Origin of the sequence: Burkholderia sp. Bp8963 (assembly GCF_003854275.1) — a bacterium.
Lineage (GTDB): Bacteria > Pseudomonadota > Gammaproteobacteria > Burkholderiales > Burkholderiaceae > Burkholderia.
This window is the reverse complement of record NZ_QTQP01000014.1, coordinates 1-113098: the sequence shown is the minus strand read 5'-3', so window position 1 is coordinate 113098 and position 113098 is coordinate 1. Positions and strand designations below refer to the sequence as shown.

Sequence of the window (113098 nt, the reverse complement as noted above, 5' to 3'; positions counted from 1 at the left end):
GTTCACCGTGCCCGTCTTCTTGTACGCGATGCCCTTCTCGAGCATCTTCAGGAACAGCCACTGGTTCCACTTGTAGTAATCGGGCTTGCAGGTCGCGATCTCGCGCGACCAGTCGATCGCGAGCCCCATCGACTGCATCTGGCCCTTCATGTAGTCGATGTTGTCGTAGGTCCACTTCGCGGGCGGCACGCCGTTCGCCATCGCGGCGTTCTCGGCCGGCATCCCGAACGCATCCCAGCCCATCGGCATCAGCGTGTTGTAGCCGTTCATCCGCAGATAGCGGTACATCACGTCGTTGATCGTGTAGTTGCGCACGTGACCCATGTGCAGCTTGCCGGACGGGTAAGGCAGCATCGACACGCAGTAGAACTTCGGCTTCTGCGAGTCTTCCTTCGTCTTGTAAGCATCGGCTGCGCGCCAGTCACGCTGGGCGGCGGCTTCGACGTCGGCGGGTACGTATCTCTCGTGCATGGTGTGTTCGGACTAGGCTTTAAGCGGCGCGCCGCGACGGCTCGCGCGGGAGTGGATCGAAAATCGTGCTGGCCCGGCGGAGGACAGGCTCGCTGCTGCCAGGCCTGCCCGGGGCTTCCGGATGCATTCCGGGCGCCCCCGCAACGTGCCGGGCTGCCGGAAAGACATCTGCCGACCGGGAAAAACGTCGATTATACCGTCCGCGCCGGCCCGCACGGCCGGTGTCGCCGGCCGGCGCCCGCGTTCCCGCCGCATTCCCGCCGCGTTCCCGTATTCCCGCGACCGGCGCGAACGCGCGCCGCTGCGCTCAGTGCTGCGCGAGCGCAGAAGCTCAGTGCCGCACGGGCGCGGCGGAAGGCGCCGCGGGGCCGCCTTGCGGCGCCGGCAGCTCGGTCACGAAACCGATCCGCGTGAGGCCCGCGGCCTGCGCGGCGCCCATCACCTGCGCGATCACGTCGTAGCGGGTCGCGCGCGACGCGCGCAGGCGCAGCTCGGGCGGCGGGCTGCCGCCGGCGGCAGCCCGGAAGCGCGCGGGCAGCGCGTCGAGCGCGACCGGCGTGTCGTCCCAGTAGAGCTTGCCCGCATCGTCGATCGACAGCGTGATGCTCTGCGGCGTGTCGCGCGCGGCGCCGGCCGCGACCTTCGGCAGGTCGAGCCGGATCGCGTGCGTCATCAGCGGCGCGGTCACGATGAAGATGACGAGCAGCACGAGCATCACGTCGATCAGCGGAGTCATGTTGATCTCCGCCATCGGCGCGGACGTCTTGTGGTGCTCGAGTCCGCCGAATGCCATGGTCGTCCCTCCGGAAGGCGCGCGTCAGGCGTCGCTCGCGCACACGAACACGTGCAGGTCGCGCGCGAAGCCGTCGAGCTCCTCGGCGAGCTGGCGCACGAGGCGCCCGAGGATGTTGTACGCGAGCACGGCGGGAATCGCGACCACGAGCCCGAACGCGGTCATGATCAGCGCCTCGCCGACCGGGCCTGCGACGCTTTCGATCTGCGCCTGCCCGCTCGCGGCGATGCTGCCGAGCGCGTGATAGATACCCCAGACGGTGCCGAGCAGCCCGACGAACGGCGCGGTACTGCCGATCGACGCGAGCAGCACCTGGCCGAACTCGAGCCGCCGCTGCGAATGCAGCATCGCGTGGCGCAGCGCGCGCAGCACGCGTTCGCTGCGCTCGACGCGCGCGGCCAGCGCGGCGGGATCGTGATCGCGGGCCGCATCGCGCGCGGCTTCGGCGAGCGGCACGAACACGCGCTCGCGGTCGGCGCCGGCGAGCGCCGCAATGCCCGCGTCGAGCGTCGGCGCGCGCCAGAACGCGGCAACCGCGCCGGGCCCCTGCCACTTCGCGCGGACCAGCAGCCAGGCCTTCACGACGAGGAAACACCAGCTGGCGACGGACATCGCCAGCAGCACATAGGCGACGGCGTGCGTGACGGCATCGCCGCTTTCGAGGTAGTGGACAACGCCGGTGGGAATCGCCATCGGAGTTTCCGGCGCGCGTCAGCGCAGGCCGAGCACGTCCTGCATCTCGAACAGGCCGGCGCCGTGCGCGGACAGGAAGCGCACCGCGCGCAACGCACCCTGCGCGTACGACACGCGGCTCGACGACTTGTGCGTGATCTCGATCCGCTCGCCGATCCCGGCGAACAGCACGGTGTGGTCGCCGACGATGTCGCCGCCGCGGATCGCGGAGAAGCCGATCGTCGACGGATCGCGCTCGCCCGTCACGCCGTGGCGGCCATACACCGCGCAGTCGTCGAGCGATCGCCCGAGCGCGCCGGCGACGGCTTCGCCCATCATCAGCGCGGTGCCCGACGGCGCATCGACCTTGTGGCGGTGATGGGCTTCGATGATCTCGATGTCGTAGCCGTGCGAGAAATGTTTCGCGGCGAATTCGAGCAGCTTCAGCGTGACGTTCACGCCGACGCTCATGTTCGCCGAGAACACGATGCCGATCTTCTCCGCGGCCGCGCGCAGCGTGGCCTTTTGCTCTTCGGTGAAGCCGGTCGTGCCGATCACGAGCTTCACGTCGTGGCGCAGCGCGGCCTCGACGTGCGCGATCGTGCCTTCCGGACGCGTGAAATCGATCAGGTAGTCGGCCTGCGCGAACACGGCGTCGAGATCGTCGGTCAGCTTGACGCCGGTTTCCTTGCCGAGGAACGCGCCTGCGTCCTGGCCGAGGTACGGCGAGCCGGCGCGGTCGAGCGCGCCGACGAGCTGCGCGTCGGAATCGTTGAGAACGGCTTCGATCAGCATCCGGCCCATACGGCCCGACGCACCGGCAATCGCAATCTTCATGGCTTTATGTACGACAGGTTGACAGGGGGCGGCGCATGCCGCCCCGTTTCCACGCGCTTACTGGGACTGGCCCGGCGCGGTGAGCGGCTGGTTCTGCAGCGTGTCCGAGCCCTGCGGGCCGACGGGCGGCGCCGCCTCGGTCGACACGTTCGGCTGCGGCGGGCGATGGAACTGGAACTGCGGCTGAATGGCCGGATTCGCGCCCGGCGGCTGCCCGCCCGGCACCGGCGCGCCGCCGGCGGCTGCCTGCGCGGACGGCGAGAAGCGGCGCGCGGTGCCGCCCTGGCCGGCCACCTGGCCGGTCGCGCGGTTCGCCGCGCGCGCGGCTTGCGCGTTCGCGTCCTGGTCGACGGTGGCGCCGGCGCTTGCTGCTTCCGGCACCACGGCCGCTGTCGCAGCCGGCTCGCTCGTCGCCTGCACGGCGCTCGCGCCGCTCGCGGCGGCTGCAGCCGCGGCTTCGGCCGCCTTCTTCGCCTTCCGGCCGCGCTTGTCGCCGTCGATGTCGGCCAGCAGGTCGAGCTCGGACGGCAGGTTGTCGGCCCCCGTCCAGCTCACGAGGCGGTCGCCCGAGAACGTCAGCACGAGATCGCGCTGCTGGACGACGGACGTCGAGCCGCGCTTGAAGTAGAAGAGGTAATCCCAGCGATCGGCGTGGAACATGTCCGTCAGCAGCGGCGTGCCGATCAGCGCGCGAACCTGGTCGCGCGTCATGCCGGCCTGCAGCTGCGACGCTTTCTCCTGCGACACGAAGTTACCTTGCACGACCGTGATCCGGTAGGGCGTGATGCTCTGCGCGATGCGCTGCGTCACGCTGTCGTACGACGAACAACCAGCCAGCGCGGCAACGGCGACGGCAGCGATGATGGCACTCCGCATGCGGCTCCTCTGAAAGTGCAAAAGAGATTCTGGAATCATTTCCTTCACCGTGCCGGCCCGCGTCGCAGGCCGCGCGTGTTTCTGGAACGGCCAAAAGCCGGTAACATTGAAGCCCTGCATTGTACTCTAGGGATGCCTAGCCATGACCAATCCGACGGATCTCAAGAATATCGGGCTAAAGGCCACCCTACCGCGCCTCAAGATTCTCGAGATCTTCCAGCAGAGTCCCGTCCGCCACCTGACGGCCGAAGACGTCTATCGCAACCTGCTCAACGAACAGCTCGACATCGGGCTGGCGACCGTCTATCGCGTGCTGACGCAATTCGAGCAGGCCGGGCTGCTGACCCGCAGCAACTTCGAATCCGGCAAAGCCGTGTTCGAGCTGAACGAAGGGACGCACCACGACCACCTCGTCTGCCTCGACTGCGGCCGGGTCGAGGAATTCTTCGACGCTGAGATCGAAAGCCGTCAGCAGTCGATCGCAAAGGAACGCGGCTTCAAGCTCCAGGAACACTCGCTCGCGTTGTACGGCAACTGCACGACCGAAAACTGCCCGCACCGCAAGCACTGATCCGCGCGCAACGCGCATGCAAAACGGCCCGGCCGGCATCTCGCCGACCGGGCCGTCTTCTTTTGGGGCATACCGGCGCGGGTGTGCCGGGCGCGCGTCGCCGGAGGCCCGTCAGGCCGCGCTCGTGCAGGCCGCCTCGAGATCGAGCTGCCACGCGCCGTCGAGCGGAATCTCGTCGCAGTTCGGCTGCGGGCCGCCGCGATCGACGACGACGAAATCGCTGAGCGCGTCGAGCGCGAGCAGCGGATGGTGCCAGACGCCCTTCGCATAGTTCACGCCCTGCCATCCAACGGCCAGGAACGCGCGCATCGCGTCAGGCCGGAACTCGCCCGCCGGCGCGACGACGATCGCGTAGCGCGACACGGCCGCGAGCGGCACGAACGCCTGGCTGCCGTGCGGATGGCGCTCCATCAGCGTGATCGCGACCGGCAGCGCGCGCGGCTGCGCGCGGAACACGCTGACGAGCGGGCGCCCGCCGTCCGCGCACACGTCGATCGTCGCGAGATCGTGGAACCGCTCGGTCGTGCCGCCGTTGATCGGAAAATGCCGCGCGCCTTCGAGCGCGATCACGTCGCCGAACGGCGCGAACGCTTCACGGGTCAGGCGCTCGACGCGCAGGGTCTGAAGCCGGGTCATGTTCGCCTCCGCCGTCAGGCCGGTTCGCCCCACAGACGCAGGCGCGACACGCCGCCGTCCGGGAAGATGTTGAAACGCACGTGCGTGACCGGACCGAGCGCCGCGAGCGCGTCGAACGTGTGGACGTGGTCCATCGACAGCTTCTGCTCACCGAGCAGTTCGGGCCAGAACATCGCCTGCGTGACCAGCGAATCGTCGGTGCCGCCCGTGACATGCGCGGCCTGCAGCGAACAGCGGTCCGGGAAATTGCCCTTGAAGAACGCGGTGTCGACCTCGACGCGCCGGATCACGCCCGGCCGCGCGAGCGCGACGATCGCCCAGTCGTTGCCGGGCTCGCGGCGGCGGCGGGTTTCCCAGCCGTCGCCCATGTTCACGCCGCGCCCCGGCATCAGCATCTGCGACGCCGCGCCGAAGTGCTGATTGTTCGCGGCCACCAGATAGCCGCCGTTCTCGATCGCGGCCAGGTCGACCAGCTCGCCCTGCGGCACCTGGCGCCAGTCGCGCTGCGGCTGGCCGTATACGCGCAGCCGCGCGAGCCCACCGTCCGGATACAGGTTCACGCGCAGGTGCGTGTACGGCTGCGGATCGGTCACGTCGACGTAGTGGTGGCTGTTGCCCTGCAGTGTCGTCGCGGGGACGATCGTGCGCCATTCGACGTCGTCCGGCGGCGTGTCGCCGTCGGCGACGCACGCGTCGATCGACGCGGCCGGCGGGAAGTTGCCGGTGAAGTGGCTCGTGTCGAGGTCGACGCCGTGGATCACGCCCGGCCGCGCGAGCCGCACCACGCAGAAATCGTGGCCGGTCGTGCGCTTGCGGCGCGTCTCCCAGCCGTCCATCCACTTGCCGTGATCGTCGTACTTGCCGGGAATGAACACGGCCGGCTCGGGGTTCAGCATGCGCTCCTTCGGCGCGAAGAACTCGTCGCTCGCGTGGAGCGCCTTTGCACCAACGCGCGGATCGGCGAGGTTCATGTAGCGCCGCGTGAAGGCCGGCGCGTTCGGGTCGAGGATGGGGGCTGCCATGTCGTCTCCTGTGTTCTGCGCCGGGCGCGTCGAGGCGCCCGGCGGCATGATGGGGATGCGGATCGAGCCGCGGACTCAGACCGCGTGCGCGCCGTCGCCGGCGAGCGACGCCGCGGCGCCCTCCTCTTCGGCCGGCACGTAGCGCAGTTCGCGATTCAGCACGCGCTTCGCACGGGCCCGGTCGATGTCGTTCTCCCACACCGCGACGACGACCGTCGCGACGCAGTTGCCGATCAGGTTGGTCAGCGCACGGGCGATGCCGACGAACCAGTCGACCGGCAGGATCAGCACGAGGCCGAGGACGGGAATCGCGGGAATCGCCGACAGCGTCGCCGCGAGGATCACGATCGCCGAACCCGGAATCCCGTGCGCGCCCTTCGACGTGACGAGCGACACGAGCAGCACGACGATCAGGTCATGCGTCGACAGCGGCGTGTTGGTCGCCTGCGCGATGAACAGCACCGCGAGCGTCAGGTAGATCGAGAAGCCATCGAGGTTGAACGAGTAACCGGTCGGGATCACGAGGCCGACCGTCGAATCCTTGACGCCCATGTATTCGAGCTTGCGCATCACCTGCGGCAGCACCGCGTCCGACGACGCCGTGCCGAGCACGATCGACAGCTCCTCGCGCAGGTAGCGGATCAGCTTGAACACCGAGAAGCCGGCGAGCCGCATCACGATGCCGAGCACCACGGTGACGAACACGAAGCAGCTCAGGTAGAACACCGCGACGAGGTAGCCGAGCTGCTTCAGCGACGCGACGCCGTATTTGCCGGTCGTGAACGCGACCGCGCCGAGCACGCCGAGCGGCGCGAGCTTGATGATGAAGCCGATCACGCGGAAGAACACGTGCGACAGCTCCTCGATCAGCGAATTGACGCGCTGCGCCTTGTCGCCGAGCAGCGACAGCGCCGAGCCGAACAGCACCGCGAACACGAGGATCTGCAGGATGTCGCCCTTCGCGAATGCGTCGATCGCGGTGTCGGGGATGATCTTCATCAGGTAGCCGGCCGTGTCCTTCAGGCTCTCGGCGTTCTTCGCGTACGACGAGAGCGACGCCGCGTCGAGCGAGTGCAGGTCGATGTTCATCCCGACGCCCGGGCGCGTCAGCCACGCGAGCACGAGGCCGATGCCGAGCGCGAGCGTGGTCATCACCTCGAAGTAGACGACGGCCTTCAGGCCGACCCGGCCGACCTTCTTCAGGTCGCCCGCATTGGCCATCCCGCTGACCACGACGCAGAACACGATCGGGCCGATGACCATCTTGATGAGCTTCAGAAAACCGTCGCCGAGCGGCCTCAGCGACTCGGCGAAATGCGGGAAGAACGCGCCTAGCGCGACCCCGAGGATCAATGCGACGACTACTCGGCCAAACAGCGAATTAAGGAATTTCGACACGGCGCTCTCCTGAACCAACGGTTGCAGTTTCGTCTGTTCATACTGGTAAGACCAGTGATGTTATGGACGATAGTAGGAAGCCGATATAGTCCAGTCAAGGAAGAACAAAATAGGGATTTCCCGCCCCCTTCCGCCCCCTTTCAACCACTTGGCGGCCTGTCCGGCGGGGCCGGAACGCGGTGCGGATCGTGACTTTCCCGTAGGCCGGCGATGCACCGCGCGTGTGCGGATTACAATGCCGGTCAGACCGGCCATCATTCGCATCATGAAAAACGTTCCGCACACCGTGACCGACGCCGCCATCGCGACGATCCGCGACCGGATCGAGGCAGGCGTGTATCCGGTCGGCAGCCTGCTGCCGGCACAGCGCCAGCTCTCCGAGGAGCTGGAGATCAGCCGCGCGTCGCTGCGCGAGGCGCTGTCGACGCTCGAGGCGCTCGGGATGCTGCGCATCCGCGCCGGCAAGGGCGTGTATGTCGAAAGCGCGCAGGCCACGACCGGCCATGCGTGGCGGTTCGCCGAGCAGTCGTCGCTGCCCGACACCTACCAGATGCGCTACGCGCTCGAGGGCTTCGCCGCGCGGATGGCCGCGCGCGTCGTCACCGACGACGACATCGCGTGGTTCGAGGACAACCTCGCCGAGCTGCACGTGACGCTGACCGAAAACGAACTCGACGACGCGTCGCAGCTCGACTTCGAATTCCACATGCGGATCATCAATCTTGCCGGCAACGCGGCGATCGAATCGATCCTGCGCAGCAGCGCCGACATCATGAAGGAGAGCCAGCGGATGCCGTTCTACCGGCGCGAGCTGCTGCTTTCGACGTGGCACGAGCATCGCGCGATCGTCGACGCGCTGATCGCGCGCGACCCGGCCGCTGCCGGCGCGGCGATCGAGGCGCACATCGCGAACGCCGCGCAGCGCGCGGGCGTGTTCTTCCCGACGCCGGGGGCGTGAGCGCCTGAGCGCCCCCGGCCGGGCGACCGGCCGACACGCTGCCTGTCCGGCGGCCAAGCTCCCTATCCTTCCGTCCTGTTGCGGCGCCGTCCGGCCGCGGCAGGCTCGCGCCCGCGCGCCTGCGCATCGCGCAGCTCGAGCGTGCGCTCGACGAACGCGCGCGCGGCGACGCTGCGGTACGCGCCCCTGCGCGTCAGCAACGCGGCCATGCGCATCGGCAGCGGCGGATCGAGTTCCAGCGCGCACAGATCGCCGCTCGCGCGCGCGATCGCGTCGGGCAGCACCGTCGCGAGGCGGCCGCGCCGCACGAGCTCGAGAATCGCGTTGATCGCGTTCACCTCGATCGCGATGCGCGGCCGCGCGCCGTGATCGACGAAGTACTGGTCGATGCTCGCGCGCGTCGCGAACGCGCGGCTCAGCAGGATCAGCGGCTCGTCGCCGAGCTCGGCCGGCGTCAGCGCGCGGCGGCGGCGCGCGAGACGGTGCGTGCGGCCCGTCACGAGCGCGAGCGACTCGTTCCACAGCGGCGTCACGTCGATGTCCGGCAGGCGCGCGGGCGTGAACGCGAAGCCGGCGTCGAGCCGGTCGTCGGCGAGCAGCGCCTCGATCCGCTCCTGCGGCATCGCGTCGATCGTCAGCGTGACGTTCGGATACGCGGTGTTGAACGCATCGACGAGCGAGCCGATCAGGTACGCGGTGAAGGTCGGCGTCATCGCGAGCCGCAGCGAACCGATGCTCAGGTCCGCGACGTCGTGGACTGCGCGCTGCCCCGCGTCGAGCTCGTGCAGCGCCGCGCGCGCGTGCCGCGCATAGGCCTCGCCGAATTCGGTGAGCCGCACCGCGCGGCCCGAGCGGTCGAACAGCTGCACGCCGAGCTGATCCTCGAGCTGGCGGATCTGCTGCGACAGCGTCGGCTGCGACACGTGCAGCACCTCGGCCGCGCGCGTGAAATTGCGCTGCTCGGCGACGGCCAGGAAATAGCGGATGTGGCGGAGAAGCATCGCGGATCTGGTATTGGTTCTACCAATGGAAATCATAGCAATCCAGTCTTGGACGCTATGGCCGGCTGTCCGCATCATACGCGCTTCGATGCCGGCAGCCGCCGGTCCGCCCCACGCTTTCCGGATCCATGAACCCGCACCACGACACCCACCCCACCCTGACACGCGGCATGACGCTGCTGTTCGCCTGCGCGTGCGGCATCGTCATCGGCAACATCTACTACGCGCAGCCGCTCCTCGCCGCGATCGCGCACAGCTTCGGCCGCGCGCCGGCCGAGCTCGGCTTTCTCGTCACGCTCACGCAGCTCGGCTATGCGGCGAGCCTGCTGCTGATCGTGCCGCTCGGCGACGCGCTCAACCGCCACACGCTGATCGCGCGGCTGCTCGTGCTGAACGTCGTCGCACTCGTGGCGGTCGCATGCACCACGAACTTCGACGCGTTCATCGCCGCGAACATCGCGCTCGGCTTCGTGACCTGCTCGACGCAGCTCCTTGTGCCGTTCGCCGCATCGCTCGCCGACGCGCGCTCGCGCGGCCGCGCGGTCGGCACCGTGATGAGCGGCCTGCTGCTCGGCATCCTGCTTGCGCGCGTCGCGGCGGGCGCGATCGCCGACTGGCTCGGCTGGCGCGCGGTGTACGGGATCGCCGCGCTGATGGTGCTGGGGCTGACCGGCGTGCTCGCGATGAAGCTGCCGAAGGATCGCCGCGATCTGCGCGTCGATTATGCGGCGCTGATGAAATCGCTCGTCGCGCTCGTGCGCGTGCAGCCGCTGATCGCGCTGCGCTCCGTCTACGGTGCGCTCGTGTTCGCGTGCTTCAGCCTGCTGTGGACAGGCCTCACGTTCCTGCTGAGCCAGCCGCCCTATGGCTATACGGAAGGCCAGATCGGCCTGTTCGGCGTGGTTGGCGCAGTGGGCGCGCTCGCCGCGACGTCCGCGGGACGGCTCGTCGACCGCGGGCACGTCAACGCGGCAACCGGCCTGTTCGCGGCCGCGGTGCTCGCGTCATTCGCGCTGATCGCGGCCGGCGCGCATTCGCTCGCCGCGCTGACCGCCGGGATCCTGCTGCTCGACGTCGGCGTGCAGGGGATGCACATCTCGAACCAGAGCGTGATCTATGCGCTCGCCGGAGACGCGCGCAGCCGCGTGACGACGATCTACCTGACGAGCTACTTCATCGGCGGCGCGCTCGGGTCGTTCGCGGCGAGCGTCGCATTCGGCGTCGACGGCTGGCGCGGCGTGTGTGTCGCGGGCGCGGTGCTCGCGGGGCTGCTCATTGCACTGTGGGTCGCGTCGCAGCGCGTCGGCGCGCCGCAGGCGACGCAATGATCTGGCGTGCGAAGAAACGGGCGGTTGCCGCCCATCGCGACGTCCACCCGCACCTGGCCCGGGCCGATCTCGCCCGGGTTCTGCTCTTCGATCCACAGGTCGTTCGGCCCGTGGATCACGACACACATGCAACACATACGCATGATGATTTTCGTCAGACGACCGGCGTCAACAGCGGCGCACCGGCAAAGTGCGCGTGCAGGTTGTCACGCACGAGCCAGCCCATCGCCTGACGCGTCTCGACGGTGCCGCTCGCATGATGCGGCTGCAGCAGCACGTTCGGCAATGCGAGAAGGCGCGGGTCGATGCGCGGCTCGTTGCGGAACACGTCGAGCGCGGCACCCGCAATCGCCCGGCGCTCGAGCGCGTCGATCAGCGCGGGCTCGTCGACGGTCGTGCCGCGCGACACGTTCACGAGATAGCCGCGCGGCCCGAGCGCATCGAGCACGCGCGCATCGACGAGATCGCGCGTCGACGGCCCGCCCGCGAGCGTCACGATCAGCAGGTCGCACCAGCCGGCCAGCTCGGCGAGATCGCCGAAGAAGCGATGCGGCGTGTCGTCGCGCGATGCAGTGTCGAAGTAGCCGATTTCGACGTCGAAGCCGGACAGCCGTCGCGCAAGCGTCGAACCGATGCGGCCGAAGCCGACGATCCCGACCCGCTTGCCGTACAGGCGCGTGACGAGCGGCATGTCGCCGTCGCGCCACGCGCCCGAGCGCACATACGCGTCGGCGCCGGGAATCCTGCGCAGCAGCGCGAGCGCGAGCCCGACGCCGAGATCGGCGACATCGCCCGTCAGCACGTCGGGCGTGTTCGTCACGCGGATGCCACGCTCGCGCGCGGCGGAGAGATCGATCGCATCGGTACCGACGCCGTAGCACGCGATGATCTCGAGCTTCGGCAGCGCGGCGATCAGCGCGGCGTCCGCGCCGAGATCGCCGCGCGTCGCGATCGCGCGCACGCCGGCGCCATGCCCGGCCAGATACGCGGCGCGGTCGTGCGCCTCCCACAGCCGGTGAACGTCGTAACCGGCGTCGAGCCATTCGGTGTCCCACGGCTGGTAAGGGCCGGTCATCAGCAAGCCGGGCCGGGGGTTCGATTCATGCGCCATTTGCGCTGCTCCTGTCGAGGTGAGATTGTTGAACGTGACGGGACCGGTATCGCGATCGTGGCTGAGGCCCGCGGCTCACGCGTGCCGCGCGACGGCGTCGCCCGCGGACGCGGCGGATGCATCGGCCGCATCGAGCGGATCGTCCAGATCGCGGTTCAGCGTTTCCGGCATCCGCGACGTGGTGAACAGCGTGATCAGCGTCAGCACGGACAGATACGCGGCGATCGGCACCCACGCGCGCACGCCGGCCGCATGGTCGCCGCCGTGCAGCGCGATCACCGTCGCGATGATCGTCGCACCCACGAGCGGCGCGATGCCGCCCGCGAGCACGGCTGACGCCTCACGCGAAAACGACACGCCCATGTAACGATGGCGGGCGCCGAACAGCTCCGGCAGCAGCGCCGACTGCGCGCCGAGCATTCCCCAGTTCGCGAAGCCCTGCGCCACCGAGATCGCGATCACGCTCGCGACCACGTTGCCCTGGCTGAAGATCCACCACACCGGAAACGCAAGCGCGAGCTGCAGCCACGCGAACGCGCGATACACGCGCACCCGGCCGAAACGGTCGCTCAGGCGCCCCGCGAGCGGCACCGTCACCGCGCCGACAGTCGCCGCGCACACCAGCGCGAGCGCGCCGATCGGCCCCTTCATGCCGATCACGCCGGCCAGATAGCTGATCGCGAGCGCCTGGTAGATCGACGAGCCGCCGTTCTCCGCCATCCGCAGCCCGATGCCGATCAGCAGCGAGCGCCTCGAATGCGTGACGACGCTCGTCAGCGGGTTCGCCGCAACCTGTGCGCGCTTCTCGAGCCGCACGAAAGTCGGCGACTCGTGCAGCCGCACGCGCATGTAGAGGCCGACGGCGACGATCACCGCGCTCAGCAGGAACGGCACGCGCCAGCCCCAGTTGTCGGTCACGCGGCCGATGTTCGCAAGCAGCACGAAATACACGGCGGCCGCGAGCACGGTGCCCAGCTGGATGCCGAGAAACGGCAGCGACGCGTACCAGCCGCGCCTGCCGGCCGGCGCGTATTCGGTCATCAGCACCGCCGCGCCGGCCTGCTCCGCGCCGGCGCCGAGCCCCTGCAGGATGCGCAGCAGCACGAGCAGCCCGGGCGCCCAGTAGCCGGCCGTCGCGAACGTCGGCAGCACGCCGATCAGCGTGCTCGCGATCCCCATCAGCAGCACGGTCGCCGTCAGCACGAACTTGCGGCCGATGCGATCGCCGAGCACGCCGAATACGACGCCGCCGAGCGGCCGCACCGCAAAGCCGACGAAATACGTGCCGAAGCTCGCGATCATGCGCATCTCGGCGGTTTGCGCGGGGAAGAACAGCGGCCCGAAGATCAGCGCGGCCGCGAGCGTGTACAGCGCGAAGTCGTAGTACTCGAGTGCGCTGCCGAGCGAGCAGGTCCACGCGGCGCGATTCAGCTGTTTCGCGTCGACGCGGCGCCGCGCGTCGGTATCGGCAGGCGTGCCGGAAGCGATTGCGGGACGTGCGTCGCGTTCGGCGAGCGGCGGGAAGGGGCGGGCCATCGTTGTCTCCTGTCGGCCAGAGCCGGTGCTTTGGCACTGGCTCCGGCCCCATGCTTTGCGATCGACCAGATGTCGGCCCGACCGGGCGCGTCAGCGCCTGGCCAGGTCCGGTGCAAAGCCGTCTCCATTGCAGATCCCGGCAGCGCGGACGCGGCCGGGGCGTCGGCCCGCTCGTACGGCGGGTTCCGGGATTCGGGCGCGTTACATCGATGCGTGTTGCAGCCGCCTGCCCGCGGCGCCCGTGCGCGCAGGCGGAAAATGCAGAGGGCCGCTCGGACGGCCCGTCAGACGGCGCTTGTCAGCCCGCCGTCGACGAACAGCGTCTGGCCGTTCACGAAATCGCCGGCCGCCGACGCGAGGAAGATCGCCGTGCCGCACAGCTCGTCGACGCGCCCCCAGCGGCCGGCCGGCGTGCGCTTGCACAGCCAGTCGGAAAACGCGGGATCGTCGACCAGCGCACGATTGAGCTCGGTTTCGAAATAGCCGGGCGCGAGGCCGTTGGCCTGGATACCGTGGCGCGCCCAGTCCGCGCACATGCCCTTCGTCAGCATCCGCACCGCACCCTTGGTGGCCGCATACGGCGCGATCGACGGCCGCGCGAGCTCGCTCTGTACCGAGCAGATATTGATGATCTTGCCGCGCCCGCGCGCGATCATGTGGCGCGCGACCGCCTGCGCGACGTTGAACACGCCGTCGAGGTTCACGCGCATCAGCGCGTGCCAGTCGTCCGGGTCGAACGCGTCGAGCGGCGCGCGGCGCTGGATGCCGGCGTTGTTCACGAGGATGTCGATCGCGCCGACGCGCGCCTCGAACGCGTCGATCGCCGCGCGTACCTGGCCGTGCTCGGTCACGTCGAACACCGCGTAGTCGGCCGCGAAGCCCTGCTCGCGGAAATGCCGTGTGAGCGACGCCGCCTTGTCCTCATTGCGATCGTTGATGACGATCGCCGCGCCCGCCTCCGCCAGGCCGCGGGCGAGCGCCAGCCCGATCCCGCGTCCCGATCCGGTGATCAGCGCGCGGCGGCCGTCCAGGCGGAACCGTTCAAGCGCATTCGTCATAAGTGTCTCCTCGTACCAGTCGAACCGGCCGCCCGTTGCGGCCGGCCTTGTGTTGAACGTATCTTCGGCGCTCGACGGGGAGCCGCGCCAATGGTCTTTTTTGATGTGGTTATCATGGAAGCTGATCACCGAAATTCGCCGCCTGTCGGCCAGCCCTCCATGGAACTCAAGCAACTGCGCGCGTTCGTCACCCTCGCGGAAGAGCTGCATTTCGGGCGCGCCGCGCAGCGCCTGTTCATCGTGCAGCCCGCACTGAGCATGCAGATCAAGGCGCTCGAGGAAGAACTCGGCGCGCGGCTGTTCGAGCGCGACCGGCACAAGGTCGAACTGAGCGACACCGGGCGCGTGTTCCTGCCGGAAGCGCGGGCGACGCTGCAGCAGGCCGCGCGCGCCGAGCAGCTTGCGCGGCTGTCGAGCCGCGGCGAGATCGGCACGCTGCGCATCGCGTTCGTGTCGTCGGTGCTGCCGGTGCTGCTGCCCGCGGTGCTGCGCGTGATGCGCGCGCGCTATCCGCTGATCACGCTCGAGCTGAAGGACATGCCGACGCCCGACCAGGTCGCGGCGCTGCGCGACCGCCGGATCGATTTCGGGATGGTCCGCCTGCCGGCCACGTATGCGGGCATCGACACGCGCGTGGTGCTCGAGGAAGGGTTCGTCGTCGCGCTGCCGCTCGAGCATCCGCTCGCTGCGCGCGACGCGGTCGCGCCGGCCGACCTGCGCGGCCATCCGGCGTTCGTGCTCGCGCGCCGCTATGCGCCCGGCTTTCACGACGACATGCTGCTCGCGCTGAGCCGCGCAGGCACGACGCTCGAGATCGCACAGGAGTTCGGCGAGTTCACGACGATGCTTGCGCTCGTCTCGGCGGGAATGGGGATCGGGCTGATCCCGGCGGAAGCGGCGAGCGCGCTGCCGCCGAACGTGCTCGCGCGGCCGCTCGATCTCGCTGGCCACCGCACCGGCATCGGCCTTGCGTGGACCGACCTCGACAGCCCGGTGAAGCGCGCGTTCGTTGCCGCGCTCGAGCAGGTCGCGGCGGATGCGCAGCACGCGGATCGCTGACGGCGACGTGAATACGGCCGCCGCGCGCCGGGTATCGATGCGCCGCCGGCCCGAATGAACAAAAGCCCGGCCGGCCAGAAGCCGAACCGGGCCCGAGCGCGACGCCAGCCGCCTCGCGGCGGCCGTGCGTCGTGCGGGATTACTTCGCGTTCGCGAATGCGACAGCCGTATCCAGCATGCGGTTCGAGAAGCCCCACTCGTTGTCGTACCAGCTCGACACCTTGACGAGACGGCCCGACACCTTGGTCAGCGTTGCGTCGAACGTCGACGAAGCCGGATTGTGGTTGAAGTCGATCGACACCAGCGGCGCGTCGTTGTAGCCGAGGATGCCCTTCAGCGCGCCTTCCGACGCTTCCTTCATGATCGCGTTGACTTCCTCGACCGTCGTGTCGCGCTTCGCGATGAACGACAGGTCGACGATCGACACGTTGATGGTCGGGACGCGGATCGCGTAGCCGTCCAGCTTGCCGTTCAGTTCCGGCAGCACGAGGCCGACCGCCGAAGCCGCGCCCGTCTTGGTCGGGATCTGGCTGTGCGTGGCCGAACGCGCGCGGCGCAGGTCTTCGTGATAGACGTCCGTCAGCACCTGGTCGTTGGTGTAAGCGTGGATCGTCGTCATCAGGCCGGTTTCGAGGCCGATCTTGTCGTTCAGCGGCTTGACGAGCGGCGCGAGGCAGTTCGTCGTGCACGATGCGTTCGAGATCACGGTGTGCTCGGCCTTCAGCACGTCGTGGTTCACACCGTAGACGATCGTTGCGTCGACGTCCTTGCCGCCCGGCGCCGAGATGATCACCTTCTTCGCGCCGCCCTTCAGGTGCGCGCTTGCCTTTTCCTTGGTCGTGAAGAAGCCCGTGCACTCCATCACGACGTCGACGCCCAGCTCGCCCCACGGCAGTTCTGCCGGGTTGCGGTTCGCGAGCACGCGGATCTTGTCGCCGTTCACGACCAGGTAGTCGCCGTCGACCGACACTTCGCCCGGGAACTTGCCGTGCGCGGTGTCGTACTGGGTCAGGTGCGCGTTGGTCTTCGCATCGCCCAGATCGTTGATCGCGACGATCTCGATGTCGTGCTTCTTGCCGTTCTCGTAGAACGCGCGCAGCGTGTTGCGGCCGATGCGGCCGTAGCCGTTGATTGCGACGCGAATCGTCATGGTCTATCTCCTGATGGCTGAAAAAAATTCGTTTCGTGCAGCTTCACGGTGCGACGCGCGCCTGGGGCCGGCGCGCGTCGCGAATGCTTTTAGGCCAGCACGGCCTTCGCGGTCTCGACGACCTTGTCGACGGTGAAGCCGAAGTGCTTGAACAGCACGCCGGCCGGCGCCGATTCGCCGAACGTGTCGATCCCGACGACGCCGCCTTCGAGGCCGACATACTTGTGCCAGAAGCTCGTCACGCCCGCTTCGATCGCGACGCGGCGCACGCCGTGCGGCAGCACGCGTTCACGGTATTCGGCGTCCTGGCGGTCGAACACGTTGGTCGACGGCATCGACACGACGCGCGCCGCAATGCCCTGCTGCGCGAGCGTCTCGACGGCCTTCATCGCGAGCTCGACTTCCGAGCCGGTCGCGATCAGGATGATCTTGCGCGCGACGATTTCCTCGTCCCAGTCGCGCAGCACGTAGCCGCCCTTCTCGATGTTCGCGATCTGCGCGTCGGTGCGCGGGTTGAACGCGAGGTTCTGACGGCTGAAGATCAGGCTCGACGGACGATCCGCGGCGATTGCGTGGGTCCACGCGACGGCCGTCTCGACCGTGTCGGCCGGACGCCACACGTCGTGGTTCGGAATCAGGCGCAGGCTCGACACGTGCTCGATCGACTGGTGCGTCGGGCCGTCCTCGCCGAGGCCGATCGAATCGTGCGTGAACACGAAGATCGACGGCACCTTCATCAGCGCGGCGACGCGCAGCGCGTTGCGGCTGTAGTCGGAGAACGTCAGGAACGTGCCGCCGAACGGCTTGTGGCCGCCGTGCAGCGCGAGGCCGTTGATCGCGGCGCTCATGCCGAACTCGCGCACGCCGTAGTTGATGTGGTTGCCGTACTTGACGCCCGGGCCGTCCGTGTTCGCGCGGACCGCCTTCGACGCCTTCCAGTTGGTCAGGTTCGAGCCGGTCAGGTCGGCCGAACCACCGAGCAGTTCGGGCAATGCGGCCGCGAGGCCTTCGATCGCCTGCTGCGACGCCTTGCGGGTCGCGACCGTTTCAGCGCGCTCGTTCGCGCCGGCGACGATCGCCGCGGCCTTCGCGGCCCAGTCGGCGGGCAGCTTGCCGGCCATCCGGCGCTCGAACTCGGCCGCTTCCGCCGGATACTGCGCGCTGTATTGCGCGAACGCCGCGTCCCAGTCGGATTCGCTGCGCTTGCCGGCTTCCTTCGCATCCCATGCCGCATAGACTTCCTGCGGGATCACGAACGGCTCCCACTTCCAGCCGAGCGCGTCGCGCGTCTTCGCGATTTCTTCCGCGCCCAGCGCCGCGCCGTGCACGTCGTGGCCGCCCGCCTTCGTCGCCGCGCCCTGGCCGATCACCGTCTTGCAGCAGATGATCGTCGGCTTGTCCGACAGCTTCGCCTTCGCGATCGCCGCGTCGACCGCGTCGACGTCATGGCCGTTCACGTTCGGGATCACGTTCCAGCCGTACGCCTCGAAGCGCTTCGGCGTGTCGTCGTGGAACCAGTTGACGACGTCGCCGTCGATCGAGATGCCGTTGTCGTCGTACAGCGCGATCAGCTTGTTCAGCTTCAGCGTGCCCGCGAGCGAGCAGGCCTCGTGCGAGATGCCTTCCATCAGGCAGCCGTCGCCGAGGAACACGTACGTGTGGTGATCGACGATCTTCGCGCCGTCACGGTTGAACTCGGCGGCCATCAGCGCTTCGCCGAGCGCCATGCCGACCGCGTTCGCGAGACCCTGGCCGAGCGGGCCCGTCGTCGTCTCGACGCCCGGCGTGATCCCGTATTCGGGGTGGCCCGGCGTCTTCGAGTGCAGCTGGCGGAAGTTCTTCAGCTCTTCCATCGGCAGGTCGTAGCCGGTCAGGTGCAGCAGCGCGTACAGCAGCATCGAGCCGTGGCCGTTCGACAGCACGAAGCGGTCGCGGTCCGCCCAGTGCGGGTTCGCCGGATTGTGCTTGAGGTGGCGCGACCAGAGCGCGACGCCGATTTCGGCCATGCCCATCGGCATGCCGGGGTGGCCGGAGTTCGCTTGCTGGACGGCGTCCATCGCGAGCGCGCGGATCGCGTTGGCCATCAGGGTGGTGGAGGCGGGAGACGAAGTCGTCATGTCGAGTCCGGAGAACGAGTCGAGAAAACGGGGCACGTGCGGTATCCGGAAGCTCGCGGGCCGGCCGCTCCCGGCGCGAAGTGCGGCGCCAGACGGACGCGAAGCGGGCGGAGCCAACGGACGAGGCTGCAAAGCTCATCATTTTAACAGATGGGCTGACATTTCCCTTCCTGACGGTCGGTGTTCCGGCACGGTTTTCCGTCAAACTTCGCGTCCGCAATGTCCGGCCTTCTATAATTCAGAAATTGGAACCGCCCGCCCCGCGCGGCCCGCCCGTGAGCACGACGCTTCTCTTTCACCCGACACCCGACTCCGCCTACGGCTTTCCGCATGCGCGGCGGCTCGCGCACGTCGCGTCCCCGCACCAGCAGATCGAGGTGTGGGAAACACCGCAGCTCGGCCGCCTGTTCACGCTCGACGGCCGGCCGATGACGTCCGTCGGCGACGAGTACATCTACCACGAGTGCATGACCCACCCGGCCGCGCTCGCGCATCCGGCGCCAAGAAAGGCGCTCGTGCTCGGCGGCGGCGACGGCGGTGCCGCGCGCCAGTTGCTCAAGCACGCGTGCATCGAGCGCATCGTCGTCGCGGAGCTCGACGACGAGGTCGTCGGGATGGCGCGCCGCTACCTCGACGACGTGCACCAGGGCGCGCTCGACGATCCGCGTGTCGAAGTCGTGATCGGCGATGCCGCGCACTTCGTCGAGTCGACCGTCGAGCACTTCGACCTCGTCGTGTTCGACCTCACGCCGCCGGAGTCGCCTGCGGCCGGCCTCTATACGCGCGACTTCTACAAGCATCTCAAGCGGATCCTGACGCCATGCGGCGCGATCACGATGCATCTTGGCTCGCCGGTGTTCCACGCGCCGCGCATTGCCGCGCTGCTTGCCGACCTGCGCGCGAGCTTCGCGGTCGTCGATCCGCTGTCCGCGCACGTCCCGCTGTACGGCTCGGTGTGGCTGATGGCGATCGCGAGCGACACGCTCGACGCGGCGTCGCTGTTCATGCACGACATCGAGGAACGCCTCGTCAATCGCGGCATCGACGGGTTGCGTTACTACGACGCGCGGCTGCACGCGGCGCTGTTCGCGCTGCCGTGTGCGCTGCGCGATACACTGGGCGTTCGCCGCTGAGCTTCATGACCGATCCACGTCCGGCCAACGTGCCTTGGTTGACACCTTATCTGGCCGTGCGCAACCCGCGCGCCACGATCGATTTCTTCAAGGCCGCGTTCGGCTTCGAACTGCGCGACGCGCTCGACGATGCCGGCGCGAAGTCGCTGACCGCGCCGCAGGACCCGTTCCGGGGCGATCGCTTCGCGCAGATCGAGGATCTCGACGGTTACCGCTGGGCGCTCGCGCGCCATCTCGAACAATGAACGAAGCCACTACCACCGCGGCCGTGCCGCGCTTTTTCGTCGACGCGGCCTTGCGCGCCGACGCCATGCTCACGCTGCCCGCCGACGTCGCGCGCCATGCGCAGGTGCTGCGGCTGCAGCCGGGCGACACGCTCGCGCTGTTCGACGGCACGGGCGGCCAGTACCGCGCGCAGCTCGTCGAGATCGACAAGCGCAATGCGATCGCGCGGCTCGATACATTCGAGTCGACCGAAGCGGAGCCGCCTTACCGCGTGACCCTCGCGCAGGGCATCGCCGGCGGCGACAAGATGGATTGGGTGATCGAGAAGGCAGTCGAGCTCGGCGCCGTGGCGATCGCGCCGCTGTCGACGTCGCGCGGCGTCGTGCGGCTGTCGGGCGAGCGTGCGGAGAAACGCGTCGCGCACTGGCGCGGCATCGTGCGGGCAGCGTGCGAACAGTGCGGACGCAACCGTGTGCCCGAGGTCGCGCCGGTACGCGGCGTCGACGCGTGGCTCGACGCGCTGCCGGCCGCGCCAGCCGACGGCGAACTGCGGCTGCTGCTGTCGCCGCGCGCCAGCATTCCGTTTGCGTCGCTACCCGCCGCACCGCCCTCCGCGACCGTCACGTTGCTGATCGGACCGGAAGGCGGGCTGTCGCCCGACGAGGAACAGGCGGCGCGTGCGCGCGGTTTCATCGCGCTGTCGCTCGGGCCACGCGTGCTGCGGACCGAAACCGCCGGCGCGGCGGTGCTCGCCGCGCTCGCTGCGCGCTGGGGCGGCTGGTGATCTGACGTGTTCCGGGCCGCCGATGCCGAATCGGCGAGATCCGGTGCACGCGCAAAAAAGCCCGCTCGGCGGCGGGCTTCGATTCGGCCGTAAAGGCGCTCAGGCAAACGAGTAGAACACGCGGAACGCGACCTTGCGCTCGGACCAGAACTCCGCGGCCTCGCGGAACACATCGAGCAGCGTCTCGCGGCCTTCCTTGTCGAACTTCTGTGCGATCGGCAGCCCTTCGAGCACGATCACGAAACCGGGCTGCGCCCCCGCCTTCGCGACGAGATCGGTCAGGCAGTCATACAGCGCGTCGTAGTTCTTGCCGAAGTGTTTCGGAAACAGAAACGACGTCGCGATCGTCTCCATCACTTCCTGCTTCGACTGCGCGGCGCCGCAATACGCATACAGGAAATGCTGGCCGAGCCGGCCGGCTTCGTCCGCGAGATCCTGCACGCGGAACGCACGGATCGACTGGACGAGATTGGGTCGCACGGTCGTGAAAAGGCTCATAGGCTCCTCGGTCGATGAAAGCCCGGCGCTGGCGTCCTGCTGCGCCGGCGCGGCGCCAGCCTGTGCCGTCGCGTGCAGTTGCATCACGCGCTGAAACAGATTGCCGTCGCCGGCCGCGATCAGATCCGCCGACGACGCCGTGTCGTGCGTGTAGATGGAGTCGCTCATGCCGTTCTTCCCGAAGTCATTCAACAATGCGTTTGAAACTGTTGTAGTGGTCGCCCGTGTAATAACAGTTGTCGACCCGGCGCGGCGGCCCGCCGCAGACGATCCGGCGCGCACCGCGATTGCGTGCGCGCGGGGTCGGTACCGTGTACTCATGGTAGTAGCCGCGCTTCGCCTTCGGCAGGATCCGCTCGCGGTTGCCGAACACGACGCCGTCTTTCTCATACGGATAGGGACCACCGGCGGCGATCAGGCCGAGCGTGGTCACGGCCTCGCGCGGCAGACGGGCGGTCGGGACCGTGTCAAACCCGCCGGCGGCCACGTCGGCCTGGACGGCCTCCCGTGCTTGGGCGGCGGAAACCAGACTGCCCGTCGGCGTGCCGACGATACCCATCGCGATCATCGCGAAGACGGACGCGAGCGCGCCGTTGCGGAGCCACTTGCGTGCCATAAACCGGGGTTCCCGCTGTTAAATCAAGTAGTTGACGACCAACGAAGGCGTTAGCGTAGCGCTATTGTTCGCGCGAATCAATGTCCGTTGGGGGATTGAAAACGCCATGGCGTCGCGACTCGGGAAATTTTTACCTAAATTGCGACATTTTTATCCTTCATAGGATAAAATGCGCGTGGCATCTCTCGTGCGGCAAGACTCTGCCTCCTTGCCAGGCTCACTACCCGGAGCGGAGAGATGCGCTGTTGCTTATGGGAGGCGCGGTTTTCGCGGTACCCAAGGCGTGCCCGTTGCGGGCACGCCCTTTTTTTTATTTTTTACAGATTCGCTTAACGCGCCGCGTTCACGTCGGCCACCAGCAGCGCCGCCATGTTGACGATCCGGCGCACGGTCGCCGACTCGGTCAGCACGTGCACGGGCTGCGCGGCGCCGAGCAGGATCGGCCCGATCGCGATGTTGTTGCCCGCGGCCGTCTTCAGCAGGTTGTACGCAATGTTCGCGGCGTCGATGTTCGGCAGGACCAGCAGGTTCGCTTCGCCTTCGAGCGTCGACGCCGGCAGGATTTCCTTGCGCAGCGCCGCGTCGAGCGCGACGTCGCCGTGCATCTCGCCGTCGACCTTCAGTTCCGGTGCGCGTTCCTGCAGGATCGCGAGCGTATCGCGCATCTTCTGCGCGGACGGTGCGTTGCTCGTGCCGAAATTCGAGTGCGACAGCAGCGCGACCTTCGGCTCGATGCCGAAGCGGCGCACTTCTTCCGCAGCCATGATCGTGATCTCGGCGAGTTGCTCCGGGGTCGGATCGACGTTCACGTGCGTGTCGACGAGGAAAATCTGCCGGCCCGGCAGCACGAGGCCGTTCATCGCCGCGTATACGCTGCAGCCCGGGCGCTTGCCGATCACCTGATCGATGAAGTGCAGGTGGCGGTGCGTCGTGCTGATCGTGCCGCAGATCATCCCGTCCGCTTCGCCCTTCTTCACGAGCATCGAGCCGATCAGCGTCGTGCGGCGGCGCATCTCGACGCGCGCGAGCTGCTCGCTGATGCCCTTGCGCGCCATCATCTTCGCGTAGTCCTGCCAGAATTCGCGGTAGCGCTCGTCGTGCTCGGTGTTGACGACGGTGAAATCGACGCCCGGCGTCAGGCGCAGGCCATAGCGCTGGATACGGTGCTCGATCACGGCCGGACGGCCGATCAGGATCGGCTTCGCGAGCTTTTCGTCGACGACGATCTGAACGGCGCGCAACACGCGCTCTTCCTCGCCCTCCGCGAACACGACGCGCTTCTTCTCGGCCGGCACGCTGCGCGCGAGCTGGAAGATCGGCTTCATCGTCGTGCCGCTGTGGTACACGAACTGCTGCAGGTGCTGCTTGTACGCGTCCATGTCCTCGATCGCGCGCGTCGCGACGCCGCCGTCCATCGCGGCCTGCGCGACGGCCGGCGCGATCTTCACGATCAGGCGCGGGTCGAACGGCTTCGGAATCAGGTATTCGGGGCCGAATGACAGGTCCTGGATCCCGTACGCGGTCGCGACGATGTCGCTCTGCTCGTGCTGCGCAAGCTCGGCGATCGCGTTGACGGCCGCGATCTCCATTTCACGCGTGATCGTCGTCGCGCCGACATCGAGCGCGCCGCGGAAGATGAACGGGAAGCACAGGACGTTGTTGACCTGGTTCGGATAGTCGGTGCGGCCGGTCGCGAGCACGGCGTCCGGGCGCACTTCGAGCGCGAGTTCCGGCAGGATTTCCGGCGTCGGGTTCGCGAGCGCGAGGATCAGCGGGCGCTCGGCCATGCCCTTGACCATCTCCTGCTTCAGCACGCCGGCGGCCGACAGGCCGAGGAAGATGTCCGCGCCGCCGATCACCTCGGCGAGCGTGCGCGCGTCGGTTTCGCGCGCGAAGCGTTCCTTGTCCGGGTCCATCAGCTCGGCGCGGCCCTTGTAGACGACGCCGGCCAGGTCGGTCACCGTGATGTTCTCGAGCGGCAGGCCGATGTCGACGAGCAGGTCGAGACACGCGAGCGCGGCCGCGCCCGCGCCGGACGCGACGAGCTTGACCTCCTTGATGTTCTTGCCGACCACCTTCAGGCCGTTCGTGACGGCCGCGGCCACGACGATCGCCGTGCCGTGCTGGTCGTCGTGGAACACCGGAATCTTCATCCGCTTGCGGGCTTCGCGCTCGACGATGAAGCAGTCCGGCGCCTTGATGTCTTCGAGGTTGATGCCGCCGAACGTCGGCTCGAGCGCGGCGATCACGTCGACCAGCTTGTGCGGATCGGACTCGTTCAGCTCGATGTCGAACACGTCGATGCCCGCGAACTTCTTGAACAGCACGGCCTTGCCTTCCATCACCGGCTTCGACGCGAGCGGCCCGATGTTGCCGAGGCCGAGCACCGCGGTGCCGTTCGTGACGACGCCGACCAGGTTGCTGCGCGCGGTGAAGCGGGCCGCATTGAGCGGATTCTCGACGATCTCCTCGCACGCGAACGCCACGCCCGGCGAATACGCGAGCGCCAGGTCGCGCTGGTTGATCATCTGCTTGGTCGGCGCGATCGCGACCTTGCCGGGAGTCGGAAATTCGTGATAGTCGAGGGCCGCTTCGCGGAGCTTGGCTTTGGAGGAGGCTTGCGTGGACATGTGTCTCGTGACGTGCAGATTAGAATGACTCTTCGACGGCATTGTAGCGCCATTCGAAGTCACCAAAATTTCGATCCAGGTGCAACTGCTGCGACAAAATTGTACTGAACGGTGCAGGAACGCCGCCGTTCGGCTCGTACAATGCCGTTCACTCAATCGCTTCGGGTCCGTCCGCCGTGTCAGCCTCCCCCCTCTCCGAGTTTTCGTTGATCGACCGCTTCTTCGCGCGCCGTGCGGCGCAGGGCACGCGCGCCGCGACGCTCGGGATCGGCGATGATTGCGCGCTGTTCGCGCCACGATCCGGGAAGTTGCTTGCGATTTCGACGGACATGCTGGTCGAAGGCCGTCATTTCTTTCCCGACGTCGCGCCCGACGCGCTCGGTCACAAGACGCTTGCGGTCAACCTGTCCGATCTCGCGGCGATGGGCGCCGAGCCGCGCGCGTTCACGCTCGCGTGCGCGCTGCCGCGCGCCGACGCCGCGTGGCTCGCCGCATTCAGCGACGGGCTGTTCGCGCTCGCCGAGCGGTTCGGCTGCGAGCTGATCGGCGGCGACACGACGAGCGGGCCGCTGAACCTGTGCGTGACCGTATTCGGCGAAGTCGCGCCCGACGCCGCGCTGCGGCGCGATGCCGCGCGCGACGGCGACGACGTCTGGGTGTCCGGCACGCTCGGCGACGCGCGGGCCGGGCTCGGCGTCGCGCGCGGCGAATGGACGGCCGGCAGTCGCGAACAGGCCGTATTCAAGGCGGCGCTCGAACGCCCCGAGCCGCGCATCGCGCTCGGGCTCGCGCTCGCCGGCGTCGCGCATGCGGCGCTCGACATCTCGGACGGCCTCGCCGGCGATCTGCAGCACATCCTCGAGCGCTCGCGCGTGCACGCGGACATCGACGCCGACGCGGTGCCCCGCTCGGCCGCGCTCGCGACGCTGCCGAGCGACGTGCAGCGCCGCTGCACGCTCGCGGGCGGCGACGACTACGAGCTGTGCTTCACCGCGCCCGCGGCAGCCCGCGCGGCCATCGAGGCGGCGGGCGCGAGCGCCGGCGTCGCGGTCACGCGAATCGGTACAATACGCGCGTTGTCCGCGCCGTCGGAGCGGCCCGCGATCGCGTGGCGCGACGCAGCCGGCGCGCCCCTCGCCCTCACGTTGCACGGTTTCGACCACTTCCATGCAGACTGACCCGACGCCCCCGCGCGCCGCGGCCGGCGCCGGCGCCACGCAGAACGCGCCGCAGCGCGCGACCGCGCGCTTCATGCTGTCGCATCCGGCACACATCCTGTCGCTCGGGTTCGGCAGCGGGCTCGCGCCGCTGTTGCCCGGCACGATCGGCTCGCTGTTCGGCTGGCTGTCGTTCGTCGCGCTGAACAATTACCTGACGGTGCCCGAATGGTGGGGGCTGATCGCTGCCGGTTTCGTCGCCGGCGTCTGGTCCACCGGCTTCACCGCGAAGCGGCTCGGCAACGCCGACCCGGGCCCGGTCGTCTGGGACGAGATCGTCGCGATCTGGATCGTGATGCTGTTCGTCACGCCGGCGACGTTCGTCGGCCAGCTGTGGGCGTTCGTCGCATTCCGCTGCTTCGACATGCTCAAGCCGCCCCCGATCCGCCATGTCGAGCGCCGCCTGGCAGGCGGCCTCGGCATCATGGCCGACGACCTGATCGCCGCGTTCATGACGCTGCTCGTGATCGCACTGTGGCGATCGTTCGCCGGCTGACGCCTTTCCGACTCCTGTTCTCCCTTTCGCATGGCAACCGATTCCGTCGTCCACCAGCTTGCGATCCGCGCAGGCAACCAGTTGCGTGACGGGCACCTGATGCTCGCCACCGCCGAATCCTGCACCGGCGGGATGATCGCAGCCGCGATCACCGACATCTCCGGCAGCAGCCAGTGGTTCGAGCGCGGCTTCGTCACGTATTCGAACCAGGCCAAGAGCGAGATGATCGGCGTGCCGGCCGAACTGATCGACAAGCACGGCGCCGTCAGCGAGCCGGTCGCGCGCGCGATGGCCGAAGGTGCATTGCGCAACAGCCGCGCGCAGGTGTCGCTCGCGGTAACCGGCATTGCCGGGCCGGCCGGCGGCAGCGAGAAAAAGCCGGTCGGCACCGTGTCGTTCGCGTGGAGCAACCGGCTGCATACCGACGTCGAGACGCTCGTGTTCAAGGGCGATCGCGAGCAGATCCGCACGCAGGCCGCCGTGCATGCGCTGCGCGGGCTGCTGAAGCTGCTCGAAGAACGCGAGGGCTGACGCGCGCCTGCTCAGGCCGCCCGGGCGGGCCGACCAAAACCAGGCCGCCCTGGCGGGCGACCGGCCCCGCTCAACGATGCGCGTTGATCGCGTCGCGGGTCTTCTGCGCGGCGAGCGCCGCGGCGTCCGCGAAATCCTCGCCCTTGCTTGCGTACAGGATCGCGCGCGACGAGTTGATCATCATCCCGGTGCCGTCGGCCGTGCGGCCGGCGCGGACGGTCGCCTGCACGTCGCCGCCCTGCGCGCCAATGCCCGGAATCAGCAGCGGCATGTCGCCGACGATCCCGCGCACGACTTCGATCTCGTGCGGGAACGTCGCGCCGACGACGAGGCCGAGCTGACCGCTCTTCGCGTTCCACTTGTTCGCCGCGAGATCCGCGACCACCTGGTACAGCGGCCGGCCCGGTTGGCCGGACCCATTCGTCTCGAGGAACTGCAGGTCCGAGCCGCCCGGGTTCGACGTGCGGCATAGCACGATCACGCCCTTGCCTTCGTGCTCGAAATACGGCTCGACCGAATCGAAACCCATGTACGGGTTCACGGTCACCGCGTCCGCGCGGTAGCGCTCGAATGCTTCGCGCGCGTACTGCTCGGCGGTGCTGCCGATGTCGCCGCGCTTCGCGTCGAGGATCACCGGCAGGCCCGGATGCTGCAGGTGGATGTGCGCGATCAGCCGCTCGAGCTGGTCCTCCGCGCGATGCGCGGCGAAGTACGCGATCTGCGGCTTGAACGCACTCGCGAACTCGGCGGTTGCGTCGACGATCTGCCGGCAGAATTCGAAGATCGCATCGGGCTGGCCGTCGAACTGCACGGGAAAGCGCGACGGCTCGGGATCGAGGCCGACGCACAGCAGCGAATTCGTGCGCTGCCACGCGGCGCGCAGCGATTCAATGAAAGTAAGCGGGGTAGACATGGCAGGTACTCGCGGCAAACCGTTGTTAGACCGCGTATTTTACCCGCGTCGCAGGCGGCTTTCGCGCGCGGGCACGTCGCCGCCGCATGTCACCTCATGTCACCGCCGCATCTCGCCCCGCATCTCGCTGCAAACGACGCTGCGCTCGACGGTAAACGCGAAGCGCCGCGCGAGGCGCTCGCCCGGCGCGAGCAGTGTCATCCCGTGCGCGGCCCCGCCGCCCGGCAGGTTCACCGCATTGATCGGATGATCGACCGGCTCGAAGCAGAAGAAATCCGCGCCCGGCGGCGTGTACAGCACGTACGCATCGGCATCGGCCGCGACGGTCAGCGTGATCCCGCGGCGCGGCCAGCTGACCGTCGCATGGCCGCCCCAGCCCGTGAACGCATGGTTCACGAGCCCGGCCGGCAGCGGATAAGCGACGCCGAACTGCCATGCAGGCGGCACGCTCACGTGCCGCACCGGCAGGAAGTCGGCGCCCGACAGCCACAGCCCGCCGGCCGCGGCCGCGAGCTCGGTGGCATCGTCGCGCACGAGGAACGGATGCACGCCGAGCCCGAACGGCAGCCGTACACGGCCGGCATTCTCGACCGTCAGCGCAATCGACAGCGTCGCGTCGTCGAGCAGGTAGGTCTGCGTCGCGCGAAACGCGTACGGCGTGCCGTGACCGTGGTCGAGCGACAGCTGCAACGACGTGGCTGTCGCGTCGTCGACCCGCCAGTGCGCGAGCCAGCCGTCGCCGTGGATCGGCAGCGGCTCGTCGCGGCGGTTGCGCGGCACCGCGACGCTGCGGCCGTCGCATTCGAAACGCGCGCCGCCGATCCGGTTCGAATACGGCAGCAGCGGATAGCACGCGAGCTCGTTCGGATCGGTCGCCGTCTCCGGGTGCTCGCAGCGGCGGAACACCGGCGTCAGCGCGCCGCCGTCGCCACGCCAGTCGAAACGCGCGATACCGCCGCCGAGGTGCGGCAGCACTTCGAGCCGCAGCGCCGCATTCGACAGCGTAATCGCCGCCGCATGCGACGCGCCGACGCCCTGCGCGAACGCGGCGGTCTGCGGGCCGGCGCTGACCGGCTGCGCGGCGGCGGCGAGGCGCGCGCGGCGCGATCGGGTCGTCGAAGTCGGTTCGCGCAGGGAGGTGGCGGTCATAACGGGTTCCTTCGTCAAAGAATCGGTTCGGGTCGCGGGCGGGTCGCTCGGCCGGTCACGCCCAGCCGCCATCGACGATCACGTCCTGCGCGGTGATCATCCGGCTGTCGTCGGCCGCAAGGAACAACGCCATCCGCGCGAGATCGGCGGGCAGCAGTTCGGCATCGAGGCACTGGCCGGCCTTGATCGCCGCGCGCCCCGCGTCGTCGAGCCACAGCCGGCGCTGCTTGTCGGTCATGACCCAGCCCGGCACGAGCGAATTGACGCGGATCCCGAACGGGCCGAGATCGCGCGCGAGGCCGCGCGTGAGGCCCTGCACGGCCGCTTTCGCGGTCACGTACACGGGATAGCCGCCGTTCTTCAGCATCCAGCTGATCGAGCCGAGGTTGATGATCGCGCCGCCGCCGAGCTGCTTCATGTCGTCGATCACGGCCTGCGCGGCGAAGAACTGGTGACGCAGGTTCACCGCGATGCCCGCGTCGAACGATTCGGGCGTCACGTCGCCGATCGCGTGGCGCGCGTCGTTCGCCGCATTGTTGACGAGCACCGCGATCGCGCCGATCCGCGCGCGGATCGCGTCGATCGCGCGACGCAGCGCGGCAATGTCGGACAGGTCGCATTCGATGAAGAGCGGCGCATGACGCGCATGCGCGAGACGTTCGGCGAGTGCGCGGCCCGCCGCGGCGTCGAGATCGACGAATGCCACGCGCGCGTCCTGCGCGACGAAATGCTCGACGAATGCGGCGCCGATGCCGGTCGCGCCGCCCGTGATCAGCACCGCGCGGTCGGCGAGGCTCGGATAGCGCGCATAGTGTGCATCGGGTGTGGTCGTATCAGTGGTCAAATCGGTGCTCAAGTCGGTGGTCATGCCGGTCGCCTCCATGGGATCAGTCGCGCGCGCCGCGGTTCTTCAGCTGGTCGAGCAGCACGGCCGCGAGCAGGATCGCGCCGCGCACGAGGTACTGGTAGAACGCGTCGATGTTCAGCAGGTTCATCACGTTCTCGACGGTGCCCATGATCAGCACGCCGATCACGACGCCCGAGATCGTCGCGCGGCCGCCCAGCAGCGACACGCCGCCGAGCACGCACGCGGAGATCACGTTCAGCTCGAAGCCCTGCGCGGCATTCGGCTGGCCCGACGTGATGCGCGATGCGAGGATCACGCCCGCGAGCGCGGTCACCGCGCCCTGGATCAGGAAGATGTAGACGCGCGTGCGCTCGACGTTGATCCCCGCGAGCCGCGACGCCTCGGGGTTGCCGCCGATCGCGAGCGTGTTGCGGCCGTAGACGGTCTGGTTCAGCAGCACGCCGAACACGATGAAGCACAGCAGCGTGACCCAGATCGGCAGCGAGATGCCGAACATCGTCAGCCCGCCCAACGCGATGAAGGTATCGGACGACACGCCGACGGCCTGCCCCTTCGACACGATGAAGCCGAGCCCGCGCACGATCTCCATCGTCGCGAGCGTCGTGATCAGCGCGTTGATGCGCAGGTACGCGATCACCGCGCCGTTGACGAAGCCGATCGCCGCGCCGGCCGCGACCGCCGCGACGATCGCGACGAACGTGTTGCCGGTCGCGTTGAGCACCATCGCGCACAGCACGCCCGAGAACGCGATGGTCGAGCCGATCGACAGATCGAAGTCGCGCGACGCGAGACAGAACATCATCGTGCACGCGACCATCCCGATCTGCGAGATCGACAGCGCGAGGCCGAGCATGTTGTCGATCGAGAAGAAGTGATCGACGGTCAGCGACATCGTGACGAACATCACCGCGAAGATCGCGATCAGGCTGTACTCGGCGAGCTGCTGCCACCATTTCTGGCGGTCGTTCTGCGGTGCCAGCGCGTCGGCGGCCGGCTTCACGGCGGCGCTGGCGAGGTTTTCTCTCACTTGCATGGTCATGTCTCCTGCTCCTGCATCGCGCGGCGCAACGGCCGCGCGGGATCGAAACGAATGTCGTGGTGGATGGCGGTGGATTCAGGCTGCCTGTGCGGCGCTCGACTGCGGCAGCGCAAGGCTCAGCACCGCATGCTCGTTCGCCTGCGCGCGCGGCAACTCGCCCGCGATGCGCCCTTCGCGCATCACGACGATGCGATCGGACACGCCGAGCACTTCCGGCAGTTCCGACGACACCATCACGATCGCGCAGCCGCGCTCCGCGAGCCGGTAGATCACGTCGTAGATCTCGTGCTTCGCGCCGACGTCGATGCCGCGGGTCGGCTCGTCGAGGATCACGACCTTCAGGTCGGGCTCCGCGAGCCAGCGCGACAGGATCGCCTTCTGCTGGTTGCCGCCCGACAGGAAGCGGATCTTCTGCCGACGGCTCGGCGTCTTGATCTTCAGCCGCTGGATGAAGCGGTCGGCCGTTTCGTTCTCGGTCCTGCGGTCGATGAACAGGCCCGCGCGCAGCGAATGCCGGCGGCAGCTGATGTTGATGTTCTCCGCGACCGATGCCATCGCGATGATCCCTTCCTCCTTGCGGTCCTCCGGGCACAGCACGATGCCGTGGCGGATCGCGTCGCCGGTGCGCTTCACGTCGATGCGCGCGCCGTCGAGCGCGAGCGTGCCCGCGCGCTTGCGATCGGCGCCATAGACGAGCCGCATCAGCTCGCTGCGCCCCGCGCCGACGAGCCCGAAGAAGCCGACGATCTCGCCTGCGCGCACCGCGAAGCTCGCCGGCGCGCGCAGCGCGTCGCCCTCGATTCCGTCGACCGACAGGCGCACGTCGCCGAGCTCGCGCGGCGCGTAGTGATAGATGTCGGCGATCTCGCGCCCGACCATCTCCGCGACGAGGCGCTCGCGCGGCACGTCGGCGAGCGATGCGTGCGACGCGATCCGGCGGCCGTCGCGAAAGATCGTGCACGCGTCGCACAGCCGGTAGATCTCGTCCATCCGGTGCGAGATGTAGATCAGCGCGCGGCCGTCGGCGCGCAGGTCGTCGACGAGCTTGAACAGCACCTCGGTCTCGCGGTGCGACAGCGAGCTCGTCGGCTCGTCGAGCGCGATCACGCGCGCGTTGCGCATCAGCGCCTTGCAGATCTCGACCATCTGCCGCTGCGCGATCGACAGCCGGCCGAGCTTCGCATCGGGATCCAGATCCACGCCCATCGCCGCGAGCCGCTCGCGCACGTAGCGCTTCGCGTCGCCCTTCCTCACCCAGCCGAACGCATTCGGCAGGCGGCCTAGCAGCAGGTTCTCCGCGACCGTCAGGTCGGGCACGTACTGCAGCTCCTGGTGGATCACCGCGATGCCGGCCGCGATCGACGCCGCCGCATTCGCAAAATGCACGGGCCGGCCGTCGACCAGCACGCCGCCCGCATCGGGCTGATATTCGCCGCCGAGAATCTTCAGCAGCGTCGACTTGCCCGCGCCGTTCTCGCCCATCAGGCCGTGCACCTCGCCCGCCTGCACGTCGAACGAAATGCCGTCGAGTGCGCGCACGCCGGGAAACACCTTGCCGATATTGTCAAAACGCAGTGCCGCTGACACTTCGCCTCTCCAGTTACGATCGATCGACCGTCGGCCGCCGCAGCGCGCGGCAGCCGAGCGGGACGGTTACTTCGACGCGAGCCCCATCTCGTCGCGCACCTTGCCGACGTTCTCGCGCGTCGCGAGCATGCCGGTCGTCAGCGTGAGCGGCGGCGGCGCCTTGCCCTGCGTGATCCATGCGTACATCAGGTCCGAGGTTTCTTCGCCGTGGCGTTTCGGGCTGATGATCACGGTGCCGAAGAAGCCGGTCGGCTGCGGCTTCTTGAACTCGCTCAGCGCCGAGTCGGAGCCGCCGATGCCGATGCCGATCATGTCGGCGGCCTTGAAGCCGCGCCCTTCGGCCGCGCGCACCGCGCCGAGCACCGCTTCGTCGTTGAGGCCGTATGCGACCCAGTGCTTGAACTGCGGGTTCTTCGTGAGCGCGATGTTCGCGGCGTTGAACGCGTTCTCGGTGTCGGTCTTCGCCTGCGGCGCGGCGATCACGTTGGCCTTCGGGAAGCCCGCGGCGACGAGCGCGTCGGTCGCGCCACTCGTGCGGTCATGCGCGGTCGGCAGCTGCTCGTAGGTGATGTCGATCGCACCGACCTCCTTCATGTTCCAGCCGCGCTTCTTGATCTCGGCCGCGATGCCGTCGCCGACCTGCTTGCCGATGTTGTACGCGGAAATGCCCATGTGCGGCACCGCGTCGAGCGGCTTGCCGGCGCCATCGACGAGGCGGTCGTCGACCGTCATCATCTTCAGGTTGTGCGACTTCGCCTTCGCGACGATGCCCGGTCCGAGCTTCACGTCAGGCGTGCAGATGATGAAGCCCTGCACCTTCTGCGCGGCGAGGTTGTCGATCGCGCTCATCACCTTCTCGCCGGACGGCGCACCGATCTTCACGAGCGTGAAGCCCTTGTCTTTCGCGGCGATCTCCGCGAACTTCCACTCGTCCTGGAACCACGGCTCCTCCGGCTGCTTCACGAGAAAGCCGATCTTGACCGGGTCGGCCGCGTGCGCGAGCGGGCTGCCGATCAGCACCGCGGTCGCGGCAGCGAGCGTGACGAATGTTCTGCGTTTCATCTCCAGTGTCTCCTTGTCTTCATCGATCGGAATACGGCCGCCTGTTTGTGTCGACGCAGCGCGCACGCGGCCATCTCGCGCTGCGGTCTTTCGATTCGGTCCTTCAGGTCCTGCAAGCCTTTCGGGTCCTTCGAGTGCCTCGCGTCCTTCGCGTCCTTCAGTCGTGGTACAGCGCCGCGCGCCCGCCATCGATGGTGATGCAGGTCGCGTTGATGAACGGCGCCTCGTCCGACGCGAGGAATACGGCCGTCATCGCCACTTCTTCCGGCTTGCCGATCCGTTTCATCGGCTGCAGCGCAAGCGTGCCGGCCCGCGAGGCAGCCGGGTCCGGCTGCGCATCCCACCAGTCGCGCGTGAGCTGCGTGTCGATGTAGCCCGGCGCAATCGCGTTCACGCGCACGTTGCGCGCCGCGTATTCGATCCCGAGTGCGCGCGTGAGCCCGAGCACGCCATGCTTCGCGACCGGGTACGGAAAGCAGCCGGGGATGATCCGGAATGCATGGGTCGACGCGATGTTCACGATGCTGCCGCGCCCGCGTTCCACCATTCCCGGCAACGCCGCGCGGCAGCCGTGCCACACGCCGTCGAGATCGACCGCGAAGCAGCGCCGCCAGTCGTCGTCGGTCATCGTCAGCGGATCGCAGAACACATTGATGCCCGCGTTATTGACGAGCACGTCGAGCGGCCCGAGCGCTGCTTCGGTCTGCACGAGCGCGTCGCGCACCGAGTCCTGGTGCGTGACATCCGCGTGCAGCGGCAGAACGTGTGCGCCGTCGACTTCGCACGCGATTACGTCCGCACTCGCGCGTGCCTGCGGGAGATCGAGATCGACGAGTGCGACCGCTGCGCCCTCGCGCGCAAACGCGTGCGCGATCGACGCGCCGATCCCGCGGCCCGCGCCCGTCACCATCGCGACCTTGCCCGCGAGGCGCTTCATTACGCGGCTCCGCCGCGCGCCGCGCGCAGGCCGGCCTGGAACGCACGCGCGTTCGCCGCGGTCGCGTCGGCGGCCTGGCCGGGCCGGTACAGCGCCGAGCCGAGCCCGAAGCCGCTCGCGCCGGCCGCAAGAAACGGCTGCATGTTGTCGGGCGTCACGCCACCGACCGGAACCAGCGGCACCTCACGATCGATCACTGCGCGCCATGCATTCACGACCGCCACGCCCAGCTGCTCGGCGGGGAACATCTTCAGCACGTCCGCACCGTTCGCCAGCGCGGCGAACGCTTCGGTCGGCGTTGCGACGCCCGGCGCGCTCGCGAGGCCCAGTTCGCGCGCGCGGCGGATCACCGCGCCGTCGCTGTGCGGCATCACGATCAACGCGCCGCCCGCGTCCTGCACGCGGTCGACGTATTCGGGCCGCAGCACGGTGCCGGCGCCTACGATCGCGTCGTCAGGCAGCGCGCGGCGCAGTGCAGCAATGCTGTCGAACGGATCCGGCGAATTGAGCGGCACCTCGACGATGCGAAAGCCCGCTTCGTAGAGCGCGTGGCCGTGCGCGGCCGCTTCGGCAGGCGTGATGCCGCGCAGGATCGCGATCAGCGGGCACGCATCGAACGCGCGCATCAGCGCGGGATGCGGCGTGTACGGCGCGGGCAGCGTGAGTTCGGACGACATGAAGGGCTTTCCTCCGCAAACGGTCAGGTTCATTGATTGGCGCAAACCGGCGCGTTGTCCGCGCGGACGAGCCCCGCGCGCGACGCGATCTGCCACAGGCCGCGCTCGGTCGCATGCGCGGCAACCCGCACCTGCACGCAGCCAAATGCGTGCAGCGCGTCGACGTAGCGGGCGCACAGGCCGTCGTCGCCGATCAGCAGCATCGGTTCGTGCGCGAGCGTCGTGCCGCGCTCCGCGAGCATCGCGTCGAGCGCGCCCAGCTCATGACCGATCAGCAAGCCGGACAGGTAATCGCCCTGCGCGTCGGGCGCGAGGCGCCCGGTCAGGCCGAGCGTGCGCGTGCTGAAAATCGTCGCCAGCACGCCGGCGCGCTGCGCGCCGCGCGCGACCGCCACGCCGCGCAGGAACGCGTCGCGATCCGGCGCTTCGGGCGCACGCATCGTGCGGCCGAGTATCGTGTGATCGCGCAGCACCGCGAACAGCTCGCCCGTCATGAAGGTCTGGAAGCGTTCGATCAGGCCGTCCTTCACCCACGCCCATTTTGCGTGCGTACCCGGCAAGCCGATCAGTACCCCTGAACGATCGACATCAAACGTAGCCACGTCGGCGAGTGCGCCTAATATCTGCGTTTCTTCGCCGCGCATCACGTCGGGCAGCTCGCCCGTCGCGATCACGCCCGGCACGATCGACACGGTCGTGCCGCGCGCGGTGTCGACCGCGACGATGCCTGCGACGAGCGCATCGGCGTCCGCGGGCAACGCGACATACGGCGCGGCGCGCCAGCCCTGCGCGCTGCCGACCATGCCGGCGGCCAGCACCGGCACGCCGGGCGCACGATCGAGCCAGTCGCCGCACACGTCCTCGAACACGGCGTCGAACGCGCGCGCGCCGCCGGCCGGCACGTGCATCACGCCCGCCGCGCGACTCTTCGTCGCGAGCAACGCGCCGTGCGCGTCGTACAGATACGCGCGCAGCGACGTCGTCCCCCAGTCGAGCGCGATCAGCGACGGGACGGCGGTGAAGGTTTCCGGAGCGGTCCGGGTCGGATTCGTCATCGTTTGATCCTGCGTGTACCCTGCGGCGGGCTCCAGCCCAGTTCCGCGGAAATGGCTCGCGCTTCGCGCTGCACGAGCGGAATCAGTTCGTCCATCCGGTCGTGCGGCATATACGGAATCGTGCTCGCGACCGACACCGCTGCGACGATCGCGCCGGACGCATCGCGGATCGGCGCGGCAACGCAGCGGATCGACGCTTCGTTCTCCTCGAGATCGAACGTGTAGCCGCCGGCTGCGTAATGCGCCATGCGCTGCAGGAACGCGCTCGCATCCGGCCGGCGATCAGGCTTGAAGTTCACGCCGGCGAGTGCGCGCCGCGCGGCGTCGAACAGCGCGTGCCATCCGTCGGGATCGAGGTCGAGCATCATCGCCTTGCCGATGCCGGTCGACGCGAGCGGCATCCGGTGGCCGACCCGCGAGCGCATCTCGAGCCCGCGGGTGCCGGGAATCTTGTCGATGTAGAGCACGTCGTCGCCGTCGCGCACGCCGAGGTGGATCGTGTCGAGCGTCGCTTCGGCGAGTGCTTCGAGATGCGGCCGCGCGACCGCGGTCAGCGGCATCTGCTCGAGCGCGATCGTGCCGAGCTCGATCAGCTTCGGGCCGAGCAGGTAGCCGCCCTGCACCTGGCGCAGGTAGCGCGCCTGCACGAGGCTGCTGACGAGACGGTGCGTGGTGCTGCGCGTCGTGCCGAGCGCGGCGGCGATCGAGCGCATGTCGCGCGCGCCGTTCGCGATCGCTTCGAGGATCGCGAGGCCGCGCAGCAGCGTCTGCGTGCCGGCCTGCTGCGCGGCAAGATCGAGCGGCGTGCTGGTCGCGCCGATGCTGTCGGTGAGCGCCGGCGCGTCGTCCACTACCGGGCGGCGGCCGTCGAGGGCAAGGGATACGGGCATCTTGGTCATGAGCGGACGGTCTTCAACGGAATCGCGGATACCGCTCGCGCACGGGCCGGACCGTGGCCCGGCACCGCGCGACGGCGGTGGTCGATGCACCGAGGAAAGCGCCCGGCGAACGTCATGGAAAGTGTCTCCGTGTGCGTCGGGCGCCGCGCGATGCGTGGGTCCGAAGCTTGTCGATGTGCTTCGGATTGTAGGAGCGCACGCATTCATCTCCAATATTTGAATGCGTTGCCCAGATATTGAGATTGAATGGATCGATGTAGTGTGACGCTGAAAAAAAACGGGCGCGCAGCGATGAACTGCGCGCCCGTGGTGACGGCGTCGGTGCCCGCGATCCGCCGCGGGCCCGTCCCCGTTTTCCGGTGCAGGAAGTCGTTACTGGCAGGTCATTACTGCGCGGCCGTTACTGCTGGCTCGCGCCCTGCTGTTGCATGTAGCGCTGCACGTCGCTGAACGACACGCGTCCGCTGCCGGTCGAGTCGATCTGCTTGAAGTGGTTCGCGACGTAGCCGAGCCCCGCCGCGCGCGCCTGCGCTTCGCTCACCGTGCCGGTGTTCTGCGTGTCGGCCGCACGGAACTGCCGCGCGAGCTTGGCCACCACCTGCGCGTGCAGCGCGGCGCCGGTCGTCTGCGTGCCCGCGGTCGGCTTGCGCGCGGCGGGCGGCACGTACGGATCGCCGAGTTGCGCCTGGCGGGAACGCACGGGCGTCGCGTCGCTCGCCTGTGCGACTGCGGACACGGACGTCACGATGCTCCCGCACGCGAGCGCCGCGGCAACGACGAAAAATCGCTTCTTCATGTCAGGCTCCAGTCTGGAATGAGGTCGTCGACGGCCGGCGACGGGCATCCGGCGGACGGCGCCATGGACGCACGCCGCCGGATGCCTGTCGCCGGTTACGCGCATCGCATCAATGCGCGGCCGCGTTGTAGAAGGTCACCAGGTCGGCTTTCTCCTGCGGGCGCGACGTATCGTCGAGATAGACCATGTGTCCACCCTGATAGTCCTTGATCGTCAGGTTCCGCTGCGACCCGAGCCGCGCGAGATCGAGCTCCGTCTGGTAGAACGGCGTCGCGATGTCGTGATACCCGTTCAGCGACAACACCTTCAGCGCCGGATTCAGCGTCAGCGCCGCGGCAAGATCGGGGATCGTGTCGGGCATCGCGAGCCCGTCGTGACTCCAGTCCCACGTCTGGATCGCATCGCTGCTTACAGAATAGGCCGATTGCGCCGAGTACTTCAGCTCGCCCGGCAGGTAGCGGCCGATCGTGTCGGTGAACGGCTTCGTGATGAACGAGCTCGACGGATCGCCGTCCGCCGCGAGCGGGCTCGACAGCGGCACGTTCACGCGCGCATCGTAGCGGCCGATCAGCGTGCCCGGAATCAGCGACAGCTGGTAGCTGTTGTCGAAGAAGGTCGGCACCACGTTGAAATCGGCATTCCACAGCGACGCCTTCACGCCCGTCGCGTTCGCCATCGTCGTGACGAGACCGCTCGGCGGCGGCGTATGGCTCGCGAGATACGCGTTCACCGCCGGCACGTACGAGCCGGCCGTCAGCATGCGCATCTGGTCCGCATACGGCGGCAGGCTCGACGGGTTCGGATTGTCGAGCTGGTAGTACGCGCCGACCGTGCCGTAGCTCGGCACGAAGCCCGCGCAGCTCACCGGGCTCGAACCGTTGTTCGAGTTGCCGATGTTGTTGCTCGCCATGTCGCAGTTGGTGTTGTAGTCGAGAATCGACGACTGCAGCACGATGCCCGCGAGATTCACGCCGGCAGTCTCGAGCAGGTTCGCGAGCACGTCCGTGCGAGGCGTGCCGTACGATTCGCCGAACAGGTACTTCGGCGAGTCGTTGCGCTGGTTCACCGCCAGGTAGCGCATCACGAAGTCGCGGAACGCGCCCGCGTCCTCGTCGACGCCCCAGAAGCTCTGGTTCGTGTTCGGCGCGATCGCTTCGGAGTAGCCGGTGCCGATCGCATCGACGAACACGAGATCGGTCGTGTCGAGCAGGCTCTCCGCGTTGTCGACGAACGGGAACGACGACGTGTTCGCGTTCGGGTCGCCGGTCTGCACGCGTCGCGGGCCGAACGAGCCGAGATGCAGCCACACCGACGCGGAACCGGGGCCGCCGTTGTACAGGAACGTGACCGGCCGCTTCGCCGCCGGCTGGTTGTCGGCCGTATACGCGACGTAGAAGAACGACGCTTCCGGCGCGCCCGTCTGCGGATTGCGTGCGGTAAGGTGGCCGGTCGTCGCCGTGTAGCGGATCGTCTTGCCGTTCAGCGTGATCTGATGATGCGTGACGGCCGCGCGTTCAAGCGCGGCGGACGCGTCGATCGACGCGGTCGGACTCGAGGAATAACTGTTGGGATCGTTGTACGGCTTGTCCGCCTGGGCGGCGGGATCGGCTGAGCTGTCGGCACTTGCGGAACCGGAGGGCGACGTCACGTCGTCTCCGTTGCACGCCGCCAGAATCAGCGAAGAGAGAACCACACCAAATAACAGCTTCGCTTTGCTCGCTGGCATCGTTGTTTTCCTTCTCTCGAATGTCGTTTTCTGTGTCGAGCGACCGGATAAGCCGCCCCCCGCCTCGAATGCGCGGCCGATAAGCCGAGGCGCTGGCCAATATACGCGAGCCGACCCTCTTTGAAAAATTTGGAAATATTTGAAGGGCGGACGATGCAGCGCACACCTTTCGGAATCGATTCGCGTTCCGAAACATTGCATTTCATCGGTCTTTCAAACAGGTGCCTGTTTAGCGGCTGCCGCTAAACCCGCAAGGAATTCGGGACATATCTGCAAACAGACGCGCACCACCCGCCGGCATTGCTCAGGAATCTGAAATAGACGAATTCATCTAGACATTGCGCAAACGTTTTACAAGCGCGCGTGTTCGTCGCAGCGCAACAAAGACGTTGTAACGACGGAACGGACAGGCGGGCGGAACCGCCGCACTCACTCGGTCTGCGGCAACGCGGCTGCGCCCATGCGCCGGGCGATCACGGCCGCGCGCTGCGCCTGGTAAGCGGTGCCGCGATGCGCATCGAAATAGCGCGGCTTCGGCAGCATCACCGCGAGCCGCGCGGACTGCCACGCACCCAGCCGGCTCGCGGGAATCCGGTAGTAGTAGCGCGCGGCGGCGTCGGCGCCATACACGCCGCGCCCCCATTCGACGGAATTCAGGTAGATCTCGAAGATCCGCTCCTTGTCGAGCAGCGCCTCGAGCATCCACGTGATGATCAGCTCCTGCCCCTTGCGGATGTAGCTCTTCTCGCGCGACAGGAACAGGTTGCGCGCGAGCTGCTGCGTGATCGTCGAGCCGCCGGCGACGATGCGGCCGCGCGCCTTGTTCCGCTCCCACGCCTGCAGGATCGCGTCGACGTCGTAGCCATTGTTGGTCGCGAAAGTCGCGTCCTCCGACGCGATGATCGCGCGCTTCAGGTTGCGCGAGATCTGGTCGTACGGCACCCATTGATGCTGGATCGACGCGGGCGGCTTGTCGCGCGACAGCCACCACGCGTCGGTGCGCATGAACGCGGTCGAACCCGGATTCAGGACCGACCAGATCGCGATCTGCGCGAAGTAGAACAGCTGGGTCGCGAGCCAGGCGCCGGCGAACACCGAGCCCGCATAGACGAGCCAGCGGGCCGGGCCGACCGACCGCGCGCGCTGCGCACCGCTCACCGCCACCACCGCCGGCGCGCCTCCGTTCAGTGCGCGGCGAGCGCCTGGCGCAGCGCGGCGAGCACCGGCGCGCCGTCCGGCCGCACGCCGCGCCAGACGAAGAACGATTCGGCCGCCTGTTCGACGAGCATCCCGAGCCCGTCCGCCACACGTGCGCCGTGCGACGCCGCGTGCTGCATGAACACGGTCGGCTGCGCGCCGTACATCATGTCGTACGCGAGCGTGCCCGCGCCGAACGCGGCCGGATCGCATTCCGGCAACGCGGCGTCGAGACTGCCCGCAGTCGCGTTGACGATCACGTCGTACGGCTCGGCACGCATCGTGTCCGGGCCGCCGCCCGCCAGCGTGCAGCCCGCGTCGTGCGCCGCCTGCGTGAACTGGCCGACGAGCGTTTCCGCCTTGCTCGCGGTGCGGTTCACGATCGTGATCGACAGCGGCGCGCGATCGAGCAGCGGCAGCACGACGCCGCGCGCCGCGCCACCCGCGCCGAGCAGCAGGATGCGCGCGCCGGCGAGCTGCATGCCGAGATTCGTCTCGATGTCGCGCACGAGGCCGACGCCATCGGTGTTGTCGCCATGAATCCGGCCATCGGCATCGAAGCGCAGCGTGTTCACCGCACCGGCGGCTGCCGCGCGCGGCGACAGCGTGTCGGCGAGCGCGTGCGCCTCCAGCTTGAACGGCACCGTCACGTTCGCGCCACGCCCGCCTTCGGCGATGAACGCGCGCACGGCGGCCTCGAAGCCGTCGACGGGCGCGAGCCGGTGCTCGTAGGCGACCGGCTCGCCCGTCTGCGCCGCGAACTGCGCGTGGATGAACGGCGACTTGCTGTGTGCCACCGGATTACCGAACACGACGTAGCGGTCTTGCCCGCCCGTCGACGCGGCCGAATTCATGATGCGCGCTCCTCCTCGTCATTGTTGTTTTCGGCGCCGGCGGCGGCGCCATCGCCGTCCCCGGCTGCCGTGCCGGCGTCTGCCTCGGCGAGCGCTTCGGCCTCGGCTTCCGCCGATGTGTCGTCCGCGTCGAGCAGCACGTCATCGACGCTCTCGTCGCTCTCGCCTTCCTCTTCCTCGGCCGCCTCGCCACCCGACACCGTCGGCGCGTCGAGCACGTTGAGCAGGCGCACCGACGCCTCGATCGTCAGCTCGTCGATCGACATCACGTCGAGCAGCACGCGCGTGCCGCGCGCGTGGACGCCGAGCGCCGGCACGTGCAGCAGCAGCGGCACGTCCTCGAGACGCACGAGGTCGCCCTTCACGACGGTCGCGACGACCTGCCGCTTGCCTTCCTGGACGAGCCAGCGCAGACACCAGAAATACTCCATCCGGCGCTGGTAGTCGGCGTAGGCCGAATAAGTGTCGTCGAAGCCCTGCACGACCGCGTACAGATCGGCATCCTTCGGCTTGAACGGCGCGGCGAGCTTCGCGGTGACGCCATGCTGCACGCACGCGAGCAGCTGCCACTGGTTGACGAGGTCGACGTAGCGGCGCAGCGGCGACGTGCTCCACGCGTACTGCGGCACGCCGAGGCCTTCGTGCGGCGCGGCCGTCGTCTGCATCCGCGTGCGCTTCGGGCCCGGCGCGCCGAAGCCGCGCTGCGAGCGATAGATGCCGGGCACCGTGTGATCGTGCAGGAACGCGCCCCACGTCGAGTTCGCGAGAATCGCGAGCTCCGACACGATCAGGTCGAGCGGCGAACCGCGGCGGCGCGGCGTGATCGTCACGTGTTCGCCGTCGACGTAGAAGTTGTAGTCGGTGTTGCGCTGCACTTCCCGCTTGAGCCCGTAGCCCGCGCGCGCCTGCTGGCGCTTCTCGAACAGCGCCTGCGCGAGCGGCCACAGCACCGCGATGTCGTCCTTGTGCGGATAGTCGCCACTACCGTCGGCGAGCGTCTCTTCGGTGACGAGCTCGTCGAGCGTGTTGTGGCGCAGGTTGTTCTTCACGAACACGAGTTCCGCGCGCGTCTCGTTCGCGACGATCTCCTGCGTGTCGCGGTTCACGATGATGTACAGCGACAGCGCCGGGCGGTAGTCGCCCTCCTTCAGCGTGAACACGTCGACGACATCGTCCGGCAGCATCGTGATCTTGTCGCCGGGCATGTAGACGGTCGACAGGCGCGTGCGCGCGATCGCGTCGACCGCGTCGCCGCGCACGATGCCGAGCGCCGGCGCCGCGATGTGCACGCCGATCCGCACGCGGCCGTCGGCCAGGTGCTCGACCGAGAACGCGTCGTCGATTTCGGTCGTCGTGATGTCGTCGATCGAGAACGCATTGACGTCCGCGCGCGGCAGGTCGTCCGGCAGGCTGCCGACCGCCACCGGCGGGAAACCCGTGCCGTGCGGGAAGAATTCGGCGAGGAAGCGCGCCTCGTGCAGCGCCCGCGCGGACGCGATGCCGCCGCAGTCGAGCATCAGCCGCGCCGGCGACACGCCGCGCGCGCCGGCCGCCGCCTCGAGCGCCTTGTACTCGATCGCGTTCTTGTCCGGGCGCGTCAGCAGCCCGAGCACCTTGCCGTCGAACGCCTCCGGCAGCTTGCCGGCCTTCAGTTCCTCTTCGTACTGCGCCTGGACGAGCGCCTGCTGGCGCTTGCGCTCGAGCGACGCGAGCGCCATCTTGAGCTGCTCTTCCGGCGCGCGCTGGTATTGGCCGCGCCCCTTGCGGCGGAAGTAGACGGGCGAGCCATGCAGGCGCAGCACGAGTGCCGCGCGCTCGACCGGGCCGTACGTTGCGCCGAAATACTCGTCGGCGAGCGTCGCGTACGCGAATTCCTCGGCCGGCGCGCATTCCCACAGGAAGTCCAGGTCGATCTGCTGCGCGGCCTCGTCGGCCTGCTGCATCAGCTCGCCCGCGGCCGGCTTCTCGAATTCGATCAGCACATCCTTCGCGCGCACTTTCGCGCGTCGCCCGCCGGGCAACTCGACCTGAAACGCGTCGCCCTGGCGCGACAGCACGCTGCCCGCCTTGAAACTGCCCGATTCCTCGAAGAAAACGTTCACTCAGTACTCTCGTTCAGACTGCCGGGCGCCGCCGTCGATAGCCGGCGCCGCGTGATGATGGGGGTTCGATGACCTGGTGCCGGCTTATGTCGCGTTGTCGTCGCAAAATGCGAGAACGTCGTCGACATAGTCGGCAAATTCGCTGATTCCGTGATCGCTGCCGTCGATCACGCGGGTTTTCGCGCCGGGATAATGGGCGAGCATCTCGCGATAGTCGAGCACTTCGTCGCCCTTCGCCGCGAACAGATAGTAGCGCTCGGGGCGCGTGATCGCCGGCACGTGCAGCGCGTCCAGTTCGTCCAGATGATGCCGCTCGACGACGATCGTGCCACCGCCATGCCACAGCGGCTGCTCGCCGAGATACTGCTCGAGGTCGCGCTGCGGCTCGGTGGCCGGATTCAGCACCACCGCCTTCCAGCCGTGCCGCTCGGCGAGCCACGTTGCATAGTAGCCGCCGAGCGAGCTGCCGATCACCGTCACGTCGCGCGCGCCGGCGACCTCGGCCTCCGCCGCCGCGATCGCCGCGAGCGGCGACATCGACAGCGACGGACAGCGCCATTCGCCGGCGCGGCCCAGTTCGGCCATGCGCGCGGCGAGCAGCTGCGACTTCATCGACTGCGGCGACGAGCGGAAGCCGTGCAGGTAGAGGATCACGCGCGGCTCCCGCTGGCGTCGAGCGCTTCGAGTGCGTCAAGCAGCTTCTGGTGGACGCCGCCGAAGCCGCCGTTGCTCATCACGAGCACGTGATCGCCCGGACGCGCGGCCGCCGCGACCGCCTTCACCAGCAGATGCAGATCGTCGAACGCGTGCGCTTTGTCCCTGAGCGGCGCGAGCGCTTCGCCAAGGTTCCAGCCGAGCGCGTCGCGGCCGGCCGGCGCGCCGTAGCCGAACACGAGGTCGGCGTCGGAGAGGCTCGCCGGCAGTTGCGACTTCATCACGCCGAGCTTCATCGTGTTCGAACGCGGCTCGAGCACCGCGAGGATCCGGGTATTTTGCCGGCCGATGCGTGCGCGAAGGCCGGCGATCGTGGTTTCGATCGCGGTCGGATGGTGAGCGAAGTCGTCATAGACGGTCACGCCGTTCACGCTGCCGCGCACTTCCATGCGGCGCTTCACGTTGCGGAACGACGCGAGCGACGCGGCCGCCTGCGCGGGCGGCACGCCGACGTGGCGCGCGGCGGCGATCGCCGCGAGCGCGTTCATCCGGTTGTGCTCGCCCTGCACCTGCCACGCGACTTCGCCGAGCCGCTCGCCACGCCAGTAGACGGCGAAGCGCTCGTCGACCGGCACGCCGTCCTCCGCGGGCAGCGCCTGCCAGCCGCCGTCGACGCCGAAGCGCTCGACCTCGCTCCAGCAGCCGCGCGTGAGCACGCGTTCGAGCGCGTCCTCGCGGCCGTTCGACACGAGCCGCCCGACGCCCGGCACGGTGCGCACGAGGTGGTGGAATTGCGTTTCGATCGCGGCGAGATCCGGGAAGATGTCGGCGTGATCGAATTCGAGATTGTTCAGCACGGCGGTGCGCGGCCGGTAATGGACGAACTTCGAGCGCTTGTCGAAGAAAGCGGTGTCGTATTCGTCGGCCTCGATCACGAAGAAGCTCGAATCGGTCAGCCGGGCCGACACGCCGAAGTTCAGCGGCACGCCGCCGATCAGGAAGCCCGGGTTCAGGCCCGCGTCCTCGAGCAGCCACGCAAGCATCGACGACGTCGTCGTCTTGCCGTGCGTGCCCGCGACCGCGAGCACCCACTTGCCAGCCAGCACGTGCTCGCCGAGCCACTGCGGGCCCGACACGTAAGGCAGGCCGCGATCGAGGATCGCCTCCATCAGCGGATTGCCGCGCGTCACGACGTTGCCGATCACGAACAGGTCGGGCTTCAGGTCGATCTGCTCGGCACCGTAGCCTTCGATCAGCCGGATGCCCTGTGCCTCGAGCTGCGTGCTCATCGGTGGATAGACCCCCGCGTCGCAGCCGGTGACCGTATGCCCCGCCGCGCGCGCGAGAACGGCCAGACCGCCCATGAAGGTGCCGCAGATGCCAAGAATGTGGATGTGCATAGGTGAATGCTTTCGCGCCGCCGGGCGCCGTCGATTCGGAAAGAAGGGTCTGCGGCGCGCCGGACAAGCCGCGCGGCCGGCGCTCGTCGCCGCGACACAAAGAGCATTATTGTAACTGACGGCCAGCCGTGGCCGGCGACGCGAACGGACGCCGCGAGCGCACGGCGACAGGCGGCCGCACTGCGTTCGGGCCGCGTTCGGGCTGCGTTCGGGCCGCTCGGCGATCGAGTATGATTGCCGCATCATGTCTCGCAAACCCTTAGTCGATCCGCGGCGCGTCCGCGAGGAAATTGCCCAGGCCGCCGCGCGTCTCGTCGCGGAGGACGGCCTGGACTACGCCAGCGCGAAGCGCAAGGCCGCCCGCCAATTGCTCGGCGACTCGCGCGTTGCTGGCGAATGGCTGCCGGATAACGACCAGCTGGAGGAAGAACTGCGCGAATACCTCGCGCTGTTCCAGAGCGATACGCAGCCGGACGAATTGCGCCGCCTGCGCGAGGTCGCGCTCGACTGGATGCGCCGGCTCGCCGACTTCACGCCGTATGTGACGGGCGCCGTGCTGAACGGCACCGCGAACGCGCATTCGGACATTCACCTGCAGACGTTTACCGACAACCCGAAGGACGTCGCGATCTCGCTGCTGAACCAGAACGTCCAGTACGACGTGTCCGAGACGCGCCACTTCGCGGGCCGCCGCGACGTCGAGACGCTCAGCTTCCTGTGGCGCGGCCAGCGCGGCGCGGAGCCGGTCGGCATCCACGTCGCGCTGTATGCGAGCGACGACCTGCGCGGCGCGGTGAAGGCCGATGCGCGCGGCCGGCTGCCGCGCGCCGATGCGGCCGCGCTGCGCGCGCTTCTCGAGGCGGATGACGCCCGTTCCGAACCCACCTGATCCAATGATGAACACGAAAAGCATGCTGGCGCTCGCCGTCGTCGCGGCGGCCGCCGTCGCGGGCGGCCTCGCTGCCGGCCACTGGCTCCGGGGCGAGCCGGTCGACCCGGTCGATACCGTCGCCGAAGCGGCGCCCGCCCCCGGCAACCCGGTCGACCAGCTCTGGGCCGCCGCGCTGACCGACGTCGACGGCAAGCCGGCGACGCTGGCATCGTTCAAGGGCCAGAAGATCGTCGTCAACTTCTGGGCGTCGTGGTGCGGCCCGTGCGTCGAGGAGATGCCGGAACTCGTCGCGCTGTCGCACGAGTACAAACAGAAAGGCATCCGCTTCGTCGGGATCGGCGTCGATTCCGGACAGAACGTGAAGAACTTCCTGCAGAAGGTGAAGGTCGACTACCCGGTTTTCGTCAGCGGATATGCGGGCGCGGATCTGGCCCGTAATTTCGGAAATACGGCCGGCGCGCTGCCATTTACCGTCGTGATCGACGAACATGGCAAAATCCGCGAGACAAAATTAGGCCAGATCAAGCCAGCCGAACTGAAAAAGGCGCTCGATGCGCTTTGAACGAGACGTGCGCGCGAGTTGCACGTTGCCGGCGATTTGTATTGCGATCGGCGCAATTTCGCGTGAAATCGCCGATACTTTGCGCGCGAGCCGGTAATTCTTACAGGCTTCGCGCGCGCGGCCGTTTGGCAAAACTAGACAAATTTCTCTAAATAGCGCTAAAGTTCGCGCAATTCCGCAGAAATAGAAGCGACCATGACACGATTGCTGGTGCTGCACGGCCCGAACCTGAACCTTCTCGGCACCCGCGAACCGGAGGTGTATGGGCGCGTCACGCTGGCGCAGATCGATCAGGCGCTCGCCGCGCGCGCGCAGGAAGCCGGTGCCGAACTGACGTCGTTCCAGAGCAACCATGAAGGCGCGCTCGTCGACCGCATCCAGGCCGCGCGGGATGAACAAACCGATTTCATCCTGATCAATCCGGCTGCGTATACGCACACGAGCGTTGCGATCCGGGACGCGCTCGCCGGCGTCGGCATCCCGTTCGTCGAGGTTCACCTGTCGAACGTGCACCGCCGCGAAGCGTTCAGGCACCACTCCTACTTTTCCGACCAGGCCGAGGGCGTCATCTGCGGGCTCGGCTGGAAAGGTTATCTGTACGCACTCGAGTACGCGCTCGACAAGCTGCAAGGCGCATCGCGCGGCTGATATTCACGATCTAGATTCAGCGCCGGCCTCAACCGGCGCTTTCACGTATTGAAAGGGGAATTCCCGATGGATCTTCGCAAGCTGAAAACTCTGATCGACCTCGTCTCCGAGTCGGGCATCTCCGAGCTGGAAGTCACGGAAGGCGAAGGCAAGGTGCGTATCGTCAAGAACGCGCCGCCGGTCTACGTACAGCCGACGGCTGGGTATGCCCCGCAAATCAGCGCACCGGCGCAAGCCATGGCGCTGCCGACCGAGAACGCAGCCGCCGGCGCGCCGGCCGGCGCACCTGCTGCGGCCGCACCGCAGGGCCACGTCGTGACGTCGCCGATGGTCGGCACGTTCTACCGTGCCCCGTCGCCGGGCGCCGACCCGTTCGTCCAGGTCGGCGACACGGTCAAGGAAGGCCAGACCCTTTGCATCATCGAAGCGATGAAGCTCCTCAACGAGATCGAGTCGGACAAGGCCGGCGTGATCAAGGAAATCCTCGCCGAGAACGGCCAGGCCGTCGAATACGGCCAGCCGCTTTTCGTGATCGGCTAAAGTCCGCCGCGCGGCTTCCCCGCCGCGCGCCGCCGATGCTCTCCAGGCGCCGTTCGCGCGCCCCTCGAAGAGACGAATAATCGTTATGTTTGAAAAAATCCTCATTGCCAATCGCGGTGAAATCGCGCTGCGCATTCAGCGCGCGTGCCGCGAGCTGGGCGTCAAGACGGTGGTCGTCTACTCGGAAGCCGACAAGGAAGCCAAGTACGTGCGCCTCGCGGACGAAGCAGTCTGTATCGGCCCGGCCCCGTCGAACCTGAGCTACCTGAACATGCCGGCGCTGATCAGCGCCGCGGAAGTCACCGATGCCGAGGCGATCCACCCCGGCTACGGGTTCCTGTCGGAAAACGCCGACTTCGCGGAACGCGTCGAGCAATCGGGCTTCACGTTCATCGGCCCGCGCCCGGAGACGATCCGCCTGATGGGCGACAAGGTCACCGCGAAGCAGACCATGATCAAGACCGGCGTGCCGTGCGTGCCGGGTTCGGAAGGCGCGTTGCCCGACGATCCGAAGGAGATCGTGAAGATTGCCCGCGCGATCGGCTACCCCGTCATCATCAAGGCGGCGGGCGGCGGCGGCGGCCGCGGGATGCGCGTCGTGCACACCGAGGCGGCGCTCGTCAACGCGGTGAACATGACCCGCGAGGAAGCCGGCCGTGCGTTCGGCAATCCGCAGGTCTACATGGAGAAGTTCCTCGAGAACCCGCGCCACATCGAGATCCAGGTGCTGTCCGACGCGCACAAGAATGCGCTGTGGCTCGGCGAGCGCGACTGCTCGATGCAGCGCCGCCACCAGAAGGTGATCGAAGAAGCGCCGGCGCCCGGCATCGCGCGCCGCCTGATCGACCGGATCGGCGACCGCTGCGCGGACGCGTGCAAGAAGATGGGCTACCTCGGCGCGGGCACGTTCGAATTCCTGTACGAGAACGGCGAGTTCTACTTCATCGAGATGAACACGCGCGTGCAGGTCGAGCACCCGGTGTCGGAGCTGATCACGGGCGTCGACATCGTGCAGGAACAGATCCGCATCGCGGCCGGCGAGAAGCTCACGCTGCGCCAGCGCGACATCCAGTTCCGCGGACATGCGATCGAATGCCGGATCAACGCCGAAGATCCGTTCAAGTTCACGCCATCGCCGGGCCGGATCACGTCGTGGCACACGCCGGGCGGCCCGGGTGTGCGCGTCGACTCGCATGCGTACAATGGCTATTTCGTACCGCCGAACTATGATTCGATGATCGGCAAGCTGATTACCTACGGCGCGACGCGCGAGCAGGCGATCAGCCGGATGCGCATCGCACTGTCGGAAATGGTGGTCGAAGGCATCCAGACCAACATCCCGCTGCACCGCGAACTGATGATCGACTCGAAGTTCGTCGAAGGCGGCACCAGCATCCACTACCTCGAAAACCGGCTCGCGCAGAAGCAGCAGGTCGCACCGGAAGAAGCGTAACGCATGAGCTATCGCGAACTCGTCGTCGAACTGGCCCGGGAGCACGCGGAGGCGCTGTCCGACGCACTGCTCGAGCTGGGCGCGCTGTCGGTGTCCGTCGAGGACGCCGATGCCGACACGCCTGACGAACAACCGCTCTTCGGCGAACCGGGCCTCGTGCCCGAGCGCAGCGCGTGGCAGCACTCGCGCGTGATCGCGCTGCTGCCGCCCGATCACGATCCGGCCGTGCTGCTCGCGGCGGCCGCGAACGACATCGGGCTCGACGCACCGCCGGCATTCGTGGTCCGCGACGTCGCGGAACAGGACTGGGTGCGTCTCACGCAATCGCAATTCGACCCGATTCCGATCGGCGAGCGGATCTGGGTCGTGCCGTCGTGGCACGATGCACCGGACCCCGACGCGCTCGTGCTCGAGCTCGATCCGGGCCTCGCGTTCGGCACCGGCAGCCATCCGACGACGCGCCTCTGCATGGAATGGCTCGAGCAGTCGGTGAAGCCCGGCCAGTCGGTGCTCGATTACGGCTGCGGCTCGGGGATCCTCGCGATTCTCGCGCGCAAATGCGGGGCGAACCCCGTCTATGGCATCGACATCGACCCGCAGGCGGTCGAGTCGGCGCGGCAGAACAGCGAACGCAACCGCGCGGACGTCACTTACGGCCTGCCGGACGCATGCCCGGACGGCGAATTCGACATCGTCATCGCCAACATCCTGTCGAATCCGCTGAAACTGATGGCGTCGATGCTCGCATCGAAGGTGAAACCGGGCGGACACATTGCGCTGTCGGGCGTGCTTGCGCGCCAGGCGGACGAAGTCGCGGCCGTCTATGCGCGATACGTCGACATCTCGGTCTGGCGCGAACACGAAGGTTGGGTATGCCTCGCCGGAACGCGGCGGGAAAGCCATTAGAATAGCGCTCTGTCCTTCACTCTGGCCAGCAGGCCGCCCGGCTCGACATGCTTCTTGCGACGCGCTGTCCCCATTGCGAAACCGTGTTCCGCCTGCAGCAGGAACAGCTCGCGCTGCACAACGGGCTCGTGCGCTGCGGACACTGCCGGCAGGTGTTCGACGCGGCCGCTTCGCTCGTCGACGAACATACATCGCAGCCCGAACCGACGCCTGTCGTTGAGACAGGCAATGAGGGCGCGGCTGGCGATGGTATCGGCGCTGCCGAAGGCTCTGTCGCCGATGCGGCCGTCGCCCACCCATCCGCGGGCGAAGCGCCTGCTGCCGACACACCCGTCCCGGATCCCGCCGCTGCCGCCGGCGCGCATGCGCCCAAAGCAGCGGAACACGGCAGTCCGCACGCGGCGCACGCGCCACGGCTCTTCATCGACAGCACACACGACGTCGATGCTGCGCATGCCGACTTCCGGCCGGACCACTGGGACATGTGGGCACCATGGCTCGACGGCAACGTCGATCCGAGGCTGCAGCACAGCAGCCGCAGCGTCAGCACCGAACCGCTCGTACCCGTCGCACTGCCCGACAGTGGCGTGACGTCCGGCGCCGCGCCGGGTGTCGTCCGCCTGACCGGTACGCCGCAGCAACCGGCCCCCGATTTCCCGGCAACCGCCGAAGGCCCCGCCGCCACCCCTGCCACCGATACGCTGCCGCCAATCTCGCCCGCGCATGGCGACGACGAACCGACGGCTTCGGCCTACGCTGCCCTCGCCCGCACGCACGACGCGCGCGAACCGTACCTCGCCGCCGACGTGCCGCCCGCATCGAGCGCCGAAGCCCCGGCTGTCGACACTCGCGCCCCGCAAGCCCCGGACACCGGCGATCGCACGCCGATGTCCACTCCCCGCGACACACACGAGCCGCGCTTCATGGCCGACGTCCCGCCCGCGATCCCCGGTGCGGCAGCCGATGACGATCATGCAGCCAGTCGCACGGAACGCGAGCCGCGCTTCGCTGCAGATACATCGCGCGAGCCGTTCTCGGCCGCGCCCACCGACGACGATCGTCCGCCTTTCGCCGTCACGCGCGAGTCGCGTGCGCCGCAGCGGCGCGGGCTGTTCGGCGGCTTCCTGGGCGGCCTCGTGGCCGCCGCGCTCGCCGTGCTGCTCGTGGTCCAGCTCGCATGGTGGCAACGCGAGCCGCTGATGATCTACTGGCCGGTCACGCAGGGCTGGTTCCGCCAGCTGTGCGCGCCGCTCGGCTGCAAGGTCACGCCGCCGCGCGCGATCGACGGTCTGCGGCTCGACGCGTCCGACCTGCGCCAGATCGACGGTCCGCGCGTGCTCGAACTGAAGGCGCCGCTGACCAACCGCTACCGCGTCGCGCTCGCATACCCGTCGCTCGAGCTGACGCTGCTCGACGACACCAATCACGTCACCGTGCGCCGCGTGCTCGCACCGCGCGATTACGTCCGCCCCGGCACGCCGATCGAAGCGGGGCTGCCGGCCGGCGCGACGCAGACGATGATCGTTCGCATCGAGACGAACGGCACCCCGGCATCGAATTTCCGCGTCCAGATCTTCTATCCGTGACGCCCCGCGGCGCGCAGACGCGCGTCCGTCTCAACCCGCGCGTCCACGCGGCGCGCTACTTCGGAGCACGAACATGAGCAAAGTTACGCTGGGTGGCAACCCGATCGATATCGCCGGCACGTTCCCGGCCGTCGGCTCGTCCGCCCCCGATTTCTCGCTGGTCGGCAAGGATCTCGCCGATCTGTCGCTCGCCAGCTTCGCCGGCAAGCGCAAGGTGCTGAACATCGTGCCGAGCCTCGACACGCCGACCTGCGCAACGTCGACCCGCAAGTTCAACGAAGCCGCATCGTCGCTCGACAACACCGTCGTGGTCGTCGTGTCGGCCGACCTGCCGTTCGCCGCATCGCGCTTCTGCACGACCGAAGGCCTCGCGAACGTCGTGACCGCATCGACGTTCCGCTCCGGCCGCGCGTTCGCGAACGCGTACGGCGTCGACGTGACGAGCGGCCCACTGAACGGCCTGACCGCACGCGCAGTCGTCGTGCTCGACGCCGACAACAAGGTGCTGCACGCGCAACTCGTCGGCGAAATCAAGGACGAGCCGAACTACGACGCCGCGCTCGCTGCACTGAAGTAAGCTTTCTCCCGCTTTCCCCTGTCGCGCCGCGCCCTTTTCGCGCGGCGCTGTCACGCAGGGTCCCTCATTTCTACAGGAACGCACACCTTGGCTACGCTGATTTGCGGCTCGATCGCCTACGACTCCATCATGACCTTTGAAGGGCGGTTCCGCGAACACATCCTGCCCGACCAGGTGCACCTCATCAACCTGAGCTTCCTGGTGCCAACGATGCGTCGCGAATTCGGCGGCTGCGCGGGCAACATCGCCTATGCGCTGCACCTGCTCGGCGGCGACGCACGCATGATGGGCACGGTTGGCGCGCTCGACGCGCAACCGTATCTCGACCGGCTCGACGGGCTCGGCATGCGCCGCGACCACGTTCGCGTGCTGCCCGACATGCATACGGCGCACGCGATGATCACGACCGATCTCGACAACAACCAGATCGCGGCGTTTCACCCGGGCGCGATGATGCAGTCGCACTTGAACCACGCGGGCGACGCGCCGGACATCACGCTGGCGATCGTCGGCCCCGACGGCTTCGACGGGATGGTGCAGCATACGGAAGAGCTCGCGAAGGCCGGCGTGCCGTTCGTGTTCGACCCGGGCCAGGGCCTGCCGCTGTTCGACGGCGCGACGCTGCGCCGCAGCATTGAACTTGCGACCTACGTTGCGGTCAACGACTACGAGGCCAAGCTGGTGAGCGACAAGACGGGATGGTCCGAAGACGAAATCGCCAGCCGGGTCGACGCGCTCGTCATCACGCGCGGCGAGCATGGCGCGACAATCCGCCACAAGCAGGGCGTGGAGCAGATCCCCGTCGTGCCGGCCGAGCGTATCGCCGATCCGACGGGCTGTGGCGACGCCTTCCGGGGCGGTCTGCTGTACGGCATCGAAAAGGGCCTCGACTGGGCGACCACGGGGCGCCTGGCCAGCCTGATGGGCTCGATCAAGATTGCCCACCAGGGGCCGCAATCCTACTCGCTGACCCGCGCCGAAATCGACGCACGCTTCGCGGCTGCGTTCGGTTACAGTCTCAAATGAATATTGTGGGAGAGCACAAATGTTGACGAAGAAAACCCTCACCCTCGGGGCCATGCTGACCGCCACGCTGACGCTGGCGGGCTGCTTCACGCCGCCGGGGTCGGCCGACGTCTATAGCGTCGGCCAGGCGCAGCGCGAGCAGACCGTGCGGATGGGCACGGTCGACAGCGTCCGCGCGGTACGCATCCAGTCCGACGGCGGCGGCAGCGCGATCGGCACGCTCGGCGGCGGCGCGCTTGGCGCGGTCGCGGGCAGCGCGATCGGCGGCGGCAAGGGCTCGATCCTGACCGCCATCGCGGGCGGTCTTGCGGGCGCAGTCGCGGGCAACGCAATCGGCGAAAACATGAGCACGGCGAACGGTGTCGAAATCACCGTGCGTCTCGACAACGGCGATCTGCGCTCGATCACGCAAGCGGCAAGCGGCGAGGTGTTCCGCGCCGGTGAGCGTGTGCGCTTGCTGTCGAGCGGCGGCGTCACGCGCGTCACGCACTGACCGGTATCCTCAGCACGCGGCGCAAGCCGCGGTCGAACGCATGCGCGACGTTGCGCATGCGTTTTTTTTCGCCCTTTTTTCGCCATTACGCATCGCGACGCCGCGCATGGACGAAAAAAATCCCGCCACCTGAGCCAAGTGGCGGGACCGATTGAGTAGCGCTACTCAACCCGCGGACACTGCGTGAATGTCCGGGTGGCAGTGCAATCCGCGATTACGGACGGCTGCCGGTCGGGAACGGCCATGCTGCTGCCGGGTTGAGCGCCGTCTTCACGCCCGATGCCGGTGCAACCGATGCGGTCGACGCGGTCGTCGCCGGTGCGGCCTTCTTCACGACTGCCTTCTTCGGCGCAGCAGCTTTCTTCGGCGCAGCGGCCTTCTTCGCAGGCGCAGCCGCAGCCGTCGCGGGCGCAGCAGCCGTTGCGGGTGCGGCAGCCTTCTTCGCTGCGGCCTTCTTCGCCGGTGCTGCCTTCTTCGCAGGCGCGGCCTTCTTCGCCGGTGCTGCCTTCTTCGCAGGCGCGGCAGCCTTCTTCGCCGGTGCCGCCTTCTTCGCTGCGACCTTCTTCGCCGGTGCTGCCTTCTTCGCAGCAACCTTCTTCACTGCAACCTTCTTCACTGCAACCTTCTTAGCTGCGACTTTCTTCGCTGCAGCCTTCTTCGCCGGTGCCGCCTTCTTCGCAGCAACCTTCTTCACTGCGACTTTCTTCGCAGCAACCTTCTTCGTTGCGACCTTCTTCGCTGCAACCTTCTTCGCTGCGGCCTTCTTCGCCGGTGCTGCCTTCTTTGCAGCAACCTTCTTCACTGCGACCTTCTTCGCAGCGACCTTCTTCACTGCAGCGGCCTTCTTCGCCGGTGCAGCTGCCTTCTTCGCAACGGTCTTCTTCGCAGCTGCCTTCTTTGCAGCCGGTTTCTTCTTGGCGGTAGCCATGTTGTTCTCCTTCAGGTTCAGATGAGAGTCAGTTCAAACTACACCCTTCGTCAAAACCCGCTTCCCGCAGACGCTGTTCAGGACGTGCGCTTCGAAGCGGGCTATTCATCGGCGTACGCGGATACCACGCGCTTACGCTAATGAATACGGTATGGCGCGCGTGGCCATCGGGCCTCGCGCGCCAAATCAAGTCGGTGGCCGGCGCGCCACGCGCCACCACCCCACATCGCTTGATCAAGCCGACGGCCACACGGCCGTCCGCTTTTTCCGGAGGGAAGTTTGCCCATCCCACTGAAGGGTTCGCAAAGTGCCTGTCGTGTCGTTGGGCCGTTAAGGCACCGGGCATGCTTTGCATCAGGCGTTCTTGCTCCTAAACCTTGTGCCGGGGCCGAGAGGCCGCCGGCTTCACCATCGTCGTGACGTGTGTCGCTGCTGCGGGGTTATTCCCAGGACAGCGCGCCACCCGTCTGATACTCGATCACTCGCGTCTCGAAGAAGTTGCGTTCCTTCTTCAGGTCGATCATCTCGCTCATCCACGGGAACGGGTTTTCCTCGTTCGGGTACAGCGGATCGAGGCCGATCTGCTGGCAACGGCGGTTGCAGATGAAGCGCAGATAGCTCTTGAACATCGACGCGTTCAAACCCAGCACGCCGCGCGGCATCGTGTCCTCGGCGTAGCGGTATTCGAGATCGACAGCCTGCTTGAACAGCTCGCGAATCTCCGCGCGGAACTCGGCGGTCCACAGATGCGGGTTCTCGAGCTTGATCTGGTTGATCAGGTCGATGCCGAAATTGCAGTGCATCGACTCGTCGCGCAGGATGTACTGATATTGCTCTGCAGCACCCGTCATCTTGTTCTGGCGGCCGAGCGCGAGGATCTGCGTGAACCCGACATAGAAGAACAGGCCTTCCATGATGCAGGCGAACACGATCAGCGACTTCAGCAGCTTCTGATCCGCATCGAGCGTGCCGGTCTTGAAGGCCGGGTCCGTCAGCGTGTGGATGAACGGGATCAGGAATTCGTCTTTCGCGCGGATCGACGCGACCTCGTGGTACGCGTTGAAGATCTCGCCTTCGTCGAGACCGAGCGATTCGACAATATATTGGTACGCGTGCGTGTGGATCGCCTCTTCGAACGCCTGGCGCAGCAGGAACTGCCGGCACTCGGGCGCCGTGATGTGGCGGTACGTGCCGAGCACGATGTTGTTCGCGGCCAGCGAGTCGGCCGTGACGAAGAAACCGAGGTTGCGCTTGACGATGCGTCGCTCGTCTTCGGTCAGGCCGTTCGGATCCTTCCACAGCGCGATGTCGCGGGACATGTTGATTTCCTGCGGCATCCAGTGGTTCGCACAACCGGCCAGATACTTTTCCCACGCCCACTTGTACTTGAACGGCACCAGCTGATTGACGTCAGTCTGGCCGTTGATGATGCGCTTGTCGGCGACATTCACGCGCGCTTCCGAACTGGCGGCGGGCGCAGCCGATGCATGCGGTGCCACCGCGAGATCGCCTTCGAAAATGTCACGAACCTGTTGGGCGGCAGGCACTGCAGCCTGCATTCCGACAGCCGTGCCTGCGGGGGTGCGCATCGCGTTTTGCTGCGCTCCGCTCGCGGGAGTTACGGCAGTCTTCTCGTCATCCCAGTTGAGCATAAATTCTCACCATCAATTTAGAACGGTTTGTACCATCTTTTCCTGAGCGATAAAAGGGCTCGCTCACGAAAAATCCTTTTTTCGATTCGCGTTGCGACCTCGATACAACACTTTGAGCAACGCATCGTCGTCCCTGCAGCGCGCGACGCGGATCGCCCGTGTATCGCGCGTATGCCGCACGTGTATCGCGAGGTGCGCTCGACGCATCGAACGCCGATCGAAACATGATGCCGTCGGGGCAACTTCGATCGCTTGTCACTGCCTGCAACGCGATTGCCGCGTTACAGATTCCTTATCATTTTTTTAGTAGAGAGCGGCGCGCACTTCAACCTTTATCGGTTGCCGTGCGCGCCGCCCGGAGCCTTGCCGAGTCAGACGCGCCGCGTTACTGGCACGCTTCGCACTCGTCGAAGCCCGGGTCGCCCGGACGCATCATGCACACCGGACCTTCCGCCTCGACCGGCGCCGCGTTCACCGCGCCCGACGACGCTTCGCCGCCCGCCGCACCGAAGCCGCCCGCTGCGCCCTGCGCACCGCCGCTGCCCGCACCGCCGCTCGTCGGCACCGCGTTCAGCGCGCCGTGTGCGACGGTCGACTTCTCGACGTGCGTCGCCGCCATCGTGCGCAGATAGTACGTCGTCTTCAGGCCGCGCAGCCACGCGAGCTTGTAGACCTCGTCGAGCTTCTTGCCCGATGCGCCGCCCATGTAGATGTTCAGCGACTGCGCCTGGTCGATCCACTTCTGGCGGCGCGATGCCGCCTCGACCAGCCACGTCGGATCGACTTCGAACGCGGTCGCGTAGATCGCGCGCAGGTCGGCCGGGATGCGGTCGATGCGCGACAGCATGCCGTCGAAGTACTTCAGGTCGGCAACCATCACTTCGTCCCACAGGCCGCGTTCCTTCAGGTCGCGGACGAGGAACTCGTTCACCACCGTGAATTCGCCCGACAGGTTCGACTTCACGTACAGGTTCTGGAAGGTCGGCTCGATGCACGCCGACACGCCGATGATGTTCGAGATCGTCGCCGTCGGCGCGATCGCAACGCAGTTCGAGTTGCGCATGCCGTGCGCGGCGATCCGCGAACGCAGCGTCGTCCAGTCGAGCGACTCGGACGTGTCGACCTCGACGTAGCCGCCGCGCGCTTCCGTCAGCAGCTTCAGCGTGTCCTGCGGGAGGATGCCGCGATCCCACAGCGAACCGCGGTAGCTCGAGTAGCGGCCGCGCTCCTCGGCCAGCTCGGTCGACGCGTAGTACGCGTAGTAGCAGACCGCTTCCATCGAGCGGTCGGCGAACTCGACCGCCTCTTGCGACGCGTACGGCGTGCGCAGCAGGTGCAGGCAGTCCTGGAAGCCCATGATGCCCATGCCGACCGGGCGGTGCTTCAGGTTCGAGTTACGCGCCTTCGGCACCGCGTAATAGTTGATGTCGATCACGTTGTCGAGCATGCGCATCGCGACGCTGATCGTGCGCTTCAGCTTGTCGTGGTCGAGCGCGTAGCTGCCGTCCGCCTGCTTCACGAGGTGCGCGAGCAGGTTCACCGAGCCCAGGTTGCAGACCGCGATTTCGGTGTCGCTCGTGTTCAGCGTGATTTCCGTGCAGAGGTTCGACGAGTGGACGACGCCGACGTGCTGCTGCGGCGAACGGATGTTGCACGGATCCTTGAACGTGATCCACGGGTGGCCCGTCTCGAACAGCATGCCGAGCATCTTGCGCCACAGCTGCTGCGCCGGGATCTTCTTGAACAGCTTGATCTCGCCGCGGGCAACCTTGTCTTCGTAAGCCGTGTAGGCCGTCTCGAACTCGGCACCGAACTTGTCGTGCAGGTCCGGGCAGGTCGACGGCGAGAACAGCGTCCAGTCGCCACCTTCCATCACGCGCTTCATGAACAGGTCGGGAATCCAGTTCGCCGTGTTCATGTCGTGCGTACGGCGGCGGTCGTCACCGGTGTTCTTGCGCAGCTCGAGGAATTCCTCGATGTCGAGGTGCCACGATTCGAGGTACGCGCAGACCGCGCCCTTGCGCTTGCCGCCCTGGTTCACCGCGACCGCCGTGTCGTTGACGACCTTCAGGAACGGGACCACGCCTTGCGACTTGCCGTTCGTGCCCTTGATATGCGAGCCGAGTGCACGCACGCGGGTCCAGTCGTTGCCGAGGCCACCGGCGAACTTCGACAGCAGCGCGTTTTCCTTCAGCGCTTCATAGATGCCGTCGAGATCGTCCGCGACCGTCGTCAGGTAGCACGACGACAGCTGCGAGCGGTGTGTGCCCGAGTTGAACAGCGTCGGCGTCGAGCTCATGAAGTCGAAGCTCGACAGCACGTTGTAGAACTCGATCGCGCGCGTCTCGCGGTCGATCTCGTTCAGCGACAGGCCCATCGCGACGCGCATGAAGAATGCCTGCGGCATTTCGATGCGGGTGCCGCCGACGTGCAGGAAGTAACGGTCGTACAGCGTCTGCAGGCCGAGGTAGCCGAACTGCAGGTCGCGGTTCGCGTCGAGCGCGTCGCCGAGGCGCTTCAGGTCGAACTGCAGCAGCTTGTCGTCGAGCAGCCCGGCGTCGACGCCGCGCTTCAGGAACTGCGGGAAATATTCCGCGTAGCGGGTCGACATCTCGGCCTGGACCACTTCCTCGCCGAGGATCTCGCGACGGATCGTGTGCAGCAGGATGCGGGCCGTGACCTGGCTGTACGCCGGGTCCTTCTCGATCATCGTGCGCGCGGCCAGGATCGCCGAGTCGTAGACCTGGCTCATCGGCACGCCGTCGTACAGGTTCTTCACCGTCTCCGCGACGATCGGGTCGGGGTTAACCGCAGTGCCAAGGCCGTCGCAGGCCGACACGATCAGCGCGCGCAGCGCGTTCAGGTCGAGCGGACGCGTAACGCCGTTGTCGACCACGTTGATGCCGGTGCCGCCCGTTTCCGCGACGGCCGCTTCCTCGCCCGCGCTCTGGCGCTCGAGGTGGCGCTTCTCGCGATACAGCACGTAGGCGCGCGCGACGTTGTGCTCGCCGCCGCGCATCAGCGCGAGTTCGACCTGGTCCTGGATGTCCTCGATATGGAACGTGCCGCCGTTCGGACGGCTGCGCACGAGCGCGCGCACGACGTTGTGCGTCAGCTGCTCGACGAGTTCGCGCACGCGCGCCGATGCCGCGCCCTGTCCGCCATTGACGGCCAGGAAAGCCTTCGTCACCGCGATCGCGATCTTCGAAGGCTCGAACGACACCACGCTGCCGTTGCGGCGGATCACCTTGTAGTCGGCGAACGTGGCCTGCGGCGCGAGCGCCTGCGCGCCTTGTTCGGCCCCGCCGAGAGGACGGCTCGAGGCGCTCTCGTACTGGGACGTCGCGTTGTCGGTGGTTTGCATGTGCAAAGCTCCTGGTGTTGGATGGTGCGGAGAGAACCGCGGATTAATACGAACGCTGCGCAACGCGGTGCGCGAACGGTAAGACGCGAGCGACGCGTCGTCGGGGTCGGTTCGGTCGTGGCGATACACGCAATGCCGCATCGTGCTTCGTCATGTGTATCGCGCCCCGTCGATGTTCGCTGCGCTGATCGCGACGCCTGACCGCCCGGCCGACGCGCCGCCCTGAGAACTCCGTACGCCGGCGTGGCCTGGGCCGCCGGTCGGTGCCGCTCGGGTTCCCCCTGCGACACACACTATATCTAGTGCAGAACTGCTCAATTGGCACCAAGTATAGTGGACATTCGGACGACGTCCAACCGGATAATTTGCGCGGGAGGCCTTGACATCGCGCACGCGCAGACACGGCAAGGCCTCGGTCGGAGAAAAAAAAATTGTGCGGCGAATAACCGCGCGCTCAGTGCTGCCGGAAAGGAAAGTATTCGGCAGAAAAGCCGGCATCGCCTGCGAAGCGTTGCCAATCGAAGTGCGGGCCGGGGTCGGTCTTGCGGCCCGGTGCGACGTCGGAATGACCGGCGAACGCGTCGACCGGATAGCGGGCGGCAAGTGCGCGTGCGAGCGCGGCAAGCGTCGCGTACTGCGCGGCCTCGAACGGCACGTCGTCCGAGCCTTCGAGCTCGATGCCGATCGAGAAATCGTTGCAGCGGGGACGGCCGAAGAAATCGGACGCGCCCGCGTGCCATGCCCGCTCGTCGCACGACACGAACTGCACGAGTTCGCCGTCGCGGCGGACGAGGAAATGCGCGGACACGCGCACGCCGCGCAGGTGGGCCTGGTAATAGGGGTGCGTGTCGCAGTCGAGACGGTTCAGGAACAGCGCCTCGATCGCGTCGCCGCCGAATTCGCCGGGCGGCAGGCTGATGTTGTGGACGACGACGAGCGTCGGCACCGCGCCGGCCGGGCGCGCCTCGAAGTTCGGCGACGGTGCGTGGCGCGCATCGCGCACCCAGCCGCTCGCGTCGATCGACAGGGGCCGCGTGCCGCCCGACAAAGATCGCGTGCCGCTCATGGCCCGTCGTGGTCGCGCGTGCGCGCAGCGTGGCGCTGCGCATGCTCGGTGCTGCAGAAGTATTTGCCGCCCGCAACGACCGCCTCGCCCTTCGGCGCATGCACGCCGCACTCGGCGCAGCGGACCATCGGCTCGGGGAGCGACTGCGCGCCGCCGTCGCGAGGCGTCGTGCCTCGGCTGCCCGGCCCGGTGTCGTTCCCGGTGCGCGCCTGCGCCTGTTGCAGCTTGCGCGCGATCCACGAGCCCGCGAAGAACAGGAGGATGAGGAGAAGAATCTGTCGCATCGAAATTCTGCCGGTCAAACCACGGTACGGTGCAGCAGCACCTCGAAAACGAACCGGCTGCCGACATACGCGAGCAGCAGCGCGGCAAACGACACGAGCACCCAGCGTGCGGCGCCGCGACCGCGCCAGCCCGACGTCCGGCGCGCAATCAGCAGGCCGCCGAACATCAGCCACGACAGGATCGCGAACACGGTCTTGTGGTCGAGCCGCAGCGCGCGCGCATCGACCTGCTCGCTGAACAGGATCCCCGACGCGAGCGTCAGCGTCAGCAGCACGAACCCCGCGCCGATCAGGCGGAACAGCAGCTTCTCGAGCGTGAGGAGCGGCGGCAGCGTCTCGAGCCAGCTCGCGATCCAGCCCGTCGAGCCCGCGCGGCCGCCGCTTCGCAGCGATTGCAGGCGCCGCTCGACCATCAGCATCAGCACCGCGTGCAGCGCCGCGATCGCGAACAGGCCGTACGCGATGTTCGCGATCAGGAAGTGCAGCTTGAACAGCGGCGCGGCCGCATACGGCAGCACGCGCACCCCGCCGAACACGAGCGGCAGCAGCGACGCGCCGCACGCGAGCGGCAGCACGAGCAGGCGCAGACTGTCGAGCGGGAAGAAGAAGCTCTCGATCCAGTAGATGCCGGCGCCAAGCCAGAACATCGCGGACAGCGCGAACGCGAAACCGAACACCATCGCGTCGTGCGGGAAGATCGTCATGTGGAGCAACACGCCGTGCGCGACGAGCGCGGCGAACAGCAGCGCGCGGCCGGCCCCGCTCATGCCGGAGGCGGCGGACGCCGGGACCGGCACAGGCGGTACGCTCGCGACGAGCGGCGCAGCCGCACCCTGGCGGTGCGTGCGCCAGCCGGCGACGGCGAGGCCGCCATACAGGAATGCGGTGAGGGCATACAGTACAATATCCATGTTCGAAGTTTACACTAGGCCCCCTTCCCGCGACGGCTCCGTTGTTGAGTCCCGCCGCGCCTTCGGGCCCCACTGTCCATCGCTCCCCATGCTCGACAATCTCACTCAACGGATGGCGCGCGTCGTCAAGACGCTGCGCGGCGAGGCCCGGCTCACCGAGGCGAACACCCAGGAGATGCTCCGCGAGGTGCGTCTCGCGCTGCTCGAGGCCGACGTCGCGCTGCCCGTCGTCCGCGAATTCATCGCGAAGGTCAAGGAAAAGGCGCTCGGCGAGGAGGTGATCAGCAGCCTGTCGCCGGGCCAGGCGCTCGTCGGCGTGGTCCAGAAGGAGCTGACCGCCGTGATCGGCGGCGACTACGAAGGCAAGGCCGCCGAGCTGAACCTCGCGGTCACGCCGCCTGCCGTGATCCTGATGGCCGGCCTGCAGGGCGCGGGCAAGACCACGACCGCCGGCAAGCTCGCGAAGCTGCTGCGCGAGAAGTACAAGAAGAAAGTGCTGACCGTGTCGTGCGACGTGTATCGCCCCGCCGCGATCATGCAGCTGAAAACGGTGAGCGAACAGGTCGGTGCCGATTTCTTCCCGTCGACGCCGGACCAGAAGCCGGTCGACATCGCGCTCGCCGCGGTCGACTGGGCGAAGCGCCACTACCATGACGTGCTGATCGTCGACACGGCCGGCCGTCTCGGCATCGACGAGGCGATGATGCAGGAGATCGCCGCGCTGCACGGCACGCTGAAGCCCGCGGAAACGCTGTTCGTCGTCGACGCGATGCTCGGCCAGGACGCCGTCAACACCGCGAAGGCGTTCAACGACGCGCTGCCGCTCACCGGCGTCGTGCTGACCAAGCTCGACGGCGACTCGCGCGGCGGCGCCGCGCTGTCGGTGCGCCACATCACCGGCAAGCCGATCAAGTTCGTCGGCGTCGCCGAGAAACTCGACGGCCTCGAGATCTTCCACCCGGACCGGATGGCGAACCGGATCCTCGGCATGGGCGACATCCTCGCGCTCGTCGAGGAGGCGCAGCGCGGCGTCGACGTGCAGGCCGCGCAGAAGCTCGCCGACAAGGTCAAGAAAGGCGGCGATTTCGACCTGAACGATTTCCGCGCGCAGATCTCGCAGATGAAGAACATGGGCGGCCTGTCGTCGCTGATGGACAAGCTGCCCGCGCAGTTCCAGCAGGCGGCCGCCGGCGCCGACATGGGTCAGGCCGAAAAGCAGATCCGCCGGATGGAAGGGATCATCAGCTCGATGACGCCCGCCGAACGCGCGAAACCCGAGATCATCAAGGCGACGCGCAAGCGCCGCATTGCAGCCGGCGCGGGCGTGCCGGTGCAGGAAGTCAACCGGATGCTGAACCAGTACGACCAGATGCGTACGATGATGAAGAAGCTGAAGGGCGGCAACATGCAGAAGATGATGCGCGGCCTGAAGGGCATGATGCCCGGCCTGCGCTGATTCCGCCCATCGGCCGGCGCGCGGGTTTTTGCCGTAGCGCGCGCCGCCCGTTCTGCTTCATTCTTGTTTGTATACCGACCGCTCGCCAGAACTCATGAACCGCGAAGAAGCCCTCCACATTTTCGAACACTCCGAAGAGATCGTCTCGGCCGACGCCGTCAACGCGTCGATCGCCCGGATGGCCGACGCGATCCGCGCCGAGATCGGCGACGCGTTCCCGCTCGTCCTCTCGGTGATGGGCGGCGCCGCGGTGTTTACCGGGATGCTGCTGCCGCATCTCGATTTCCCGCTCGAATTCGACTACATCCACCTGACCCGCTACCGCAACACGACGCAGGGCAGCCCGGAGATGCACTGGCGCGTCGCGCCGCGCGAATCGGTGAAGGACCGCATCGTGCTCGTGCTCGACGACATCCTCGACGAAGGCGAGACGATGGCCGCGATCCGCGACCGCATCCTCGACATGGGCGCGACGCGCTTCATGTCCGCCGTGCTGTGCGAGAAGACGCTCACGAAGGCGAAGCCGCTGCATCCGGACTTCTGCGGCTTTGCGGTGCCGGACCGCTACGTGTTCGGCTGCGGGATGGACGCGAAGGGCTATTGGCGCAACCTGCCGACGATCCGCGCGCTGACTGCGAACGCCTGACGCCCGCGCAGCCCGCCAAATAAAATCGGCGCTCCGATTTCCCGGAGCGCCGATTTTATCTTTGAGACTCAGCCGCGCTACAGCTGGTGCACGAACGCGCGGATCCCGCCCAGCATCATCTCGACCGAGATCGCAACGAGCACGAGGCCCATCAGCCGCTCGAACGCCGCGACCGTCCGCTCGCCGAGCCATTGCTGGATTCGCTCGGCCAGCACGAGCGTGACCGCGCAGACGATCATCGTGACCGTCAGCGCGCCCGCCCATTCGAGCATCTTGCCGGGCGCCTGCGACGTCAGCAGCATCACCGTCGCGAGCGCCGACGGGCCGGCGAGCGCCGGAATCGCAAGCGGCACGATGAACGGCTCGCCACCCGCGCGCGGGTCGTTGCCGAGCGCGCCGTCCGGATGCGGAAAGATCATCCGCAGCGCGATCAGGAACAGCACGATGCCGCCACCGATGCGCAGCGACAGGTCGGTGAGGTTCATCATCCGCAGGAAGCGGTCGCCCACGATCATGAAGAACAACAGGATCACGAACGCGATCCCCACTTCGCGCAGGATCAGCTTCACGCGCCGCTCGCGCGGCACCTCCCGCATCGCCGAAATGAAGAGCGGGATGTTGCCGAGCGGATCGGTGATCAGCACGAGGAGCACGGTGGCCGACAGGAAGGTGTATTCCACCGTATCCCCCGATCGGCCGGCTTAGCGCGCGAGCGCGGCGCGGACCTTCTCCACGACCGTCGCCGCGGCCGTGTCGGCCGGCAGCAGCGTCGCTTCGGTGTCGCGGCGGCCCTGGTACTCGAGCTTGCCTTCCTTCAGGCCGCGCTCGCCGATCACGAGGCGATGCGGCACGCCGATCAGTTCCCAGTCGGCGAACATCACGCCCGGGCGCTCGCCGCGATCGTCGAGGATCACGTCGATGCCGGCCGCGACCAGCTCCGCGTACAGCTTGTCGGCCGTTTCGCGCACCGCGTCGCTGCGGTCATAGCCCATCGGGCACAGCACGACCTCGAACGGCGCGATCGACTCCGGCCAGATGATGCCCTTGTCGTCGAAGTTCTGTTCGATCGCCGCGCCGAGAATGCGCGTGACGCCGACGCCGTAGCAGCCCATCAGCATCGGCTGCGGCTTGCCCGACTCGTCGAGAAACGTCGCGCCCATCACTTCCGAGTACTTGGTGCCGAGCTGGAACACGTGGCCGACCTCGATGCCGCGGCAGATGTCGATCACGCCCTTGCCGTCCGGCGACGGGTCGCCCTTCTGCACGTTGCGGATATCGGCGACTTCCGGCTCCGGAAGGTCGCGGCCCCAGTTCACGCCGGCGATGTGATAGTCGACCTCGTTCGCGCCGACGACGAAATCGCTCATGTTCGCGACCGTGCGATCGGCGATCACCTTCACCGGCTTCTTCGTGCCGACCGGGCCGAGGTAGCCCGGCGGCGTGCCGAACCACTCGACGATTTCCTGTTCGGTCGCGAAGCGGTGATCCTTCAGGCCCGGCAGCTTCGACGCCTTGATCTCGTTCAGGTCGTGGTCGCCGCGCAGCATCAGCAGCCAGATCGTCGGTTCCGCGCCTTCGTTGTCGGTTGCGAGCACGATCGACTTGATCGTGCGCGTGAGCGGAATCCCCATCAGCTCGGCAACAGCCTCGCACTTCGCCTTGCCCGGCGTCGCGACCTTCGCCATCGGCTCGGCGGCCGCGGCGCGCTCGGGCGTCAGCGGCAGCGCTTCGGCCGCCTCGATGTTCGCCGCGAAATCGGAGGTCGGACAGTACGCGATCGCATCCTCACCGGTGTCGGCGATCACGTGGAACTCGTGCGAGAAGTTGCCGCCGATCGAGCCGCTGTCGGCCGCGACCGGACGGAACTCGAGGCCGAGGCGCGTGAAGATGCGCACGTACGCTTCGTACATCTTGCGATACGACTCGGCGAGGCCGTCGGCATCCTTGTCGAACGAGTACGCGTCCTTCATGATGAACTCGCGGCCGCGCATCACGCCGAAGCGCGGACGGATCTCGTCGCGGAACTTCGTCTGGATCTGGTAGAAGTTCACCGGCATCTGCCGGTAGCTCTTGATCTGGTTGCGCGCGATGTCGGTGATCACTTCCTCGTGCGTCGGCCCGATGACGAAGTCGTTGTCCTTGCGGTCCTTGAAGCGCAGCAGCTCGGGGCCGTACTGCTCCCAGCGGCCCGACTCCTGCCACAGCTCGGCCGGCTGCACGGCCGGCATCAGCAGCTCGATCGCGCCGGCCCGGTTCATTTCCTCGCGCACGATCGCCTCGACCTTGCGAATCGAACGCAGGCCGATCGGCAGGTAGTTATAGATGCCGCCGGCGACGCGACGGATCATGCCGGCGCGCACCATCAGCTTGTGGCTGACGATCTCTGCGTCGGCGGGTGCCTCTTTCAGGGTGCCGATAAAGAAACGGGAAGCTTTCATGCGGACGGTTCCAAAAACGGCGCCCCAGGCGGGGCGCCCGAAAAAGATTCAAGGAGAAAAAGCTGCGCGCGGCGAACGGATCGCGCAGATGACTTGGCAGACAAATCAGGGACGATTCAGCCGCCGCGCGCAGTGCGGTTTCGCTCCGTTACGGTGCGCGGCGCCCGTTATCTGTTTATAATCAAAGCAATTTTAAAGGATTCGAAGGTGGTTGTATGCTGGATCGTGAAGGCTTTCGCCCGAACGTCGGCATCATCCTCTTGAACGCGCACAACGAGGTGTTTTGGGGCAAGCGGCTCCGCGAGCATTCCTGGCAGTTTCCTCAAGGTGGGATCAAGTATGGCGAGACCCCCATGCAGGCGATGTACCGGGAACTGCACGAGGAAACCGGCCTGCACCCGGAACACGTCAAGATAATCGGCCGCACGCGCGACTGGTTGCGTTATGAGGTGCCTGACAAGTTCATCAAGCGTGAGGTACGCGGTCATTACCGCGGCCAGAAACAGATCTGGTTCCTGCTGCGGATGGTTGGACGCGATTGCGATATTTGCTTGCGCGCAACCGACCACCCGGAGTTCGATGCGTGGCGCTGGAACGAGTACTGGGTGCCGCTCGACGCGGTGATCGAGTTCAAGCGGGATGTCTATCAGTTGGCGCTGACGGAACTGTCGCGCTTCCTGCGCCGCCCGGCGCAGCGGGCCGACAAGCCGCGGAGTCTACGTTTGCGCTATCCGCGCGTCGTGGATTCGCAGTCCCGTCCGACGGCAACGGTTGTCGACACATCGGTGGTGTGTTCCGAGGTCGAAGTGGAAGCGAGCACGCTGGACGAGGCCTCGCAGCCTCGCCTGATCCTCGGCGAATGACAAGTCGGACTGCATGACCGGGCGCGACCTTGTGTCGCGCCCTTTTTTTACGAGGAATGCATATTGAAAGCGATTGCTCTCGCGCTCACATCGATCGCCGCCGCGGCTGTGCTGGCCGGTTGCGCACACTCGAACACACCGTCCAACAAGGATGACAGCGCGTTCGTGTACCTGCTGGACCGTCAGCCGACGTGGAAGGAAAACACCGTCGACACGCTGCCGCCGCTGCCGCAGGCCGGCGACCTGCTGCCCTTCAACGTGTCGCAGAACACACCGCTCAAGTTCTTCGTCGACGCGAAATCGCTGGCGGTCGGCACCGACGGCATCGTGCGGTATACGGTGGTCGTCACGAGCCCGGCCGGCGCGCGCAACGTCATTTACGAGGGCATCCGCTGCGACACGTATGAATGGCGCCAGTATGCGGGCCTCAATTCGGATCACGACGGCTGGGACCGCACGGTCGAGAACGACTGGCGCCGCATCGAGAACGGCGAGCTGAACGCGTATCACGCGGCGCTCTACCAGGACTACTTCTGCGCAAACAAGATGCCGTTGGGCACGACGCAGTCGATTCTCGAGAACATCAAGTATCACCGCACCGCGCTGAACCAGTTGCGCTGATCGCGCGCGGCACCCGGCCGCCACCCTGCCGCATCAAGCAAAAAGCCCGCGTCGCCGCGGGCTTTTGTTCGTGCCGGCCGTCATCGGGGCGCCCGGTTCACACCAGCACCAGGTTGTCGCGGTGAATCAGTTCGGGCTCCAACATGTAGCCGAGCACCGTTTCGATCTCGCCGCTGGGCTTGCGCTGGATCAGCTTCGTCTCCGCGCTGCTGTAGTTGGTCAGCCCGCGCGCCACCTCGCGTCCGTCGGGGCCGACGCATGCGATCACCTCGCCGCGCGCGAACGCGCCCTGCACGCCGACGACACCGATCGGCAGCAGGCTCTTGCCGCCCGCCGTCAGCTTCTCGACCGCACCGGCGTCGATCACGACATGCCCTCGCACCTGCAGGTGATCGGCCATCCACTGCTTGCGCGCCGCCATCCGGGCCGTACGCGCGATCAGCTGCGTGCCGATCGACTCGCCCGCCGCGAGGCGCGCGAGCACGTCCGGCTCGCGCCCGCTCGCGATCACGGTGTTCGCGCCGCTGTGGGCCGCACGCTTGGCCGCGAGAATCTTCGTCAGCATGCCGCCGCGGCCGAGGCTCGACCCCGCGCCGCCCGCCATCGCCTCGAGCTCGGGCGCACCCGCGTTCGCTTCCGCGACGAGCGTCGCGGACGGATCCTTGCGCGGATCGGCGGTGAACAGGCCCGACTGGTCGGTGAGGATGATCAGCGCATCGCCTTCGATCAGGTTCGCGACGAGCGCGCCGAGCGTGTCGTTGTCGCCGAACTTGATTTCGTCGGTAACGACCGTGTCGTTCTCGTTGATGATCGGCACGACGCCGAGCCGCAGCAGCGTGAGCAGCGTCGAGCGTGCGTTCAGGTAGCGTTCGCGGTCCGCGAGGTCGGCGTGCGTGAGCAGGATCTGCGCGGTGCGGATGCCATGCTCGGAGAAGCGGCTTTCATAGACCTGCGCGAGGCCCATCTGGCCGACCGCGGCCGCGGCCTGCAGCTCGTCGATCTCGCGCGGACGCTTGCTCCAGCCGAGCCGCTGCATGCCTTCCGCGATCGCGCCCGAGCTGACGAGCACGACTTCCTTGCCCTGGCCGCGCAGCACGGCGATCTGGGCGGCCCAGCGACCAATTGCGGCATGATCGAGCCCCTTGCCATCGTTGGTCACGAGGCTGGATCCCACCTTCACCACCAATCGCTTCGAATCCGCGATGATCGAACGCATCGTGCGCTGCCTCCTGTATGTGATGCCTGGCCCGGCCGGGCGCGATTGAATTCCGGCACCGGGCGGCTCGCGCCCGGCGCGTGCCTGCCGCTCAGGCGTCGGCGTCAGATGCCGTCTGCCCGCCAAGCGAAGGCGTGTCGCGGAAGCGCACGTCCGCTGCGTGGTCTTCCGCCTCGGCCGCGCGATGCGCGTCCGAATGCTCGGAGAGGTAGTCGTAGATCGCGTAGCACAGTGCCTCGCAGCCCTGGCCGGTCAGCGCCGAGATCTCGAACACCGGGCCGTCCCAGCCGAAGCGCTCGAGGAAATCCGCGACGCGCGCCTCGCGCTCGTCCTCCGGCACCATGTCGAGCTTGTTGAGCACGAGCCAGCGCGGCTTCTCGTAGAGCGCCTCGTCGTACTTGCGCAGCTCGCCGACGATCGCCGTCGCCTCTGCGACCGGATCGACGTTTTCGTCGAACGGTGCAAGGTCGACCAGATGCAGCAACACCCCCGTGCGCTGCAGGTGGCGCAGGAACTGATGCCCGAGGCCCGCGCCTTCGGCCGCGCCCTCGATCAGCCCGGGAATGTCGGCGATCACGAAGCTCTTGCTCGGCCCGACCCGCACGACGCCGAGATTCGGGGCCAGCGTCGTGAACGGGTAATCGGCAATCTTCGGCTTCGCGTTCGACACCGACGAAATGAACGTCGACTTGCCCGCGTTCGGCATGCCGAGCAGGCCGACGTCGGCGAGCACCTTCAGCTCGAGCCGCAGCATCCGCCGCTCGCCCGGCTTGCCGTCGGTCTTCTGGCGTGGCGCGCGGTTCGTGCTCGACTTGAAATGCAGGTTGCCGAGGCCGCCCGCGCCGCCTTGCGCGAGCATCACCTTCTGGTCGTGCTCGGTCAGGTCGGCGATCAGCTCGCCCGTATCCATGTCGTTGATGATCGTGCCGACCGGCATGCGCAACGTGATGTCGTCGCCGCCCTTGCCGTAGCAGTCCGAGCCGCGGCCGTTCTCGCCGTTGCGCGCCAGGTGTTTCTTCGCGTAACGGTAGTCGATCAGCGTATTGATGTTGCGGTCGGCGACCGCGTACACGCTGCCGCCCCGCCCGCCGTCGCCGCCGTCCGGCCCGCCGAACGGAACGAATTTCTCGCGGCGCATCGACGCGCTGCCATCGCCTCCATCTCCGGCGATGACTTCGATTCGTGCTTCGTCAATGAACTTCATTCGTTACTCCGCCCAGTATTTCCGCTATTGTGCCGCGCGCCACCGCGCTTGAACAATCGGCCGTCCGGCCAGTTTCGCCCGCGCGGCGACAAAATAAAAAAAGGCCCCGCGACAACTGCGGGGCCTTTCGGCTACGAAGCCCGTGGGTGCCTGAACTTAGGCAGCCGCCGGGACGACGATGACCGTATGCTTCTTGTCCGCGCCCTTCGTCGCGAACTTCACGTGGCCGTCGACCAGCGCGAACAGGGTGTGATCCTTGCCCATGCCGACGTTCTCGCCAGCGTGCATGCGGGTGCCGCGCTGACGCACGATGATGCCGCCTGCGTTGATCGCCTGGCCGCCGTACACCTTCACGCCGAGACGTTTCGACTCGGAGTCGCGGCCGTTCCGGGAAGAGCCGCCTGCCTTTTTGTGTGCCATCTGATTGCTCCTTTACCGAGGCGCTTACGCGTTGATCGCGTCGATGCGCAGCTCAGTGTAGTTCTGGCGGTGGCCGCCGTGCTTTTGGTAGTGCTTCCGGCGACGCATCTTGAAGATGGTGACCTTGGCATGACGACCGTGCGACACAACGGTGGCCTTGACGGAAGCCCCACTGACCAGCGGCGTACCGAACTTAATCGATTCGCCTTCGCCCACTGCGAGAACCTGGTCGAGCGTGATTTCTGCGTCAATGTCAGCCGGTATCTGTTCTACTTTCAGTTTTTCGCCAACGGCAACCTTATACTGCTTGCCGCCGGTTTTTACGACCGCGTACATTGAGAACCTCACTCTGGATCCATTTTTCCGCACACCACGCGCGGAAAAGGCGTGATTATACATAGAGTTAGCAGCACTGTCAAAGCCGATCGACGATTGCCGCATCGAGGTCTCGGCCGGACGGCCAAAATCGCGCCCGCGGCGCGCGCGACAGCCCGGCATCTGGCGGATTCGACTTATAATCCGCGGCATCACCCAATTCCATGATCATGTCGTCGTCCACCGCCACCCCTTCCCTCAGCGCCGCCCAACTGCTCGCCCCGATCGCCAGCGATATGGAGCAGGTGAACCGCGTCATCCGGCAAAGTCTCGCGTCCGACGTGCTGCTGATCAACCAGATCGCCGAGTACATCATCGGCGCGGGCGGCAAGCGGCTGCGTCCGGCGTTGCTGCTGCTCGTCGCGGGCGCGCTCGGCGAGACGTCGCACCAGCGGCACGTGCTGGCCGCCGTCGTCGAGTTCATTCACACGGCCACACTGCTGCATGACGACGTCGTCGACGAATCCGAGCTGCGGCGCGGCCGCCAGACGGCCAACGCGCTGTTCGGCAACGCTGCGAGCGTGCTGGTAGGCGACTACCTCTATTCCCGCTCGTTCGAGATGATGGTCGGCGTCGGCAAGATGCGCGTGATGGAGATTCTGTCGGAAGCGACGACGATCATTTCCGAAGGCGAGGTGCTGCAGCTCCTCAACATGCATGACGCGGACGTCGACGAGGCCCGCTACATGCAGGTGATCCGCTACAAGACGGCCAAGCTGTTCGAGGCGTCGGCCCGCCTCGGCGCCGTGCTCGCGGGCGCCGACGCGCCGACCGAGGCCGCCGCCGCCGAGTACGGGCGCCGTATCGGCACCGCGTTCCAGATCATGGACGACTGGCTCGACTACACCGGCACCGCCGAGGCGATGGGCAAGAACGCCGGCGACGACCTGCGTGAAGGCAAGCCGACGCTGCCGCTCATCTACCTGATCGAGCGCGGCACGCCCGAACAGGCGACGCTGGCGCGCGAGGCGATCGAGCAAGGCGGCACCGACCGCTTCGATACGATTTTCGACGCGATCACGCGCTCCGGCGCGCTCGACCACACGCTCGAATGTGCGCGGCAGGAAGCACAGGCCGCGGCCGCGGCGATCGCCGCGTTCCCGGATTCCATCTTCAAGGAAAGCCTGCTCGAGCTGTGCTCGTATTCGACGTCGCGACAATCGTAAACGCACGCAGGCGGGCGCGAGCCGCCTGCCCTCGCCTGCTCTGTTTGGCAATCCGGCCACCGTCACGCATGACGAGGCCGGTCGAAATGGATCGTGGAACCAGCATCTCGAAAAATTTCTTCACAAAGTTGTTCCATTTTCGAAAAAGCGCTGGTATAGTTATGTTCTTGGCTGATGACGCAGCGGTCTTGAAGAAGACTGCGATGTCGGAAGAGTCCAAATCGGGGTGTAGCTTAGCCTGGTAGAGCGCTACGTTCGGGACGTAGAGGCCGGAGGTTCGAATCCTCTCACCCCGACCAGATTTGTGAAAAACCGTGCACCGAGGTGCACGGTTTTTTTTTACCTGCACGCCGCGCAACCCGTGCCACCTACGCGACACGCCCGCGCCACCGGCCTCTGCTATATTCCCTCCATACCTGTCCTTCACTATCCATTCCGACGCGTGGACCAAATTCCCTTATGGGCGCAAATCGGCGCCGTCTTCCTGCTTCTCCTCTGCTCCAGCTTCTTTTCCATTTCCGAGACCGCGATGATGGCGCTCAATCGCCATCGGCTGAAGCATCTCGCCGGCCAGGGCGCGCTCGGCGCGAAGACCACCCAGGGCCTGCTCACGCGCACCGACCAGCTGCTCAGCGTGATCCTGATCGGCAACAACCTGTTCAACACGATCATCCCGGTCCTCACGACGTCGATCGCACTGCATACGTTCGGCCATAACAACGTTGCGCTGTCGATCGCGACCGGCATCGTCGCGTTCCTGATCATCGTGTTCGCCGAGATCGCGCCGAAGATTGCCGGCGCGACGTTCCCGGAACGCATCGCGCTGCCCGCGAGCATCGTCATCGCGCCGCTGATGCGCGTGCTGAAGCCGATCGTCTGGTTCGTGAACACGCTCGCGCACGGCGTGCTGTGGGTACTGCGCATCAACACGGCCAAGGGCCGCGACCAGCGGATGTCGGCCGACGAGCTGCGCACCATCGTGCTCGAGTCGAGCAGCTTCATGCCGACCAAGCACCGCAGCATCCTGCTGAACCTGTTCGATCTCGAGAACATCACGGTCGACGACGTGATGGTGCCGCGCCGCCAGATCGAATCGCTCAATTTCTATGCGCCGCTCGACGACGTCCTGCATCAGCTCGAGACCTGCTATCACAACCGGCTCGTCGTCTATGAGGGCGACATCGACAAGGTGCTCGGCGTGCTGCACGTGCGCAAGACGCTGACCGCGCTCCACAACCAGGATTTCGACCGCGAGACGCTGCGCTCGCTGCTCGCCGAGCCGTACTACGTGCCGTCGGGCACGCCGGTGTTCCAGCAGCTCCAGTTCTTCCAGGAAAGCCGCCAGCGCACCGCGCTGATCGTCAACGAGTACGGCGAGCTCGAAGGCCTCGTCACGCCCGAGGACATCATCGAGGAGCTGATCGGCGAGTTCACGACGTCGATGCCGCGCAGCGCGCGCAAGGGCGGCTGGGACGAAAACGGCGAGTGCATCGTCGCGGCGAGCATGCCGCTGCGCGAGCTGAACCGCTGGCTGCACCTGAAGCTGCCGACCGACGGCCCGAAGACGCTCAACGGGCTGATCCTCGAAGTCCTCGAGGAGATTCCGGAAGACGACGTGTGCGTGAAGATCGGCGACGTGATGCTCGAGGTGATGCGCAGCGACGACCAGGCGGTGCGCACCGTCAAGCTGTTCAAGCCACGCCCCGCACGCGGCGCGCTCGGCATCGCCCGCTAAGGCCCCCTAAGGCCCCAAAGGCCCCCAAGGCCCGCTAATAGGGCCCGTTAGCCCGCCAGGACCCGCCAAGCCCCCGCTCTCGCGATCGCGGGCTCACGCTGGCCGACCGGCCGACTGTCGGCGCCGCCGTTACCGCGCGACCATGCAGAGGTCACGGTAACCAGGCGGCCGCCGCGCCGGCAATCATGCTTTTCACGCCCACCGACGGGATGCCCGCCATCCCCGATCCCGCTCCGCCCACCGGCCCTCGCCCGCTCGACGCCGCCCAGCTCGACGACGCACCCGCCACGCGCCTGTTGACGGATACGCTGCGCGCCGCGAGCGCCCGCGCAGCATCCGACATCCACGTCGAGCCGTTCGAAACGGGATGGCGGCTGCGCCTGCGCGTCGATGGCGTGCTGCACGAACATGCGCGGCCGCCCGTTCACCTGCGCGACGCGTTCATCACCCGGATCAAGGTGCTCGCGCGGATGGATATTGCCGAGCGCCGCGTTCCGCAGGATGGCCGCCTGCGCATCGCGCTGACCGACCGCGAGCGCGGCGACTACCGGGTCAGCTCGCTGCCGACGCTGTTCGGCGAAAAACTCGTGCTGCGCCGCCTTGAAACGCTGCCGCCCGATCTCACGCTCGCGAACCTCGGCTTCGACGCGCAACAGGCCGCCGCACTGGAGGCGGCGATCCGCGCGCCGCACGGCCTCGTGCTCGTCACCGGGCCGACAGGCAGCGGCAAGACGCTGTCGCTGTACTGCGCGCTGCAGATGCTCGATCGTGATGCACACAACGTCTGCACGGTCGAGGATCCGGCCGAGATCCAGCTCGACGGCATCAATCAGGTCGGCGTCGCCGAAAAGGCCGGGCTGACCTTCGCCACCGCACTGCGCGCGTTGTTGCGGCAGGATCCGGACGTCATCATGGTCGGCGAGATCCGCGACGCGGAAACGGCCGACGTCGCGATCAAGGCCGCGCAAACCGGACACCTCGTGCTCTCGACGCTGCACACCAACGACGCACCCGCCGCGATTGCGCGGCTGCTCGACATCGGCGTCGCGCCATACAACCTCGCGGCCGCGTTGCGCCTCGTCACCGCGCAACGCCTCGTGCGGCGCCTGTGCGCAACCTGCCGCACACCGTCGGACGCGCCGGCACGCCTGTTGCACGAAGCCGGCTGCGACCCGTCGGCCCTGGTGTCGGGATGGCGGCCGTTCGTTGCGCGCGGCTGCGCCGCGTGCCACGGCATCGGCTACCGCGGCCGCATCGGCGTGCACCAGGCGATGCCGGTTTCACCGGGCCTGGCCGAACGGATCGTCGCGCGCGCGAGTGTCGGCCAGCTCGCCCGGCACGCCACCGGCGAAGGCATATGCACGCTGCGCGACGCCGCGCTCGCCCGCGTGAAGGATGGCACGACGAGTCTCGCGGAAGCCCTTGCGATGACGCCCGACGCATGAGCGCACGAACGCCACCGCGCGAAACCCGCTTCGTCTGGCGCGGCCGCCGCCAGGACGGCGCGCCGCGCCGCGGTACCGTGATCGCGTTCGACGCAGCCGGCGCGCGGGCGCTCCTCAAGCGCGGCGGCATCACAGTGCTGTCGCTCGACGCGCGCGGTGCGGCCCGACCGCCGATTGCGCGCGGGCGCGATGTCACGCGCTTCACGCGTCAGCTCGCGAGCCTGTTGCAAGCGGGCCTGCCGCTCGCGCCGTCGCTGGAAATGCTCGCGCGCGCCGGCGGGCCCGACGGGATGCCACGCATCGCGGCCGGCCTTGCGCGCGAGATCGTCGACGGTCGGCGCTTCGCCGTGGCGCTCGCCCGCTACCCGACGCAATTCGGCTCGCTGTACTGCCAGCTGATCGAGGTCGGCGAGACGTCCGGTGCGCTCGGCACGGTGCTGACTCGCGTCGCGGATCACCGCGAGCGCGCTGACGCACAACACCGCAAGCTGCGTGCCGCGCTGGCCTATCCGGTCGCAGTCATCGGGTTCGCGCTCGCGATCACGATCGCGTTGATGGTGTGGGTCGTGCCGACGTTCCGGCAGATCTTCGACGGCTTCGGCGCAGCGCTGCCGGCCCCGACGCGCATGCTGCTCGCGCTTGCGTCCGCCACTTCGGCATGGGGCCTCCCGCTGCTCGCCTGCGCCACTGTGGCGGGCATCGGCGCCCGGCACGCAATCGGGCGCCTGCCCGCCGCGCGGTTCGCGTGCGCCCGCGCGCTGCTGCGCGTGCCGCTCGTCGGCAGCGCGCTGAGCCGGTTCGCCGCCGCACGATGGTGCCGTTCGCTCGCGACACTGCTCGGCGCCGGCGTGCCGCTCGCGGATGCGTTTGCGACACTCGAACGCACGGCCGGCCATCCCGTCTACGAGCGGGCCACCGCGCGCATCGCCGCGCGCGTGTTGCATGGTGCGCGTCTTGCCGACGCGATGCAGGCGGCCGGCTGCTTCCCGGACGACGTCGTCCAGCCGATCGCCGTCGCGGAAGAAACCGGCGCGCTCGACACGATGCTCGTCGACATCGCGACGCTGTGCGAACGCCAGCTCGATGCGCATCTCGATACGCTCGCCGCGCTCGGCGAACCGCTGATCGTGATCGTGCTGGGCGCGCTGGTAGGCAGCCTGGTCGTCGCGATGTACCTGCCCATCCTTCAGCTCGGCAACGTGGTGTAGCATCGCAACCGAATCTGTCGCCTTTTAGCCTGATCGACCCGCTACATGATGCCCATGCCCCTGTCTGCCGCCCCCGCGTTGTCCGTGCTGGCAATGCTGCCGCCTGCCGCACAGTATGCGTTCGCCGCCGTGTTCGGACTGTGCATCGGCAGTTTCGTCAACGTCGTCGTTCACCGGCTGCCCGTGATGATGGAGCGCGCGTGGCGGACAGAAGTCGCAGAAGCGACGGGCGCCAGCGCGGAGCCCGACGACGGCTACCCGCTGCGCTACGATCTGTGGCATCCGCGCAGCGCGTGCCCGCACTGCGGCCACGTGCTGCGGTCGTGGGAAAACATCCCGCTCGTCAGCTACCTGCTGCAACGCGGACGCTGCCGTCAGTGCGGCCACGCGATCGGTATACGCTACCCGCTGATCGAACTGGCGGGCGCGCTGCTCGCCGCCGGCTCGCTCGCGGCATTCGGGCCGACCTTCGCCGCACTCGCCGCGTTCGGCCTGTGCGCCGCGCTGCTCGCGATGAGCGCGATCGATATCCGGACCGGCTACCTGCCCGATTCGATGACGCTGCCGCTCCTGTGGGCCGGGCTCGCGCTGAATCTCGGCGGCACGTTCACGTCGCTGCGCGCGGCTGTCATCGGCGCCATGGCAGGCTACCTGTTCCTGTGGTCGATCTATTGGCTGTTCAAGTGGCTGCGCGGCATCGAAGGGATCGGCTTCGGCGACCTGAAGCTGCTTGCCGCGCTCGGTGCGTGGATGGGCTGGGCCGCGCTGCCGCAGGTCGTGCTGTTCGCCGCGGTCACGGGTGCGATCGTCGGGCTCGTCGCGACGTGGCGCGGCCGCATGCGTTTCGAAGAGCCGATTCCGTTCGGCCCGTTTCTTGCGGCCGGCGGTGCCGCGACGCTGTTCTTCGGCACCCCTTTCTATTCGGCTCTTGGAGGCTGACATGTTCGCAGTAGGACTCACCGGCGGGATCGGCAGCGGCAAGACCACGATCGCGGACCTGTTCGCGGCCCGCGGCGCGTCGATCGTCGACACCGACCTGATCGCCCATCGCATCACCGCGCCCGGCGGGCTCGCGATGCCGGCGATCGCGCAGGCGTTCGGTGCGGATTTCGTCGCCGCGGACGGCTCGCTCGACCGCGCGAAGATGCGCACGCTGATCTTCAGCGACGACGCGGCACGGCGTCGCCTCGAAGCGATCACGCATCCGCTGATCCGCGCGGAAACCGACCGCGAAGGCCGGGAAGCGCAAGGCGCGTACGTGATGTACGTCGTCCCGCTCCTCGTCGAGTCGGGCAACTGGAAGGCGCGGGTCGATCGCGTGCTCGTCGTCGATTGCGACGTCGAAACCCAGATCGCGCGCGTGATGCGCCGCAACGGATTCACACGCGAGCAAGTCGAGGCGATCGTCGCGCGGCAAGCGACGCGCGACGCACGTCTCGCCGCTGCCGACGACGTGATCGTCAACGCTGCGACGACGCCCGCTATGCTCGCCGCGGAGGTCGATGCACTGCACCAGCGCTATCTCGCGTACTCGTCAGACGAAAAATGATCGCCGCATCGCGGCCTCGCGCACGCGCCATCCGCGCGATGGCGCACGAAATTGGCGCTTGGCCAGCGTAGACAGTGCGCATTAGAATGTCCTGCATTGTTTCATTCCCTACGCAAGAGGCGAGCGCGCTTGATTCTTTACGAGTATCCGTTCAATGAGCGAATTCGCACGTTGCTGCGCCTCGAAGACCTGTTCGAGCGCTTCGCGTTCTTTTTGGCTCAAGAGGACGCGCGGGAACATCATGTCGCGCTGACGACGCTGTTCGAGATCGCCGAAGTAACGGGCCGTGCGGACCTGAAATCGGAGCTGATGAAGGAGCTCGAGCGGCAGCGCCAGACGCTCGCTCCGTTTCGCGGCAATCCCGGCATCGAACAGAACGCGCTCGAAGCCGTGCTCGGCGAAATCGAGCAGACGCTGGCGAATCTCGCGCAAATGCAAGGCAAGACCGGCCAGCATCTGGTCGATAACGAATGGCTTGCGAGCATCCGCAGCCGCGCGGTCATTCCGGGCGGCACGTGCAAATTCGATCTGCCGTCGTACTACGCATGGCAGCAGTGGCCTGCCGAACAGCGGCGCCAGGACATCGCGAAGTGGATCCTGCCGCTGCTGCCGCTGCGTGACGCTGCGGCGATCGTGCTGCGCCTCGCGCGCGAATCGGGCCAGGCGTCGAAGGTGATGGCGATGCAGGGCAGCTACCAGCAGATGCTCTCCGGTCGGAGCTATCAACTGATGCAGGTGCGCGTGGCCCCGGAATTGCGTGTGATTCCCGAAGCGAGCGCGAACAAGTACATGCTGTGGGTGCGCTTCACGATGCAGGACGGCGACGTGCGGCCGCGCGCGGTCGACATGGACGTGCCGTTCCACCTGACCCTGTGCAATCTGTAACGGCCGAGTGCCGAATCGACGCTTTCGTATGGTTAGTATGGTTACCGTTGTGAAATGTCCGTCGTGCGGCGCCGAAGTGCGCTGGACGCCTGAAAATCGCTTCCGTCCCTTCTGTTCCGCCCGCTGCAAGCAGCTCGATCTCGGCGCATGGGCAGCCGAAAAGTATCGGATCGGCAGCAATTCGGACGATGCTCCGTTGTCCGAGGAAGACGGCACGGACGGCAACCGCAACAGCTGAGCGGCCCGGCACCGTCCCGCGTGATCGCGATGCGGGCCCGCCCGTGCGGGCAGGCCCCGGACGTCAGCGTTGCGCTTCGTCCTTCGCGAGCAGTTCCAGGATCGGCAGCGCCGCGGGCAACAGCGGCGCGACGTCGACCGGCAGGTGCTGCCAGACGAACGCCTGCCCTTCCTTGCTGTGCGGCTCGCCCGTCCAGCCCGTCACCTTGCAGAAATAGAGCCGCACATATGCGTGCGGATAATCGTGCTCGAGCGTGTGCCAGCGATGGCACGCGGTGACGACGATCCCGAGTTCCTCGTGCAGTTCGCGCGCGAGCGCGTCCTCGACGCTTTCCCCGGCCTCCAGCTTGCCGCCCGGAAATTCCCAGTAGCCTTCGTAAGGCTTGCCCGGCAGGCGCTGCGCAAGCAGATACCGGCCGTCCGGCTGCACCATGATGCCGACCGCGACCTCGGTCACCTTGCGGCCGTCGGGTGCGTGCACGGCGCGTTGTGCGAGATCCGTGCTCATGCCTGCTCCTTGCGGCCCGACCAGTCGCGCGCGAACTGCCACGCGACGCGTCCCGAGCGCGAACCACGCTCGAGCGCCCAGACGAGCGCGTCGCCGCGCGCCGTTTCGATCTCGGCATGGTCGCAGCCGAAATGGCGCAGCCAGTGCGCAACGATCCCGAGGTAATCGTCCTGCTTGAACGGGTAGAAGCTGACCCACAGGCCGAAACGCTCGGACAGCGAAATCTTCTCTTCGACAACTTCGCCCGGATGGATCTCGCCGTCCGGCAGGTGCTTGTACGTCTCGTTGTCGCTCATGTACTCGGGCAGCAGATGGCGGCGGTTCGACGTCGCGTAGATCAGCACGTTGTCCGATTGCGCGGCCACCGAACCGTCGAGCGCGACCTTCAGCGCCTTGTAGCCCGACTCGCCTTCCTCGAACGACAGGTCGTCGCAGAACACGATGAAGCGCTCGGGGCGCTGCGCGATCAGCTCGACGATGTCGCCGAGATCGTGCAGGTCGTCCTTGTCGACTTCGATCAGGCGCAACCCGTCCTGCGCGTGCGCATTCAGGCACGCCTTGATCAGCGACGACTTGCCGGTGCCGCGCGCGCCCGTCAGCAGCACGTTGTTGGCCGGCTTCTGCTGCACGAACTGCCGCGTGTTCTGCTCGATCAGCGCCTTCTGGCGATCGATGTTGTGCAGGTCGGCGAGCGTGATCGTCGACGCGGCCGGCACCGGCTGCAGGTAGCCACGCCCCTGGCGCTTGCGCCAGCGGAACGCGTGCGCGGCGTTCCAGTCGACGGACGCCGGCGCCGGCGGCAGCATCGCCTCGAGACGGCCGAGCAGCGCTTCCGCGCGCGTCAGAAACTGTTCGAGCTTGTCCATGATGGTCGTGCGCCCCCGTTTCAGGAGCGGTAGTCCGCGTTGATGCTCACGTAGTCGTGCGACAGGTCGCACGTCCAGATCGTCGCCTGCGCGTCGCCGCGGCCGAGCAGCACGCGGATCGTGATCTCGCTCTGCTTCATCACGCGCTGGCCGTCCTCTTCCTGGTAGGCCGGGTTGCGGCCGCCCGCTTTCGCGACCAGCACGTCGTCGAGATACAGGTCGATCTTGCCGACGTCGAGATCGGTGACGCCCGCATAGCCGATCGCCGCGAGAATGCGGCCGAGGTTCGGGTCCGACGCGTAGAACGCGGTCTTCACGAGCGGCGAGTGGCCGATCGCGTACGCGATCTGACGGCATTCGGCGACGCTCTTGCCGCCTTCGACCTGCACCGTCATGAATTTCGTCGCGCCTTCGCCGTCGCGCACGATCAGCTGCGACAGCACCTGCGCGACTTCGGTCACTGCATCGCGCAGCGCCGCGTAGGCGGGCGAATCGGTCGACGTGATCGCCGGCAGCGTGCTCTTGCCGGACGCGACCAGGATGAACGAGTCGTTCGTCGACGTATCGCCGTCGATCGTGATGCAGTTGAACGAGCGGTCCGCGACTTCCTTCACGAGTGCGTCGAGCACCGGCTGTGCGACGTTCGCATCGAATGCGAGGAAGCCGAGCATCGTTGCCATGTTCGGCTTGATCATGCCCGCGCCCTTGCTGATGCCGGTCAGCGTGACCGTGTGACCGTCGATCGTCACCTGACGCGACGTCGCCTTCGGCAGCGTGTCGGTCGTCATGATCGCCTGCGCCGCGTCGTACCAGTGCGCGGCCTGGCGGTTCGCGAGCGCCGCCGGCAGGCCGGCCTTCAGACGGTCGATCGGCAGCGGCTCGAGGATCACGCCCGTCGAGAACGGCAGCACCTGCGACGGCTCGATGCCGGCGAGGCGTGCAAGTTCCGCACAGGTTTCGCGTGCGTGCGCGAGGCCCGGCTCGCCGGTGCCCGCGTTCGCATTGCCGGTGTTCACGACCAGCGCGCGGATGCCCGCACCGCCCGCGCGCACCTTTGCCAGATGCTCGCGACACACGGTCACGGGCGCGGCGCAGAAGCGGTTCTCGGTGAACACGCCCGCGACCGTCGCGCCTTCCTCGACGGAAATGACCAGCACGTCCTTGCGGTTCGGCTTGCGAATGTTCGCCTCCGCCCAGCCCAGCGTGACGCCGGCGACGGGATGCAGTTGGGCGGGATCGATCGACGGAAAATTGACAGCCATGTGGAGCACCTGCCGGAAGGAAAATGCCGGCGCGCGCCGGCATCGATTGAACGAACCGGCGGCCGCACGCGCGGGCCGCCGCTACTCACTAACACCAATCAACGCTACAAGCGACGCGGCGCGCTCATCGCGCGCCGCCTTCGATCACGACAGCTTGCCGTGACAGTGCTTGTACTTCTTGCCGCTGCCGCACGGGCACGGATCGTTGCGGCCGACCTTCGGCATCTCGCCGCCAGGGCCGCTGTGGGTCATCGCGCTGCCGACCATCTCGGCAGTCGCAGCCGCGACGGCCGCACCGCCGGCCACCGGCGCACCGGCTTCGGCGAACTCGGCATGCTGGTACTCGACGTTGTCGAGATTGCCGCTGCCGCGCTCCTCGATCTGCTCGGCCGCTTCCTCGAGCTGCTCCGGCGACTGGATCTGCACGTTCATCACGATCCGCGTGACTTCCTGCTTGATCGCCTCGAGCATCGCGGCGAACAGCTCGAATGCCTCGCGCTTGTATTCCTGCTTCGGGTTCTTCTGCGCGTAGCCGCGCAGGTGGATGCCCTGGCGCAGGTGGTCGAGCGCCGCGAGGTGCTCGCGCCACAGGCGGTCGACCGCCTGCAGCATCACCGAACGCTCGAACGCGCTGAACGATTCGCGGCCGACCAGCGCGACCTTCGACTCGTATTGCTCGTCGGCCGAGGTCGTCACCGCGTCGAGAATCTCGTCGGCCGTGATCGACGACGACTCGTTCACCATTTCCTGGACCGCGAGATCGAGCTGCCAGTCGTTGCGCAGCACTTCCTCGAGCTCGGGGATATCCCACTGCTCCTCGATGCTGCCCGCCGGCACGAACTGGCGGACCACCTCGCCGATCACGCTGTGACGCATCGCGGCGATGGTCTCGGTGATGTCGTGTGCTTCGAGCAGCTCGTTGCGCTGCTGGTAGATCACCTTGCGCTGGTCGTTCGAGACGTCGTCGTATTCGAGCAACTGCTTGCGGATGTCGAAGTTGCGCGCCTCGACCTTGCGCTGCGCGGATTCGATCGAGCGCGTGACGATGCCGGCCTCGATCGCCTCGCCTTCGGGCATCTTCAGGCGGTCCATGATCGAGCGCACACGGTCGCCCGCGAAGATGCGCAGCAGCGGATCGTCGAGCGACAGGTAGAAGCGCGACGAGCCCGGATCGCCCTGGCGGCCCGCACGGCCGCGCAGCTGGTTGTCGATCCGGCGCGACTCGTGACGCTCGGTGCCGATGATGTGCAGGCCGCCCGCGGCCTTCACCTGCTCGTGCAGCGTTTCCCACTCGTCATGAAGCTGCTGGATGCGGCGTGCCTTCTCGTCCGCCGGGATCGCTTCGTCGGCCTCGATGAACGCGGCCTGCTTCTCGGCGTTGCCGCCGAGCACGATGTCGGTACCGCGACCCGCCATGTTGGTCGCGATCGTGATGCGCTGCGGACGGCCCGCTTCCGCGACGATTGCCGCTTCGCGCGCGTGCTGCTTCGCGTTCAGCACCTCGTGCGGCAGCCCGGCCTGCTTCAGCAGGTGCGACAGCAGTTCGGAGTTCTCGATCGACGTCGTGCCGACCAGCACCGGCTGGCCGCGCTCGTAGCATTCGCGAATGTCGCGGATCACCGCGTCGTAGCGCTCCTTGGCCGTCTTGTAGATCTGGTCCTGCTTGTCGATCCGCTTCGGCGGACGGTTGGTCGGGATCACGACCGTTTCGAGGCCGTAGATCTCGTTGAATTCGTACGCTTCGGTGTCCGCGGTGCCGGTCATGCCCGCCAGCTTCGCGTACATGCGGAAGTAGTTCTGGAACGTGATCGACGCGAGCGTCTGGTTCTCGCTCTGGATCTTCACGTGCTCCTTCGCCTCGACCGCCTGGTGCAGGCCGTCGGACCAGCGGCGGCCCGCCATCAGGCGGCCCGTGAATTCGTCGACGATGATCACTTCGCCGTTCTGCACGACGTAGTGCTGGTCCTTGTGGAACAGCGTGTGTGCGCGCAGCGCCGCGTACACGTGATGCATCAGCGTAATGTTCTGCGGCGCGTACAGGCTTTCGCCCTCGCCGATCAGGCCCCATTCCGAGAGCAGGCGCTCGGCCTTCTCGTGGCCCGATTCCGTGAGGAACACCTGGCGCGACTTCTCGTCGAGCGTGTAGTCGCCCGGCTTCTCGACGCCCGTGCCGTCGGCCTTCTCCTCGCCGATCTGGCGCTCGAGCAGCGGCGGCAGCGCGTTCATCCGCACGTACAGCTCGGTGTGGTCTTCGGCCTGGCCCGAGATGATCAGCGGCGTACGCGCTTCGTCGATCAGGATCGAGTCGACCTCGTCGACCACCGAGAAGTTGAGCGAGCGCTGCACGCGGGAGCCGGTCTCGTAGACCATGTTGTCGCGCAGGTAGTCGAAGCCGAACTCGTTGTTCGTGCCGTACGTGATGTCGGCCGCGTAAGCCTGCTGCTTCTGCTCGTGCTCCATGCCGGACAGGTTGATGCCGACCGACAGCCCGAGGAAGTTGTAGAGGCGCGCCATCCACTCGGCGTCACGCTGCGCGAGGTAGTCGTTGACCGTCACGACGTGAACGCCGCGGCCCGTCAGCGCGTTCAGGTACACCGGCAGCGTCGCGACGAGCGTCTTGCCTTCGCCGGTGCGCATTTCGGCGATCTTGCCGTAGTGGAGCACCATGCCGCCGATCAACTGCACGTCGAAGTGGCGCATCTTCAGCACCCGGCGGCTCGCCTCGCGGCAGACCGCGAACGCCTCGGGCAGCAACTTGTCGAGCGATTCGCCGGCCGCGATTCGCTGGCGGAACTCGTCCGTCTTGCCGCGCAACTGGTCGTCCGTCAGCTTCTCGATCTGCGTTTCGAGCGCATTGATCGCCGCGACGGTCTTTTGATATTGCTTGACGAGCCGCTGGTTGCGGCTGCCAAAAATTTTCTGGAGAAAACCGGTTGTCATCGGATCGGATCCTGCGTCGCAGCACCGGCGCCCGGCGCGTGTTGCGCGCCCCGACGCCCGAGCCTCGGCGGCTTAGCGTATGAGTGGATTCAAACATCGAATTTTAGCACGCGAGGGAGCACGCGCCCGTGTCACGGCCTGACGGTCGAGGTGCTCCGGCGACCGGCGCCGCGCGGCGAAAGCCCGGCGCGCACGCGCCGCGGCGGTTACAATCGGCGTCAACGTCCGCGTGCCCGCGCGCCTGAAGAATGCCTCGATGAACCGATTTTCCAAGCGTTTCGGCCCGCTCGCCGCGCACCGCCCGCAACCCGTGTCGGAACTGCTCAAGCACACCGACGCGTTTGCGGCGCTGCGGGCGGGCGTCGAGCAGGTCGCCGCACTGCAGCGCGACCTCGCCGCGCTGCTGCCCGACTACCTCGCGAGCCACATCGAACCGGGCTCCATCAAGGACGGCACCCTGACCCTGTTTGCCGCGCACAACGCGCTGGCCGCCCGGCTGCGGCAGGTCGAACCGCGGCTGCTCGCGGATCTCCAGCGGCGCGGCTGGCCGGTGGCGACGCTGCGCGTGCGCGTGCGTCCGAAGGACGCGCCGGAACCGGCGCCCGTGAAGCAGGCGCGGATGACGCCCGTAGGCGCGGCCGCGCTGCGCGACCTCGCCGAGCATCTCGAGCCGTCGCCGCTGCAGGCTGCGCTCGCGCGAATGGCCGCGCGGCACGGCGGCAAGGCGCCACGCTGACGCTGCGCGGCCGTCACGGCCAGAAACGAAAAAAGCGGCCCGAAGGCCGCTTTTTTCATGGGCGCGCAGAACGCGCGCCGCTCATGCGAATGCCGTCTGCGTATCGAACGCGAAGCCGCTCGGCGCGGACTGCGGATCGTCGAACGTCACGATCTCATACGCGTCCTCGTGCGCAAGCAACTCGCGCAGCAGCGCGTTGTTGAGCCCGTGGCCCGACTTGTACGCCGTGTACGACGCCAGCAGCGGATGGCCGACCACGTATAGGTCGCCGATCGCGTCGAGCATCTTGTGCTTCACGAACTCGTCGTCATAGCGCAGCCCGTCATTGTTCAGGATGCGGTACTCGTCGAGCACGATCGCATTGTCCATGCTGCCACCGCGCGCAAGGCCCATCTCGCGCAGCATCTCGGCTTCGTGTGCGAAGCCGAACGTGCGCGCGCGTGCGATCTCGCGCACATACGACGTGTTCGCGAAATCGACCTCGAGCTCCTGGCCCGTCTTGTCGACGGCCGGGTGGCGGAAGTCGATCGTGAACTTCAGCTTGAAGCCAAAATAAGGGTCGAGACGCGCGAACTTGTCGCCGTCGCGGATTTCGACCGGCTTCTTCACCTTGATGAAACGCTTCGGCGCGTTCTGCTCCTCGATGCCGGCCGACTGGATCAGGAACACGAAGGTCGCCGCGCTGCCATCCATGATCGGAATTTCCTCGGCGGTCACGTCGACATAGAGATTGTCGATGCCGAGGCCCGCGCACGCCGACATCAGGTGCTCGACGGTCGACACGCGCACGCCATCCTTCTGCAGGACCGACGCGAGCCGCGTATCGCCGATCGACATCGCCGAGGCCGGAATGTCGACGGGCGTCGGCAGGTCGACGCGCGAAAACACGATGCCCGTGCCCGGCGCGGCGGGACGGAGCGTCAGTTCGATCTTGCGACCCGAGTGGACACCGATGCCCACGGTCTTCACGATCGATTTGATGGTGCGCTGCTTCAGCATGGCGATCTTCGTTTTGATTGAAAAAATCAATCAAGCGTTATATTCGATAGACGAGATTATAGCGTAATTCCCTATTCAGCGTCGTTTGAAACTGCGTATCAATCTGTTTCCGCTGTTTACCCCCAGCCGATACGGGACGGGCCGATGCCCGGAACGGAGGCGTTCCCGGTCATCAGCCCGTGTTACAACCGCCCTGCGGCCGATATGCAACGTTGCCTGCAGGCAACGGCGCATCGCGCAATCAGGGCTTCAACTTCGCCAGCACACTCGCCGCATCGCTCACTTCGAACTTGCCCGGCGCTTCGACGGCCAGCGTCTTGACCACACCGTCGTCGACCACCATCGCGTAGCGCAGGGAACGAATCCCCATGCCACGCGCGGACAAATCCTGCGTCAGCCCCAGCGCATGAGTGAAAGCCGCGCTGCCGTCCGCCATCATGCGCACCTTGCCCGCGGTGTGCAGATCACGTCCCCAAGCGCCCATCACGAATGCGTCGTTGACGGACACGCACCAGATCTCGTCGATGCCCGCCGCGCGTAGTTGCTCGGCGTGCTCGACGTAGCCCGGCACATGCTGCGCTGAACAGGTCGGCGTGAAAGCGCCCGGCAATCCGAAGATCACCACCCGCTTGCCCGCCGTCTGCTCGCGCACGCTGCGGGCGTTCGGCCCCAGCGTGCAGCCTGCCTGCGCGTCGTCGATGAACTCGAACAACTGCGCATCGGGCAGCGCGTCGCCCACTTGAATCATGGCTGGTCCCTCATAGCGATGCGGTTTCTTGCGTGACACGGACAGCACGGCCCATCCCGCCTCGCCGAAGCGAAGAGGGCACGTTTCCCGGCCCGGCGTCGCAGCCGACGCGGCCTGTCACGGTCCGTAGCATCCGTCCACGCGGCTTCAACCGCGGCGACACCGCCGCGGCTTCGCCTGTGTGCGTCAGTCAGCCTGCTTGCGCAGGAAAGCCGGGATGTCGTACGTGTCGACCCCCTTCTCCTGCAGCGCCTGCACGTGCGATGCCGCGGTTTCGCGCGAATTGCGCCACACGGCCGGCGTGTCGAGCGCGCCGTAGTCGGCCGTGCTCACATGATGCGCCGGTGCGTAGCTGTTGTGCGACACCGCGTTGATCGGCTGGTTGTCCGTGCCGGTGCGCAAGAGCGTCATCGGTGCCGACTGCTGCTTCTTCGCCGCGCGGCCGAGGCCCGTCGCGACGACCGTCACGCGCAGCGCGTCGCCCATCGCGTCGTCGTACACCGCACCGAAGATCACCGTCGCGTCTTCCGCTGCGTAGCTCTTGATCGTGTTCATCACTTCGCGCGTTTCCGACAGGCGCAGCGAACGGCTCGACGTGATGTTGACCAGCACGCCGCGCGCGCCCGACAGATCGACGCCTTCGAGCAGCGGGCTCGCCACCGCCTGTTCCGCCGCGAGGCGCGCGCGATCGACGCCGGCGACCGTCGCCGTGCCCATCATCGCCTTGCCCTGCTCGCCCATCACCGTCTTCACGTCTTCGAAGTCGACGTTCACGAGACCATCGACGTTGATGATTTCCGCGATGCCTGCAACCGCGTTGTTCAACACGTCATCCGCGCACTGGAAGCACTTGTCCATCTCGGCGTCATCGCCCATCACGTCGAACAGCTTGTCGTTCAGAACGACGATCAGCGAGTCGACGTGATCCTCCAGTTGCTGCGAACCGGCTTCCGCGACGCGCATCCGCTTGCCGCCCTCGAACTCGAACGGCTTGCTGACGACGCCAACCGTCAGGATCCCCATCTCCTTCGCGATCTGTGCGACGACCGGTGCCGCGCCCGTGCCGGTGCCACCGCCCATGCCGGCCGTGATGAACACCATGTGCGCGCCGCGCAGCGCGTCGGCGATGCGCTCACGCGCCTCTTCCGCCGCCGCCTTGCCCATTTCCGGCTTCGCGCCGGCGCCGAGGCCGGTGTTGCCGAGCTGGATCACGGACGGTGCGCGCGCACGCGACAGCGCCTGCGCGTCGGTGTTCATCACGATGAAGTCGACGCCCTGCACACCGCGGTTGATCATGTGCTGCACGGCATTGCCGCCAGCGCCGCCAACGCCCACCACCTTGATGATGGTGCCGTTGGTTTCGGTTTCCAGCATTTCAAATTCCATTGTTGCCTCCGTCAAGAAAGTTACTGCTACTCGGCCGTTATTCGGCAGGAGATCGGGCAACCCCCTGTCGCGCGCCGGCCGCCGGCACCGGCGCGAATTTCGATTCGGTTCATCAGAAGTTGCTCAGGAACCATTCCTTCATCCGCGAGAAGATCTGCCCCGCGTTGCCGGACTGCACGGCGACCTTGCGGCCGCGCATGCGCTGAGCACTGCCTTCCACCAGGAGGCCCATCGCCGTCGAGTAGCGCGGGTTGCGCACGACGTCAGCCAGGCCGCCTGCATATTCCGGCGCGCCGATGCGCACCGGTTTCAGGAAAATGTCTTCGCCGAGCTCGACCATGCCCGGCATCATCGCGGCACCGCCGGTAATGACCACGCCGGAGCTCAGCAGTTCTTCGTAACCCGATTCGCGCACCACCTGCTGCACGAGCGAGAACAGTTCCTCGACGCGCGGCTCGATCACGGCCGCGAGCGCCTGGCGCGACAGCGTGCGCGGGCCGCGTTCGCCGAGGCCCGGCACTTCGACCATCTCGTCCGGATCGGCGAGCGCCTGCTTCGCGATCCCGTAGCCGACCTTGATGTCTTCCGCGTCCGGCGTCGGCGTGCGCAGCGCCATCGCGATGTCGCTCGTGATCTGGTCGCCGGCGATCGGAATCACCGCGGTATGGCGGATCGCGCCTTCCGCGAAGATCGCGATGTCGGTCGTGCCGCCACCGACGTCGACGAGCACCACACCGAGATCCTTCTCGTCTTCAGTCAGCACCGCGAGCGACGACGCGAGCGGCTGCAGGATCAGGTCGTTCACTTCGAGCCCGCAGCGGCGCACGCACTTGACGATGTTCTGCGCGGCGCTCACTGCGCCCGTCACGATATGCACCTTCACCTCGAGGCGGATGCCGCTCATGCCGATCGGCTCGCGCACGTCTTCCTGGCCGTCGATGATGAATTCCTGCGTGAGGATGTGCAGCACCTGCTGGTCGGTCGGGATGTTGATCGCCTTGGCCGTCTCGATCACGCGCGCGACGTCGGTCTGCGTGACTTCCTTGTCCTTGATCGCGACCATCCCGCTCGAGTTGAAGCTGCGGATGTGGCTGCCGGCAATCCCCGTGAACACGTTGGTGATCTTGCAGTCGGCCATCAGCTCGGCTTCCTCGAGCGCGCGCTGGATCGACTGCACGGTGGCTTCGATGTTCACCACCACACCTTTCTTCAGACCCTTCGATTCGCTCTGGCCGAGGCCGATCACCTCGTAGTGGCCTTCGCCCTTCAGCTCGGCGACGACGGCCACCACCTTCGACGTGCCGATGTCGAGGGAAACCAGCAGATCCTTGTAGTCTTTGCTCATAAAGTGCTCTTGCGTGTGATCTCTCGTTACTTCTTGCGCTTGTCGGTATCGGTCAGGAACCGCATGCCCGCCGCGCGAATCGCGAATCCGTTCGGATAGCGCAGGTCCGCGTACTCGATGTCGTTGCCCCAGCGCTGCGTGACGGCCGGCCATGCGGCGACGAGGCGCTGGCTCCGGTCGTGCAGCGATTCGCTGTTGCGCTCCTTGCCCAGCTCGACCTGCATCCCGTTCGACAGCTTCACCGTCCACGCATAGCGCGCCGACAGCGTCACTTCTTCCGGCGCCGCCTTCAGCGGCGCGAACCATTTCGCGAAGTCGCGGTACCGCGTGACGACTTCCTTCGCGCTGCCTTCCGGTCCGTCGAACGCGGGCAGCTCCTCGTCGAGCTCGCCCTGGTTCGCGGTGAACAGCTCGCCGTCGATACTCACGAGCTGGTTGCTGCCCCACGTCCCGAGCGGTTTGTACTCCTCGAGCGTGACAGCCAGCGCATTCGGCCACACGCGGCGCACGCTCGCGTGGCGCACCCACGGCATCTGCTCGAACGCGGTGCGCGCCATATCGAGATCGACCGTGAAGAAATTGCCCTTCAGCCGCCCGACCACGCCCGCGCGCACGGTCGGCGCGTTGATATGGTCGGTATCGCCGTCGATCCGGATCTCGCGCAGCGCGAACGCCGGACGCTGGATCAGCCAGTAGCAGCCGGCCGCCGCCAACACGAGCAGCAGCAGCGCGTACAGCGCGCTGGCGGCAAGGTTGAGTTGGCGAACGTTGTTCCACATACGTCTTTCCGTTCCTGCGTCAGTCGTTGAGCGTGAGCGACAGAATCTTCACGACCAGCTCCGAATAGCTGATGCCGACCGCACGCGCGGCCTTCGGCGGCAGCGAGTGATCGGTCATGCCCGGCGCGGTGTTCACTTCCAGGAAGTACGCGTCGCCCGCGGCGTCGAGCATGAAATCCGCGCGGCCCCAGTCGGTGCAGCCGAGCACGTCGAACGCGCGGCGCGCGAGGCGCTTCAGTTCCGCTTCCTTGCCGGCGGGCAGCCCGCACGGGATCAGGTACTGCGTGTCGTCGGCGATGTACTTCGCGTGATAGTCGTAGAACTCGCCGGCCGGCACGATCTTGATCACCGGCAGGTCGAGATCGCCGGCGATGCACGCGGTGTACTCGCCGCCGCCCTCGATGCTCTTCTCGACGATCACGATCCTGTCGTGCGTGGCCGCTTCCGCGAGCGCGGCCGGCAGCGCGTCGGCCGTCTTCACCTTCAGCACCGCGACGCTCGAGCCTTCGCTCGCCGGCTTCACGAACAGCGGCAGGCCGAGTTTCGCGACGATTTCAGGCGCACGCGCCGCAAAGTCGTCGCCACGCAACACCGTCTCGAACGGCGGCGTCGGCACGCCCGTCTGCTGCCACACGAGCTTCGTGCGGAACTTGTCGAGGCCGAGCGCCGAGCCCAGCACGCCGCTGCCCGTATAGCGGATCCCGTAGAAATCGAGCGCGCCCTGGATCTGGCCGTTCTCGCCATAGCCGCCGTGCAGCGCGATGAACGCGCGCTCGAACCCTTCGTCCTTCAGCGCCGCGAGCGGCCGCTCGGCCGGGTCGAACGGATGTGCGTCGACGCCCGCGTCGCGCAGGCCCTGCAGCACGAGGCGGCCCGAGGTGAGCGACACCTCGCGCTCGGCGGATTCCCCACCGAACAACACCGCCACCTTGCCGAAACGTTTCGGATCGATTCCGCTCATGTCAGCCCTTCGTCTGTTGCGTGTTCTGCACGATCTTCGCCGGCACGCCGCCGATCGAACCCGCGCCCATCGTGATCACCACGTCGCCGTTCTGCGCGACCTTTGCCAATGCATCCGGCACCTCGTCGACCGTCGCGACGAACACCGGTTCCACCTTGCCCACCGCGCGCAGCGCGCGCGACAGCGCGTCGCCGTTGGCGGTCGTGATCGCCGCCTCGCCGGCTGCATAGACTTCCGTCAACACCAGCGCATCGACCGTCGACAGCACGTTGACGAAATCGTCGAAGCAGTCGCGCGTGCGCGTGTAGCGGTGCGGCTGGAACGCAAGCACGAGGCGGCGGCCCGGGAACGCGCCGCGCGCGGCCGCGATCGTCGCCGCCATCTCGACCGGGTGATGCCCGTAGTCGTCGATCAGCGTGTAATCGCCACCGTCGGCCGCCGGCACCTCGCCGTAGCGCTGGAAGCGCCGGCCGACACCGTTGAATTCCGCGAGCGCCTGCTGGATCGCGTCGTCGGCTACGCCGAGATCCGTCGCGATCGCGATCGCCGCGAGCGCGTTCTGCACGTTGTGCAGGCCCGGCAGGTTCAGCACGACTTGCAGCGGCTCGCGCCCGTCGCGGATCACCGTGAAGTGCATCCGGCCGTCGCGCGCGTCGATGTTTTCCGCGCGCACCTGTGCATCCGGCGACAGCCCGTAGCGCACCACCGGCTTCGAGATGAACGGAATGATCTGCCGCACGTTCGGATCGTCGACGCACACGACCGCGCTACCGTAGAACGGCAGCCGCTGCGTGAATTCGATGAACGCCTGCTTGAGCCGCGCGAAATCGTGGCCGTAGGTGTCCATGTGGTCCGCATCGATGTTCGTGATCACTTCGATCACCGGATACAGGTTCAGGAACGATGCGTCCGACTCGTCCGCCTCGGCAACGATGAAGTCGCCGGTGCCGAGCCGCGCGTTCGCGCCGGCACTGATCAGGCGCCCGCCGATCACGAAGGTCGGGTCGAGCCCGCCCGCCGCGAGCACGCTCGCGACGAGGCTCGTCGTCGTGGTCTTGCCGTGCGTGCCGGCGATCGCGATGCCCTGCTTCAGGCGCATCAGCTCGGCGAGCATCACCGCGCGCTGCACGATCGGCACGCGCTTCGCACGCGCGGCCAGCACTTCCGGGTTGTCCGAGCGCACGGCCGTCGACACGACGACCGCATTCGCACCCTCGATGTTTGCCGCGTCATGGCCGATCGCGATCCGTGCGCCGAGCGCTTCGAGGCGATCCGTCACCGCGTTGCGCGACAGGTCCGACCCGCTGACCTGGTAGCCGAGGTTGACGAGCACTTCCGCGATGCCGCTCATGCCGGCGCCGCCGATCCCGACGAAATGAATGTGTTTGACGATGTGTTTCATTGCAGTATTTCCAGGTTCGCGCCGGCCACCTTCGCACAGACACGTGCGACTTCATCGGTGGCGTCCGGCTTTGCCAGCGAGCGCGAACGCTCGGCCATGTCCGCGAGCGACGCCCGCGACTGGCTGCGCAGCCAATCGGCGAGCAGGTCGGCCGACAGGTCGCGTTGTTGCACCAGCACCGCTGCTCCCGCCTCGGCGAGGAACGCGGCATTGGTCGTCTGGTGATCGTCGACGGCGTACGGGAACGGCACGAACAGCGCCGCCACGCCCACCGCCGCGATCTCCGATACCGTCATCGCGCCCGAGCGGCAGATCACGAGATCCGCCGCGGCATACGCGGCCGCCATGTCGTCGATGAACGGCACGAGCTGCACGTCGCTGCCATACGCGAGACCGGCGGCCTCATAGTTCGCCTTCAGCACGTCGATGTGCTTCGCGCCCGCCTGATGCACGATGTGCGGGCGCTCGCCCGGCGCCAGCATCGCGAGCGCGCGCGGCACGACTTCGTTCAGCGCGGCCGCGCCGAGGCTGCCGCCGACGACCAGCACGTTCAGCGGCCCGCTGCGCGCCGCATAGCGTGCTTTGGGCGGTTCCGTGCGCGCAAGTTCCGCGCGGATCGGATTGCCCGTCCATTCGGCGTGCGGCAGTGCATTCGGGAACGCGACGAGCACGCGTTTCGCGAGCTTCGCGAGCACCTTGTTCGCGAGGCCCGCGATCGAATTCTGTTCGTGCAGCACGAGCGGGCGGCCCGACAGCGCCGTCATCACGCCCGCCGGGAACGTAATGTAGCCGCCCATCCCGAGCACGACGTCGGGCTTGACCCGGCGCAGCGCGCCGAGGCTCTGCCAGCACGCGCGCAGCAGGTTGAACGGCAGCGACAGCTTGGTCATCAGGCCCTTGCCGCGCACGCCGCCGAAGCGCACGTATTCCATCGGAATGCCGTGCTTCGGCACGAGCGTCGCCTCCATCCCGGCCGGATTGCCGAGCCACACGACGCGCCAGCCCGCCGCTTCCATCCGGTGCGCGACCGCGAGCCCCGGGAACACGTGGCCCCCGGTGCCGCCTGCCATCACCATCAGCGTGCGTCGTGCCGCGGTCATACCTTCCCTCCGCGCATCAGCACCCGGTTCTCGTAATCGACCCGCAGCAGCACCGCGAGCGCGACGCAGTTCAGCAGAATGCCCGAGCCGCCATAACTCACGAGCGGCAGCGTCAGACCCTTGGTCGGCAGCAGGCCGAGGTTCACGCCCATGTTGATGAACGTCTGCGCGCCGAACCAGATGCCGATGCCCTTGGCAGTCAGCCCCGCGAACGTGCGGTCGAGCGCGAGCGCCTGACGGCCGATCTCGAACGCACGGCGCACGATCCAGTAGAACAGCAGGATCACGACCATCACGCCGACGAAACCGAGCTCCTCGCCGATCACCGCGAGGATGAAGTCGGTATGCGCTTCGGGCAGGTAGTTCAGCTTCTCGACGCTACCGCCGAGGCCGACGCCGAACCACTCGCCGCGGCCGAACGCGATCAGCGAGTGCGTGAGCTGGTATGCCTTGCCCTGCGCGTAGCGCTCGTCCCACGGATCGAGGTAAGCGAAGATCCGCTCGCGACGCCACGGCGACAGCCAGACCAGCATCGTGAACGTGCCGACCGCCGTTGCGACGAGGCCGCCGAACAGCTTGCCGTTCACGCCGCCGAGGAACAGCACGCCCATCGCGATCGCGGCGACCACCATGAACGCGCCCATGTCCGGCTCGAGCAGCAGCAGCGCGCCGACGAGGCCGACCGCGAACGCCATCGGCAGAAAGCCCTTCGCGAAGCTCTGCATGTATTCCTGCTTGCGCACCGTGTAGTTCGCCGCGTAGATCGTCACCGCGAGCTTCATGACTTCCGACGGCTGCATGTTCGTGATCCCGAGCGGAATCCAGCGGCGCGCGCCGTTCACGCCCTTGCCGACGTGCGGGATCAGCACGATCACAAGGCCGACGAGCGCGATCAGGAAGAGATGCGGCGCGTACTTGTCCCACGTCGACACCGGCACGCGGAACGCGATCACCGCCGCGATGAACGCGACGACGAGCGACACGCAGTGGCGCAACAGGAACGCGTAATCGTGATACGACGCGTATTTCGGCGAATCGGGCATCGCGATCGACGCCGAGTACACCATCACGACGCCGAGCCCGAGCAACGCGATCGCGACCCACAGCAGCGAATAGTCGAAGTCGAGCATCCGCGAGCGGCTCGGCCGCACGCCGTTGACGACGCTCGCGAGGCCGCCCGTCGCGGCGCGCGTGGCGGACGCGACGCGGCCGCCTGCGGCATTGCCGCCGGCGTCGCGCCGGTCGTTGAAACGGGAGACGAGGCGATCGGACCAGCTCATGGCGTCGCTCCTTTGCCGATGGCGATTTCGTCCACTGCCGCGCGGAACACGTCTGCGCGATGGGCGTAGTTCCGGAACATGTCGAGGCTCGCGCAAGCGGGCGACAGCAGCACCGCATCGCCCGGCTCCGCAAGCTCGGCAGCCGCCCGCACCGCTTCCTCGAGCGTCGCGTGGGCGGCAAGCGGCACGCCCGTTTCCGCGAGCGTGTCGCGAATTGCCGGCGCATCGCGACCGATCAGCATTACCGCGCGGCACCAGCGGGCGACCGGCGCGACGAGCGGCGCGAAATCCTGGCCCTTGCCGTCGCCGCCGGCGATCAACACGATCTTCTGCGCGAGCCCGTCGAGCGCGGCGACCGTCGCGCCGACGTTCGTGCCCTTGCTGTCATCGACGTAATCGACATCGTCGAGCGTTGCGATCAGCTCGACGCGATGCGCTTCGCCGCGGTATTCGCGCAGCGCGTGCAGCAGCGGCGCGGCCGGCAGGTCGATCGCGCGTGCGAGCGCGAACGCGGCCAGCGCGTTCGCCGCGTTGTGCAGGCCGCGGATGCGCAGCGCGTCGACCGGCATCAGGCGCTTCTGCGCGATGTCCGGCGTATGCGTCGTGTCACGCTTGCGGCGGCGGCCCGTTGCCGGTTCGTCGACGGCGTCGCGATCGATCGCCTCGACGAGCCACGCGATTCCGTTGTCGCGCGACAACCCGTAATCGCCTTCATGTGCAGGCTCGTTCAGCCCGAACGTGATCGTGCGCGACGCATCGGCCGCGCCCGCGGCCCGCGCGAATTTCATCACCGCCGCGTCGTCGCGGTTCAACACGCGCGTCGTCGTTGCGCCGAAGATCCGGCCCTTTGCGGCCGCATAGGCGTCGAAGCTGCCGTGCCAGTCGAGGTGATCCTGCGTGATGTTGAGGATCGCGGCCGCGTCCGGCGCGAAGGTGCGCGCGGTCTCGAGCTGGAAGCTCGACAGTTCGAGCACCCAGACATCCGGCAGGGCGGTGGCGTCGATCGCGGCGGCGAGCCGATCCAGCATCGCCGGGCTGATGTTGCCCGCGACGCCGACCTTCTTGCCCGCGCGTTCGCACAGCAGGCCCGTGAGGCTCGTCGTCGTGGTCTTGCCGTTCGTGCCCGTGATCGCGAGCACCTTCGGCTGGTAGCCGCTCGTGCCGAGCGTGCGCAACGCCTGCGCGAAGAATTCCAGTTCGCCCCACACCGCGATGCCGCGCTCGTTCGCTGCCGCGATCAGCGCCGCGAGCGCCGGCTCGAGCGGCGACAGGCCGGGGCTCAGCCCGACGATCTCGACGCCGCCGTCCAGCAGTGCAGACGTGAACGGCCCGCCGACGAACTCGGCATCGATGCCTTCGGCCTGCAGCGCGGCAAGGTTCGGCGGCGCCTCGCGGGTATCGGCAATGCGCAGCCGGCACCCGTGCCTCGCGCACCACCGCGCGATCGCGAGACCCGATTCGCCGAGCCCCAGCACGAGCACCATCGGCCGTTGCCGATCTCCAAACATCTCGCCAGACATCCTTGTTACCTTTCCTTTACCGCAACTTGAGGGTGGACAGACCGAACAGGCACAGCATCAGCGTGATGATCCAGAAACGCACCACCACCTGCGTTTCCTTCCAGCCGGACAATTCGAAATGGTGATGCAGCGGCGCCATCTTGAAGATGCGGCGCCCTTCGCCGTAACGCTTCTTCGTGTACTTGAACCACGTGACCTGCAGCATCACCGACAGCGTTTCCGCGACGAAAATGCCGCCCATGATGAACAGCACGATTTCCTGCCGCACGATCACGGCGACCGTGCCGAGCGCGCCGCCGAGCGCCAGCGCGCCGACGTCACCCATGAACACCTGCGCGGGGTGCGTGTTGTACCAGAGGAACGCGAGCCCTGCCCCGCCCATCGCGGAGCAAAAGATCAGCAGCTCGCCCGCGCCCGCGATGTGCGGGAACAGCAGGTATTTCGAATAGACCGCGCTGCCCATCACGTACGCGAACACGCCGAGCGACGCGCCAACCAGCACGACCGGCATGATCACGAGGCCGTCCAGCCCGTCGGTCAGGTTCACCGCGTTGCTCGCGCCGACGATCACGAAATAGGTCAGCGCGATGAAGCCCCACACGCCGAGCGGATAGCTGATCGACTTCAGGAACGGCAACATCAGGTCCGCGCGCGCGGGCAGCCCCATCGACAGGCCGCTCCTCACCCACGCCATGAACAGGTCGAACACGCGCACGTTGCTCGCCTCGGACACGCTGAACGCGAGGTAGACGGCGGCAAACAAGCCGATCACCGACTGCCAGAAATACTTCTCGCGCGACGACATCCCGCGCGGATCCTTGTAGACGACCTTCCGGTAGTCGTCGACCCAGCCGACCACGCCGAACCCAAACGTGACGAGCATCACGATCCAGATGAAACGGTTCGTCAGGTCGCCCCACAACAGCGTCGCGACCGCGATGCCGATCAGGATCAGCACGCCGCCCATCGTCGGCGTGCCGGATTTGACGAGGTGGGTCTGCGGGCCGTCCTTGCGCACGGCCTGCCCGACCTTCATTTCCGTCAGCTTGCGGATCACCCACGGTCCGCACACGAGCCCGATCCCGAGCGCGGTGATGGTGGCCATCACCGCACGGAACGTCAGGTACGTGAACAAGCGCAAAAAGCTTGCGTCACCTTGCAGCCATTGCGCCAGCGCCAGCAACATGCTTCCTTCCTTCTACTCAGTGTGCGGCGGGCGCCGTGCCCGCCGCGGGTTGATTCGCGAGCGCGTCGACCACGCGCTCCATCTTCATGTACCGCGAGCCCTTCACGAGCACCGTCGCGTGCGCGCCGTAGCCTGCGTCGAGCAACGCGGCAACGAGCGCCGCGACGTCGCCGAAATGACGCGCGGCCGCGCCGTACGCGACACACGCATCGCGCGACGCATCGCCGAGCGCGAACAGCGCATCGATGCCGCACTCGCGCGCGTAGGCGCCCACCTCGCGATGGAACGCCGGACCTTCGTCTCCGACCTCGCCCATGTCGCCGATCACCAGCACGCGCGGCGCCGGCTGCGCCGCGAGCACGTCGATCGCCGCGCGCATCGAGTCGGGGTTCGCGTTGTAGGTGTCGTCGACGACCGTCGCGCCCGCGAGGCTGCCGACACTCGCCTGCCGGACCTGCAGACGGCCCTTGACCGGCTCGAACGCTTCGAGCCCCGCCTTGATCGCCGGCAATGCGACGCCGGCGGCCAGCGCTGCGGCCGTGGCCGCCAGCGCGTTACGTGCGTTGTGCTCGCCGAGCGCGCGCAGTCGCACCGCGACCGATCCGGCCGGCGTGTCGATCGCGAGCTCGCCGCCGTGCAGCCGGCCCGTCACCTGTGCGTCGGTCTGCCGTTGCGCATCATTGAGCGCGAAGTCCATGATCCGGTTCCCGGTCGCTGCAACACGCCAGATGCCCGCGTATGCATCGTCGGCCGGGAACACCGCGACGCCGTCCGGCGTCAGTGCGTGGATCACGGCTGCGTGCTCGAGCGCGACCGCTTCGACCGTCGCCATGAATTCCTGGTGCTCGCGCTGCGCGTTGTTGACGAGCGCGACCGTCGGAGCGGTGACGCGCGCGAGGATCTCCGTCTCGCCCGGATGATTCATCCCGAGCTCGATCACGGCGAGCCGATACGCGGCGTTCAGGCGCAGCAGCGTCAGCGGCAGGCCAATGTCGTTGTTGAGGTTGCCGGCCGTCGCGAGCCGCGCGTCGGCACCGACCGCGGCGGCGAAAATCGACGCGATCATTTCCTTGACGGTCGTCTTGCCGTTGCTGCCGGTCACCGCGACGACCGGCAACGCGAATCGTTTGCGCCAGCCGTGCGCAAGCTCACCGAGCGCCGCGCGCGTGTCGGCGGCCTCGATCGTCGGCAGATCGACGCCGGCCACGCTGCGCGACACGAGCGCCGCAGTCGCGCCGCGCGCCGCCACGTCGCCGAGGAAATCGTGCGCGTCGAAGCGCTCCCCTTTCAGCGCAATGAACAGGTCGCCGGGGCCAGCCGTGCGGCTGTCGGTCGACACGCGCTCGAACGTCGCGCCCGCATCACCGTGGACGGTCGCACCGGAAATCAGGCGGGCGGCTTCGCCCAGACTCAGCATCGTCATTCGCCGCCTCCCTTGCCGTGCGTCGCGCGTGCCGCGAGCGCGAGCCGCGCGTGATCCTGGTCGGAGAACGTGCGCTTCTTGCCCATGATTTCCTGCGTCGCTTCGTGACCCTTGCCGGCCAGCACGACGACGTCCTCGCGCGCCGCGCCGCGCACTGCCTGCAGGATCGCGCTCGCGCGATCCTCGATGCGGCGGGCCTTCGCCGGCGCGGTCATGCCGGCGACGATCTGGTCGATGATGCGTTGCGGATCCTCGCTGCGCGGGTTGTCGCTGGTGACGACAACCTCGTCGGCGAGCCGCTCGGCGATCGCCCCCATCAGCGGACGCTTCGTCGCGTCGCGATCGCCGCCGCAGCCGAACATGCAGACGAGCGCGCCGCCGCGCGCGGTCGCGATCGGGCGCAGCGCGTCGAGCGTCTTCTCGAGCGCATCGGGCGTGTGCGCATAGTCGATCACGACGAGCGGCTCGTCATTCTGCAGGCGGCCGCCGAGGCGCTGCATGCGGCCGTTGACCGACTCGAGCCGCGCGATCTCGGCGAGCGCCGCGGCGAACGGCACGTCGGCCGCGAGCAGCGTGCCGAGCACCGCGAGCAGATTGCTCACGTTGAACGTGCCGAGCGTGCCGACCTCGACGTCCGCATCGCCCCACGACGAGTGCAGGTGGAATGCGGTGCCCGTCGCGGTAGCGCGAACGTCGAGCGCCGTCAGGTCGCGATCCGCGCCCGTCTCCGACGAGTCGCCGATTCCGTACGCGATCGTGCGCACGCGCCCGGACAGGTTCTCGAGCAGCCGGCGGCCGGCCGCGTCGTCACGATTGACGACCGCGGCACGCAGCCCGCGCCACGTGAACAGTTTCGCCTTCGCCTCTTCGTACGCGTCGAACGTGCCGTGATAGTCGAGGTGATCCTGGGTGAGATTCGTGAATACCGCGATGTCGAACGCAGTGCCGTTCGCGCGCCCCTGATGCAGCGCGTGCGACGACACCTCCATCGCCACCGCCTTCGCGCCGGCGCCGCGCAGTTGCGCGAGGCTGCGCTGCAGTTGCGGTGCGTCGGGCGTCGTGAAACCGGTCGGCACGAGCTGGCCCGGCATCCCGCTGCCGAGCGTGCCGATCACCGCGCACGGCTGATGCAGCGCGGTCAGTGCGGCGGCGATCCACTGCGTGCACGACGTCTTGCCGTTCGTGCCGGTGACGCCGGCCACGAGCAGGCTGTCGCTCGGATCGCCATACCAGCCGCTGGCGATGTCGCCGGCGAGCTCGTTCAGCGCCGGCACGGCCAGTGCGAGCGGCGCGGCAGGCGCAGCGGCAAGGCCGTCCGGCTGATACAGCACGGCGGCGCCACGCGCGAGCGCATCGGGAATGAAGGCGCGGTTGTCGGCCCCGTCGACCGCATACGCGAGGAACACGTCGCCTGCGTCGAGGCTGCGCGTATCGGCATGCAGTTGCGCCGCGGGGGCTACATGCTGACGCAGCCACGCGAGCGCGGCTGCGATCTGCTGGTGCGCCGGATGAGAACTGCGAGCGGCGCTCATCGAATGACTCCAGGTGAATTGCGTGTCGTGCTGGACACGATCATATGCTTCGCACCGGCCCCTGCGGCCAGCTTTTGCGGGCCAGTCGCCGCGGGCGCGGAAGCCGCGTCGTCGGACACGACGAGTTGCTTGATCGGCATGTTCGGGGGTACGTTCAGCGCGCGCATCGTATCGCCGGCGATCGCCGAGAATACGGGGCCCGACACCTGTCCGCCGAAGTGGCTGCCGGCCGTCGGTTCGTCGACCGACACGGCGACCACGATGCGCGGATTCGGCATCGGCGCCATCCCGACGAACGACGCGCGGTACTTGCGCGTATAGCCGTGGCCTTCGTGCTTGTATGCGGTGCCGCTCTTGCCGCCCACGCGATAGCCGGGCACGGCGGCGTCCGGCGACGTGCCGCCCGGCGCGACCACCGTTTCGAGCATCGCGCGAACTTCTCGCGCAGTGGTCGGCGAGAAGATCTGCTGGCCCGCGATCGGCTGCGTCGGGTCGGTCTTGAAGATCGACACGGGCATCATTTCGCCGTCGTGCGCGATCGCGGTGTACGCGCGCGCGAGCTGGAACAGCGACACCGACAGGCCATAGCCGTACGACATCGTCGCCTGCTCGATCCGGCGCCAGCCCTTCCACGGCCGCAGGCGGCCTGCCGCCGCCCCCGGGAAGCCGACCTTCGGCGGCTGGCCGAGGCCGATGCTTGTATACATATTCCACATTTCCTCGGGCTTCATCGTCATCGCGATCTTCGTCGCGCCGATGTTGCTCGATTTCTGGATCACGCCGCCGACCGTCAGCGTGCCGAAGCCCGAGTCGTCGGTGATCGGCGCGCCGTCCAGCACGAAATGGCCGTTGCCGGTCTCGACGAGCGTGCTCGGCGTCACGCGATGCAAGTCGAGCGCAAGCGACACCGTAAACGGCTTCATGATCGAGCCCGGCTCGAACACGTCGGTCAGGATCCGGTTGCGCAGCTGCTCGCCCGTCAGGTGCGAACGGTCATTCGGGTTGTACGTCGGATAGTTGACCAGCGCGAGCACCTCGCCGGTGCGCACGTCGACGACCATCGCGGCGCCGGCCTTCGCCTTGAACTTCTCGACCGCTGCCTTCAGGTTCGCGTACGCGATGTACTGGATCTTGCTGTCGATCGACAGATCAACGTCCGTGCCGTTGTGCGGCGGCAGCTGTTCGGCGACGTCCTCGATGATGTGCCCCATCCGGTCCTTGATCACGCGGCGCACGCCGGAGGTGCCGGACAGCATCTTCTGATCGCCCAGCTCGACGCCTTCCTGACCCTCGTCCTCGACATTCGTGAAGCCGATCAGGTGCGCGGTGATCTCGCCTTCCGGATAGAAGCGCTTGTATTCGTTGCGCTGGTAGACGCCCGGGATGTCGAGCGCCGCGACCTTGTCGGCGACGTCGATCGGCACCTGGCGCTTTACGTAGACGAAACCCTTGTCTTCCGACAGCTTCGCGCGCAGCTCCTTCTGCGTCATCCCGAGCAGCTTGCCGAGCTGGTCGAGCTTGTCCGCGCCGAGGTCGTCCGGCACCGCATCGGGAATCGCCCAGATCGCGCGCACGGGCAGGCTCGTCGCGAGCACGAGCCCGTTACGGTCGAGAATCTTGCCGCGCGTCGCCGGCAGCTCGATCGTGCGCTGGTAGCGGCTTTCGCCCTGCTTCTGATAGAACGCGTTGCCGGGCCCCTGGATCCAGAACGCCCGCGCGGCCAGCGCGACGAACGCCATGAACAGCAAGAACACGACGAACTTCGAGCGCCACATCGGCAGATGCACCGACAGCACGGGGCTCGACGAGAACTTCACGTTCTGGCGCTTCTGAGACGGCTTCATCGCGCGCCTCCCTTGCCCTTGCCTGCGGTCGTGGTGGCCGATGCGGGAATCGGCGCGTCGATCGCATTCGCGGCGCCCGGCTGCAGCGTCAGGTATTGCGTGCGGCCGGTCGTGACCGGCAGCATCTTCAGCGAATCGTTCGCGAGCTGCTCGATGCGGGATGTTTTCGACAGCGCGCTCTGCTGATACTGGAGCTGCGCGTAGTCCTGCTGGAGCTGATGCTCCTGCGATTGCGCACGCTGCAGCTGGATGAAGATCTGGCGCTGCTGGTTGGACGAATTCACGACCGACAGCGCGCAGCCCATCACGATGATCAGCAGGAAGATATTGAAGCGGCTCATGGCGCGACGCGCTCCGCAATGCGCATCACTGCCGACCGGGCACGCGGATTCGCCGCCACTTCCGCGTCGCTCGGGAATTTACGACCGACCACCTTGAGCGGGGGGCTCGGGAGATCGACGGCGCGGATCGGCAGGCGACGATCGACCGCGGGCGCGCTGGCGTGCGCCTGCATGAATCGCTTGACGATCCGGTCCTCGAGTGAATGAAAGCTGATGACCACCAGCCGCCCCCCTTGCTCCAACGACGACAAAGCCGCGTCTAGTACGACTTGCAGGTCCGCAAGCTCTTGATTGACGTGAATCCGTATAGCCTGAAAGGTGCGGGTTGCCGGATCCTTGCCCTTCTCACGGGTTTTGACGACGTTACCCACGATTTGGGCAAGCTCGCCCGTGGTGTCGAGAGGCCCAAGACGGTCGGACTCTGCCCGGCGAGCAACAAGCGCCTTTGCAATCTGAAAAGCAAACCGTTCTTCCCCATAATCCCGTATCACCTCCGTCAGTTCCTGCAGCGACGCCCGCGCCAGCCATTCGGCCGCGGACTCGCCGCGCGTCGGGTCCATCCTCATGTCCAGCGGGCCGTCCGCACGGAAGCTGAAGCCTCGCTGCGGATCGTCCACCTGCGGCGAGGACACGCCCAGGTCCAGCAACACACCCGACACCTTCTCGATGCCGCGCGCCGTCAGCGCGCCCTGCATCGACGCAAAGCTGTCATGCACGATCGAGAAGCGCGCATCCTCGATGCCCTGCGCCGTCTCGATCGCGCGCGGATCCTTGTCGAACGCGATCAGCCGGCCGCCGGCTCCAAGCCGCGCGAGCACCGCGCGGCTGTGGCCGCCCCGCCCGAACGTGCCGTCGACGTAGGTACCGTCCGGCCGCGTCACGAGCGCATCGACTGCTTCGTCCAACAACACCGTCCGATGCTGCAATTCGTTTCCCATCGCGGGCTTCTCCGTCACCGCAATCAGAACGTGAAATTCTTCAGCGCATCGGGCATGCCCTGCGCCATCGCTGCCTGCTCCTTCGCGATGTACGTCTGCGAATCCCACAGTTCGAAGTGACTACCCATTCCCAACAACATGACTTCCTTTTCGAGCCCGGCCGCCATGCGCAGCTCGGGCGATACGAGAATCCGGCCTGCGCTGTCGAGATCGACATCCATCGCATTGCCGAGAAAAATCCGCCGCCACCAGTGCGCGTCCATCGGCAGCGCAGCGATCTTGGCGCGGAAAACCTCCCATTCGGGGCGCGGAAACAGCAACAGGCAGCCGTCCGGGTGCTTGGTCACAGTCACCCGTCCTTCTGCCTGTCCTTGCAGCGCTTCGCGATAGCGAGCCGGCACCGACATACGCCCTTTCGCATCGAGCGTCAGCGCTGACGCCCCTTGGAACACTTTCCGCTCTCCCGTTCAGGGTACCGAAGTACCCGCCCAATGCTGAGAATTTAGCCGGAATAGCCTGCCAAATCACACAAAAATACACTTTCTCACACTGTCTCCCACTTTAGAGGAAGGGTGTGACACGGTCAAGGGAGCGGCCCGGTTTTTTAACGAATTTTGTTAGTTAGAACAAGGACTTACGCGCACATGCTCATGCACCCCCATATTTCAAAAACCGTTATAAATGAATGAGCTAGTGCAACTTGTGAAGGTGATACGTGAGCAAGACGGGCCAGATCGGCGTGCGGACGGGGCTTTCGGGGGCGGGAAAACGCGGAAAAAACGGGCGGAATCGGCGGGCTCGGGCGCGGGGCGGCACACGTCGCCGCCCCGTGAATTTCGTCACAGATAGTACGCAGTGCTCGTCATGACTTTCGACGCTGCGCGCATCAGCATCCGCGCGGGCAGCGGCAGTTCGATGCCGCCCGCGTCGGTCGCAGCCTTGCCGTGCTTCACCTCGTCGACCCGCATCTGCTCGACGATCGCGCGCGACGCCGTATCGGTCGCCGGCAGCTCCGACAGGTGTCCGTCCAGGTGGCTTTCGACCTGGCGTTCCGTCTCGGCCATGAAGCCGAGGCTGACCTTGTCGCCCAGCGTACCGGCCGCGACGCCGATCGCGAGCGCCCCCGCATACCACAGCGGGTTCAGCAGGCTCGGACGCGAATCGAGCTCCTTGAGCCGGTGCGCGGTCCACGCGAGATGGTCCTCCTCTTCGCGCGCGGCCTCCTCGAACATCGTCTTGATCGCCGGCGTGCGCGCCGTCAGCTTCTGCGCCTGGTAAAGCGCCTGTGCGCAGATCTCGCCGACGTGATTCACACGCATCAGCCCCGCGGCGTGCGTGCGCTCCGCCGGCGTCAGCTCGGCGGTCGGCGGCTCGGCCGGCGCAGGCACCGGGCGGCTCATCCGGTTCACTCCCGACAGCGACCGCAAGCCGCGATCGAATTCGCTGATCAGTTCATCCAACACCATCCTGTTCTCCTGGCTGCGTGTGCTTTCGCGCTCCGCGAATGCACGTATCCACTGCGTAACCGACTTGATTCTTCAGCGGAAATTGCGGTTAACCCGTGATTTTAACCATTGTTGCATAAAGGAAACATGCGGGCCGTGACGCGCGGCGTTTCGCTTTGTAGCAAAAAGTCCATGCGCTACATTACGTCCGACTTCTTGAGAAGTTGAAGCGGGGATCGTCGACAGAACATAACAATTTGCCCCGCCACAAAAAATTCAGTGATTCTTGGAGATCCGTTAATGAAAAAGTCGCTTCTCGCGCTCGTCGCGCTGGGCGCGTTCGCTGGCGCTGCCCATGCGCAAAGCAGCGTGACGCTTTACGGCATCATCGATGAAGGCTTCATCTTCAACAACAATGCGAAGGGCGGCCACCTGTACGGGCTGTCCAGCGGCGTTCTGCAAGGTAGCCGCTTTGGCTTGCGCGGCACCGAAGACCTCGGTGCGGGCCTGAAGGCGATCTTCGTGCTCGAGAACGGCTTCGACGTGAACTCCGGCAAGCTCGGCCAGGGCGGCCTGATGTTCGGCCGTCAGGCCTATGTCGGCCTGTCGAGCAACTTCGGTACGGTCACGCTGGGCCGCCAGTACGACTCCGTCGTCGACTTCGTCGGGCCGCTCGAGGCAGGCGACCAGTGGGGCGGCTACATCGCTGCTCACCCGGGCGACCTCGACAACTTCAACAACGCGTACCGCGTGAACAACGCGGTCAAGTACACGAGCCCGACCTACAACGGCTTCTCGTTCGGCGGCATGTACAGCTTCGGCGGACAAGCCGGCCAGTTTGCCAAGAACCAGGTCTGGTCGCTCGGCGCAGGCTACAACAACGGCCCGCTGGTTCTCGGCGTCGGCTACCTGAATGCACGCACGCCGGCGAACTTCGGCGGCATGTTCAACACCGGCGCGTCTGCTGCGGCGACCGCCGTCACGTCGCCGGTCTATGGCGCGTACGCGAACAGTGCGAACACGTACCAGGTCATCGGCGCGGGCGGCGCATACACGTTCGGCGCAGCGACGATCGGCGCGACGTACTCGAACACGAAGTTCAAGAGCTTCAGTGTCGGCCCGTTCGTCGGCCAGACCGCGACGTTCAACAACGGCGAAATCAACTTCAAGTATCAGCTGACCCCGGCGCTGATCCTGGGCGCTGCGTACGACTACACGCAGGGCAGCAAGATCGACGGCAACTCGGCAGCCAAGTACCACCAGGGCTCGATGGGCGTCGACTACTTCCTGTCGAAGCGTACCGACGTCTACGTAGTCGGCGTGTACCAGCACGCTTCGGGCAACGCGCTCAACGCGGAAGGCCAGGTCGTTCAGGCACACGCATCGATCAACGGCCTCGACCCGTCGAACACCACCAACCAGGTGGCGGCTCGCGTCGGCATCCGTCACAAGTTCTAATCAGCTTGCCTGACAAGCCGCGGTACATTGAAGGCGCCTTCGGGCGCCTTTTTCATTTCGGGTGCAGCGAAGCTCGGTGAGTCGAATGCCGGCGATCGGCAACGCGTCGTGATCGACCAACTGGCGCGCCAATCGGAAGGCGGCGGTTGGTTGAAATGAGCAGATTCGGCCGGCATGCGGCCCCTGGAATAACGCACGCAAGCCTGAAACCGCAGCAGACGATTCGGCCCGGCATACCGCCTCATTTCACATCTTCCCGCGGCGAGCCTGCCAGTGCCCGGGGCCTGTTCGACCGTCGTGCTGCCAGTTCGCAGGCGTCCACCCATGCGGGCCGCCAATAAAAAACCCGGCAAGCGCCGGGTCTTTTCGTTCAGTTAGTTCGTCACGCGCGTCCGTCGCGCAATTCGCGTCGCAGGATCTTGCCGACGTTCGTCTTCGGCAATTCGGTGCGGAACTCGACGAACTTCGGTCGCTTGTATCCCGTGAGGCGCTCCTTGCAGTACGCGAGAATGTCCTTGTCGGTGAGCGCCGGATCCTTCTTCACGACGAACAGCTTCACCGCTTCGCCCGAGTGTTCGTCCGGCACGCCGACCGCCGCCACTTCGAAGACGTCCGGATGCGACGCCACCACATCCTCGACCTCGTTCGGATACACGTTGAAGCCCGACACGAGGATCATGTCCTTCTTCCGGTCGACGATCTTCACGTAGCCACGTGCGTCCATCACGCCGACGTCGCCCGTCTTGAAGAAGCCGTCCGGACACATGACCTTGGCAGTTTCATCCGGACGATTCCAGTAGCCAGCCATCACTTGCGGCCCGCGGATACAGATCTCGCCGGGCTCGCCGAGCGGAACGTCAATGCCGGCGTCGTCACGGATCGAGATTTCGGTCGACGGCAGCGGCAGCCCGATCGTTCCGCTGTATTCGGTGGCCGTCACCGGGTTGCAGGTGGCAACAGGCGACGTCTCCGACAGGCCGTAGCCCTCGACGATCGCCGTACGAGTCTTTTCGTACCAGCGCTTCGCGACGTTTTCCTGGATCGCCATGCCGCCGCCGTTGGCGACCGCCAGCTTCGACAAATCGAGCTGGCCGAAATCCGGGTGGTTCAGCAGCGCGTTGTAGAGCGTGTTGACGGCCGGAATCGTCGAGATCCGGTAACCCTTCAGTTCCTTGATCATCCCGCCGATGTCGCGCGGATTCGGAATCAGGATCCCCATGCCACCGGTGCGCAACGTCAGGAAACCGCAGCAGGTCAGCGCGAACACGTGGTAGAGCGGCAGTGCGACCACGGTCACGAACTGTTTCACGTCCGGAAATTTCTCGTGCGCGGGGTGGTGCCAGGCTTCAGCCTGCAGCACGTTCGAGACGATGTTCCGGTGCAGCAGCGTCGCCCCCTTCGCGACGCCGGTCGTGCCCCCCGTGTACTGCAGGAACGCCACGTCGTTCGGCCCCAGCTTCTGCGGCTTGAACGTCTGCCGCGCGCCTTCCGAGAGTGCGGCCTTGAATCGCGTGAAGGACGGGAGCTGCCACGCCGGCACCATCTTCTTGACGTTGCGCACGACGTAGTTGACGAGCCAGCCCTTGAGGCCCATCAGGTCGCCCATCGACGCGACGACCACGTGCTTGACGACGGTATTCGCGATGACGGCCTGCAGCGTCGACGCGAAATTTTCGAGGATGACGATCGCTTCGGCGCCGCTGTCCTTGAGCTGGTGCTCGAGTTCGCGCGGCGTGTAAAGCGGGTTGACGTTGACGACCGTATAGCCTGCGCGCAGCACCGCGGCAATCGCGACGGGGTACTGCAACACGTTCGGCATCATGATCGCGACGCGAGCGCCGCGCGCCAGCCCGCGCGATTGCAGCCATGCGCCGAACTGGCGCGACAGCGCGTCCAGCTTGCCATACGTGATCGCCTTGCCCATGCAGACGAACGCCGTCCGGTCACGGTAGTTCTTGAAACTCTCGTCGAGGAGATCGGCAACGGAAGGATACGGAGACGCGTCAATTTCGGCTGGAACGCCGGTCGGGTACGATTTCAGCCAAATCTTGTCCATGCTGCGCGTCTCCTCACTGATTTTCGAATGATCGTGCTAAAACGCATCGTAGCGGCTCGCTCGACTTGAGACAACAGGGTTAGACACCCCCTTCGAACTTCCTCGGGCCCGAGCGGCCGTTGCACCGAACTTCCGTCAAATTCGGGCTACGTCGACCAGACAGTCGTAGAACGTCGCCGAATTCCCGAGATCGCTGAGCGCCTGGCTCGTCACTTCGTTTGCGTTTCGGCCGTCTGGCGACAGTTTTTTCCACCAGATCGACAAGCCGACCACGAGTCCGGCGCGAGCGCGGTCGGTAACACGCGCGCGCGCCTGCATCGAGCCGCGATCGTTGAAGATGCGCACGAGATCGCCGTCCGAGATGCCTCGCTCGGCGGCGTCGGCCGGATGCATGTCGAGATGCGGCTGGCCTTCCGTGTTCCGCAGGCTGTCGACGTTTACGAACGTGCTGTTGAGAAAATTACGGGCCGGCGGCGAGATCATCGCGAGCGGATAGCGCTCGGCGAGTTCGGGTGCGGCCTCGGCCGACTCGAACGGCGGCAGATAGTCCGGAACGGGATCCATCCCCATCTCTGCCAGCCGCGCACTGTAGAACTCGCATTTGCCGGACGGCGTCCGGAAGCCCCCGGCGGCAAACGGCGCGTCGGGCAGCTTGAGCTTCATCCATCCTGCCTGCTTCAGCGTTTCCCAGTCGCTGCCGAGCGATGGATCGTCCCAGCGAAGCGCCGCACGCGCGACCTCTTCGTCGCTTTGATAGAGCGCGGGCTCGTCCAGCCCCATGCTGCGCGCGATACCCCTGAAGATCTCGGTATTTGGCCGCGCGTCGCCTACCGGCGGAATCGACGGCAGGTTTGCCATCACGTAGGTGTGGCCATAGGATTTGTGGACGTCGAGATGTTCGAGCTGCGTAGTCGCCGGCAACACAATGTCGGCGAAATCGACGGTATCTGTCTTGAAATGCTCCAGAACGACGGTGAACAGGTCCTCGCGTGCGAACCCGGCCGCCACCTTCGACGAATCCGGCGCAACCGCGACAGGATTCGAGTTGTAGACGATCACCGCCTCGACTTTCGGCCCAAACGTCGGATCACCCGGATGCAGCAACGCATCGCCGATCGTGTTCATGTTGATGACGCGCGGCAGCCGGTTCGGCCAGCCCGGCATCAGGTCGGGGCGCAGCAGTGCGGCCTGGTTCACCGGCGCCCACTCGGACGAAGACAACAGCAATCCACCGGCGCGATCCCGCCATGCGCCCGTCAGCGCAGGCAGGCTGGCGATCGCGCGCACTGCGTTGCCACCGCCGCGCACGCGCTGCATGCCGTAGTTGAGGCGGATCGAAGCCTTTCGGGTCTTGCCGTAACGGCGCGCGAGATCGACCAATTCCGATGCATCGATGCCGCAGATCTGCGCAACGCGCTCAGGCGGATAGGACATCGCGCGCGTCTTCAACGCGTCGAATCCAAGCGTATGGCTGTCGATGTAGCCGCGATCGAGCAGGTCCTCGGTAATCAGCACATGCATCATGCCGAGCGCAAACGCGCCATCAGTTCCCGGACGCAGCGCAATGTGCTGGTGGCATTTTTCCGCCGTCAGTGAGCGATACGGGTCGATCGCGACGAGGTGCGCGCCGCGCCGCTTTGCCTCCTGGGCACGCGTCCAGAAATGGAGGCTCGATGCGATCGGATTCGCGCCCCAGATAAGGATCAGCTCGCTCTCCTCGAAGTATTCGAGGTGCATCCCCAGACTTCCGCCATACGTGTAGCGCAATCCTGCAGCGCCCGCTGCGGCGCAAATCGTCCGCTCGAGCCGGGACGCGCCGAGCTTGTGGAAGAACCGTTGGGCGATGCCCTCGCCCTGCACGAGCCCCATCGTGCCGGCATAGCTGTACGGCAGGATCGCTTCCGGTGCACGCGCTGCGATTTCACCGAGGCGTCGGCCGATTTCGTCGAATGCCTCGCTCCAGCTGATTGGAGCGAAACGCCCCTCGCCTTTCGGCCCGATGCGTTTGAGCGGGACGGTCAGGCGTTCGGGATGATGGACCCGGTCGGCATAGCGGCTGACCTTCGTGCACAACACGCCCTGAGTCGGCGGATGATCGGGATCGCCGGAAACCTTGATCGCCCTGCCGTTCTCGACAGTCACGCGCATCGCGCACGTATCCGGACAGTCATGAGGGCATACGGCCCGGGCTACCTGTGTGAGGGCGTTCATCGTTGTATACGCAGATATTGGGGAAGATTGGGGATTTTACGGCGGAGACGCGGCGCGAAGTGTCTATTTTGTGACTTGATGCCGCTTTGCGCTTTTACTGGTGAGATGAGCCTGGTGCGCCGGAGATTGATAGTTGGCGGGGCTCGCAGCATCATCTTGCCGGCAAGTTGAAGCAAAGTCGGGACGACGCACGGCAGAGCTGCCGGAACGGCTACGACACGAGGGTCGGGGATGCCGTTCGGCCATCAAGGAGGAAGCGGGACTGGACGCCGGGACGGTATCGCGTGGATGACCCCACGCATTTTCGCCGCGCCAATGCAAAAACCCCCGCCTTTTGGGCGGGGGTTTCTGGCTTAGGGAGCCTGACGATTACCTACTTTCACACGGGAATCCGCACTATCATCGGCGTAGAGTCGTTTCACGGTCCTGTTCGGGATGGGAAGGGGTGGGACCGACTCGCTATGGTCATCAGGCAAAAGGGGTTGTCGCGGTGCTTCGCAGCGCGACCAATCCGGAAGAAGCAGTAATTTTGAGTTGTGTGTATCACACACGAGAATCAACCAGTCCGACGCGCTGTGATCAGCGCGAGACAGACTTGTTATAGGATCAAGCCTTACGGGCAATTAGTATCAGTTAGCTGAACGCATTACTGCGCTTACACACCTGACCTATCAACGTCCTGGTCTCGAACGACCCTTCAAGGGGATCTAGTCCCCAGGGATATCTCATCTTAAGGCGAGTTTCCCGCTTAGATGCTTTCAGCGGTTATCTCTTCCGAACATAGCTACCCGGCGATGCCACTGGCGTGACAACCGGTACACCAGAGGTTCGTCCACTCCGG

At 67.0% G+C, this 113098-nt stretch carries 106 protein-coding genes, 1 tRNA gene, 2 rRNA genes and 1 pseudogene (1 of these 110 cut by a window edge); 35 read left to right on the top strand and 75 right to left on the bottom strand.

From position 1 onward, the window contains the following. From leuS to bamE, 5 genes are all read right to left on the bottom strand, one after another. Positions 1-471: the beginning of a leucine--tRNA ligase gene (gene leuS / locus DID96_RS14515; RefSeq protein WP_124599993.1), read on the bottom strand. The gene continues 2124 nt to the left of window position 1, outside the view; only the first 471 of its 2595 coding nucleotides appear in the window; the start codon lies at positions 469-471; the stop codon falls past the left edge of the window. 331 nt (positions 472-802) lie between these two features. Further along, on the bottom strand, positions 803-1264 hold the full coding sequence (locus DID96_RS14510; protein ID WP_124599992.1) for a biopolymer transporter ExbD: 462 nt from the start codon (positions 1262-1264) through the stop codon (positions 803-805). Positions 1265-1288: 24 nt separating this feature from the next. After that, entirely contained in the window at positions 1289-1957 is a 669-nt protein-coding gene (locus tag DID96_RS14505; RefSeq protein ID WP_124599991.1) for a MotA/TolQ/ExbB proton channel family protein, read from the bottom strand. An 18-nt stretch (positions 1958-1975) separates the two neighbouring features. Beyond that, on the bottom strand, positions 1976-2773 hold the full coding sequence (dapB, locus tag DID96_RS14500) for a 4-hydroxy-tetrahydrodipicolinate reductase (protein WP_124599990.1): 798 nt from the start codon (positions 2771-2773) through the stop codon (positions 1976-1978). 57 nt (positions 2774-2830) lie between these two features. Next, positions 2831-3649, bottom strand: a complete 819-nt coding sequence (bamE, locus tag DID96_RS14495) for an outer membrane protein assembly factor BamE (RefSeq protein WP_124599989.1) — start codon at positions 3647-3649, stop codon at positions 2831-2833. A gap of 142 nt (positions 3650-3791) precedes the next feature. On the opposite strand from bamE, the gene fur reads away from it, so the two are divergent. Then, a complete protein-coding gene (gene fur / locus DID96_RS14490) occupies positions 3792-4220 on the top strand; it encodes a ferric iron uptake transcriptional regulator (protein ID WP_124599988.1) in 429 nt (142 codons plus the stop codon). Positions 4221-4331: 111 nt separating this feature from the next. Here the strand turns inward: fur and DID96_RS14485 are convergent, their stop codons facing one another. The 3 genes from DID96_RS14485 to DID96_RS14475 form a co-directional block, all read right to left on the bottom strand. Continuing rightward, positions 4332-4856 carry an ureidoglycolate lyase gene (locus tag DID96_RS14485; RefSeq protein WP_124599987.1) on the bottom strand — a complete coding sequence of 175 codons (525 nt, stop codon included), beginning with the start codon at positions 4854-4856 and terminating at the stop codon, positions 4332-4334. A gap of 14 nt (positions 4857-4870) precedes the next feature. Next, positions 4871-5878, bottom strand: a complete 1008-nt coding sequence (gene alc / locus DID96_RS14480; protein WP_124599986.1) for an allantoicase — start codon at positions 5876-5878, stop codon at positions 4871-4873. A gap of 75 nt (positions 5879-5953) precedes the next feature. Then, entirely contained in the window at positions 5954-7276 is a 1323-nt protein-coding gene (locus DID96_RS14475) for a C4-dicarboxylate transporter DctA (protein ID WP_124599985.1), read from the bottom strand. Positions 7277-7511: 235 nt separating this feature from the next. Between DID96_RS14475 and DID96_RS14470 the strand changes: the two genes are divergently transcribed. After that, the gene (locus DID96_RS14470) at positions 7512-8234 is read left to right on the top strand and encodes a FadR/GntR family transcriptional regulator (RefSeq protein ID WP_124599984.1); all 723 of its coding nucleotides are present in this window, start codon (positions 7512-7514) and stop codon (positions 8232-8234) included. A 62-nt stretch (positions 8235-8296) separates the two neighbouring features. Here the strand turns inward: DID96_RS14470 and cynR are convergent, their stop codons facing one another. Then, a complete protein-coding gene (cynR, locus tag DID96_RS14465) occupies positions 8297-9235 on the bottom strand; it encodes a transcriptional regulator CynR (protein ID WP_124599983.1) in 939 nt (312 codons plus the stop codon). Between the two features lie 128 nt (positions 9236-9363). Here cynR and DID96_RS14460 point away from each other — a divergent pair, with 128 nt between their 5' ends. After that, positions 9364-10563, top strand: a complete 1200-nt coding sequence (locus DID96_RS14460) for an MFS transporter (protein ID WP_124599982.1) — start codon at positions 9364-9366, stop codon at positions 10561-10563. Between the two features lie 26 nt (positions 10564-10589). Here DID96_RS14460 and DID96_RS38900 read toward each other — a convergent pair. From DID96_RS38900 to DID96_RS14440, 4 genes and pseudogenes are all read right to left on the bottom strand, one after another. Further along, positions 10590-10706 (bottom strand): annotated as a pseudogene (locus DID96_RS38900) (L-idonate 5-dehydrogenase); the annotation flags it as partial. Between the two features lie 11 nt (positions 10707-10717). Then, on the bottom strand, positions 10718-11674 hold the full coding sequence (locus DID96_RS14450; protein WP_124599981.1) for a 2-hydroxyacid dehydrogenase: 957 nt from the start codon (positions 11672-11674) through the stop codon (positions 10718-10720). A gap of 75 nt (positions 11675-11749) precedes the next feature. Further along, positions 11750-13210: an MFS transporter gene (locus DID96_RS14445; RefSeq protein ID WP_124599980.1), complete on the bottom strand. Its 1461-nt coding sequence runs from the start codon at positions 13208-13210 to the stop codon at positions 11750-11752. Positions 13211-13494: 284 nt separating this feature from the next. Then, a complete protein-coding gene (locus DID96_RS14440; protein ID WP_124599979.1) occupies positions 13495-14268 on the bottom strand; it encodes an SDR family NAD(P)-dependent oxidoreductase in 774 nt (257 codons plus the stop codon). A 159-nt stretch (positions 14269-14427) separates the two neighbouring features. On the opposite strand from DID96_RS14440, the gene DID96_RS14435 reads away from it, so the two are divergent. Beyond that, positions 14428-15327 carry a LysR family transcriptional regulator gene (locus DID96_RS14435; protein WP_124599978.1) on the top strand — a complete coding sequence of 300 codons (900 nt, stop codon included), beginning with the start codon at positions 14428-14430 and terminating at the stop codon, positions 15325-15327. A 139-nt stretch (positions 15328-15466) separates the two neighbouring features. Here DID96_RS14435 and gap read toward each other — a convergent pair whose 3' ends face one another. Then, positions 15467-16477, bottom strand: coding sequence for a type I glyceraldehyde-3-phosphate dehydrogenase (gene gap, locus DID96_RS14430; RefSeq protein ID WP_059500962.1), 1011 nt, complete (start codon positions 16475-16477; stop codon positions 15467-15469). Between the two features lie 89 nt (positions 16478-16566). Next, the gene (gene tkt, locus DID96_RS14425; protein ID WP_185732259.1) at positions 16567-18639 is read right to left on the bottom strand and encodes a transketolase; all 2073 of its coding nucleotides are present in this window, start codon (positions 18637-18639) and stop codon (positions 16567-16569) included. A 230-nt stretch (positions 18640-18869) separates the two neighbouring features. On the opposite strand from tkt, the gene speE reads away from it, so the two are divergent. Genes speE through DID96_RS14410 form a run of 3 tightly spaced genes read left to right on the top strand, consistent with a single transcriptional unit; the run spans position 18870 to position 20736 of the window. Next, positions 18870-19727, top strand: coding sequence for a polyamine aminopropyltransferase (gene speE / locus DID96_RS14420; protein WP_124599976.1), 858 nt, complete (start codon positions 18870-18872; stop codon positions 19725-19727). Positions 19728-19732: 5 nt separating this feature from the next. Further along, the gene (locus DID96_RS14415; RefSeq protein WP_124599975.1) at positions 19733-19972 is read left to right on the top strand and encodes a glyoxalase/bleomycin resistance/extradiol dioxygenase family protein; all 240 of its coding nucleotides are present in this window, start codon (positions 19733-19735) and stop codon (positions 19970-19972) included. Then, positions 19969-20736: a 16S rRNA (uracil(1498)-N(3))-methyltransferase gene (locus DID96_RS14410; RefSeq protein WP_124599974.1), complete on the top strand. Its 768-nt coding sequence runs from the start codon at positions 19969-19971 to the stop codon at positions 20734-20736. Before DID96_RS14415 ends, DID96_RS14410 begins: the two co-directional genes overlap by 4 nt. 99 nt (positions 20737-20835) lie before the next feature. On the opposite strand, the gene DID96_RS14405 is transcribed toward DID96_RS14410, so the two are convergent. The 3 genes from DID96_RS14405 to DID96_RS14395 all read right to left on the bottom strand — a co-directional run bounded on the left by DID96_RS14405 (position 20836) and on the right by DID96_RS14395 (position 24522). Further along, on the bottom strand, positions 20836-21402 hold the full coding sequence (locus DID96_RS14405) for a barstar family protein (RefSeq protein WP_124599973.1): 567 nt from the start codon (positions 21400-21402) through the stop codon (positions 20836-20838). Between the two features lie 16 nt (positions 21403-21418). After that, positions 21419-21850 (bottom strand): ribonuclease, encoded by a 432-nt coding sequence (locus tag DID96_RS14400; RefSeq protein ID WP_124599972.1) that lies wholly within the window; start codon positions 21848-21850, stop codon positions 21419-21421. A 329-nt stretch (positions 21851-22179) separates the two neighbouring features. Further along, on the bottom strand, positions 22180-24522 hold the full coding sequence (locus tag DID96_RS14395) for an NADP-dependent malic enzyme (RefSeq protein WP_311767745.1): 2343 nt from the start codon (positions 24520-24522) through the stop codon (positions 22180-22182). A gap of 134 nt (positions 24523-24656) precedes the next feature. On the opposite strand from DID96_RS14395, the gene thiL reads away from it, so the two are divergent. The 3 genes from thiL to DID96_RS14380 are packed head-to-tail and all read left to right on the top strand — an operon-like array spanning position 24657 to position 26724. Further along, positions 24657-25658 carry a thiamine-phosphate kinase gene (thiL, locus tag DID96_RS14390; protein WP_124599970.1) on the top strand — a complete coding sequence of 334 codons (1002 nt, stop codon included), beginning with the start codon at positions 24657-24659 and terminating at the stop codon, positions 25656-25658. After that, a complete protein-coding gene (locus tag DID96_RS14385; RefSeq protein ID WP_124599969.1) occupies positions 25648-26193 on the top strand; it encodes a phosphatidylglycerophosphatase A in 546 nt (181 codons plus the stop codon). The genes thiL and DID96_RS14385 overlap by 11 nt, the downstream gene beginning before the upstream one ends. 30 nt (positions 26194-26223) lie before the next feature. Continuing rightward, positions 26224-26724 (top strand): CinA family protein, encoded by a 501-nt coding sequence (locus DID96_RS14380; RefSeq protein WP_124599968.1) that lies wholly within the window; start codon positions 26224-26226, stop codon positions 26722-26724. A 70-nt stretch (positions 26725-26794) separates the two neighbouring features. Here DID96_RS14380 and pyrF read toward each other — a convergent pair whose 3' ends face one another. The 17 genes from pyrF to mpl form a co-directional block, all read right to left on the bottom strand. Next, on the bottom strand, positions 26795-27637 hold the full coding sequence (gene pyrF / locus DID96_RS14375) for an orotidine-5'-phosphate decarboxylase (RefSeq protein WP_124599967.1): 843 nt from the start codon (positions 27635-27637) through the stop codon (positions 26795-26797). Between the two features lie 99 nt (positions 27638-27736). Further along, on the bottom strand, positions 27737-28786 hold the full coding sequence (locus DID96_RS14370) for an aldose 1-epimerase (protein WP_124599966.1): 1050 nt from the start codon (positions 28784-28786) through the stop codon (positions 27737-27739). Positions 28787-28841: 55 nt separating this feature from the next. After that, on the bottom strand, positions 28842-29654 hold the full coding sequence (locus tag DID96_RS14365) for an SDR family NAD(P)-dependent oxidoreductase (RefSeq protein ID WP_185732257.1): 813 nt from the start codon (positions 29652-29654) through the stop codon (positions 28842-28844). A 19-nt stretch (positions 29655-29673) separates the two neighbouring features. Further along, positions 29674-30687 carry an L-arabinose ABC transporter permease AraH gene (araH, locus tag DID96_RS14360; RefSeq protein ID WP_124599965.1) on the bottom strand — a complete coding sequence of 338 codons (1014 nt, stop codon included), beginning with the start codon at positions 30685-30687 and terminating at the stop codon, positions 29674-29676. 81 nt (positions 30688-30768) lie between these two features. After that, positions 30769-32280 carry an L-arabinose ABC transporter ATP-binding protein AraG gene (gene araG, locus DID96_RS14355; RefSeq protein ID WP_124599964.1) on the bottom strand — a complete coding sequence of 504 codons (1512 nt, stop codon included), beginning with the start codon at positions 32278-32280 and terminating at the stop codon, positions 30769-30771. Positions 32281-32346: 66 nt separating this feature from the next. Next, on the bottom strand, positions 32347-33342 hold the full coding sequence (locus DID96_RS14350; protein ID WP_124599963.1) for an arabinose ABC transporter substrate-binding protein: 996 nt from the start codon (positions 33340-33342) through the stop codon (positions 32347-32349). A gap of 157 nt (positions 33343-33499) precedes the next feature. Further along, the gene (locus DID96_RS14345; RefSeq protein ID WP_124599962.1) at positions 33500-34279 is read right to left on the bottom strand and encodes an SDR family oxidoreductase; all 780 of its coding nucleotides are present in this window, start codon (positions 34277-34279) and stop codon (positions 33500-33502) included. Further along, positions 34279-34956, bottom strand: coding sequence for a 2-dehydro-3-deoxy-6-phosphogalactonate aldolase (locus tag DID96_RS14340; protein WP_124599961.1), 678 nt, complete (start codon positions 34954-34956; stop codon positions 34279-34281). Before DID96_RS14340 ends, DID96_RS14345 begins: the two co-directional genes overlap by 1 nt. 29 nt (positions 34957-34985) lie before the next feature. Then, positions 34986-36011 (bottom strand): 2-dehydro-3-deoxygalactonokinase, encoded by a 1026-nt coding sequence (locus tag DID96_RS14335; RefSeq protein ID WP_124599960.1) that lies wholly within the window; start codon positions 36009-36011, stop codon positions 34986-34988. Beyond that, on the bottom strand, positions 36008-36910 hold the full coding sequence (locus DID96_RS14330) for an IclR family transcriptional regulator (RefSeq protein ID WP_124599959.1): 903 nt from the start codon (positions 36908-36910) through the stop codon (positions 36008-36010). Before DID96_RS14330 ends, DID96_RS14335 begins: the two co-directional genes overlap by 4 nt. A 400-nt stretch (positions 36911-37310) precedes the next feature. Next, a complete protein-coding gene (locus DID96_RS14325; protein WP_124599958.1) occupies positions 37311-37706 on the bottom strand; it encodes an EF-hand domain-containing protein in 396 nt (131 codons plus the stop codon). 109 nt (positions 37707-37815) lie between these two features. Beyond that, positions 37816-39432, bottom strand: a complete 1617-nt coding sequence (locus tag DID96_RS14320) for a S10 family peptidase (protein WP_185732256.1) — start codon at positions 39430-39432, stop codon at positions 37816-37818. A gap of 429 nt (positions 39433-39861) precedes the next feature. After that, entirely contained in the window at positions 39862-40599 is a 738-nt protein-coding gene (gene mtgA, locus DID96_RS14315) for a monofunctional biosynthetic peptidoglycan transglycosylase (protein WP_124599957.1), read from the bottom strand. Between the two features lie 17 nt (positions 40600-40616). Further along, complete coding sequence (aroE, locus tag DID96_RS14310) at positions 40617-41483, bottom strand: shikimate dehydrogenase (protein ID WP_124599956.1); 867 nt, start codon at positions 41481-41483, stop codon at positions 40617-40619. Next, positions 41480-43585 (bottom strand): RNB domain-containing ribonuclease, encoded by a 2106-nt coding sequence (locus DID96_RS14305; RefSeq protein ID WP_124599955.1) that lies wholly within the window; start codon positions 43583-43585, stop codon positions 41480-41482. Before DID96_RS14305 ends, aroE begins: the two co-directional genes overlap by 4 nt. Positions 43586-43669: 84 nt before the next feature. Then, complete coding sequence (locus DID96_RS14300) at positions 43670-44239, bottom strand: YqiA/YcfP family alpha/beta fold hydrolase (RefSeq protein ID WP_124599954.1); 570 nt, start codon at positions 44237-44239, stop codon at positions 43670-43672. Then, positions 44236-45765: a UDP-N-acetylmuramate:L-alanyl-gamma-D-glutamyl-meso-diaminopimelate ligase gene (mpl, locus tag DID96_RS14295; protein WP_311767747.1), complete on the bottom strand. Its 1530-nt coding sequence runs from the start codon at positions 45763-45765 to the stop codon at positions 44236-44238. The genes DID96_RS14300 and mpl overlap by 4 nt, the downstream gene beginning before the upstream one ends. Before the next feature lie 118 nt (positions 45766-45883). Between mpl and DID96_RS14290 the strand changes: the two genes are divergently transcribed. The 10 genes from DID96_RS14290 (at position 45884) to DID96_RS14245 (ending at position 54322) form a co-directional block, all read left to right on the top strand. Next, positions 45884-46528 carry a UDP-N-acetylmuramate--alanine ligase gene (locus DID96_RS14290; protein WP_124599952.1) on the top strand — a complete coding sequence of 215 codons (645 nt, stop codon included), beginning with the start codon at positions 45884-45886 and terminating at the stop codon, positions 46526-46528. 7 nt (positions 46529-46535) lie between these two features. Continuing rightward, positions 46536-47093: a TlpA disulfide reductase family protein gene (locus DID96_RS14285; protein WP_124599951.1), complete on the top strand. Its 558-nt coding sequence runs from the start codon at positions 46536-46538 to the stop codon at positions 47091-47093. A gap of 195 nt (positions 47094-47288) precedes the next feature. Beyond that, on the top strand, positions 47289-47741 hold the full coding sequence (aroQ, locus tag DID96_RS14280; protein ID WP_124599950.1) for a type II 3-dehydroquinate dehydratase: 453 nt from the start codon (positions 47289-47291) through the stop codon (positions 47739-47741). A gap of 66 nt (positions 47742-47807) precedes the next feature. Next, on the top strand, positions 47808-48281 hold the full coding sequence (gene accB, locus DID96_RS14275; protein ID WP_124599949.1) for an acetyl-CoA carboxylase biotin carboxyl carrier protein: 474 nt from the start codon (positions 47808-47810) through the stop codon (positions 48279-48281). Between the two features lie 85 nt (positions 48282-48366). Then, the gene (accC, locus tag DID96_RS14270) at positions 48367-49734 is read left to right on the top strand and encodes an acetyl-CoA carboxylase biotin carboxylase subunit (RefSeq protein WP_124599948.1); all 1368 of its coding nucleotides are present in this window, start codon (positions 48367-48369) and stop codon (positions 49732-49734) included. Positions 49735-49737: 3 nt separating this feature from the next. Beyond that, positions 49738-50640, top strand: coding sequence for a 50S ribosomal protein L11 methyltransferase (prmA, locus tag DID96_RS14265; protein WP_124599947.1), 903 nt, complete (start codon positions 49738-49740; stop codon positions 50638-50640). Between the two features lie 47 nt (positions 50641-50687). Continuing rightward, on the top strand, positions 50688-52226 hold the full coding sequence (locus DID96_RS14260; protein WP_124599946.1) for a DUF3426 domain-containing protein: 1539 nt from the start codon (positions 50688-50690) through the stop codon (positions 52224-52226). Positions 52227-52299: 73 nt separating this feature from the next. Beyond that, positions 52300-52803 carry a thiol peroxidase gene (tpx, locus tag DID96_RS14255; protein ID WP_124599945.1) on the top strand — a complete coding sequence of 168 codons (504 nt, stop codon included), beginning with the start codon at positions 52300-52302 and terminating at the stop codon, positions 52801-52803. Between the two features lie 87 nt (positions 52804-52890). Then, complete coding sequence (locus DID96_RS14250; protein WP_124599944.1) at positions 52891-53829, top strand: carbohydrate kinase family protein; 939 nt, start codon at positions 52891-52893, stop codon at positions 53827-53829. Between the two features lie 19 nt (positions 53830-53848). Further along, complete coding sequence (locus DID96_RS14245; RefSeq protein WP_124599943.1) at positions 53849-54322, top strand: glycine zipper 2TM domain-containing protein; 474 nt, start codon at positions 53849-53851, stop codon at positions 54320-54322. Positions 54323-54536: 214 nt separating this feature from the next. Here DID96_RS14245 and DID96_RS14240 read toward each other — a convergent pair whose 3' ends face one another. From DID96_RS14240 to DID96_RS14200, 7 genes are all read right to left on the bottom strand, one after another. Continuing rightward, positions 54537-55250 carry a histone H1-like DNA-binding protein gene (locus DID96_RS14240; RefSeq protein ID WP_124599942.1) on the bottom strand — a complete coding sequence of 238 codons (714 nt, stop codon included), beginning with the start codon at positions 55248-55250 and terminating at the stop codon, positions 54537-54539. A 28-nt stretch (positions 55251-55278) separates the two neighbouring features. Next, complete coding sequence (locus DID96_RS14235; RefSeq protein WP_124599941.1) at positions 55279-55605, bottom strand: hypothetical protein; 327 nt, start codon at positions 55603-55605, stop codon at positions 55279-55281. Positions 55606-55690: 85 nt separating this feature from the next. Continuing rightward, complete coding sequence (locus DID96_RS14230) at positions 55691-56902, bottom strand: ribonucleotide-diphosphate reductase subunit beta (protein ID WP_124599940.1); 1212 nt, start codon at positions 56900-56902, stop codon at positions 55691-55693. 385 nt (positions 56903-57287) lie between these two features. After that, positions 57288-60266, bottom strand: coding sequence for a ribonucleoside-diphosphate reductase subunit alpha (locus DID96_RS14220; RefSeq protein WP_124599939.1), 2979 nt, complete (start codon positions 60264-60266; stop codon positions 57288-57290). Between the two features lie 454 nt (positions 60267-60720). Continuing rightward, the gene (gene ampD, locus DID96_RS14210; protein WP_124599937.1) at positions 60721-61332 is read right to left on the bottom strand and encodes a 1,6-anhydro-N-acetylmuramyl-L-alanine amidase AmpD; all 612 of its coding nucleotides are present in this window, start codon (positions 61330-61332) and stop codon (positions 60721-60723) included. Beyond that, positions 61329-61616, bottom strand: coding sequence for a PP0621 family protein (locus DID96_RS14205; RefSeq protein ID WP_124599936.1), 288 nt, complete (start codon positions 61614-61616; stop codon positions 61329-61331). Before DID96_RS14205 ends, ampD begins: the two co-directional genes overlap by 4 nt. Before the next feature lie 14 nt (positions 61617-61630). After that, entirely contained in the window at positions 61631-62527 is an 897-nt protein-coding gene (locus tag DID96_RS14200; RefSeq protein ID WP_124599935.1) for an inner membrane protein YpjD, read from the bottom strand. An 88-nt stretch (positions 62528-62615) separates the two neighbouring features. Between DID96_RS14200 and ffh the strand changes: the two genes are divergently transcribed. After that, positions 62616-63983 (top strand): signal recognition particle protein, encoded by a 1368-nt coding sequence (gene ffh, locus DID96_RS14195; protein ID WP_076475313.1) that lies wholly within the window; start codon positions 62616-62618, stop codon positions 63981-63983. A gap of 94 nt (positions 63984-64077) precedes the next feature. Then, the gene (locus tag DID96_RS14190) at positions 64078-64629 is read left to right on the top strand and encodes a hypoxanthine-guanine phosphoribosyltransferase (protein WP_010091269.1); all 552 of its coding nucleotides are present in this window, start codon (positions 64078-64080) and stop codon (positions 64627-64629) included. A gap of 77 nt (positions 64630-64706) precedes the next feature. Here DID96_RS14190 and DID96_RS14185 read toward each other — a convergent pair whose 3' ends face one another. Next, positions 64707-65309 carry a MarC family protein gene (locus DID96_RS14185; protein WP_124599934.1) on the bottom strand — a complete coding sequence of 201 codons (603 nt, stop codon included), beginning with the start codon at positions 65307-65309 and terminating at the stop codon, positions 64707-64709. Positions 65310-65330: 21 nt separating this feature from the next. Next, on the bottom strand, positions 65331-67067 hold the full coding sequence (locus DID96_RS14180) for a proline--tRNA ligase (RefSeq protein WP_124599933.1): 1737 nt from the start codon (positions 67065-67067) through the stop codon (positions 65331-65333). Between the two features lie 215 nt (positions 67068-67282). Between DID96_RS14180 and DID96_RS14175 the strand changes: the two genes are divergently transcribed. Both DID96_RS14175 and DID96_RS14170 read left to right on the top strand, forming a co-directional pair. Further along, positions 67283-67930 carry an RNA pyrophosphohydrolase gene (locus tag DID96_RS14175; protein WP_124599932.1) on the top strand — a complete coding sequence of 216 codons (648 nt, stop codon included), beginning with the start codon at positions 67283-67285 and terminating at the stop codon, positions 67928-67930. Positions 67931-67993: 63 nt separating this feature from the next. Next, positions 67994-68551, top strand: coding sequence for a CNP1-like family protein (locus DID96_RS14170; RefSeq protein WP_124599931.1), 558 nt, complete (start codon positions 67994-67996; stop codon positions 68549-68551). 97 nt (positions 68552-68648) lie between these two features. On the opposite strand, the gene proB is transcribed toward DID96_RS14170, so the two are convergent. From proB to DID96_RS38300, 5 genes are all read right to left on the bottom strand, one after another. Then, positions 68649-69767, bottom strand: coding sequence for a glutamate 5-kinase (proB, locus tag DID96_RS14165; RefSeq protein WP_124599930.1), 1119 nt, complete (start codon positions 69765-69767; stop codon positions 68649-68651). A gap of 91 nt (positions 69768-69858) precedes the next feature. Then, entirely contained in the window at positions 69859-70971 is a 1113-nt protein-coding gene (obgE, locus tag DID96_RS14160) for a GTPase ObgE (protein ID WP_124599929.1), read from the bottom strand. 156 nt (positions 70972-71127) lie between these two features. Further along, on the bottom strand, positions 71128-71391 hold the full coding sequence (rpmA, locus tag DID96_RS14155) for a 50S ribosomal protein L27 (RefSeq protein WP_006400419.1): 264 nt from the start codon (positions 71389-71391) through the stop codon (positions 71128-71130). 24 nt (positions 71392-71415) lie between these two features. Further along, positions 71416-71727 (bottom strand): 50S ribosomal protein L21, encoded by a 312-nt coding sequence (gene rplU / locus DID96_RS14150; RefSeq protein WP_124599928.1) that lies wholly within the window; start codon positions 71725-71727, stop codon positions 71416-71418. Positions 71728-71806: 79 nt separating this feature from the next. Then, positions 71807-72025 carry a hypothetical protein gene (locus DID96_RS38300; RefSeq protein ID WP_185732260.1) on the bottom strand — a complete coding sequence of 73 codons (219 nt, stop codon included), beginning with the start codon at positions 72023-72025 and terminating at the stop codon, positions 71807-71809. Here DID96_RS38300 and DID96_RS14145 point away from each other — a divergent pair. The 9 genes from DID96_RS14145 (at position 71937) to DID96_RS14105 (ending at position 79992) form a co-directional block, all read left to right on the top strand. Beyond that, positions 71937-72932, top strand: coding sequence for a polyprenyl synthetase family protein (locus DID96_RS14145; protein ID WP_185732255.1), 996 nt, complete (start codon positions 71937-71939; stop codon positions 72930-72932). The genes DID96_RS38300 and DID96_RS14145 overlap by 89 nt on opposite strands. 222 nt (positions 72933-73154) lie before the next feature. Further along, positions 73155-73231 (top strand) — tRNA-Pro (locus tag DID96_RS14140). A gap of 143 nt (positions 73232-73374) precedes the next feature. After that, positions 73375-74667: an HlyC/CorC family transporter gene (locus DID96_RS14135; protein WP_124599926.1), complete on the top strand. Its 1293-nt coding sequence runs from the start codon at positions 73375-73377 to the stop codon at positions 74665-74667. Positions 74668-74852: 185 nt separating this feature from the next. Continuing rightward, positions 74853-76112 (top strand): GspE/PulE family protein, encoded by a 1260-nt coding sequence (locus DID96_RS14130; RefSeq protein ID WP_124599925.1) that lies wholly within the window; start codon positions 74853-74855, stop codon positions 76110-76112. Next, entirely contained in the window at positions 76109-77320 is a 1212-nt protein-coding gene (locus DID96_RS14125; protein WP_124599924.1) for a type II secretion system F family protein, read from the top strand. The genes DID96_RS14130 and DID96_RS14125 overlap by 4 nt, the downstream gene beginning before the upstream one ends. Positions 77321-77365: 45 nt before the next feature. Then, positions 77366-78259 carry an A24 family peptidase gene (locus tag DID96_RS14120; protein ID WP_124599923.1) on the top strand — a complete coding sequence of 298 codons (894 nt, stop codon included), beginning with the start codon at positions 77366-77368 and terminating at the stop codon, positions 78257-78259. Between the two features lies 1 nt (position 78260). After that, positions 78261-78869, top strand: coding sequence for a dephospho-CoA kinase (coaE, locus tag DID96_RS14115; RefSeq protein ID WP_124599922.1), 609 nt, complete (start codon positions 78261-78263; stop codon positions 78867-78869). Between the two features lie 129 nt (positions 78870-78998). Further along, the gene (gene zapD / locus DID96_RS14110) at positions 78999-79754 is read left to right on the top strand and encodes a cell division protein ZapD (RefSeq protein WP_124599921.1); all 756 of its coding nucleotides are present in this window, start codon (positions 78999-79001) and stop codon (positions 79752-79754) included. Between the two features lie 37 nt (positions 79755-79791). Further along, entirely contained in the window at positions 79792-79992 is a 201-nt protein-coding gene (locus DID96_RS14105; protein WP_124600035.1) for a DNA gyrase inhibitor YacG, read from the top strand. Positions 79993-80055: 63 nt separating this feature from the next. Here DID96_RS14105 and DID96_RS14100 read toward each other — a convergent pair whose 3' ends face one another. The 4 genes from DID96_RS14100 to secA all read right to left on the bottom strand — a co-directional run bounded on the left by DID96_RS14100 (position 80056) and on the right by secA (position 85567). Continuing rightward, positions 80056-80499 carry an NUDIX domain-containing protein gene (locus DID96_RS14100; RefSeq protein ID WP_124599920.1) on the bottom strand — a complete coding sequence of 148 codons (444 nt, stop codon included), beginning with the start codon at positions 80497-80499 and terminating at the stop codon, positions 80056-80058. Beyond that, on the bottom strand, positions 80496-81365 hold the full coding sequence (locus DID96_RS14095; protein ID WP_124599919.1) for an ATP-binding protein: 870 nt from the start codon (positions 81363-81365) through the stop codon (positions 80496-80498). The genes DID96_RS14100 and DID96_RS14095 overlap by 4 nt, the downstream gene beginning before the upstream one ends. 20 nt (positions 81366-81385) lie before the next feature. Continuing rightward, positions 81386-82627: a bifunctional glutamate N-acetyltransferase/amino-acid acetyltransferase ArgJ gene (argJ, locus tag DID96_RS14090; protein ID WP_124599918.1), complete on the bottom strand. Its 1242-nt coding sequence runs from the start codon at positions 82625-82627 to the stop codon at positions 81386-81388. Between the two features lie 144 nt (positions 82628-82771). Then, positions 82772-85567: a preprotein translocase subunit SecA gene (gene secA, locus DID96_RS14080; RefSeq protein WP_124599917.1), complete on the bottom strand. Its 2796-nt coding sequence runs from the start codon at positions 85565-85567 to the stop codon at positions 82772-82774. Positions 85568-85823: 256 nt separating this feature from the next. On the opposite strand from secA, the gene DID96_RS14075 reads away from it, so the two are divergent. Further along, positions 85824-86303, top strand: a complete 480-nt coding sequence (locus tag DID96_RS14075) for a DUF721 domain-containing protein (protein WP_124599916.1) — start codon at positions 85824-85826, stop codon at positions 86301-86303. A gap of 81 nt (positions 86304-86384) precedes the next feature. On the opposite strand, the gene lpxC is transcribed toward DID96_RS14075, so the two are convergent. From lpxC to coq7, 18 genes are all read right to left on the bottom strand, one after another. Next, positions 86385-87302, bottom strand: a complete 918-nt coding sequence (gene lpxC / locus DID96_RS14070; protein WP_124599915.1) for a UDP-3-O-acyl-N-acetylglucosamine deacetylase — start codon at positions 87300-87302, stop codon at positions 86385-86387. Positions 87303-87543: 241 nt separating this feature from the next. Beyond that, entirely contained in the window at positions 87544-88050 is a 507-nt protein-coding gene (locus DID96_RS14065; RefSeq protein WP_124600034.1) for a peroxiredoxin, read from the bottom strand. Between the two features lie 186 nt (positions 88051-88236). Next, on the bottom strand, positions 88237-89436 hold the full coding sequence (gene ftsZ / locus DID96_RS14060) for a cell division protein FtsZ (protein ID WP_124599914.1): 1200 nt from the start codon (positions 89434-89436) through the stop codon (positions 88237-88239). Between the two features lie 112 nt (positions 89437-89548). Then, positions 89549-90781: a cell division protein FtsA gene (gene ftsA / locus DID96_RS14050; RefSeq protein WP_124509643.1), complete on the bottom strand. Its 1233-nt coding sequence runs from the start codon at positions 90779-90781 to the stop codon at positions 89549-89551. 26 nt (positions 90782-90807) lie between these two features. Then, positions 90808-91560 carry a cell division protein FtsQ/DivIB gene (locus tag DID96_RS14045; protein WP_124599913.1) on the bottom strand — a complete coding sequence of 251 codons (753 nt, stop codon included), beginning with the start codon at positions 91558-91560 and terminating at the stop codon, positions 90808-90810. 19 nt (positions 91561-91579) lie between these two features. Beyond that, complete coding sequence (locus tag DID96_RS14040) at positions 91580-92521, bottom strand: D-alanine--D-alanine ligase (RefSeq protein ID WP_124599912.1); 942 nt, start codon at positions 92519-92521, stop codon at positions 91580-91582. Between the two features lies 1 nt (position 92522). Continuing rightward, complete coding sequence (gene murC / locus DID96_RS14035; RefSeq protein WP_124599911.1) at positions 92523-93923, bottom strand: UDP-N-acetylmuramate--L-alanine ligase; 1401 nt, start codon at positions 93921-93923, stop codon at positions 92523-92525. After that, positions 93920-95023, bottom strand: coding sequence for an undecaprenyldiphospho-muramoylpentapeptide beta-N-acetylglucosaminyltransferase (gene murG, locus DID96_RS14030; RefSeq protein WP_124599910.1), 1104 nt, complete (start codon positions 95021-95023; stop codon positions 93920-93922). Before murG ends, murC begins: the two co-directional genes overlap by 4 nt. Further along, positions 95020-96303, bottom strand: a complete 1284-nt coding sequence (ftsW, locus tag DID96_RS14025) for a putative lipid II flippase FtsW (protein WP_124599909.1) — start codon at positions 96301-96303, stop codon at positions 95020-95022. The genes murG and ftsW overlap by 4 nt, the downstream gene beginning before the upstream one ends. Further along, positions 96300-97811 carry a UDP-N-acetylmuramoyl-L-alanine--D-glutamate ligase gene (gene murD / locus DID96_RS14020; protein WP_124600033.1) on the bottom strand — a complete coding sequence of 504 codons (1512 nt, stop codon included), beginning with the start codon at positions 97809-97811 and terminating at the stop codon, positions 96300-96302. Before murD ends, ftsW begins: the two co-directional genes overlap by 4 nt. 28 nt (positions 97812-97839) lie before the next feature. Then, complete coding sequence (mraY, locus tag DID96_RS14015) at positions 97840-99009, bottom strand: phospho-N-acetylmuramoyl-pentapeptide-transferase (RefSeq protein ID WP_124599908.1); 1170 nt, start codon at positions 99007-99009, stop codon at positions 97840-97842. A 16-nt stretch (positions 99010-99025) separates the two neighbouring features. Continuing rightward, entirely contained in the window at positions 99026-100432 is a 1407-nt protein-coding gene (gene murF / locus DID96_RS14010) for a UDP-N-acetylmuramoyl-tripeptide--D-alanyl-D-alanine ligase (protein WP_124599907.1), read from the bottom strand. Further along, positions 100429-101964 (bottom strand): UDP-N-acetylmuramoyl-L-alanyl-D-glutamate--2,6-diaminopimelate ligase, encoded by a 1536-nt coding sequence (locus DID96_RS14005; protein WP_124599906.1) that lies wholly within the window; start codon positions 101962-101964, stop codon positions 100429-100431. Before DID96_RS14005 ends, murF begins: the two co-directional genes overlap by 4 nt. Then, positions 101961-103808 (bottom strand): penicillin-binding protein 2, encoded by a 1848-nt coding sequence (locus DID96_RS14000; RefSeq protein WP_124599905.1) that lies wholly within the window; start codon positions 103806-103808, stop codon positions 101961-101963. Before DID96_RS14000 ends, DID96_RS14005 begins: the two co-directional genes overlap by 4 nt. Further along, the gene (gene ftsL, locus DID96_RS13995; protein WP_124599904.1) at positions 103805-104149 is read right to left on the bottom strand and encodes a cell division protein FtsL; all 345 of its coding nucleotides are present in this window, start codon (positions 104147-104149) and stop codon (positions 103805-103807) included. The genes DID96_RS14000 and ftsL overlap by 4 nt, the downstream gene beginning before the upstream one ends. Then, positions 104146-105087, bottom strand: a complete 942-nt coding sequence (rsmH, locus tag DID96_RS13990) for a 16S rRNA (cytosine(1402)-N(4))-methyltransferase RsmH (RefSeq protein ID WP_124599903.1) — start codon at positions 105085-105087, stop codon at positions 104146-104148. Before rsmH ends, ftsL begins: the two co-directional genes overlap by 4 nt. Before the next feature lie 23 nt (positions 105088-105110). Continuing rightward, on the bottom strand, positions 105111-105539 hold the full coding sequence (gene mraZ / locus DID96_RS13985; RefSeq protein ID WP_006400450.1) for a division/cell wall cluster transcriptional repressor MraZ: 429 nt from the start codon (positions 105537-105539) through the stop codon (positions 105111-105113). 387 nt (positions 105540-105926) lie between these two features. Next, complete coding sequence (coq7, locus tag DID96_RS13980; protein WP_124599902.1) at positions 105927-106553, bottom strand: 2-polyprenyl-3-methyl-6-methoxy-1,4-benzoquinone monooxygenase; 627 nt, start codon at positions 106551-106553, stop codon at positions 105927-105929. Positions 106554-106832: 279 nt separating this feature from the next. On the opposite strand from coq7, the gene DID96_RS13975 reads away from it, so the two are divergent. Continuing rightward, positions 106833-107990, top strand: coding sequence for a porin (locus DID96_RS13975; RefSeq protein WP_124599901.1), 1158 nt, complete (start codon positions 106833-106835; stop codon positions 107988-107990). 382 nt (positions 107991-108372) lie between these two features. Here the strand turns inward: DID96_RS13975 and DID96_RS13970 are convergent, their stop codons facing one another. The 4 genes from DID96_RS13970 to DID96_RS13955 all read right to left on the bottom strand — a co-directional run. Then, entirely contained in the window at positions 108373-110046 is a 1674-nt protein-coding gene (locus tag DID96_RS13970) for a long-chain fatty acid--CoA ligase (RefSeq protein WP_124599900.1), read from the bottom strand. Between the two features lie 135 nt (positions 110047-110181). Further along, entirely contained in the window at positions 110182-112257 is a 2076-nt protein-coding gene (locus DID96_RS13965; protein ID WP_124599899.1) for a molybdopterin-dependent oxidoreductase, read from the bottom strand. Positions 112258-112617: 360 nt separating this feature from the next. After that, positions 112618-112730 (bottom strand): 5S ribosomal RNA (rrf, locus tag DID96_RS13960). Positions 112731-112859: 129 nt separating this feature from the next. Continuing rightward, positions 112860-113098: ribosomal RNA gene (locus tag DID96_RS13955) — 23S ribosomal RNA — on the bottom strand; the annotation flags it as partial.

What these genes read in the sequence shown, in the direction of transcription:
- DID96_RS14445 (WP_124599980.1), bottom strand. Translation starts at nt 13,210, where the DNA reads ATGGCCCGCCCCTTCCCGCCGCTCGCCGAACGCGACGCACGTCCCGCA.
- DID96_RS14235 (WP_124599941.1), bottom strand. Translation starts at nt 55,605, where the DNA reads ATGCAAAGCATGCCCGGTGCCTTAACGGCCCAACGACACGACAGGCAC.
- DID96_RS14205 (WP_124599936.1), bottom strand. Translation starts at nt 61,616, where the DNA reads ATGCGACAGATTCTTCTCCTCATCCTCCTGTTCTTCGCGGGCTCGTGG.
- DID96_RS14000 (WP_124599905.1), bottom strand. Translation starts at nt 103,808, where the DNA reads ATGAAGCCGTCTCAGAAGCGCCAGAACGTGAAGTTCTCGTCGAGCCCC.
- DID96_RS14395 (WP_311767745.1), bottom strand. Translation starts at nt 24,522, where the DNA reads ATGCCGTCGAAGAGTCATTCTAATCTGCACGTCACGAGACACATGTCC.
- DID96_RS14220 (WP_124599939.1), bottom strand. Translation starts at nt 60,266, where the DNA reads ATGCAAACCACCGACAACGCGACGTCCCAGTACGAGAGCGCCTCGAGC.
- DID96_RS14505 (WP_124599991.1), bottom strand. Translation starts at nt 1,957, where the DNA reads ATGGCGATTCCCACCGGCGTTGTCCACTACCTCGAAAGCGGCGATGCC.
- ffh (WP_076475313.1), top strand. Translation starts at nt 62,616, where the DNA reads ATGCTCGACAATCTCACTCAACGGATGGCGCGCGTCGTCAAGACGCTG.
- accC (WP_124599948.1), top strand. Translation starts at nt 48,367, where the DNA reads ATGTTTGAAAAAATCCTCATTGCCAATCGCGGTGAAATCGCGCTGCGC.
- DID96_RS14370 (WP_124599966.1), bottom strand. Translation starts at nt 28,786, where the DNA reads ATGACCGCCACCTCCCTGCGCGAACCGACTTCGACGACCCGATCGCGC.
- DID96_RS13975 (WP_124599901.1), top strand. Translation starts at nt 106,833, where the DNA reads ATGAAAAAGTCGCTTCTCGCGCTCGTCGCGCTGGGCGCGTTCGCTGGC.
- DID96_RS14065 (WP_124600034.1), bottom strand. Translation starts at nt 88,050, where the DNA reads ATGATTCAAGTGGGCGACGCGCTGCCCGATGCGCAGTTGTTCGAGTTC.
- DID96_RS14175 (WP_124599932.1), top strand. Translation starts at nt 67,283, where the DNA reads ATGCTGGATCGTGAAGGCTTTCGCCCGAACGTCGGCATCATCCTCTTG.
- DID96_RS14180 (WP_124599933.1), bottom strand. Translation starts at nt 67,067, where the DNA reads ATGAAAGCTTCCCGTTTCTTTATCGGCACCCTGAAAGAGGCACCCGCC.
- DID96_RS14450 (WP_124599981.1), bottom strand. Translation starts at nt 11,674, where the DNA reads ATGGCGCATGAATCGAACCCCCGGCCCGGCTTGCTGATGACCGGCCCT.
- coaE (WP_124599922.1), top strand. Translation starts at nt 78,261, where the DNA reads ATGTTCGCAGTAGGACTCACCGGCGGGATCGGCAGCGGCAAGACCACG.
- DID96_RS14410 (WP_124599974.1), top strand. Translation starts at nt 19,969, where the DNA reads ATGAACGAAGCCACTACCACCGCGGCCGTGCCGCGCTTTTTCGTCGAC.
- DID96_RS14325 (WP_124599958.1), bottom strand. Translation starts at nt 37,706, where the DNA reads ATGAAGAAGCGATTTTTCGTCGTTGCCGCGGCGCTCGCGTGCGGGAGC.
- DID96_RS14120 (WP_124599923.1), top strand. Translation starts at nt 77,366, where the DNA reads ATGATGCCCATGCCCCTGTCTGCCGCCCCCGCGTTGTCCGTGCTGGCA.
- DID96_RS14365 (WP_185732257.1), bottom strand. Translation starts at nt 29,654, where the DNA reads ATGACCACCGACTTGAGCACCGATTTGACCACTGATACGACCACACCC.
- DID96_RS13965 (WP_124599899.1), bottom strand. Translation starts at nt 112,257, where the DNA reads ATGAACGCCCTCACACAGGTAGCCCGGGCCGTATGCCCTCATGACTGT.
- DID96_RS14005 (WP_124599906.1), bottom strand. Translation starts at nt 101,964, where the DNA reads ATGAGCGCCGCTCGCAGTTCTCATCCGGCGCACCAGCAGATCGCAGCC.
- DID96_RS13970 (WP_124599900.1), bottom strand. Translation starts at nt 110,046, where the DNA reads ATGGACAAGATTTGGCTGAAATCGTACCCGACCGGCGTTCCAGCCGAA.
- DID96_RS14320 (WP_185732256.1), bottom strand. Translation starts at nt 39,432, where the DNA reads ATGCCAGCGAGCAAAGCGAAGCTGTTATTTGGTGTGGTTCTCTCTTCG.
- rsmH (WP_124599903.1), bottom strand. Translation starts at nt 105,087, where the DNA reads ATGGGAAACGAATTGCAGCATCGGACGGTGTTGTTGGACGAAGCAGTC.
- accB (WP_124599949.1), top strand. Translation starts at nt 47,808, where the DNA reads ATGGATCTTCGCAAGCTGAAAACTCTGATCGACCTCGTCTCCGAGTCG.
- DID96_RS14470 (WP_124599984.1), top strand. Translation starts at nt 7,512, where the DNA reads ATGCCGGTCAGACCGGCCATCATTCGCATCATGAAAAACGTTCCGCAC.
- DID96_RS14245 (WP_124599943.1), top strand. Translation starts at nt 53,849, where the DNA reads ATGTTGACGAAGAAAACCCTCACCCTCGGGGCCATGCTGACCGCCACG.
- DID96_RS14405 (WP_124599973.1), bottom strand. Translation starts at nt 21,402, where the DNA reads ATGAGCGACTCCATCTACACGCACGACACGGCGTCGTCGGCGGATCTG.
- ftsL (WP_124599904.1), bottom strand. Translation starts at nt 104,149, where the DNA reads ATGAGCCGCTTCAATATCTTCCTGCTGATCATCGTGATGGGCTGCGCG.
- tpx (WP_124599945.1), top strand. Translation starts at nt 52,300, where the DNA reads ATGAGCAAAGTTACGCTGGGTGGCAACCCGATCGATATCGCCGGCACG.
- fur (WP_124599988.1), top strand. Translation starts at nt 3,792, where the DNA reads ATGACCAATCCGACGGATCTCAAGAATATCGGGCTAAAGGCCACCCTA.
- DID96_RS14350 (WP_124599963.1), bottom strand. Translation starts at nt 33,342, where the DNA reads ATGAAACGCAGAACATTCGTCACGCTCGCTGCCGCGACCGCGGTGCTG.
- DID96_RS14260 (WP_124599946.1), top strand. Translation starts at nt 50,688, where the DNA reads ATGCTTCTTGCGACGCGCTGTCCCCATTGCGAAACCGTGTTCCGCCTG.
- DID96_RS14285 (WP_124599951.1), top strand. Translation starts at nt 46,536, where the DNA reads ATGAACACGAAAAGCATGCTGGCGCTCGCCGTCGTCGCGGCGGCCGCC.
- ftsW (WP_124599909.1), bottom strand. Translation starts at nt 96,303, where the DNA reads ATGAGCTGGTCCGATCGCCTCGTCTCCCGTTTCAACGACCGGCGCGAC.
- DID96_RS14145 (WP_185732255.1), top strand. Translation starts at nt 71,937, where the DNA reads ATGTCGTCGTCCACCGCCACCCCTTCCCTCAGCGCCGCCCAACTGCTC.
- DID96_RS14130 (WP_124599925.1), top strand. Translation starts at nt 74,853, where the DNA reads ATGCTTTTCACGCCCACCGACGGGATGCCCGCCATCCCCGATCCCGCT.
- aroQ (WP_124599950.1), top strand. Translation starts at nt 47,289, where the DNA reads ATGACACGATTGCTGGTGCTGCACGGCCCGAACCTGAACCTTCTCGGC.
- DID96_RS14345 (WP_124599962.1), bottom strand. Translation starts at nt 34,279, where the DNA reads ATGAAGCGCCTCGCGGGCAAGGTCGCGATGGTGACGGGCGCGGGCCGC.
- lpxC (WP_124599915.1), bottom strand. Translation starts at nt 87,302, where the DNA reads ATGCTGAAGCAGCGCACCATCAAATCGATCGTGAAGACCGTGGGCATC.
- coq7 (WP_124599902.1), bottom strand. Translation starts at nt 106,553, where the DNA reads ATGGTGTTGGATGAACTGATCAGCGAATTCGATCGCGGCTTGCGGTCG.
- DID96_RS14485 (WP_124599987.1), bottom strand. Translation starts at nt 4,856, where the DNA reads ATGACCCGGCTTCAGACCCTGCGCGTCGAGCGCCTGACCCGTGAAGCG.
- rpmA (WP_006400419.1), bottom strand. Translation starts at nt 71,391, where the DNA reads ATGGCACACAAAAAGGCAGGCGGCTCTTCCCGGAACGGCCGCGACTCC.
- secA (WP_124599917.1), bottom strand. Translation starts at nt 85,567, where the DNA reads ATGACAACCGGTTTTCTCCAGAAAATTTTTGGCAGCCGCAACCAGCGG.
- DID96_RS14190 (WP_010091269.1), top strand. Translation starts at nt 64,078, where the DNA reads ATGAACCGCGAAGAAGCCCTCCACATTTTCGAACACTCCGAAGAGATC.
- DID96_RS14045 (WP_124599913.1), bottom strand. Translation starts at nt 91,560, where the DNA reads ATGTGGAACAACGTTCGCCAACTCAACCTTGCCGCCAGCGCGCTGTAC.
- DID96_RS14335 (WP_124599960.1), bottom strand. Translation starts at nt 36,011, where the DNA reads ATGACGAATCCGACCCGGACCGCTCCGGAAACCTTCACCGCCGTCCCG.
- DID96_RS14105 (WP_124600035.1), top strand. Translation starts at nt 79,792, where the DNA reads ATGGTTACCGTTGTGAAATGTCCGTCGTGCGGCGCCGAAGTGCGCTGG.
- mraY (WP_124599908.1), bottom strand. Translation starts at nt 99,009, where the DNA reads ATGTTGCTGGCGCTGGCGCAATGGCTGCAAGGTGACGCAAGCTTTTTG.
- DID96_RS14200 (WP_124599935.1), bottom strand. Translation starts at nt 62,527, where the DNA reads ATGGATATTGTACTGTATGCCCTCACCGCATTCCTGTATGGCGGCCTC.
- murD (WP_124600033.1), bottom strand. Translation starts at nt 97,811, where the DNA reads ATGTTTGGAGATCGGCAACGGCCGATGGTGCTCGTGCTGGGGCTCGGC.
- DID96_RS14380 (WP_124599968.1), top strand. Translation starts at nt 26,224, where the DNA reads ATGGCAACCGATTCCGTCGTCCACCAGCTTGCGATCCGCGCAGGCAAC.
- dapB (WP_124599990.1), bottom strand. Translation starts at nt 2,773, where the DNA reads ATGAAGATTGCGATTGCCGGTGCGTCGGGCCGTATGGGCCGGATGCTG.
- murG (WP_124599910.1), bottom strand. Translation starts at nt 95,023, where the DNA reads ATGACCGCGGCACGACGCACGCTGATGGTGATGGCAGGCGGCACCGGG.
- obgE (WP_124599929.1), bottom strand. Translation starts at nt 70,971, where the DNA reads ATGAAGTTCATTGACGAAGCACGAATCGAAGTCATCGCCGGAGATGGA.
- DID96_RS14400 (WP_124599972.1), bottom strand. Translation starts at nt 21,850, where the DNA reads ATGGCACGCAAGTGGCTCCGCAACGGCGCGCTCGCGTCCGTCTTCGCG.
- DID96_RS14040 (WP_124599912.1), bottom strand. Translation starts at nt 92,521, where the DNA reads ATGAGCGGAATCGATCCGAAACGTTTCGGCAAGGTGGCGGTGTTGTTC.
- alc (WP_124599986.1), bottom strand. Translation starts at nt 5,878, where the DNA reads ATGGCAGCCCCCATCCTCGACCCGAACGCGCCGGCCTTCACGCGGCGC.
- DID96_RS14440 (WP_124599979.1), bottom strand. Translation starts at nt 14,268, where the DNA reads ATGACGAATGCGCTTGAACGGTTCCGCCTGGACGGCCGCCGCGCGCTG.
- DID96_RS14435 (WP_124599978.1), top strand. Translation starts at nt 14,428, where the DNA reads ATGGAACTCAAGCAACTGCGCGCGTTCGTCACCCTCGCGGAAGAGCTG.
- DID96_RS14240 (WP_124599942.1), bottom strand. Translation starts at nt 55,250, where the DNA reads ATGGCTACCGCCAAGAAGAAACCGGCTGCAAAGAAGGCAGCTGCGAAG.
- DID96_RS14095 (WP_124599919.1), bottom strand. Translation starts at nt 81,365, where the DNA reads ATGGACAAGCTCGAACAGTTTCTGACGCGCGCGGAAGCGCTGCTCGGC.
- ampD (WP_124599937.1), bottom strand. Translation starts at nt 61,332, where the DNA reads ATGAGCGGCACGCGATCTTTGTCGGGCGGCACGCGGCCCCTGTCGATC.
- proB (WP_124599930.1), bottom strand. Translation starts at nt 69,767, where the DNA reads ATGCGTTCGATCATCGCGGATTCGAAGCGATTGGTGGTGAAGGTGGGA.
- ftsA (WP_124509643.1), bottom strand. Translation starts at nt 90,781, where the DNA reads ATGAGCAAAGACTACAAGGATCTGCTGGTTTCCCTCGACATCGGCACG.
- DID96_RS38300 (WP_185732260.1), bottom strand. Translation starts at nt 72,025, where the DNA reads ATGACGCGGTTCACCTGCTCCATATCGCTGGCGATCGGGGCGAGCAGT.
- gap (WP_059500962.1), bottom strand. Translation starts at nt 16,477, where the DNA reads ATGACGATTCGCGTCGCAATCAACGGCTACGGCCGCATCGGCCGCAAC.
- murC (WP_124599911.1), bottom strand. Translation starts at nt 93,923, where the DNA reads ATGAAACACATCGTCAAACACATTCATTTCGTCGGGATCGGCGGCGCC.
- DID96_RS14125 (WP_124599924.1), top strand. Translation starts at nt 76,109, where the DNA reads ATGAGCGCACGAACGCCACCGCGCGAAACCCGCTTCGTCTGGCGCGGC.
- DID96_RS14460 (WP_124599982.1), top strand. Translation starts at nt 9,364, where the DNA reads ATGAACCCGCACCACGACACCCACCCCACCCTGACACGCGGCATGACG.
- DID96_RS14340 (WP_124599961.1), bottom strand. Translation starts at nt 34,956, where the DNA reads ATGTCGTCCGAACTCACGCTGCCCGCGCCGTACACGCCGCATCCCGCG.
- murF (WP_124599907.1), bottom strand. Translation starts at nt 100,432, where the DNA reads ATGACGATGCTGAGTCTGGGCGAAGCCGCCCGCCTGATTTCCGGTGCG.
- araH (WP_124599965.1), bottom strand. Translation starts at nt 30,687, where the DNA reads ATGCAAGTGAGAGAAAACCTCGCCAGCGCCGCCGTGAAGCCGGCCGCC.
- ftsZ (WP_124599914.1), bottom strand. Translation starts at nt 89,436, where the DNA reads ATGGAATTTGAAATGCTGGAAACCGAAACCAACGGCACCATCATCAAG.
- DID96_RS14415 (WP_124599975.1), top strand. Translation starts at nt 19,733, where the DNA reads ATGACCGATCCACGTCCGGCCAACGTGCCTTGGTTGACACCTTATCTG.
- cynR (WP_124599983.1), bottom strand. Translation starts at nt 9,235, where the DNA reads ATGCTTCTCCGCCACATCCGCTATTTCCTGGCCGTCGCCGAGCAGCGC.
- DID96_RS14100 (WP_124599920.1), bottom strand. Translation starts at nt 80,499, where the DNA reads ATGAGCACGGATCTCGCACAACGCGCCGTGCACGCACCCGACGGCCGC.
- DID96_RS14230 (WP_124599940.1), bottom strand. Translation starts at nt 56,902, where the DNA reads ATGCTCAACTGGGATGACGAGAAGACTGCCGTAACTCCCGCGAGCGGA.
- pyrF (WP_124599967.1), bottom strand. Translation starts at nt 27,637, where the DNA reads ATGTCTACCCCGCTTACTTTCATTGAATCGCTGCGCGCCGCGTGGCAG.
- DID96_RS14075 (WP_124599916.1), top strand. Translation starts at nt 85,824, where the DNA reads ATGAACCGATTTTCCAAGCGTTTCGGCCCGCTCGCCGCGCACCGCCCG.
- rplU (WP_124599928.1), bottom strand. Translation starts at nt 71,727, where the DNA reads ATGTACGCGGTCGTAAAAACCGGCGGCAAGCAGTATAAGGTTGCCGTT.
- aroE (WP_124599956.1), bottom strand. Translation starts at nt 41,483, where the DNA reads ATGAATTCGGCCGCGTCGACGGGCGGGCAAGACCGCTACGTCGTGTTC.
- bamE (WP_124599989.1), bottom strand. Translation starts at nt 3,649, where the DNA reads ATGCGGAGTGCCATCATCGCTGCCGTCGCCGTTGCCGCGCTGGCTGGT.
- DID96_RS14510 (WP_124599992.1), bottom strand. Translation starts at nt 1,264, where the DNA reads ATGGCATTCGGCGGACTCGAGCACCACAAGACGTCCGCGCCGATGGCG.
- argJ (WP_124599918.1), bottom strand. Translation starts at nt 82,627, where the DNA reads ATGGCTGTCAATTTTCCGTCGATCGATCCCGCCCAACTGCATCCCGTC.
- prmA (WP_124599947.1), top strand. Translation starts at nt 49,738, where the DNA reads ATGAGCTATCGCGAACTCGTCGTCGAACTGGCCCGGGAGCACGCGGAG.
- DID96_RS14290 (WP_124599952.1), top strand. Translation starts at nt 45,884, where the DNA reads ATGTCTCGCAAACCCTTAGTCGATCCGCGGCGCGTCCGCGAGGAAATT.
- DID96_RS14330 (WP_124599959.1), bottom strand. Translation starts at nt 36,910, where the DNA reads ATGACCAAGATGCCCGTATCCCTTGCCCTCGACGGCCGCCGCCCGGTA.
- DID96_RS14385 (WP_124599969.1), top strand. Translation starts at nt 25,648, where the DNA reads ATGCAGACTGACCCGACGCCCCCGCGCGCCGCGGCCGGCGCCGGCGCC.